Source organism: Synechococcus sp. PH41509, assembly GCF_020514285.1.
Lineage (GTDB): Bacteria > Cyanobacteriota > Cyanobacteriia > PCC-6307 > Cyanobiaceae > Parasynechococcus.
Window position 1 is genome coordinate 54,737 of sequence record NZ_VTLD01000005.1, and the last position, 115,343, is coordinate 170,079.

The window sequence follows — 115,343 nt, forward strand, 5'->3', positions numbered from 1 at the left end:
CAGCTTTTCTGGCCAACAACCTCTGGCTTCTGGTCGCCACCATCCTGGTGATCTTCATGAACGCCGGCTTCGCCATGGTTGAAGCAGGCATGTGTCGGCAAAAGAATGCCGTCAATATCCTCGCCAAGAACCTGTTCGTGTTCGCCCTCGCGGTGACCGCCTACTGGTTCGTGGGCTACTCCTTTATGTATGGCGATGCCGCCATCGACGGCTGGCTGTACTTCGCAGGATTCTTCTTCGATCCGACCGTCACCGCTGAGACCATCAGCGATGCCGGCCTGGTCCCCACCGTTGATTTCCTGTTCCAGGCAGCCTTCGCCGGAACAGCTGCAACGATCGTTTCCGGCCTTGTGGCGGAGCGCATCAAGTTTGGTGAGTTCGTGATCTTCGCGCTCGTCCTCACTGCCTTCATTTATCCGGTTGCTGGCAGCTGGGAGTGGAACGGTGGCTGGCTCAACAGCGTGGGCAATGTCGAATTCATTGACTTCGCTGGTTCTTCGATCGTGCACTCCGTTGGTGCCTGGGCAGGCCTGGTCGGCGCCCTGCTGCTTGGACCCCGCATCGGCAAATACGTCGATGGAAAGGTGCAGGCCATCCCTGGGCACAACATGTCCATCGCCACCCTCGGCGCTCTGATCCTCTGGATCGGCTGGTACGGCTTCAACCCCGGTTCCCAGCTGGCCATGGACCAGTGGGTTCCCTACGTGGCCGTCACAACCACCCTCGGCGCTGCCGGCGGTGCCATCGGTGCCACGGTGATCTCCACGATCACCTCTAAAAAGCCTGATCTCACCATGATCATCAACGGCATCTTGGCCGGCCTGGTGAGCGTGACCGCTGGTTGCGGCAACCTGACCCTGTCAGGCTCATGGTTGGCAGGTCTGGTGGGCGGCATCATCGTCGTCTTCTCCGTCGCTGCACTCGATGCCGCAGGCATTGACGATCCGGTGGGAGCCTTCTCCGTGCACGGTGTGTGCGGTGTGTGGGGCACACTCGTGATTGGCCTCTGGGGCTATGACATCCAGGGCGACGGCTCACCTCTCGGCCTGCTTGTTGGCGGTGGTGTTGAGCAGCTCGGCATCCAGGCTCTGGGTACCGCTGCATACGCCATCTGGACTGTTGTCACCTGCTACATCGCTTGGCAGATCATCGGCGCCCTCTTCGGTGGTATCCGCGTCACCGAACAGGAGGAGACCGAAGGCCTGGACATCGGCGAACACGGCATGGAGGCCTACGCCGGTTTCTCCACCATCAACAACTGATTCCTTTCAGGCACAGTTATTGATCTCAAGCCCGGCCGATCGGCCGGGCTTTTTTGCTGCCTGTATCGCAGCTTCAGGCCACATAGAGTTACCCCACACCGGCGCACCCCATGGACACCCACGCCTTCAAGCGCTCCCTCCATCATTCCGAGCGTTACAACCGGCGAGGCTTCGGGCGTGCCGAGGAAGTGGCAGAAAGCCTCGAACAGGCCTACCAGAGCGGTCTGATCGGCACGATTCGGGACAACGGCTATCGGCTTGAACACGGTCGGCTCGACGTTCGACTGGCCGAAGCATTCGGTTTCTGCTGGGGCGTCGAACGTGCCGTGGCAATGGCCTACGAGACCCGCAGACACTACCCAAGCGAGCGTCTCTGGATCACGAACGAGATCATTCACAACCCCTCTGTGAACGATCATCTGAGAGAGATGAATGTCCAATTCATTCCCGTTGAACAAGGGGTGAAGGATTTCTCCGGTGTCACCTCCGGTGATGTGGTGATCCTTCCGGCCTTTGGCGCCACCGTTCAGGAAATGCAGTTGCTGAATGAGCGGGGCTGTCACATCGTTGATACCACCTGTCCCTGGGTCTCCAAGGTGTGGAACACCGTGGAGAAACACAAAAAGCACACCTTCACCTCGATCATTCACGGCAAGGTGAAGCACGAGGAGACACTCGCCACGAGCTCATTTGCCGGTACCTATCTGGTGGTGCTGGATCTGGAAGAAGCCCAGTACGTCGCCAATTACATCCTCGGCAACGGAAACCGCGATGCCTTCATCGAACGCTTTGCCAAAGCGTGCTCCCCTGGTTTCGATCCCGACAGAGACCTCGAACGCCTGGGTGTGGCCAACCAGACCACGATGCTCAAGAGCGAAACGGAGGAAATCGGACGCCTGTTCGAGCGAACGATGTTGAGCAAATACGGCCCCACCCAGCTCAACGATCACTTCCTGGCCTTCAACACCATCTGCGACGCAACCCAGGAGCGTCAGGACGCCATGTTCTCCCTGGTGGATGAACCGTTGGACCTGATGGTGGTAATCGGTGGCTTCAACTCGTCGAACACCACCCACCTGCAGGAAATCGCCATCAGCCGCGGCATCCGCTCCTTCCACATCGACACGCCCGAGCGCATTGACGTCGGCAGCAATTCGATTGAGCACAAACCCCTTTCCGCCGAGCTCTGTCGTGAAGGCGATTTCCTTCCTGAAGGACCCGTCAAGGTGGGAATCACCTCCGGTGCCTCAACCCCAGACCGGGCTGTGGAAGAGGTGATCGAAAAACTGATGCAATTGAGCGAAAACTGAATCGCAAGGAGCTTTACATTGGTTCATCTTTAATCCGCCCATCGTCGGCAGCTCCCTATCCGTGACTGTCTTGTCGCCCACTGAAACCGACAATCAGCTTCACGGTGCCGACCCCCAGGTGCGCTGCTACAGCAGCCACTTCGAGGATTCGATGCAGATGCTGGCTCCCCAAGTAGTCGTGGCGCGCTACCTGGATGACCACCAAAGCTGGTTTGAGCGTTGCGCCAGTCCAATGCAGGTCGAGGCCATCGACCTGCAGTCCTACAGCCTGACCCTGGGGCGATTCGGAAACTTCGGCTTCGAAGTGGAGCCAACGATTGCTCTGAGACTGCTGCCGCAACAGGAAGGGATGTACCGGATCGAAACACTGCGCACGGTGCCGCAGACCCTCGCACTGCGAAATCACTATGACGTCGACTTCCGCGCTGGGATGCGACTGATCCCTGAACAAGAGCAGACCTCAGTGCAGTGGGACCTTGATCTCAAGGTCTGGATCCGGCTACCCAAAGTGATTTCGATGTTGCCGGATCAGTTGGTTCAGAGCAGCGGTGACCATCTGCTGAAACAGATCGTTCGACAGATTTCGCGTCGGCTGACATGGAAGGTCCAAGAAGATTTCCATGCCAGCCATGGTCTGAGCTGCCCACCCCGTCAACGGGCAGCCTTTTAAAGCAGCAGGGATGGGGCTTAGCTCACTGGCTCAGAGCTTCGATCCTGTGGCCAACACATCCAGGTCCATGTCCAAAGGCAACCGGCTGGAGCAGTGCTTGGTTGACATAGATCTTGGCCTGAATCACGGCATCTGCGAGTGGTAAACCAAGAACGAGCGCAGCCGTGATTGCAGCACTGAGGGTGCACCCCGTCCCGTGCGTGTGGGGAGTTGTAATTGCGGGTTGCGTTCGCCAGACGCCAGGAGCATCACCCGAACAGAAAAAATCCTGACCTGCCAACTCAGGCAAACCGCCACCTTTAATCAACACGGCCTGGGGACCACGCTCCAATAAGCACTGAGCCGCATGCTCTACATCGACCTTGCCATTGATCTCGCGGCCCGTGAGAAGAGCAGCCTCGTGCAGATTGGGCGTCAACAACGTGGCGAGCGGGAACAGAAGTTGTTGATACTTCGCGACGGCATCTCCACTCAACAGCCTTGAGCCCGCTCGAGACACCATCACCGGATCAACCACGGTGGAGCCCTCAAACAATCGCAATGCATCAGCGACAGCCTCCACGAGCTCAGGCGAATACAACATCCCCGTTTTCAAGGCAGGAATAACGAGATCCGAAAAAACAGCCTCGATCTGCTGGGCAACCGAATGACAACTGAGGGGTTCAACATGCGTGACACCAAGACTGTTTTGAGCCGTGACACACGTGATCACGGATGCACCATGAACATCGAAGTGCTGAAAGGTTTTGATGTCCGCCTGAATACCAGCACCACCAGCTGAATCGCTTCCACCAATCGTCAGCGCCGACAAGCAGCGCCCCGGGCTTTTCATCATTAATCAACCTGCGACGAATCAGACATCAGCCGATTAATATTAGGCAAAGATCAGTTTCACCCTGAGCAAAAGCCCTTGCTCGCTTGTAAAATCCACTCGCCATTTCGGCAAAAAACAAAAAATTTAGCGACTTTGAGCCCAGCATCTCCTCAATTTGATCGGCCATAGGGCAAAAACGAATACTGATCGTCGTAACAGAAACTGAGCAAGGGAATGGGGCAATTAAATCTTATAGCGTTTGCCGATTCCGAGTCTAACTACCACGTTCAGACGAGCTGGCAAACTGAACACGTTGGGAGTCGACAGCTCATGCCTTCAAAAATGCCTGACTGGAGCGATCAATTACAGGAGATCGGCTTCGAGCGAACAAAGCAAGCCGATGGCGCGGTGTGCCACTGCTACCAAGCGATGCAGCGCCGCAACTCTTTTTGGACCCTGATCACGGTGAAGCAAGTCGGCCGACCTCACCCAGACGCATGGCAGGTAACATATGCACGCTCTGAAATACAAGTTGGCCTCTGGAAAATACACCAGGCTGTAAAGAATTTAGAGGTCGTTGTTTATACAAAAAGCAGCCACATGCTTGACAAAGTTAAAACAGAAATGCAACGGCAACCAGATTTATTACGCAGAATCAGCAACTGAGAAAGCACCCGCTGAAGTCCAGGCATGCGCAAAACTTACCAAAAAGGAAAGATCACAGAAATCATGGACATCAACTTACGCCATACATGCGAAGGCATGAGACATGGCTGATACCACTTTAAATTCAAGCGAATAAGCGTTAGCTTACGATCCGCACGATTGACCTGAGCCATGACTTCAAATTAATCCATATTCAAGAAACTTTTGAACGCCAAAGGCCTTGTCAAACCATTGAAATTTCCTTCCAATTACTACACTTAGGTCAGAGCCTTTCGAGCATTATTGCCGCTTACACTTAGCACGTTAGGCCAGCCTTATTGCTGATCAACCTTGCAAACCAAGAATCCGATGCAAGAATGGACACTGGACTTCAGGGCGTGCTCTTTGGAACAGTTAAAACGCAAAAGTACGAACATGAAACATCAACACTTTATTTCGTTATTATCAGCATTATGACCTTCCTCAGCCGCAGCACTTATTGAACGTACTGCTTACTAAATGCGTCACCTCAACGACTGAAATCATAGGGAAAAACGACATGATCAAGCGGCCCCACCTGGATGTTGAAGCCTTTGAGCTTGCCCTCGAGAATGCGGGCTTGGACCCCTCTGAGCTGGAGATCATTGAGCACATTCGATACATCGGTATCTTCGATGAGCTTTCACTAAGGAAATCACTCGCACTACCTTCCAAACCACCCGCGCTTTACCGTCTCAATAAAGCCTGCGAAAAAATTGCTGTGCAACTGCCTGAACAGGCTCAGCAAATGCTGAAATGGTCTGTCAGTCAAAGCCCGGATCAAATCAGCTGGACAGGCAATCTGGTGTGCAGTATCGGCTTCAACGCAGACGGAGAACGACTCGAACCCGAATCAGGCACAGTGCTATACCACACGTTTGTTGTTCACAAAGAGCTGTTCAACGGCCTTGGTGATACCTGACCAGTTATTTGGAACGCATCACTGATGGTCCAACAACGGCCCCCGGCGACGTCTTGAGCCCAAGGGCCCAAGATTCATCGACAATGCAATCCGATTTATCACCAAAAACCACAGAGCTGAGCATTTCTATAAACAGCAAATCGGAAAAATCCACCACGAAAATCAGCACAATAGTGCAGATAAACTCCACATCTTTTAGCAGAATTACCACAGCAAGACTGATGGAATAAGTTATAACTAATAGAGGCAAAGTCGCGGAACACAATCATTTAGATGGCCAACAAAATTCAAAGAAATGGGAGCGCAAGCAAATGAATAACCTCAAACACGAACAAAAAGAGAAAAGCAAATTAGCGCTTCAAGCGTCCAGCTTGATATCAATCACACATGAATACATATTCTTGAGCCCACCAACAGAAATAGGCTTAAAAACCAGACGTATCAGTAGCTTGCATGACATCGATGCGTCAAATAAGTGCTTGATCTCATCTCAAAATTGTTCATAATCCATTCACTTGGAATTTCCTTCATGCGCTTTACTATCGTTTATGCATCAGCAACCGGCCATACAGAAGACATAGCAGAAAGGCTAAGGATATTATTGCCAGGATCAGAATTAAAAGATCTTGACAGAATAGATTTTACAAAAGAACTAGAAGAGTCTGAAGCGTTAATTTGCTGCACACCAACCTGGAACACTGGCTCTGACATTAAAAGATCAGGCACATCATGGGACGAACACATTGACAACATTCCCCATCTATCGCTAAAAGACACACCCATTGCGATAGTAGGCCTGGGAGACTCAGCTGCATTCAGCAAATATTTCTGCGATGCCATGGAAGAACTTTACAAATCATTCAAATCTGCAGGAGGCCGAATGATCGGCCATGTATCAACTGACCAATATATTTTTGATGAGTCCAAAAGTGTTATCGATGGAATGTTTTGTGGATTACCTATTGACGAAGACAATGAATCCGAAAAAACTGATGACCGCCTACAGGCCTGGTCAAGGGCAATCACTCAAGAAGTCAATATATAATAATCTGGAAAACGACATAAATGACACAATTAAACCAAAGCTAAATTAGAATTTAGCCGAAAAACTGACGATCAGTCATCACGTACTTTGCTGAAATTTACTTTCATAAAATCAACAGGCAGCCCACCACAAATAGAAACAATGACTGGAGTCATCGCCATCGCAGCGACCAACAATCCAATCGGCTGCTTGGTCGACTCACGAACAGCTTGAGCAAGAGCTCCTCCACAGATTAAAATATAAAAGATGTAGAACATGATGGCCTTCAAAGAGCTTTTCATAGATCCTTCATGATTTGGATTAAATCAATGGCAGCATTCAACATTGACACAGAGAACCTTCGAAATGATGCGAATATGCATATCCCTCAGGAGAACACAAACAATAGAACAAATAAAACATAACTTGCATCAAAAGATAATCCAGGACATTTCTTTTTAATCAAAGCGAAGTAAAATACAACAATTAATCCTTGGCTCAAGAAAATAGCGTATCAAAAATTTCTTGCACCATGCATCAAGACTATACGGCGATTGCGCTTCTTTTGTTTACTTCAGTACCACTCGCAGTCGTTGCAGCAACTGCATTTTTTTACATCAAAAGCAACGAACGAAAAACACCACTCAAGAGAGAGGATTTTTATCGTTAGTGGCCAGAATAAAGCCGAATCATCTCAACGCTATTACTGATTCAGCCCCTCGACCGACATCCACCTTCTGGAAAACAGCTTCTACAGCAGCGACCTTCGTACGAACACCTTGATGAGTGCATCAAGGGATCCAGCGACGCGGTAATGGCGACTATCCCTCTCATCATCAGCACCAGCCGGAGCTTGCCCAAGGGGTCATGGCGCTGGCCAAACTTTTTAGGCAGCACCTCTTTGCGCTGTTCTGACATCCCAGCGCAGCTTGTCTCAGCCTTAATTCAAAAATCCAGGGCCCTAGAAAAAGATGGCGTGCAACTCGCCCTCCACGTGGAGGGTTGTCCAGGCCATAGATTTAAAGGGCTGCCCACCCGGTCAGTGGGCAGCCTTCTGAAGGATCTTCAGCGGTTGGTCCAGATCTTGTTGACGATCTCCATTCCGCTAAAGGCCTGCCAGAGGAACAGCGTCAGCATGCCCATGTTCAGTCCCACATGAGCCTTGCGCGCAATCAGATTGCCCCGTTGCATGAGGGGTGAGAGCGACGCGGCAACAGCGATCATCCCTGTCATGGCCAGACCCACCAACAGATGCGGTCCAACGAACAATTTGCCGTTGTTCAGATAGGTCACAGCCATGCCACCCAGCGTGCCGAGGGTCATCACCGCTAAGAGGATGCTGCCCCAGAGGTAATGGCGCTGGGCAAACTTTTTCGGCACCAGCTCTTTGCGTTGTTCTGGCGTACCAGTGCGTGTTTTCTTGGCCTTGATCCCCAGGTAAAGGGCCCAACCACCAGTAGCGAGCAGGCCCCACTCCGCTAAAGGGTGAGCGAAATTGAGGCTGAAGGGAAGCGTGGCGAGCATCAGGGGGGAGTCTTCAGTGACGCGAGGCTAGGGGGCCGCCGCCCCCCCACCAGCATCAGTGCAGGAAATGGCGGCGGCCCGTGAGCTGCATCGCCAGACCGAGCTCATCACAAGCCTTGATCGAATCGCCATCGCGCATGCTCCCACCGGGATGGATAACGGCGGTGATGCCATGGCTGGCGGCCAGACGCACCGTGTCGTCAAAGGGGAAGAAACCATCACTGGCCAGCACCGCCCCCTGGGCCTGATCACCCGCAGCCTCCAGGGCAATCTGGGCCGATCCCACCCGATTCATCTGGCCAGCACCCACTCCGAGACTCTGGCCATCCCGAGCTACCACGATGGCGTTGGAGCGAACGTGACGCACCAAGCGCCACGCAAATTCCAAATCCAGCTTTTCTTGGGGTGTAGGTGGACGCTGGCTGGCCACGGTCCAGTCCGCCGGCGTGATCGCCTGGTCATCCAAATCCTGAACCAGGAGCCCACCAAGAATGCTTCTCACATGATCGGGACCAGCTGCGTCGATGGCCTGAGGAGACAGCTCCAAAAGCCGCAGATTCGCCTTGGCCGCAAGCACCTCCCGCGCTTCGGCCGTAAATCCTGGTGCCACCACACATTCCAGGAAAAGACTGGTGATTTCACGGGCCGCCGTGGCTTCCACAACACCATTCATGGCAATGATGCCGCCGAAAGCACTAACCCGGTCAGCATCCAGAGCCCGGGTCAATGCGGCAGGCAACGTTGACCCGATCGCCACACCACAAGGATTGGTGTGCTTGACGACGACGGCCGCCGGTTGCAAAGCCGGTGCGTCACCATCGGCCCCATAGCCAAACTCACGCACGGTGGCGAGAGCAGCCTCCAGATCCAGAAGGTTATTTGTGCTCAGCTCCTTGCCCTGCAGCTGAATCGCACCGCCCCAACCCTGCTTGGGATGACTGAACCAGCGCGCTTTTTGGTGGGGATTTTCCCCATACCGCAGGGTCTGGCGCAGAGGGGCAGCTTCCAGCCAGGGGCTGTCTTCCACTGAGCTTTGCTCGACCATCCAGCGGCTGATTGCAGTGTCGTAAGACGCGGTGTGCTGGAACGCTTCAAGGGCCAATTGGCGACGCAGATCCGAAGGCACACTCCCGCCGGACTCCGCCATGGCGGTCAACAAACGGTCGTATTGATCAGGGCTTGTGAGGACGGCCACATCGGCATGGTTCTTGGCAGCCGCCCGCACCATGGCGGGGCCACCGATGTCGATGTTCTCGATCGCCTGATCCCAGGTGACATCAGGCCGGGCGACCGTTTCTCGGAAGGGGTAAAGGTTGACCACCACCACATCGATGGGGGCGATGTTCTGGTGTTCAAGATCAGCCGTATGGGCTGCATCACCCCGCTTGGCCAATATTCCGCCGTGCACCCTTGGGTGCAGTGTTTTCACACGACCGCCAAGAATTTCTGGAGCCCCGGTGTGATCCGCCACACGCGTCACCGGAAGGCCCGCCTGCTCCAGCACCTTGGCTGTGCCTCCACTGGAGAGCAACTGATAGCCATGGGTCCGATGCAGGGCCTCCGCCAGAGGCACCAGCCCGGACTTATCGGAAACACTCAACAGAGCGACAGGAGCCATCGAATGGTCGTGACTGGGTCGTGAGCCAACCTACGCAGCAGTGATGTTGATGCCCGATGGATGGCCGGCTGGTGCTCCTACACGGCTGGGGAGCCAATGGAGATGATCTGAAACCTCTGGGCGATCGCCTGGCGCGCGAGTGTTCAACGACCCTTGATGTGGTGTGCCTGGAGGCCCCTGAACCCCATCCTGACCAACCGGGAGGGTGCCAGTGGTACGGCTTGTTCCCCGCACAGTGGGACGCCGTGCCCACGGCCGTTGACCGCCTGAAGGCTCAACTTCAGAGCCTGAGCACGTCAGGTCTTGGACTCGAACGAACGGTGCTTTTCGGCTTTTCCCAGGGGGGGGCCATGGCTCTGGACAGCGGCTGCACCCTGCCCATCGCAGGGCTGATCAGCTGCAGCGGCTATCCACACCCCAATTGGGCTCCCCCCCAGCAACATCCCCCTGTGTTGCTGATGCATGGTTCAGACGATCCCGTGGTGCCGTTCCAGGCCATGCAAGCGATCACTTCGCAGTTGCAGCCGGATCGATGTCAGACGCTTCCATTCAAAAACGGCCACACCATCCCCGACGGAATGGTGCAGCCGATCGTGTTGTTTATCGAGCGTGTTCTAAAGAACGCCTGATCAAACGAAGGCGTACTCGTACTCCTCCATTTCCTCCCAATCATCAGCGCCAAGCTCAAGGCCTTCAAAGAGCTTGTCTTCGCCAATGGAATCAACGATGGTGCGCAACGACGGGAAGAGGAAATGATTCTCTTCGGCGTATTGCGCACTAAATAAACCCTTCTCACCCCAGAAGAAGCGGTCGGTGGTGTGCTCATTCCGGCGAACGTTCAGCAGGGCTGGAGATACCAAACCCGCCTCAGCGATGTAACGACGCGCAGCAGTGACGGGCTTGTACTCACCGGTTTCAAGGTGATGGGTTGGAACATGCGCCAAGACCCGCTGACCTGCCAGACGACGACGACTGATGCGCTTGCGCTTCTTGGACATGGAAGGGCTCCGGTACGAAAGGAAGAACGGGGTGAATCGTCAGAACAGACGGAATCCGTTTCGGCGAAATGACCATCACCACGGAATCGTCAATAGCCGTCGGCGCAAAAACGCCAGACGCAAGGGACCGCGTCGAGGAAATTGCGGGCGCACCACAATTACCGGCAGAACACCAACACCCAAGCGGGAATCAGCTGAGGACACTTCAACCTCTGCTGTAGCTTTGGTCGCACAACAAATGCAACCGTTGTGAGAGATGGTGGGCGTCTGTTCACAAAGAACAGCGCCTCGGTCGATAAGAGGATCTTAAGACTTTTCCCAGATTTTTCAAGTCCCCCTCGCGCAGGCTTGCTCAAGCACGTGAATTGATCGACCGGATCTGATGCAACTCACAGATCGATTCTTCGAATTCACAGACCAACAGCTGGCTGATCTAACCGCCAAAGAAGGCATTCAGCATCTAGGGCTTTACGTCAGTGCACCACCCAATCAACAAGGCCCGCCCTTGCTGCTCATCCGGCAATGGTCCGCCAATGAACGGTCCCTCCCCGCCGCCGACGCCGACCCGTACCTGCGCTTACCGCATCAGAGTCGGCGTTGGTACCCCCTACAAGATGCCGGATTGATCCTGGGAGCACTGCGAGCCGATCTGGATCCTCAACGGAGCTGGAATCTGAGCCTGGACCAGCGAATGCGGCGCAGTGCTGCTGCCATCAGCCACGCTCTTGGACGAGACCTGGAATGCCTACAACTCCGCCAGGAACTGAGCCAACAAAGCGATCAACTGCGCACCCTCGTTCACCAATTGCGCAATCCATTGGCGGCCCTGCGCACCTACGCCCAGCTGCTCATGCGGCGCCTCGAAGCGGACAGCTCCCACCGTCCACTCGTGGAGGGCATGCTTTCGGAGCAACGGCAACTGGGCCAGTACATCGATGTTCTCGATGACCTTGGACAACAGCGCCTGCCACAGCAGGAGACCCTGGGCCCGACCCTCTTACCCCCCGGCCCCGCTGAAGGCGAGGCAACGATGCGAAGCCTGCTGATGCCTCTGCTGGAGCGAGCGGAAGCGACAGCAAGCCTGCAGGGCCGCCCCTGGGAGGGGCCGCAAGAGTGGCCCCAGTGGATTGATCAGCCGTCCCAAGACGGAACCATCGCAGAAATCGTCGCCAACCTCCTGGAAAATGCCTTCCGCTACAGCCCAGCGGGTTGCCGCGTGGGACTGTGTCTCTTGCCAGATGGGCTCTGCATCTGGGACGACGGACCGCCAATCCCCATCGCGGAGAGGGAGATGATTTTCGAGAGGGGAGCGCGGGGATCAACCGGCCAAGACCGTGCTGGCACTGGCCTTGGGCTCGCCCTCGCACGGTCCTTGGCGGAACGGCAGGGCCGCAACCTAAGCCTCTGCGTGGAGCCAACCACGATCGCTCCGGATCTGCCCGCTCAGGGCAATGCCTTCATCCTCAATTGGCCGGCAGAAGCAACGCCAGGCAGAGCAGCGTGATCATCTCGGTCAGAACGAGAACAGCTCCATAGCTGTCGCCGGTATGCCCCCCCAGGCGACGCCCGAAGCTGTGGGCAACAAGGATCGCCACCGGACCTCCCAAGAGAAGAGGGAGGGGCGCCACAAGCGCAGCCAGCAGAGCCACAGCCAGCAACGTGGGCAGTGCATCCCAGAGCGGTCTGGCGTAGGCGCGATGAAAAGCAGCAGTTCCATCGACCCGTAGGTAGTCGAACTGCACCATGGCCCAAAGCGGCGAAACCCGTGCCCAGAACGCAGCCAAACAAAGCCCCATTGGGGCCTGGGGCCCCAGTTGGATCAGCGCCGCGACTTGCACCAGCACCACCATCACGAGAGCCAGCACGCCACTAGCGCCCACCCGACTGTCCTCCATGGCCTCTAGCCGCCGTTCCACAGGCGCCCCGAGGCCATCCGCCGTGTCGATCAAGCCGTCGTGGTGCAACCCACCACTGAGTTGGATGCCGAGAGCCACCACGCATGGAGCACAGGCTGCAGGAGGCCAACCCAACCCGGAAAGACAACTCCAGAGCAACCCCTGCAGCGCCCCGATCAGCAGCCCCATCCAGGAAGCGAAGCGAGCAATGCGCTGAAACGAGGGCTGCGGCCAGGGCCATGCGGGCAGCACTGTGTAAAAGATCCAGGCTCCCGCCAGATCAGACAGCCAGGACGGAGCGCTCCGGGAAATGGCGTGAAGGGTGCAATCAGCCCTCACCGTAGGGTCATTGCAGGGGCGGATCGGCCTTGTTCGGCTTTGAGATCAACGCGCATTGCGCCAACACAGCGGCCCGGTGCGGCACGTTTACGACCCCTCATGGGCCGGTCCAGACACCACGCTTCATGCCGGTGGGCACCCTCGCGACCGTCAAAGGGATCAGCACCGAGCAACTGAGCCACACGGGTGCCCAGATGGTGCTCTCCAACACCTACCACCTGCATTTGCAGCCCGGCGAAGAGATCGTGGCGGCTGCAGGTGGCCTGCACCGGTTCATGGGCTGGGACGGGCCAATGCTCACCGACTCCGGTGGCTTTCAAGTGTTCAGCCTGGGGGACCTCAACAAAATCGATGACCGCGGCGTCGTGTTCCGGAACCCCCGCGATGGACGCACTATCGACATGACACCGGAACATGCCACCCGCATTCAGATGGCCCTCGGGGCGGATGTGGCCATGGCCTTCGACCAGTGCCCGCCCTATCCGGCGACGGAGAACGACGTCATCGATGCCTGTCGCCGCACCCATGCCTGGCTCGAGCGCTGCGTCACCGCCCACACACGCTTGGACCAGGCCTTGTTCGGCATCGTCCAGGGGGGCTGTTTCCCGCATCTCCGGCGGGAGAGTGCCCGTGCCGTCGCCTCCTTCGATCTGCCGGGAATCGCCGTCGGTGGCGTCAGCGTCGGTGAGCCCGCGGAAGAAATGCACCGAATCGTGCGGGATGTCACGCCCTTACTCCCCACGAACAAACCGCGGTACCTAATGGGCATTGGCACCCTGCGCGAGATGGCCATCGCCGTGGCCAACGGCATCGACCTTTTCGACTGTGTCTTGCCCACCCGACTGGGTCGCCATGGAACAGCACTGGTGGGCGGCGAACGCTGGAATCTGCGAAATGCCCGCTTCCGCCACGACCACACACCCCTGGATCCGAGTTGCTCCTGTGTGGCCTGTACAGGCCACACGCGGGCCTATCTGCATCATCTGATTCGCAGCGAGGAACTCCTGGGCCTCACCTTGCTGAGCATTCACAACATCACGCAGCTGGTGCGTTTCACGTCCGCGATGGCACAAGCCATTCGCGACGGCTGTTTTTCAGAGGATTTCGCTCCCTGGGAGCCGGACTCACCAGCCCATCACACGTGGTAGCGTCCAGCCCAACGCCTTTTTGATGCAAGGGATGGCCGCCTTTACCCTCGACCTGCTGGCACAGCTTCCCGAGGCCTATCAGGCCTTCTCTCCGCTGATCGACATCCTTCCGTTGATCCCGGTCTTCTTTTTGTTGCTGGCTTTTGTCTGGCAGGCCTCTGTGGGCTTCCGCTGAAGCCTTAACCCATTCGGATCACATCCAGAACGAAGGCGGGCAGCGAGAGCATGCGTCGCCAACGGCTGGGTTCTTGGATGAGGCGATACAACCACTCCAACTGCATCCGGCACATCCAGCCTGGGGCACGTTTTTTGGTGCCGGCCCAGACATCAAAACTCCCGCCAACTCCCATCCAAAGCCCAGGCTGACCGGACGCAACCCGTTCAGACCAGGTTTCCTGGCGTGGCACGCCTAGGGCCACCAGAACGAGATCCGGCTGCAAAGCCTTGAGCTGAGCCTCAATGCCAGGCCAGGTGTCCGATGATTGATAGCCATCCACAGTGAGGGCAAGGTTGAGCCCACTGATGCGCTGGGGTAAGTCCCCGCGCAGTGTCTCCATCACCTCAGGTGAAGCCCCCACCAAAGCGACCCGCCATTGATGAGCTGCGGCGTAATTCAGCAAGGTCCAGGCAAGCTCGATTCCTGCCGTTTTGACGACTCGGATCCGCTGACGCGCCAGGGCCCAAACAACTCCAGCCCCATCAGGAATCACCAAATCCGCCGTCCCGATCGCCTGACCAAGGGCAGCATCCGCCCGAGCTGACATCGTCATTTCTGCATTGAGGGTGACAATGCGTCCCCCTCCCCGGGCGTGCAGTCCTAGGGCTGCCGCACAGACGTCGCGGCAAACATCCACCGGGACGCCGAGCACCTCGCAGCGGCGACGGTCATCTGGAGTGGTGCTAACTGAATCCATGGCCGTGGGGCTGCGTTGGAGAATTTAGGGGTGGTGATGAATGAGGGCATGGTTGTGACGACGACGGGAACCCTTTCGCAGAACCTCGCCACAAGCCTTCAGCGCCTGGATCAATCGATCCAACGGGTGGTTCTCGATCGGCAGGACCCGATCAGCGGCCTGCTCCCCGCCAGCACCGCCCACACCATCCATGGCAACTACGGAGATGCCTGGGTGCGGGACTGCGTCTATTCGGTGCAGTGTGTATGGGGACTGGCCCTGGCCCACCGACGTCAACAGGGGCAAAGCAGCCGACGCTCCTGGGAACTTGAGCAGCGGGTGGTGGCCCTCATGCGCGGCCTGATGCGCTCGATGATGTGCCAGGCGGAGAAAGTCGAGCGCTTCAAGGAGAGTCTGCATCCCCTCGACGCGCTCCACGCCAAATACGACAGCTGCTCCGGCGAACCAGTGGTGGCCGATGACGCCTGGGGGCATCTTCAACTGGATGCCACCTCTCTGTTCCTGTTGCAGCTGGCGCAGCTGACCAAAGGCGGTTGCGGAGTAGTGCAGAGCCGTGACGAGGTGGATTTCATCCAAAACCTCGTGCACTACATCGCCAGGGCGTACCGCACCCCGGATTACGGGATCTGGGAGCGCGGTGACAAGGGAAATCACGGACTACCAGAGCGCAATGCGAGCTCGATCGGCATGGCCAAGGCCGCCCTGGAATCACTGGATGGGCTTGACCTCTACGGCCCGCATGGAGACGGCAGCTGCGTCCTGCTCATTCCCCAGGGGGCCATCGTGCGCCTCCGGCGCGCTTTGGAAGGGCTCTTACCGCGGGAATCCGCCAGCAAGGAGGCCGACAGTGCCTGTCTCTCCGTGATTGGTTATCCCGCCTGGGCGGTGGAAGATGCTGCCCTGGTGGAGCGCACGGGCCGTCGCATTCGACGGGAACTGGGCGGGGCTTACGGCTACAAACGCTTCCTTCGGGATGGTCACCAGACGGTGGTGGAAGACATCACCCGCCTGCACTACGAACCTGAGGAGCTCGCCGCCTTTGAAGGGATCGAGTCGGAGTGGCCGTTGTTTCTGGCCTTCGAATTGGTCACCGCATGCTGCGAAGGGCGCTCGGACGAGGCCCAGCGCTTGCACAGCAAGCTCAAGGCGTTGGCGGTCGAACAAGACGGAGAACGTCTCTACCCGGAGCTATATCAAGTCCCTGGCAGTGTGGTCGACCAGGAACGGATGAATCCAGGCAGCCAGGCCAGGGTGGCGAACACCAATCTGCCGCTGATCTGGACCCAAAGCCTCGTCTGGCTGGGGGAAATGCTGCTCGACGATCTAATCCGCCCCGAGGACATCGACCCGTGTGGGCGCAGAAATCCGAAACCACTGGGTGCTGAGGCGGTTCTTGTGGCGATGGCTCCTGAGACGGATGCCGTGCGCCTAGAGCTGCTGTCAGCAGAGGTGCCGATCGACCCAACCACGATTATTCCCGTGCTGTCGTCCGACGAGCTGAAACAACGGCTGAAAGCGGCCGGCACCAATCCGCGGCTGGAGCTCAGCGGACGCCCTGGGCACCGTGTGGAAACCGAGGACACAGCTCGCGTCTACCGCCAGGACGGCTGCATCAGCGTGTTCACCCCGTCAGTTCTGGAAGACCGCAGCAGCTATCTGGCCGATGACCCTGAGGAGATGCTGGAAAGCGTTGTCGATGAGCTGCATCTGCTGCAACGGCACTGGCGGGGTGTGGGGCTGCCGCTTCTGGTCATTCCCATTCGTGAAACAGCCCTGGATCAGCATCGTGACGTCATCCTCAAACTTGCCGATCAACTCAGCAGCGGCGTGATTGAAACCATCCCCGTCCGGTTGAGCCGCCTGAGTCAGCTGGTGGATCAGGGGCAGGAGGTCCAGCTCCCACCGCTTCAGCAGAAGCCCGTGCCGACATCCCATCAACCCCAACATGTGCTGCGCGACGCCACCGATCTACGGGACCTGACTGCTGCTGAGGAGCAGGAGCTGGATGACACCCCAATCGAACAGTTGAGCCAGCGCCTCTGGAGCAGTGGGCTGCTGCATGAACAAGCCGAAGTACTGGAATTGCTGCAACGGCGTCTCGGACCTCAAGGGATTCAACGCAGCCCCGATGGGCATCCGGTGGCCCTGAGCAACCTGCTCGAGGAGGTTTATCAACGGGGCTTGCGATGTGAAGACTGGAATGTCGTGCGGCGCTGTGCCGGCGCCATGGGCATGGTGCATCCCCAGCTGGAAGATGCCCTGACCGATCTTCTCGTCCGCCAGAAACAAGTCGTGGTGGGACGCAACTACACCGGCGACTCCAGGCTCCGTCAACCGATGGACAGCGCTGCCATCGCCGAACGGATTGAGACGACCAGCGGGATCGACGGTCGTGAACGCATGCTCGAACAGGAACTCCTGCTCGCCCTCGACAGCGTGGCGCGGCGGGAGCCAGCCCTACTCAAAGGCAGCCTCACCCTGCAGCTGGGGCAGCTGATGCTGCTGCTGACATCGGAGCTGGCCGTGGAGAAAATGCTCTCTCAGGACGAGGCCTTTGAAGCCCTCTGCAGCGAAGCACCCCACGCCATCCGCAAACGGTTGCGCGCGGTGCTCGGGGATGTGGACCATGCCAGGGCAGCCCTGCAACGTGGCGAACAGCTGCACGTGAGCGGGAGGGTGCAGTGGTCCGTTCCCGACCCATTGGAAGAAACGCCCGGAGGCGGCGACTGGCTTCAACACCGCATCCGTCTGGGCTCATTCCAGAAAGTTCCCCGCGATTTCTATGCCGGCATCTGGTCCCTGTTGCAACACTGCCGCGGCCTTGTGATCGGCGACAAGCTGGAACGGCGCAATCGACTCAACAGCCGTCTCGTCCTTGAGAAAACACCCGGCGAACGCAATTTCGCCGTCCAAGTCGACCATCTGCTTAGTCGGATCAAAGCACCGGAATACAGGCAACTCTGCAGCGAATGCCTGCTCTCGCTGATGGCCTTTGTCGAAGCCAATCCGGAGGTGCGCTTCGAGGATGACCTAGCCCTCGACGTGGTAATTGGTCATGCCGTCCGGGTGGGCTGGCAACAGAGCCATCCATCCCTCAGTCCGGAGAACTACCCGCAGCAGAAAGCCCAGGCGTGGGGGCAGTTCTATCGATCCTCGCCTGGTGACTGTCGGCGCTGGCAGGTGACGGCGTTGCGGGAGCTGGCCGAACAAGAAGGGCTGGTCTAATCCAAGTCAGGCCCGTCAGATCGGTGCAGGCAAGGGCGCCCCGGTATCCGGGTGTTCGACCGCCTGCTCGATCAGGTCCGCCAGTTTGAGTGCGCGCGACGCTTGAAGACCATCCACAGCAGGAGTTTCCCGGCCGCGCACGCACTGGAGAAAGTGCTCAAGCTCGGCGTAGAGCGGTTCAATCGACGTGGTGCTCACCTCCTCGATGAAGCCGTCATTGCGGTACAGCAACTCACCGTGATCTGCGGAATACCACTCATGGGCGCGGCGATGGATGTGCAGGGTGTGGTTGAGGAAGTCGGTTTCCACCAGGCTTGAGCGGCAGTGCGCACTAAGGCTGCGGATCTTGCGGTGGCTCATTTTGCTGGCCGTGAGGCTGGCCACAACACCATTCTCAAAACCCAGCGTGGCATTGACGTAATCAATCGGTCCCTCGGCACTGCGACCACCGGCAGCGGCAAGCCTCACCACGGGTGCCTTAGCCAGCTCGAGCACAAGGTCGATGTCATGGATCATCAGATCCAGGACCACGGAGACATCATTGGCCCGATCAGAGTGGGGGCTGTGGCGACGCCCCTCGAGGACCACGACCTCCTCGTTGGCCACCACCTTGATGAGTTCACGAAACGCGGGGTTGAACCGCTCGATGTGACCGACCTGCAGCAGACGACCCGCTGCTGTCGCAGCCTCGATAAGCGCAGTGGCCTCGTCCTGACTAGCCGCGATCGGCTTTTCGATCAAAACATGAACACCCGCGCGAAGACAGGCAAGGCCGACGGGGTGGTGCAGAAGGGTAGGAACAGCAATGCAGACCGCCTCCACCTCGGAAAGCATGGCGTGGTAGTCCGCAAACCAACGGCAGCCGAATTGCTCAGTAGCGAGGTGTCCGCGCTCAGCATCAGGATCCGCAACTCCCACCAGGTCGGCATCCCGCAGAAGGCTGAGCACCCGAGCGTGGTGCCAACCCATGTTCCCGATTCCGATCACCCCGACCTTCACTGGGACCATGGGGTCGGGAGACATCAGAACGGGCAATCGGTTGGGGGAAGACTATCGGCCTTCAGTCGGAATGATCCTCTGGACTGGGGAGAACAAGCCGGACGCGGTCAATCCGCGGCCCTGCCATGGCCGTGATTTCAAACTGCAGGCCGTTGAAATGCAGCGCTTCCCCAGCGGATGGAATGTGCTGAAGCCTCTCCAGCAGGAAACCCGCAAGGGTGTGATGGTCATCCGCCTCGGGTAGATCAAGGTCCAGCTGACGGTTCAGCTCGAAGATCTCCAGATCTCCCGCCACCAGCCAAGCACCAGGGCAGTCCTTTTCCTCGAGCAGATCTGGCTCATCGGTCTCGCCGGGATCCTCATCACCAACGATTTCGCCGGTGAGATCTGCTGCTGTCACGAGCCCCTCAGTGCCGCCGTGCTCATCCACCACCAACAGAAGCGGCTGGCCACTGCGAATCATCGGCAGCAGCTCCGCCAAGGTGCAGGTCTCCAGCACGGGCACCGCAGGCTGGAGATAGGGCTCAAGCAGCGAATCGGCCTGGAGCTCTCCCCGTGCAATCGGTTCAGCCATCTGACGGAGATCCAGCACGCCACGCACGTCGTCCAGCGACTGGCCAATCACCGGGAACCGCGCGTGACGGGTGTGATGAACGGCTTCCATCAGCTCCGCGAAACGGACCGTGGCCGGCAGCGTGACCATCCCGGAGCGAGGCACCATCACCTCCCGCACCTGGGTGTCCCGCAGGGCGAAGACTCCTTCCAGAATGTTCTTTTCATCGGGAAATAATCCCGTGACCCGCCCGGATTCCACGAGGGTTTCCAGCTCACCGGCAGAGAGTGCTGGCACCAATACATCCCACTGGGGAGCCAGGCCGAGCAGGCGCATCAGCAGGCCTGCCAGTGCCTCAAGCAGATTGAGCAGCGGAGCCAAGCAGCGCATCACCACCTCCAGCAACGGCACCAGTCGGAGCGCGGAGGATTCCGGACGGTTCAGCACCCAGGCCTTGGGCAGTAAACCGGCGACCAACGTGGCGAGCAGGACGATCGCGAGAAACAGCGCCGTATCCCGCCAGGCCACACCTAGGGAGCCATCCGACCAGAGCCGACCCCCCAAACCGCGGCCGGCCCAGCCCAAAGCCACTAGAGCGAGGGTGGAACCCAGCTGAGAAACCAACAAAGCCCGCCGCAGGCGTCGCTGCAGACGCTGAATGGAGCGGGCCCCGGTCTGCTCTTCCTCCACAAGCACTTCGACACGGCTGGGGCGAAGCCGCAACAGGGCCACCTCTGCGGCCGCGAAAAAGGCTGGCAAAACTAGCAGGACAGCCAGCAGTAAAAGCCGCATCAATTGGGGGGGATGGGGGTCGCGAGGATCGAACTCGCCTTAGGCGAATTATGAGTTCGCTGCATTCACCAGATTGCTAGACCCCCTCAAAGAGAGTGTTACCACAGGGGAGTGACGTCGGGGAAGTCATCGGGCATTGGTCGCTCCAGGTCGGATTCGTTTATGTCGGAGGCGGCCAGGCTGCCGTCGAATCCGCTCGGAATATCGAGGGTCCGCAACGGCAGCGGCGGACTCTGCTCTTCCAGCAGAGCTCCGGTCGTGTTTTGCAGGGCAGACCCGTCCCAGATCAGGGTCTGATCCGGAAAGCCCAGGCCCATCACCCGATTCCCCTCGATTCCTCCAACCGCGATACCCAGAAAATCAGTCAGTTGATGAAGGGGGTCCACACCCCTGGCCATGGGTGAGGTCCAAGTGAACAGGCGACGGTTGATCAGCTCACTGGTGGTCTCCGTGGGATGGCACACCGTCACTTCCACGGGAGCAGAACCACTGCCCGGTGGAGGGGCCTCGATGCTGGTCGTGCAGACCAGCGGGCCTGCCAGCACCGATGGGCCAGCGAGCACCAACAATCCCGAGCGAAAGAACGAGCGCAGCAGCACCGGAGGAAACAGCTCTAAGCGCAAACTAAGGACACCTGCGAAGTGCGGCCAGTCCCATGCCTGAATCGTCGAGTGTCCCGACTGAGCGGGAGCAACTGCTGAGCCGCCTGGCCACCTTGGCCTACCGGCACGGAGACTTCACCCTTGCGTCAGGCCGCAAAAGCGAGCACTACGTGAACTGCAAACCAGTAAGCCTGAGCGGCTCCGGCCTGGCCTTGATTAGTCGAGCCATGCTGACCCACGTGGAAACTGATGCCGTCGCCGTGGCCGGCCTCACCCTCGGAGCAGACCCACTGGTGAGCGGTGTCGCCATGGCCGCCGCCGATCAGGGCCGTGATCTCGATGCATTAATCGTCCGCAAGGAGGCCAAAGGCCATGGCACTGGAGCCTGGCTGGAGGGACCACTACCAGCGCCCGGGGCACTGATCACCGTGCTGGAAGACGTTGTGACCACAGGGGGGTCCTCCCTCAAAGCGGTCCGACAGCTGCGCGACGCCGGCTACTGCGTCAAGAGGGTCGTCACCATCGTCGACCGGGAAGAAGGGGGCGATGCCGCCATGGCGGCTGACGATCTCGAGCTGATCAGCCTGTACAAATTGTCTGAGATCGCCGCCGTCACCAAGGTATGAGCAGGCTGTTTTGGGACGCCACATTCCCCCGGCTGCGCCTGAGCGGCAGCGGAGCATGCCAGTTTCTTCAGGGTCAGACCAGTGCTGACCTCAACGCACTGCAACCTGGTGATCTCCTGCAGACCTGCTGGCTGACCGCAACGGGACGCTTACGGGCGCTGCTGGAAGTTCGGCTCGATACGGATGGAGCCGATGTGATCGTTCTGGCGGGAGATGCTGCTGCGGTTCACGCCGGATTCGATCAGGTGATCTTTCCAGCCGATCGTGTGCGACTCCAACCCCTGGCCCAGCGGCGCCGGCTGCAATGGCTGGAGCCTGACGCTGCAGTGATCTGGCCTGAGCCGGATGTGGCATTGCCAGAGCCATGGGTCTTAGGAAAGCCCGCCACCGCCGCGGCATTGGAGCATCGGCGGCTCCAGAGCGGCTTCCCACCAGGGCCAGGTGAACTCAATGGCGAGACCAACCCTCTGGAACTGGGACTCGTGGCTCGAATCAGCACAGAGAAGGGCTGCTACCTGGGCCAGGAGACCATGGCCAAACTCATCGGGAAAGCGGGGGTGAAACAAGAGCTGCGCTGTTGGTGGTGCAGCAGCCCGCTGTCGAGCGCCACAAAACTCACGCTGAAGGGAGAGCGGGCCGGGGTGATCACCAGTGCTCTCGAACACGACAACGCGTGGATTGGACTGGCCCTGGTGCGCCGCCAATGTCTTGCCAGTGAAACGCTGGAGGGACCCAATGGGGAACTGCTCCAGATCAGCCGACCTGATTCGTTTCAGGATCCCGACGCCTGATCCTGTTGAAGCAACCAGGCGGCAACGGCCCAGGTGGCTAGGCAGTCATCGCGGTTGTAGTCGAAGATCCAGCGCAGCCCATGCCTGTTGCCGCGTCGATCAGGGCCATCGCCCTGCCACTGCCGCCACCACAACAAGGCCCGGGCCCCGTCAGCACCGGCCTGACTCCAACGGAACCCCTGCCAACCGGCCACGGCCTTGAGGCCGTAACTGGCCAATGGCAAGCGCCAGTGACGCCGCACCCGGGCATGAACATCCACGAGACGGTGACGAAGCTTCTTCAGTTCAGCCTCATCGACACCTTGCCGCTCGGCCATGCGCCTTAAGGCCAGGCTTTCTGTTTCCCCGTAGTGAAGAATTGGCCACCCCCGGTAGTGATTCAGCAGGCGTCGCAACCGAAGCCAGCAACGGGGTTCACCGTGCTCGGCCAGGGCCAGGATCGGGTGATAGGCCACTGAAGCAAGGTCCCAGTCCCCACGTTCGGTTCTGTGTAAGACCAGAAAACCGTGGAGAAAGTCGTGACGGGCGTCGGGGTCGGATTCGATGTCGTAAAGGAGCACACCAGGGCAGTCACGAAGTTCCGGAAGTGCCGGTGCAGCGTCCAAACGTTCCACCCGACCATCGCGCTGCGCCCTGGCCTGGGCCACCAAGGCTGCAGCCACCTCACCATGCTGATCACCGAAGCGTTGAAGCTGCTCAGCGAGCTGCATCGGATCAGCAGCGGCCAGATCAGATAGGCCGCGAATCCCAAGCTCCAGCAACATCTCGCGGCGCTTGGCTCCGATGCCGCTGACCTCACTGAGGTGCCCTTGCTCCGCCGCCACGGCGTTGCAAACACCCCGCCAGCTGCAGAGTGAGCACTTGCGTCGATCGGCTGCCAGAGGAGGGGGGACCGACCGCTCAAGGTCATCACGCAGTTTGCGCAACCCTTCCGAAAGCTGTCGCCGCATGCCGTTCGACAGATGGACTCGCTCCTGTTCCAGCCGCCGGCCGCCGCCGCCGAGAACCAGCATGGATGGGACTTCGCCCTGTTGCACCTGCTCGAGCAGAAGAGCCATCAGCGCCAGGGGCAGCTGATGTTCCCGAGTGGTACGACGGCCCTGACGTGCCAGCACCGGTTGATAGGCGAAGTCGCCCCAGCGACTCTGGCCCTTGACCCGCCTGAGCAGGGGAGGATGCGCCTCCAACGGTTCCCCGGAAGGGCCCAGACCCTTCAGGCGCAGACCCACCACGGCGTCGGCACCGGCGACACAGGCGGCCAAGCCATGGCCTGGTTTGCGGGGCATCAATCCCACAAAACATCGCTGCTGGTCATCCAGCAGCAGATTGCGATGGGCGGTCCAACGTCGCTCAGCAGGATTTCCGTGGCGATCGAGCCAGGCCTTGCGACGACAACGCAGCCAACTGCGCAGCAACCGGTCGGTGAGGGCGTTGTCGGCAGGCGGGGTGTCACCCATCCGCCGACCCTACGGCTGCCAGCTGCTAGATCCACTGAAGTGCAGGCTGTGCCATGGCATCGGCTCCCCTCCCCCTAAGCCCAGCTCCAATCAAGTTCGGCACCGATGGCTGGCGCGGAATCATCGGTGTCGACATCACGGTGGAGCGCTTATTGCCCGTTGCCGCTGCCGCGGCCCAGGAGCTCGCGTATCGCGCCCCAGAAGGCCACAACAGCCGAACGGTGGTCATCGGTTATGACCGGCGCTTCCTGGCTCCCGAACTAGCGGAAGCCATCGCCGCCGCCGTGCGGGGTTGTGAACTCGAGCCCCTACTAACAGACACCGCTGTCCCCACACCGGCCTGCAGCTGGGCCGTGGTGGAGCGCAAAGCCCTTGGAGCGCTGGTCATCACCGCCAGTCACAACCCGCCGGAATGGCTGGGGCTGAAGATCAAAGGCCCCTTCGGCGGGTCAGTCGAGGGCGACTTCACCGCCGCAGTCGAACGACGACTGGCCGCCGGCGGCATCACAGCACCGATCAAAGCGGAGGTCCCCCGTTTTGATGGTCGGGGCGAGCATCTCGAAGGTCTCCGCCGCAAGCTCGACCTCACCGCACTGCTGCGGGGCCTCAAGGCCATCAACCTGAAGGTGATCGTGGATCCGATGCACGGCTCAGCCGCCGGGTGTGTGACGGAGCTGCTCGGGCCTGAGGCCCATGGGGTGGTGGAGGAAATCCGCAGCGATCGCAATCCTTTATTTGGTGGTCATCCGCCGGAACCCCTTGCGGCCTATCTCGAAGAGCTGATCACAGCGGTGAAGACCTCAACCGACGCCGGGAGCCCTGCCGTGGGATTGGTCTTCGACGGCGATGGGGACCGCATTGCCGCTGTGGATGAAACAGGTCGGTTCTGCAGCACCCAGCTGCTGATGCCCCTGCTGATCGATCACCTGGCCCGCGCCCGGCAGCTGCCAGGAGCAGTGGTCAAGACCGTGAGCGGATCTGATCTGATGCGACTGGTGGCGGAAGCGCAGGGACGCGACGTTCTCGAGCTCGCTGTGGGCTTCAAGTACATCGCCGCGGAGATGCTGACGGGGAACGTGCTGATCGGCGGCGAGGAGTCTGGTGGAGTTGGCTTCGGCATGCACCTGCCCGAGCGGGACGCGCTGTTCGCAGCAATGCTGGTGCTGGAAGCCCTTGTTGAAGGGAAGCAACCCCTGGGAGCTCGACTGGATGCTCTCCAGCAACAGCACGGAGGCAGCAGCCATTACGACCGACTCGACCTGCGGCTGGCTGACATGGAGGCACGCCGACGGCTCGAGATGCTGCTGGCCCAGAGCACACCTTCGACCATTGCAGGGGCAAAGGTGCTGGAGGTGATCACCACAGACGGGATCAAACTGAGAATGGGGCCCAGCCACTGGCTGATGCTGCGCTTCTCCGGCACCGAACCTCTCTTGCGGCTCTACTGCGAAGGGCCCGATGCCGATCGGGTGGATGCTGTGCTGGCCTGGGGCAGGCAGTTCGCGGAGGCAGCATGAAGGCACTGGTCATCGCCAGCGGCAACGCCGGAAAGATTCGTGAATTCCAGGGTCTGCTGCAGGCCCTCCCCGTCACAGTGCGGCCCCAGCCTGAGGGTTTGGAGGTGGAGGAGACAGGCAGCACGTTTGCCGCCAATGCCCGTCTCAAAGCCCAAGCGGTTGCAGCAACTACAGGGGAATGGGCGTTGGCCGACGATTCAGGCCTAAGCGTGGACGCCCTGGATGGCGCCCCGGGTGTTCACTCCGCCCGCTACGCCCCCACCGATCCGGAACGCATCGCGCGGCTGTTGAAGGCGCTGAACGGCTCAGAGCAACGCCAAGCCCATTTCTGCGCTGCGCTCTGCATTGCAGCCCCCGATGGCTCCGTTCTGCTTGAGGTGGAAGGCCGTTGCGACGGTTTGATCACGGCGTCACCTCGGGGGGAGCAAGGCTTTGGCTACGACCCAATCTTCGAAGTCGCTGGAACGGGCCGCACCTTTGCCGAGATGCTCTTGGCTGAGAAAAAACAGCATGGCCATCGCGGCAGGGCCTTCAGCCTCCTGGAACCCCAATTGCGTCATTTGCTCCAAGCAACGTGAAGCAGACGCGTCAATTTCCAGTCTATTCAGCCATGGTCTGTACGGTGAGGCCTGCCGCTGACGAGGTCCATGGCCATCGCCATGACCACGGGTTACAGCGCGCAGACCGAAGGCGCTCTTCTGTGCATTGAAGCCGCCTCGGACTGGGCCTTGACTTGTGTGAATCAACTGGCTGTCGCAGACAGCCATGTCCTGATCGATTACGGAGCTGCCGATGGCGGCACTGCAGTAGGGCTCTGGAATCAGGTGCTGGATCGCCTGCATGCCAACCAGCCGAATGCTCACCTGACGCTGATCGGTAACGACTTACCGAGCAACGACAACCTCGCTCTGGCAGAAAACCTGGCCCTGCAGATTCCCCGGGATCCGAAGCCAACAGTGCTGGTGAGTGCCCGCAGCTTCTACGAACCCTCCGTAGCCCCGGACAGCGTGAGCTTCGGCTTCTCCGCAACCGCCATGCACTGGCTGAGCGCTTCGCCCGGACCACTCGATAACCACACCCATGTGCTGGCCTCAGGTGATGCCGATGCCCTTCAGCGTTTCACCGCCCAGGCGATGAAGGACTGGAACTACATCCTCGAACTGCGCAGCCGCGAGCTGAAGGTGGGCGGGCGACTGCTGACCGTGAACCTTTCACGCGATGACGAAGGACGCTATCTCGGTCATAACGGCGGCGAAACCCGCAATGTGCACGACCAGTTGCACCAGATCTGGCGAGGCATGGCCGAGGAAGATCTGATCAGCGCAGAGCAATACAAAAAAGGCACCGTTCTGAATTTTTACAAGTCCCCCGAGGAGTTCATGGCTCCGCTGAAGGACGAGAGCAGCGCCGCTTACCGCAACGGACTCCGCCTCGTGGAAGAGCGTACGGTCTATGTGAAGTGCCCCTACAGACGCCGCTGGAACGACAACGGTGACACGACCGCTTTCGCCGCCGGCTTGATGGCGACGATCCGCAGCTGGAGTCGCCACAGCTTCGCCAGTGCTGCCGGGGACGCCGCTGCAGACACGGTCTACGAGCGACTGCAACAGCGCATCGCCGAAACCCCCAGCGAATGGAGTCTCGACTATGTCGAACACCACCAGATGATGGAGAAGGTGGCCTGATGAGCAGCAGCAAGAAAGCATCGCCGACCGTGTCGGTGCTGGCGGAACACGTCTCCGACCACCTCTCGGTGTTCGTGGTGGCGGAAGACACTGATGCCAAGCGCCCCGCAAACGGGGGCCTGCGCCTGCTGAATTACCCGAGCGATGAGGCCTGCATCGCTGACGGACAGCGGCTGGCGGGGTTGATGACCCACAAGCACGATCTCTACGGCACCGGTTTTGCTGGAGGCAAGATCGTCGCCCGGGCAGCGGAACCCGATGCGGTCAAGGATGAGCTGATCAGCGTCACCGCCGAGCTGCTGGAGTCGCTCGATGGCGCCATGATCACTGGCTGCGATCTCAACACCAGCCTGGAGGACATGGAGCGTCTGACGGCGCTCACACCGCATGTGCTGGCGGCGGTCGGCAGCCCAGTAGACGCCAGTGCCGCCACCGCCCATGGCACCCTCGGCGCCGTGGAGGCAGTGCTGGAGAAGGACCTCAAAGACGCCATTCCCGGCCGGGCCCTCGTGCACGGCTGCGGTGCCGTCGGCGGAACGGTGGCCCGTCATCTCGTCGATCACGGCTGGACGGTGTTCACCGTGGATCTGGATCGCGAGAGAGCCAGTTTTCCCGGCGCGACGCCTCTGCCGGAGAGCTGTGCCTGGTGGGAACTGGACCTCGACCTGGTGCTGCCCTGTTCCATCTCCGGGTTGATCAACGCCGAAATGGCAACGGCCTTGAATACTCCCGCCGTGGTTCCTGCAGCCAATGCCCCCTTCCAGCAACCGCAGTTAGCAGACGACCTGCGTCGCCGCGGTGTGCGGGTGCTGCCGGACCCTCTTGTGAATGCTGGGGCCGTGATCGCCGATTCGATCGAGCGGTTCTCCCCCGATGCCTGGAAGGATGCAGGCGCCACGGACGTCTATGCCTTCGTACGCGATGAGGTGCGCCGGCGGGCAAGCGACTATCTCAATCAGCGCGAACAGGGTTTGTCGGTTGGTGCCGCCCTCGAGGAAGTGGCGGCGACACCCTCCACCGATCCCATCGGCCTCAGCTTTGGAGATAGCGAATGAGCACGCCCTCCTCACTGCCCAGCCGCGCAGCGGTCGTGATCGTCGGCGGCGGCATGGCGGGCCTCAGCTGCGCTGCATCCCTTGCCCGCCGCGGCGTGCGCGATGTGGTGCTGCTGGAAGCCAAGACCCTGGCCCACGCCAAGGCCAGCAGCTACGGCGAAACCCGGATGTTCCGGGAGATGTATTCCGATCCGGTGCTCTGCCGTCTGGCCCAGGAGGCCAATCGCCTTTGGCGGGAAGAGGAAACTCACGCCGGCGAGCAGCTGAGAGAGACCCACGGCCTGCTCTTCTACGGCGAAAGCTGGGATGAGGAAACGATCGAGGGATCGATCCCCGGGGCCCGCCGGGTCATGGACGATCAGGGAATCCCCTACGAGGCCCTCAATGCCGAACAGATCGCTGCCCGTTTCCCGCTGAAGCCGAAGGCCGGTTTCACTGGCCTGTTCGAACCCACCGCCGGTGCCGTACGCAGCGACAAAGTTCTCTCCCACTGGATCAATACCGCCCGTAACGCCGGCCATCAGCTGATCGAGCACTGCCCCGTGGCCGGACTCGATCCCGATGGTGGAGGCGTCACCCTGCAGAGCGGCGAGCACATCGCCGCAAGCCAACTGGTGGTGGCCTGCGGGATCTGGAGCCAACTGTTGCTCGCCCCCCTCGGCTTGGCACCGAAACTGGAGGTGTGGCCGATGCTTTGGGCTCACTACACCGTCAACCCAGCACTCGCTGATCGCTACCCCCAGTGGTTCTGCTTCCAGCAAGAACGAGGCGACGATGGTGGCCTGTACTACGGCTTCCCCGTGTTGAGCCAAACGGCGGATGGCCGGCCCCGGATCAAGGCCGGCATCGACTGGGCCCCACGAGAACTGCGAGTCGCCGCACCCAACGCCATGGTCACCGAGCCACCAGCCCGACTGGTGGAGCTGCTCGACACCTTCCTGTTCAACGAATTGGAGGGAGTTCAGGAGCGAGTCGAGACCGTGATCAGCCCGTACTCCATGGCCAGCGATGTGAACTTCGTGCTGGATCGGCTCACCCCGAAGCTGAGTCTGTTTGCAGGGGGCTCCGGCCAGGCCTTCAAGTTCGCTCCTCTGATCGGTGATTCTCTGGCACGCCTCGCCAGTGGTGAACAACCTGCAGTGGATCTCTCCTGCTGGAGCCACCAACGCGACGCCGTCCGAGCCTGACCTTTCACCCCTCATCCGATGTCTGACAACCCCGCGAACCAGCGCTCCTGGTGGCAACAGCCCCCGCTCTGGGTCGGCGCCATCCCGCTGCTGATTTTTCTGTTGGTCTCGGCCATCGACCTGGCTCTGGCCAAGCATTTCACTGAAACCGGCAAAGCCGTGATCAGTGATGCCCTGGGGGCGGTCTGGCAATGGATGGTGGTGCTGCTGTTTCTGATCGCCCTGATCCTTGCCATCAGCCCTATTGGCAAACTCCGGCTTGGCGGAGCGGATGCCAAGCCGAGCTTCAAATTCTTCGATTGGTGTGCGGTGCTGATCTGCACCCTGCTGGCAGGAGGGGGGGTGTTCTGGTCCGCTGCCGAACCGCTGTATCACTTCCAAACACCATCACCGGTGTTTGCAGGGGTCGAAGGCAGCACAGCAGCCGCGGTGGATCCCGCCCTGGCGGTGAGTTTTCTGCACTGGGGGTTCCTGGCCTGGGCTCTTGTGGCCACCACCACCACGATCACCTTCTCGATCCTGGAACGACGCGGTGAACCCCTGCGTCCCCGCACCCTGCTGGTGAACATCGTTCCGCGCAGCTGGGTGGATGGCCCGATCGGTCACCTAGCGGACGGCTTGTCTGTGGTGGCAGCGATCGCCGGCACCGTTGGTCCCCTGGGATTCCTATCCCTGCAGCTCAGCAACGCTGCAGGGCAATTGCCCTGGCTCACCGACAGTGCAGGCTTGCAATCTCTGGTGGTGGTGCTGCTGACCGCTGTGTTCGCAACATCCACAGTCAGCGGCATTCAAAAGGGCATCAAGTGGCTGTCGGAGCTCAACGTTTGGCTCACTCTTGCCATGGCGGCAGGCCTTCTGCTCTTAGGCCCTGGCTTCTGGCTGATCCAGCACTTTTTCAGCGGCTTTTTCACTTATCTGGTCCATCTGCCGCAGATGGCTCTTGCACCCAACGCAGCGCCTACGAACTGGGTGAACGGCTGGACTGTCTTCTACTGGGGTTGGTTCCTTGGCTATGCGCCGCTAATGGGGCTCTTCACCGCCGGCGTCAGCCGCGGCCGCAGCATCCGTGAGCTGGTACTGGCCGTGGCAATCCTCTGCCCGATCGTGACCAACGTCTGGTTCACCCTGCTTGGGGGCACCGGATTACATCTCGAGTTGGCCGGGGGTGGCATCAGTGAAGCCCTGGCCCAGAACGGTGCCGCCGCAGCACTACTGACCATCCTCAGCCAGTTGCCCCTTGCCGGAGTGCTGATCCCCATCGGTCTATTGCTGGTGGTGCTGTTCATGTGCACCAGCGCCGACTCGATGAGTTACGCCGCAGCCATGGTGGTGAGCGGCCGCAATGAGCCGCCAGCTCTGCTGCGGCTGTTCTGGGCCTTGATGATTGGCAGCCTGACCTTGGTGTTGCTGCGCATCGGCACAGGCCTAGGGGACAGCACCTCCATCGATGCCTTGCAGGCCTTCATCGTGATCACCGCGGTGCCAGTCACCCCCCTGGTGCTGGCCACCCTATGGAGCGCGCCTCGGCTGGCTTGGAAAGAGGCCAAGCGCGAAGGCCTTAGCTGATCTAAGCCGCCCTCAAACAGTGGCGTCGTACAGAGAAAAGAAACGACGCCGCAAGCGCCATGGGAAACGCAGCTCCCTCAGCACGCGAACCATCAGACCTCGCATCTCCTTCCGCTCCGCCTCGGCCTCAGGCCCCGAGTAAACCTGCTGGACGGCAGACCGCACTGGAAAGAGGCTGTCCCAACTGACACCCCAGTGTTCCTGTGCAAAAGCCTCGTTAGAGCTGGCATAAAAAGACGACACCCGGTCATGAAGCGATTGATCGAAACCGTCAAACTTCTCCCGATCCCAGCCAAGTTCGATCGCGAGATCACGGATGACCTTGCCCTTCCGCTTGAGCACTTCCGGATCGAAACCCGTCTCCACCATCAAGCGGCGACAGAGGGCCGACATCCAAATACCCCGGGCGCCTGGCTGGATGTTCTGCTTCGAGGAACGGCCCGCCAACCAGCCCTGCTCACCAGATGGAGCATCCAGACCAAGAGCGTCAACCAACGCCAGAAACGGATCGGCGATCGCCACCTGCTTGGACAAAGGAAGAAACAACGTCGCAATCGAAGGGAAGCGACTCAGCACACGAAATTTGGATGGATAAGAAATATCCCACGAGTCAGAATCATGCATAATGTAATCACAATATTGCTCAAAATCAGGCGTCTCACGAAACCGTCGAACTCGATGTGCGTAGACTGAATTCAACCAAGACTGCTGATCTCTAACGAAGTAACTGACTCCTAATTTGAACCCTTGACGCTCAACCAGAACCTGCAATCTGCCCAAGGCAGTTCGACTAAGGATCCGATCATCCAAAGAGGAACTACTAAGCAAAACCCTGTGAAGTGAAGAAGGCAGGGTGGCCAGCGCTTCCTCAACAGGCGCATAGTTCTTTTGTGCGATGGCGTTGGCCAGACAATTGTCATAACCGTCCATCAACACACCTTGAGCTGCGAGATGGTCCCGGTTTTGCCGAAGTCGCTCGGTGACGTAACTACTGGCTGCCTTATGGGGACCGGCATGGATCCACAGCATCCGCTCATCACGATTGATTTGCGGACGCGTGAATTCAATCGACACCAGATTCCCAGCCTGAGAGCTCAAGGTATCAGCTGGCTATGTAAGGCAGTAGAGGAGCTCCATCCGCACTGTTGCCGTTGGTTCCGGGGCTTCACCCGGATCGAAACCAGTGCGCATGGCCTCTGAAAGCTGAACCCGCCGCGGCCCACGCATCGCATCACTGCGATTGATCCTGAGCAGTCGCGCCCGGGTCGCTCCGATCGCCGTAGCGGTGTCATCGGCCTCGGCCATGCCACGCCGCAGTGCCGCAGCAGTCAACAGTTGCTGAAGCGCTGTCTCAGCCTGTTCATTGGCAATGGACTTCATCCCCTGCATCCGCACGCCGGGCTGCCCACCCACTGCCTGAATGAGTTGGTTGTACATCTGCCGATTCACCTCACCGGAGACACCGGTGTTGGCAACAAAGGATTGTTTGGCCCCATTGCGTCCAGAACGTGGATAGGTGGACGGAGATGGAACGATCAGGCGTCCCTGAATGAACGGTTTCAGCAAGTGACGCAACCGGGCCAAGCGTTGATTCAGCTGAGTCAACGCAGCCTGCCCCGTGGATCCTTCACCGGACACAGCCAATGAGAAGCGAAAACTGGCTACCGCGGTCTTGCCCTCTTCAACAACAGACAACTGCAACAACGTCCCCGCACAGGACGGGGCATGGGCCAACACAGGCACCCGCGGAGACAGCAGAAGCAAGCCCGTGATTGCAACAGACAAGGCGCCCCAACCGACGCTCAACGTTTGACGCGGGGTCCGCACAACCGAAGCAACCGCTATGTCTCAGCCTGCCGGGGCCCAGCTGCCGTGCAAGCCATGGGGAACGGCTAAGGGCAGCTCCAGCACCGCCACTTCAGCAAGATCACTGGCGTTGAGGATGACCAGATCAGATGCAGCCCGGGCTCCGTTCCAGACCAAATCCAACACCCAGCCGTCGTCTTCGGACTCCGCACCCGGTCGGCGCACCATCAGCGGCTCACTCACGAAGCCACGGGGCGCTGCACTCCAGGTGTGGGTGGCACCGGAATCGAGATCAAGCTTCTGGATTGCCTGCAGTGGATCATTGCCCGTCTCACGCTCGGCCACCGCCATCCAGGCAAAGCGAGCGCTGAGCCCCTGACGCTCGGGATTGACCATGGCGAACTCGCAGGTTCGCTCACTGATGCGCTCAGTCTGCACAGATTCGCGGCTGAGATCGAGGCGGCAACGGTGCAAGATTCCCTCCGGCACCGTGTCGAAATCCACCTGAGCGAAGTCGTCATCGGGACCGATGGACGGGAAATCGTCGTAGACGATGCTCTCCACCACGAGATGATCACCGTCTTCAAAAGCATTCAGATGATGGAAGACGAAGCCGTCCGGGGCTTCGAGGATGCGCGGCTTCTGACCGGCAAAACGACCGGAGTCTCGCGGTATCAGCCAGAAACGCCCTTTCCCACCGGGTTGGGACGCCAGGCACTGAGCCGCACCCTTTTCGCCGATTACGAAAGGAAGGGGATTGAAGGCGATGGCGTTCTGCAGGAACACCGCCCAGTTGGGGGTGATGGCGAAATCGTGGAGGAAGGCGAAACCGGGAAAGCTGTCGGAGCGGTCATGCAGCAACGCACCGGCCTGGGGGCCATCGGTGGCGAACTCCATCAAGCGGATGGTGCTGCGAGGGCCGGTCTTCACCCCAAAAGTGACCATGCAGGGACGGCCGTTATGGCCGGGATCGAAGCGGGGGTGGGCACTGAAGGCTTCACCCTTTTTCAGCACACCATCGAGCCGCGAAAGACCGCGAGTCTCCAGGCTGCGGGGATCCAGCGCATGGGGCTCGGCAGCCTCCCATAGAGCGAGCAGCTGATCGCCGAGGCGCACCACGTTGGTGTTGGCGATGTTCTTCAGGCGCAGATCAAACGCATTGGCCAAACGACCACCGGGCTTCTGGCTACCGAAGACCCCCCGGTAAAGCACCTTGCCAGCCTTCTCCTCCGCCAGCCAGCCCTCGGTGCGCACGTAGCGGTTGCTGAGCTGGACGCTGCCGTTCTCAAACCGCATCGCCGCAATCATGCCGTCGCCATCGAAGGGGTGATGGACGCGGTGTCCATCGCGCTCCAGACGCCCGGGGCCATTGCGGTAGAAGGTGCCCTGAAGCTCCGCCGGAACCCTTCCACGCACCGGCGTTAAGGCCACATCGGTGAGCTCCTCCTCCACATTGACGAAGGCGCTGGACCAGTCGCTGCGGTCGTAGCTGCGGGCGGGGGCGACGGTCACGGGCGAACGATCAACGTCCTCCCATCCTCTCGTAACGGACTGTGAAGCGCGGCGCCGCTATCAGTTGGCGCCGGCCTGCTCCAGAACCCCTTTGCTGCTGGGGATGGCTCCGGCCCGGCGTGGATCCACCTCGGTGGCCATGCGCAGTGCCCGGGCAAAGGCCTTGAAACAGGCTTCCACGATGTGGTGTGAATTGACGCCATCCAGCTGACGGATGTGCAGGGTGAGGCCACTGTTGTTGACCACCGCCACGAAGAACTCCTTGACCAGCTCGGTGTCGTAGCTGCCGATCTTCTGGCTGGGAATCATCAGGCTGTAGCTGAGATGCGGGCGACCGGAACAATCCAGTGCCACCTGCACCAGGGCCTCATCCAGCGGTGCCACGAAGTGCCCAAAGCGATGGATACCACGGCGGTCTCCCAAGGCCTGAGCCAAAGCTTGCCCCACGGCAATCCCCACGTCCTCATTGGTGTGGTGATCGTCGATATGGGTGTCTCCCACCGCATTGATCTCCAGGTCGATCAGTCCGTGGCTGCTGATCTGGTGAAGCATGTGATCGAGGAATGCCACTCCGGTATTGGCCTGGCACTGGCCGGAGCCATCCAGATCCAGACGAACCTTCACGTCGGTTTCACCGGTGACCCGATGAATGTCTCCCTGGCGTGCCATCACTCCACCTCCTCTGTTCACATCGTGCCTTACATCCCCGTGACGCAGTAGCCCGCATCCACATAAATGGTCTGACCGGAAATGCCGCTGGCCAGATCGCTGAGCAGGAAGGCTGCGGTGCCGCCCACTTCCATCTGGGTGACCGTGCGACGCAAGGGAGCCTTCTCCTCCACGTTATGGATCATCTCGAGGATGCCGCCAATGGCGGAGCTGGCCAGGGTGCGGATCGGGCCAGCACTAATGGCATTCACGCGCACCTGCTTCTCGGGACCCAGCTCAGCGGCGAGGTAGCGAACAGACGCTTCCAGCGCGGCCTTCGCCACACCCATGACGTTGTAGTTCGGGATGGCCCGCTCAGCGCCGAGATACGACAGGGTGATTACGCCGGCCTTCTCGCTGAACAGCGGCTTGGCATGAGCACAGAGAGGAGCCAGGGAATAGGCGCTGATATCGAGGGAACGAGCAAAGCCTTCAGCGGTGGTGGCGCTGTAGTCGCCGATCAGCTCTTCCTTGCCTGCAAAAGCCAGGCAGTGCACCAGGCCGTCGAGAACCCCCCACTTTTCCTTGATCTCCCCGAAGACCTCGGCCATCTGTTCGGCGTCCTGCACGTTCAGTGGCAAAAACAGGCTGGGCTCCAGGGGTGCGGTGAGTTCGCGCACCTTGGACTCAAAGCGGCCCTTTTCATCCGGCAGATAAGTGATGCCCAGCTCAGCGCCCGCCGCCTTCAACTGCTGAGCAATGCCCCAGGCGATCGAACGGTTGTTGGCGATGCCGGTAACGAGAATCTTCTTGCCGGTGAGATCAAGCAGCATCAGGACAGACCGGAACGGGTTGAATTCGCGCGATTCTCCCCCATCCCCCGCCAAGATCACCGCTCCTTTGCTGACGAAGGCCGGTGCCCAGCGCTGCGTCACCCCCGATCAACGGCGACCTGCCGCGGCAATTCGCCTCCCGCGATGCCCTCAATGACCTGTTGGCGCAAGAGTTTCCAGAGGCGGAAGGGACTCTTAGCCCGATACGCGGTGGTCGTGAGGCAGCCGATGACAAGCTGCGGCGCATTGACGCAAGGCGCTACGCCAAAAGCCGCAACCATCTCAAGGGCGCGGTCACCGGACTGTCGCCCTACATCCGCCATGGTGTTTTGGGCCTCGCGGAGGTTCGCGATTCCGTGTTTGCACGAATCCGCAACCGCGATGAGGGCGGAAAGCTGATCAACGAACTCGGTTGGCGCGACTTCTGGCAACGGATGTGGCTCGATCTAGGCGACGACATCCACAACGATCAGGAACCGTTCAAAACGGGCCATGACGCCGGTTCCTACACCCGGGAACTGCCGGCCGATGTGCGCGAAGGGACCACGGGGCTGGCCTGCATGGATCGTTTTCGCGATCAACTGGTGAGCACCGGCTGGCTGCACAACCACGCCCGCATGTGGATGGCCGCCTGGCTCGTGCACTGGCGACGGGTGCACTGGAAGGCCGGGGCCGACTGGTTCCTGGAGCACCTGCTGGATGGCGACCCAGCCAGCAACCATCTGAGCTGGCAGTGGGTGGCCAGCACCTTCAGCCATAAGCCCTACTTTTTCAATCGCGGCAACCTGGAGCGGTATAGCGACGGGCACTACTGCGACAACTGCTCCAGTGCCAACAACTGCCCGTTCGACGGCAGCTACGAGCAACTGGAGAACCAGTTGTTCTCCTCAATGCCGGCGATTCGGAACAGCGGCAACGACCGCAACCACCAACGCAACCGCCAACGCCGGAGCAGCGGAGGCACCAGTGCCGCCCTGGCCCGTCCCAAGCGATAAGCAGGAGAGTCCTCATGTCTTTTGAACGTCCGATCCTCTGGATTCACGAGGAGGCTCTCGGCGCCAGCAACCCGGCGCTGCAGGCCTGGCCCGAGGCCCCAGCGGTGTTTGTATTTGATACCCGTTGGATCCAGGAAGCACGAATCAGCCGCAAACGGATCGGCTTCCTCTACGAAAACGCTCTCGACCTGCCCCTCACTTTGCGCAAGGGGGATGTAGCCGCCGAGGTGCTGGCCTTTGCGCGCCGCCACCAGGCCGATGGAGTGATCAGCAGCACAGTGGTGGATCCTCGCCTGGAGCGTATTGGCGCTGCCATCGATGCGGAACTTCCGCTGGAGCTGATGGATCCCAAGCCCTTCGTGGAGCTGAAACGTCCACCGCGGCTGGGGCGTTTCAGCCGCTACTGGCGGGACGCCGAAGCAGTGGTTTGGGAGGGCTACTCCCCATCCTGCTGATCCTTAAGCAACTGCCGGACCCGCTTCAGTTCCTCCACAGGATTGGTCAGCAGGTCCTCTTCCTCCAGAGATGGCAGCTGAACGGGGAGCACTTGGTCTTCGCTGAGGGGCGGCTCAGTCCACTGCCAGCGCTCATCTGGTGCGCGGGCCTCGCATAGTGCCTCCAGCTCCTTCTCCAGCAAAGCCCGCACATCACGCCGGGACACCGCATCGAAAAACTCCTTGCGGGTCGCCAGACCAGAACTGAATGGGGTGGATCCGTTGCCGTTGAACAGACGGGCTGGATCTGGCAGCCATCGGGGACGACAGACCCCCGCGAAGCTGGTGTCTGTTTCCAAATAGATATGAATCCCATACCCATCCGGCTGACTCACCACGGCCACGCCGTCATGGGGCACGTACCGCTGCAAAGGGAACAAGCGCCAGCTGGGCGGTTCCTTAGGGGCACCGCAGGCCGCCAGCAGTAACGAAACTCCCCAAATCAGACGCAGGCGCGGCATCCATCACCACCGGAGGTGACCATCCTGAAGCAGATTCGCCGCATCTGCCTGCGCGTCATGGCCCTGACACCATCCACGATGCTGGCGCTGAACACGCCGCTGCCCGGTTTTGATCTGCCCCAGGTCACGGGCGGCCGGCTGAACAGCCAATCGCTGGACCATCGGCCCCTGCTGCTGATGGTGCTTTGTGCCCATTGCCCGTTTGTGAAACACGTGGAGCCAGAGCTCACCCGGCTGGAGCACGACTTCGGCGACCAGGTGCAACTGGTCGGCGTGAGCAGCAACAGCCTGATCACCCACCCCCAGGACGGGCCGGAACAACTGGCAGATCAAGCCCGGCGCCACGGCTGGAGCTTTCCATATCTGCTGGATGAGCAGCAGAACCTGGCCAAAGCGCTTCAGGCTGCATGCACTCCGGAGTTTTACCTGTTTTCACCCGATAACAAAGGCCTACAGACCCTCCGTTATCGGGGCCAGTTGGACGGCAGCCGACCCGGCAATGATCAGCCCCTCGACGGCCGAGACCTGCGGGCCGCCCTCATTTCCGTGCTGACGGGAGCACCGGTAAACCCGGAGCAAACAGCCTCAGTGGGCTGCAATGTGAAGTGGAACCCCGGACACGAACCGGAGTGGTTCGGCGGAGCCACTTAAGCTTTCCTTCATGCAGGTACCTCCCTTCAGCCTCGGCCAGCAGATCAACGATCTGGGTGTGGACCTTGAAGAGGCGGTTCTTACGGTGTTGCGCAGCGGTCAGTACATCGGCGGACCGCAGATCAAACAATTCGAGGAAGCCTTTGCCGTCAGCGTCGGCTGCGACCACGCCGTGGGCTGCAACAGCGGCACCGATGCACTGATCCTGGCCTTGCGTGCCCTCGGCATTGGTGCAGGCGATGAAGTGATCACCTGCTCGTTCAGTTTTTTCGCCACCGCTGAAGCCATCAGCGCCGTCGGCGCCACACCGGTGTTCGTGGATGTCGACCCCAGCACCTACCTGATCGATTTCGACCAAATCGAAACCGCGATCACCCCGGCCACCAAGGCCCTGATGCCGGTGCATCTGTTTGGCCGTGCGGTGGACATGAACCAGTTGATGGCGATTGCGGAGCGCCATCAACTGAAGGTGATTGAAGACTGCGCCCAGGCCACGGGAGCCCGCTGGAACGGCCAACCCGTAGGCAGCTTTGGTGATGCGGGCTGCTTCAGTTTTTTCCCCACCAAAAACCTCGGTGCGGCCGGTGACGCTGGTGCCGTCACCACCAGCGATGCCGATCTGGCCCAGGCCATGCGCGAGCTGGCCGTGCATGGCATGCCCGAGCGCTACGTGCACACGAGCCTTGGGTACAACAGCCGACTTGATGCCATTCAGGCAGCAGTGCTGAATGTGAAACTGCCGAAGCTGGAGAGCTGGATCAGCAACCGCACAGCCATTGCCTCCCGTTACCGAGATGCCCTCGGGGATCTCCAAGGACTCACCCTGCCGTCCTCCAACGAAGGCCACAGCTGGAACCAATTCGTCGTGCGCATCGGCAGCTGCCCCACCGGCCAACCGCTCTGCAACGCCAGCTGTAATCCCTCCACCACCAGTGCACGCCACGGGATCCCGGAGAGCTGCTGCCGCGACTGGCTCAAACAGACCCTTCAGGAGCGCGGTGTGAGCACGATCATCTACTACCCGATTCCGATTCACCGACAACCGGCCTACGCCCACCTCGGCTTGAAGCAGGGCTCCCTGCCGGTGACAGAACAGCTCTGCAGCCAAGTTCTCAGCCTGCCGATCTTCCCTGAGTTAAAGGAAGACCAGCAACAAACGGTGATCGACACCCTGCGACAACTGCTGGTGTCCAATGCTCCGGCCCAGTTCCGCCGCAGCGACGGGCGCGATCAGGACCGGATGGTGGCGTAAAGCGCCTTGAACTTGGCCTGCTGCCTCTTGTGATCCACCAGTGGTATGGGGTAATCCCTCCGCTCGAGGGAACCGATCTCTCCGCTGAGCAAATCCTTGGTGTTCACATGGCGCAGCTCCGGCACCCACTGGCGGATGTAATCACCGGCTGAATCGAACTTGGAGGCCTGGGTAGCGGGGTTAAAGATGCGCAGCGGCTTGGGATCCATGCCGCTGCTGGCACTCCACTGCCAACCACCGTTGTTGGCGGCTAGGTCGCCATCCACCTCCAGCTCCATAAAGGCGCGCTCGCCCCAACGCCAGTCGCAGATCAGATCTTTGACCAGATAAGAAGCCACGATCATGCGGCAGCGGTTGTGCATCCAGCCGGTCTGATTCAGCTGACGCATGGCGGCATCGATGATCGGCATGCCGGTCTGGCCCTCCTTCCAGAAGTCGAACCAGTCCTCGTTGTTCTCCCAAGGGAAACGGCGCCACTGCTCGCGGTAGGGGCCATCGGCCAGTTCGGGGAAATGGAACAGCGCCTGTTGGTAAAACTCGCGCCAGCACAACTCTTGCTCCCACACGGCGATGGCATGGAGCTGCTCCTCGGAGCGGGCCAGCGCGCGGGAGTCCTGGGCGGCACACCAAGCCTGCCGGGGGCTGAGGGTGCCCACACTGAGGGCAGCACTGAGGGTCGAGGTGCCTGCGGTACCGGGAAAATTGCGATCAGGCTCGTAGCCGAGCAGCGGTCCATCACAGAACCTCGTGAGTTGCTCTAAGGCCGCCGCCTCTCCGGGAAGGCAGGGGCAGATCTCGGTGCCCTTGAAACCATGGCTCTCCCGCAATGCCGCAAGGGAATCTCCCGCCGGCACGTGGACGGGATCCAGATCCAACAGTCCGGTGGGGGCGGCAACGGTGCTGGGCTGCTTGGCCAGCACTTGGCCGCGCCAGTTGCGCAGAAAGGGGCCGTAGACCCGGTAAGGATCACCACCACCGGTCTTAACCAGCTCGGGAGCGATCAGCAGCTGATCCCAGTCCACCACCACCTTCCGACCATCGGCCTGGAGCCGCTTCGCCACCTGGCGGTCACGCTCACGGGCGTAGGGCTCCACATCACGGTTCCACACCACGGCCTCGGCGCCGATTTGCTCTGCCAGCTGTGGCAGCACAACCGGAGGATCCCCCTCGAGAATGACCAGACGGCTACCGGCCTCCCGCCAGCGCTGCTGCAATTCCACCAGGCTCTCGATCAGAAACCACAGACGAGCCGGCGCCATCGCCGGCAGATGCTCCGGAGGATCGATGACCTGGGGGTCGAGCACATACACGCCGGTCACCGCCGGGCTGATCTCTCCAGCGACGGCCAAACCCAGATTGTCCGCCAGGCGAAGATCGCGGCGGTGCCAGAACAAAACGCGAGGGGTCGTCATCAGAGGCCGAGAAGCTGCTTGGCGCGGAACCAGGCGGTGACGCTCTTTCCATCAAGCCATTCATCACCCGAAGCAAGCGCCGTATCGAGCTGCGCTGGGCTCATCAGCACCACCTCCAGGTCTTCGTCGTCATCACCGGCAGGTGGGTTCTCCAAGGGGGTGAGCTCCCGGGCCAGAAAGCAGTGGATCACCTCATCGGAATAGCCCGGGCAGGGGAGCATCGGCCCAAGGGGATCCCAGCGTGTCGCGCTGTAGCCAGCCTCTTCACCCAGCTCCCGTCGCATCGATTCCAGGGGGTCTTCACCCTCCTCCAGGGTGCCGGCGGGGAACTCAAGCAAACGCGCCTGAACCGCGAAGCGGTATTGCCGCAGCAGCACCACCTGACCGTCATCGGTGAATGGCACCGCCAAGGAAGCACCGGGATGGCGAATCATGCCGAAGGTTGCTTGCACCCCCATCGGCAGCTTGATCCTGTTGCGCTCGAAGCGAAGCTTGCCCACATCCACCGCCTCAACGGTGTCCAGCAGCTCAAAGGGTTCTGGGGCTGGCAGCGGCGCCATGGGAGCAGGCGAGAAGGCTCACCAGCATGGCGGGTGAACGCCCTGAATCGCCTGAAGCAACGGCTCCAGCACAAAGCTGCGCAGGTGCATGCGCGGATGGGGTAACACCAAATGGGGATGCTCAAGCCTCAACTCTCCCCAAAACAACAAGTCGAGATCCAGGGTGCGGGGCCCCCACCGCTCCTCGCGCGCACGGTCGCGGCCGCAGCTCTGCTCCAAACACTGCATTTCATTCAGCAGCTCCAATGCCGCCGCCTCAGACGGCAGACGCTGCACTCGGGAGATCAGAAGAACGGCGTTGCAGTATTCGTCTTGACCTTGCGGTCCGCCAAGCGGTTGGGTCTTCAAAAACGCAGAACAGCGCACATCTTCAGCATCTGCATTGCCCCACTGCACGAGGAGGGCTGTTAAGCGCGGAACAATCCAACGCAGAGTGGATTCAGGAGACCCATGACGGCTGCTCAGGTTGGCCCCGAGCCCAATGGCAAGCGCTGATTTCAGAGGCAACGATGCCATTTCGATTGCTGTGGCCAAGCATGACTCGACCCTACAAACCGAAGCATGCAATGATTAATTCAGAGCTTTGTTCTGTGAGTCAAGAACATGTTTATCGGTCAACTCCTTGAGAGATTACGCCCCAATACCGGCATTCAGAGCCGACAAAAAGGGATTAAGAGCAAACAAGTCGCATCAGCTGACCAAGATATAACTAAACGGCCTTTATTTCAGGCCAGCAAAAACTTAAACTCCACAAAGGAACTCAACAAAGCGCTTCGAGAGATCGATAATAACATCCAGGACAAAACAGCCACCCATCAACAACTTCTACTGAAAGCTGAGATACTTCTACGAGTCGGCAAATTCCGTAAATCCAAAGAAATCTTGACACGCATAAGCAACGACAAAAAAAATCAAAGCTCGTCTTTAAATGCGAAGCACCTCCTAAAAATACTTCCGCAACTTCGAGAAGAAGCCGCAACAAATAAAACCAAAAAGCTTATTGAAGACTTACGAAAAATAGCTCAAAAATACGAAACTAAACTCCTCAGTCTGCCGTCAAATGACGATTTGCTTCCCAGGCTAGACATTACAATTTTGATTCGCAAAGAAAGTCGATTAGCACGATCTGCCGAACTCCCAGGACTTTCCCTTGAACTAATCGACCGTACGTTGCAAGACGTACAAGAATCTCTCTGGCTACGCCATGACAAAGCTTTGTCCATCAACATGATGGGACAACAGCAAACAGCATTAAAACTCCTGAGAGAACTCAAGGAAACAACTAAAAATGAAAAAATTACAAATTCAATCGACAGAAACATAGAAGACATCCAGAAGCATTCCAAGCGTTATCAATCAAAACTAAACCTTTATCTCGCAAAGCAATCAAAAATAATGATCAAAAGTAATGGCCTTGACGCAACTTTTCTACCCGAGGAAAGAACGATTAGCGAAAAATCAAGAATTAAGTTCTTGGTTTTCAGGAAAGCACGTGCCATTCTAACTGAAAATCCAAAAGCTTGTCTCTGCCTTGCTAATTCAATTCTCGATTATTTCCGAGACGATCTGGCAGCAATTTTACTAAAAGGAGAAGCCCTTGCCGCACTCAAAAAGGACGACGAAGCGGTTGATATCTGGAAAAGCTTAAGCCGCTCAAAAGACGAAAATATTGCCACAAAAGCCTCCGAACTGATTTCTCAAAGCCTTTCGAAAAAAGCTATACGAATGAGCGCCAAGGAATCACCAAAAAAAGCTCTTTCATTCTTTATCCACCAGCACCTAAAACACAGTATTACTCCAACCATAAACAAAAATATAAAAAAGATCCTACAACAACTCGAACCACACGACACCCACTTCTCAGATCCCGATCTAGAGCAACATCAGCTACAGCTCCTGTTCAACACGCAGTTGATCGAGTGCCTTGAGACACGATTTCGTGAGCAAAATCGACTTGGTTCCACCTCACCGGCTCAAAAGCCTGGCACTATCCGCAAAACTGCCCCGAAAGCGGGTTGAACGCCTCCATGGTGGCAAGCGGTGTAACGGTCAAAAACGACCAGGCGACCAGCACCTTCTCTGGGAACCATTCTTGGCCACGGCAATTTCAAACTCTCCCGCATACTCTCTTAAGTCATTCCGAGTCAGGGAGTACGGTAATCATGGGCTTAAGGAACAATGCAACTTACAGACCTGCAGATTCTCTTACACCCATCGAATAGGAGGGGAGCGAAGCAGAAATATTAAAGCTATTGGCATTTTTTGAAAAATTAAAATGCAAATTAGTAATTATTCATCCAAAGAATCACCAGTGGCAAGAAAAACTTTAGAATACCCAATCCTAGAAAAACGCAATTAAATGCAAAAATCACACGAGAAAATCTTCAAAATCAAAAACCTTTTGGCAAAAGGAGAAGGCCAACGTCATTTAAAAACACTACAAGCTTTATGCAAAGAGTGCAGAGCCAATAACGAAGAATTATCGCGCTCTGACGGAAAACTATTGCGAAATATATTAAAAATAAATTTAGATGAGGGCAAAGAAAGACTATGGCTGGCCTCACTTCAAGAGATTAAAATATCAAAAGAAGATAACAACAATAATAGATCTCAATTAGCACAAGCATTTCAATACTGGAGCCAAGGAGAACCTCCCTCAAGCGTCAAGGAGAATACTGCCGTATGGAATAAACTTCTTTCAGATCATGGATATCCTAACATCGAGACCTACAGCAAAAAAAGTGCACTAACTTTTCTGGAAGAAAATCAACCGGGACTTATTGATGCGTTCACATCCGCATATCACTACGCCAGCGAGGCCGACATATTCCGGATAGCATACGCAGCTTCTAACAATGATTGCATTTGGATTGACTCTGATCTTCCGGCTCACGTGAATTCAATGGAGGCAATTAATAAAGTCTTTACAGGGGCCCGCAAAAGTATGTTTCTGTTTAGATGGATGTCGCCAGCAATAACAAATAGCTTTTTCGCGACACAAGCAAATTCGCCATTTTTTAGCGCTATAGTAAGTAGCATGAAAGGCTATTCGTTTAGAAATAAGCCGAAAACAGGCCTTGAACTTATAAACTCTTTTGGCCCAGGAAAATTCAACAATATGCTGAATATTATATTAAATAATATTGACGCTAGAGCTGAATCTAGAGGAATGATGCTAGAGCCTATTCCCTCAATTATTGATTGCACTGAGAGAGGCAAATGGACATATTATTTTGCCTCCAACATGTCTCTTGGCAGAAAGCTAATCAAGTTCAATCACGAATACAAATCAGACAGAAGAACAGGTTGGAATGAAATGACTTTCTAATTGAGATATTTTTGAAATTTAACTGTCAATACGCGCTCAATTGATTCATTATCCACTTCTTTGGCTATTAAACACCTTCTGCACACAAAGCGGCTGCAACAAAAAGCTTTACTACTGGCCAAAACCCCAACGCAAGTAAGCACCATCAGCAAGACTGGCATTCACGAATGGGTTGAACGCCTCCATGGTGGCAAGCGGTGTGGTGATTAAAGACGACCAGGCGACTCGCGCCTTTCCTCTGGCCGCAATTACCGGCCATGGGACCCTCAAGCTCGCCCTTTTATTGGCGGCCGTCGACCCCGGATTGGGCGGTGTGGTGATCGCCGGTGGACGTGGCACCGGCAAATCAGTTTTGGCTCGGGGGTTGCACGCACTTTTGCCCCCCATCGATGTCCTGGATGCAGATGGTGGCGTAGGCCGCAACCTCGACCCACAGAACCCGGAGGAATGGAATGCGGCCACCCGGGAGCGGATCACAGGCGCAGCCCCTTCGACGGTCATCGCCGCCCCCTTCGTCCAAATCCCCCTCGGCATCACGGAAGACCGTCTGGTGGGTGCCGTGGATGTGGCCGCCTCGCTCTCCAGCGGCAGTGCCGTCTTCCAGCCAGGTCTACTGGCGGACGCCCATCGTGGCGTGCTCTACGTCGATGAACTCAACTTGCTGGACGACGGCATCGTCAACCTAATGCTGGCGGCCGTAGGCAGCGGCGAAAACCGGGTAGAGCGGGAAGGTCTCAGCCTCAGTCACCCCTGCCGCCCCCTGCTGATCGCTACCTACAACCCGGAGGAAGGCAACATCCGCGATCACCTTCTGGATCGCTTTGCCATTGTGCTTTCAGCCAACCAGCTGGTGAGCACCGAGCAGCGGGTGGAAATCACCAATGCGGTCATCAGCCATGGCCAATGCAGCCGCAGCTTTGCCGAAAAGTGGGGGGAAGAAACGGATGCCCTCGCCACCCAGCTGCTATTGGCACGCCAGTGGCTGAAGGATGTGCAGATCAGCCGGAAACAGATCGAATATCTGGTGACTGAAGCCATCCGCGGCGGCGTGGAAGGCCACCGCTCCGAGCTCTACGCGGTAAGGGTGGCCCGCGCCCATGCGGCCCTTAGCGGCCGGGATCGGGTGGAAGCCGAAGACCTCCAGGTGGCAGTCGCACTGGTGATCGCACCTCGTGCCTCCCAGATGCCACCCCCAGACCAGCAGATGGAACCACCGCCGCCGCAAGACCAGGAGCCACCGCCACCGCAGGACCAGGGGGATCAGCAACAGGAGAACCCACCACCGCCACCGGAGGGATCCAGCGAAGAGGAGAACGATCCTCCTGAGGACAACAACGAGGACGACAGCAGCGACGACGAAGAGGGTGACAGCGAGGAGGATCAGACTCCACCTGCAGTACCCGAAGAGTTCATGCTCGATCCGGAAGCGATCGAGGTCGACCCTGATCTGCTGCTGTTCAATGCCGCCAAAGCAAAAAGCGGCAACAGCGGAAGCCGTTCGGTGGTTCTCAGCGACAGCCGCGGTCGCTATGTGAAACCGATGCTGCCGCGCGGTCCGGTGCGCCGGATCGCCGTAGACGCCACCCTGCGAGCCGCCGCGCCATACCAGAAAATCAGGCGGGAACGGGAACCCGGTCGCACCGTAATTGTGGAAGAGGGCGACCTCCGGGCCAAGTTGCTGCAGCGCAAAGCCGGTGCCCTGGTGGTGTTCCTGGTCGATGCCAGCGGCTCGATGGCCTTGAACCGGATGCAGAGCGCCAAGGGTGCCGTAATCCGGCTGCTTACCGAGGCCTACGAAAACCGCGATGAAGTGGCCCTGATCCCCTTCCGTGGCGATCAAGCCGAAGTGCTACTGCCTCCCACCCGCTCAATCACGGCGGCCCGCCGCCGGCTGGAATCAATGCCCTGCGGCGGTGGTTCACCTCTGGCCCATGGCCTCACCCAGGCGGCCCGTGTCGGCGCCAATGCCCTGGCCACTGGCGATCTCGGCCAGGTGGTGGTGGTGGCGATCACCGACGGACGCGGGAACGTGCCGCTCAGCACCTCCCTGGGCCAACCCGAGCTGGAGGGAGAGGAGAAACCCGACCTCAAGCAGGAGGTTCTGGATGTAGCGGCCCGATACCGGATGCTTGGAATCAAGCTGCTCGTGATCGACACCGAGCGCAAGTTCATCGGCAGCGGCATGGGTAAAGACCTCGCCGAAGCGGCAGGCGGCAAATACGTGCAGTTACCGAAGGCCAGCGATCAGGCCATCGCCGCCGTAGCCATGGAGGCCATCACCAACATCTGAGTGGCACGATATCGCCTCTAAATCGTGAAATTATTGACACAATTCCGTGCCTACTGGGCGGTCTGAGCCGGATAGATCTCGCCAAACAATTCTCCCAGGCCAATGGTGAGATTGCGCACGCCCTTCATGAACTCAGGATCCCCTGTGAGTTGAGCCACATCGCCGCCAACAGCATCAATCTTGGCGGTGAGCTGTGCGGCATTGGTGGCCGTCTGCTTAAGCGCACTCAACGTCTGGGGATTATCGAGAGAAGACGCAATGTTGTTCGCATGTGCCGTGGCGGCCTCCAAGTTGCGAATCACGGGACCGGCTTTGGCCAGTTCAGCCTGAAGCTGCACAGTCAGCGCCTGGAATTCCTTTGTGGTGGCTTCAATCTGCTCGAGAGAAGCAGCCACATTAGGGATCACCCGTTCATCCTGAACCTGTGCCAGCAGCTCCTGCATGGTTGCGGTCACTGTGGAAAGGCTGGGGGCCTCACGTCCCACAAGCGTTCCGCCGTTGCAGAGCTGACGACTGGGCTGGCAATCGGCCGCTCGGGGCAACGGTGCGTCCTGAGGAAGCGGGGTGCCGCGACTGACGATAGAGACCTGCGCATCTCCCCCCAACAAGGAGCCGGAGGCCACCGTGGCGGTAACAGGCAGCGGCAGAATTAGATCACCTTTATCAATTTCAAGCTCAGCCACCACGGCTTCAGGTGTCACCGCAATCGAGCGGACCGAACCAACCAGAATGCCCCGATAGGTAACAGGAGAGCGCTCCGCCAGCCCAGCCGCATCGTTGAAACGGGCGGTCAGGGTCCAATAGCTGGATCCCAAACGGACCCCTCGCAGCCACAAGGCCGCGGAAGCAAAGCCGATGATGCCGCCGATCACAGTGAATCCGACGATGGCATCACGAACGCTGCGTCGCATGGTGTTCAGTGCTCCGCAGCTTGCATCGGTCCGCGCAGGCTACCCGTCCTGAACTGCACGACATAGGGGTTGTCTGTGGTGCGGAACGCATCCACTGATCCCTCCCACTGGAACTGACCGTCGTACAGCATCAGCACCCGTTCCGCAGACCGTTCGATCGTGCTGCGTACATGACTCACCACCACCGAACATCCCTGCGCCACGGTGGTGGTTTTCACAATCAAATCCTCAATCCGCGTGCAGGCCACGGGGTCAAGCCCTGCAGTGGGCTCGTCGTACAGCAAAAGGGGCATCGACTGATCACCTCGCTGGGGATCGTCAATCAGGGCACGGGCGAAGCTCACCCGCTTCTGCATGCCGCCACTCAATTCCCCGGCATAGAAGTGGGCCACGTCGTAGAGCCCAACAGCTTCAAGGCAGGCATCCACACGATCACGAATCTCCTCCCTTGACAGCTGCGCACTTTCGCGCAGCAGGAAGCCGACGTTCTCCTCAACGGTGAGCGAGGCCAACAGAGCAGGGTTCTGAAACACCAGCCGCACGTCCGGCGGATCGGTCTGGTCCAGCCGAAGGTAAATCTGTGGTTGGTCAAACAAGCGCAGCTCACCACTCGTGGGCAGCTGTAAACCGGCCAGCAGGCGGAGCACCGTTGACTTTCCGGCACCTGATGGGCCCACGATGGCCAACCGTTCACCAGGACGCAGGATCAAGTTGACCCGATCCAACACAGGCCGAGGCCCCCACTGCATGGTGAGGTCCCGCATCTCCACGACGGGTTGAGGCTGCGGCACGATCCGGGCCGAAAAACACAGACATCCTGCCGCCTTTCGACAAGCTCCGTACAGTTCGGTGAACTTACGGACCAAGCCGTTCCTTGGCGCGGAAGCACCCGAAAAGTAGACGCCAGGCCCGGATGATGCGCGATATGCGGCGTCGGGATCTAATGACCCGATCCCAACGGGCCATGCGCTGGCTGCAACCTGGCCTTGTGGTGAAGCGCTGGCTGCTCACGTCCGGGTTAGGGCTGTTGATGGCTCTCCTTGGTGCCGCCATCTGGGCCGATCTGAAACCGATTTACTGGATTTTGGAAACCCTCAGCTGGCTGCTGGGCACCCTCACCACCGTGTTACCCCGAGAGATCACCGGGCCACTGGTGGTGTTGATCGGCAGTGGGCTGCTCCTCTGGGGTCAAAGCCGCAGCTTCGGCTCGATTCAACAGGCTCTCGCCCCCGACAAAGACACCGTGCTGGTGGATGCTCTGCGGGCGAAGAGCCGCTTGAACCGGGGCCCCAACATCGTGGCCATCGGCGGCGGCACCGGCTTATCGACCTTGCTGAGTGGTTTGAAGCGCTACAGCAGTCACATCACTGCGATCGTCACCGTCGCTGATGACGGCGGCAGCAGTGGAGTGCTTCGGCGGGAATTAGGGGTGCTGCCTCCTGGAGACATCCGCAACTGTCTGGCAGCCCTCTCAACAGAAGAGCCGCTACTCACCCGCCTCTTCCAATACCGCTTCTCGGCCGGTAGCGGTCTGGAAGGTCACAGCTTCGGCAATCTTTTTCTTTCGGCCCTGTCGGCCATCACGGGCAATCTGGAAACAGCCATCACCGCATCAAGCCGAGTGCTGGCCGTGCAAGGTCAGGTGGTGCCGGCCACCAACGTGGATGTGCAGCTCTGGGCCGAACTTGAAAACGGCCAACGGATCGAAGGGGAAAGCAACATCGGGCACGCCCCCAGCCCCATTGTTCGTCTGGGCTGCAGTCCTGAACGACCGCCGGCCCTGCCCCGGGCACTCGAAGCGATCGCCAACGCCGACCTGATCGTGCTCGGGCCGGGCAGCCTCTACACGTCTTTGCTCCCAAATCTGCTGGTGCCGGAGTTAGTGAGTGCCATCAAACGCAGCCGGGCACCACGGCTTTACATCTGCAACCTGATGACACAGCCCGGCGAAACCGACGGTCTGGATGTGCGCGGTCACATCCGGGCGATCGAAGCGCAGCTGGCCAGCCTCGGCATTGAAACCAGACTCTTCAATGCCGTCCTTGCACAAGACGACCTTCCACCTTCAGACCTGGTGCGCCACTACCAAAGCCGGGGTGCGGATCCGGTGCGCTGTGATGCCGAAGGGCTTCGATCGGATGGTTATGACGTCACCCAAGCACCTCTGCAGGGAATCCGACCTACAGCGACCTTGCGTCACGATTCCCGCAGCCTGGCTCTAGCAGTCATCAGGTTTTACCGCAGCCACCGCTCCCAACACGCATCCTGAGACGCGATCAATAAGCGTCCTGCATTTCGTAGAAATCTGGCTGGACGTAGTCCTTGCGCAACGGCCAACCTTTCCAGTCTTCAGGCATCAGAAGACGCTTGGGATGGGGATGGCCCTCGAATTGGATGCCATACATGTCGAATGTTTCACGCTCCTGCCAATCAGCTCCACGAAATAGGCCGTAGATCGATGGAAGCGACGGGGTGCCCTCCCGGCTGAGGAACACTTTGATCCGCACTTCCCGCAGCTTTGCGGAGGGATCAGCCGCCATGGCTTCAACCTGTTCCGCCATCGCCAACAGGTGGTAAAAACAAACCAGCTGCTCACCAGGGCCTTCGTCATACCCGCCCTGGCACTGCAGATAGTCGAAACCGTTGCTCTTGAGCGCCGCAGCAATCATCGGGAGAACGGGACCTTCCACACCGATCTGCTCGACGCCAAGATGATCCGGCTCAAGGCTGTTGTGATCGAAGCCTTGCTTGTTCAGCCATTGGCTGACCGGACCAGGCTCGGGCGCAACGACAGCACCAGCTTCATCGGAAGCGGCAGGTTTTTTGGAGGGGGTTTCGCTCATGACTCGACGGGTTCAGCAGCAGGGGTCAGCACGGCGGCATCTGTGGCCAAGGTCTGACCGGCTGGAGCAGCAGCCAGGGCAGCTTTTTGGGATTCAGCCCGGAGGTAGGCGCCGGTCACAACAGGCTCCACACGCTTCATCTGATGGGAGACCGTCATGTAGCGATGGGTCTGCTGATGCTTGCGCCGCTCCGCCAGCGACTCATCCCCGACTTTCTTGCGCAGCTTGATGACGGCGTCAAAAATGGCTTCGGGGCGGGGCGGGCAGCCAGGTAGATAAAGATCCACCGGAATCAACTTGTCGACGCCGCGCACAGCTGTGGTGGAGTCAGCGCTGAACATGCCGCCTGTGATCGTGCATGCGCCCATAGCGATCACATACTTCGGCTCTGGCATCTGCTCATAGAGCCGTACGAGAGCCGGAGCCATCTTCATGGTGACGGTGCCGGCCACGATCAAAAGATCGGCCTGACGTGGGGAACTGCGAGGAACAAGACCAAAACGGTCAAAGTCGAAACGGGAGCCGAGCAAAGCCGCGAACTCGATAAAGCAGCAGGCCGTTCCATAAAGGAGGGGCCAGAGACTGCTCAAACGGGCCCAGTTATGCAGGTCATCCAAGCTGGTGAGGATGACGTTCTCGCTGAGGTCGTTGGTGACCGTCGGGGCACCAATCGGACCGCAGCTGGCTTCGCGCAGATCGCGAACAGCAGAAATGGAGGGGGATGTGTTTTCAGACATGACTAGCTCCACTCAAGGGCGCCTTTGCGCCAGGCGTAGGCCAAAGCCACCAGGAGAATGGCGATGAAAATCAAGGCTTCAATGAAGGCCAACAAGCCGAGACGGTTGAACGCAACAGCCCAGGGGTAAAGAAACACGGTCTCCACATCAAAGATGACGAAGACCAGCGCAAACATGTAATAGCGGATATTAAATTGAATCCAGGCGCCGCCAATGGGTTCCATGCCGGATTCGTAGGTGAGCTGGCGCTCACCGGCACGGCTTTTCGGCGCCACCAATTTGTTGGTAACCAGAGCCAACACAGGCACTGCTGCTGCAATCAGCAGAAACCCCAGGAAGGCGTCGTAGCCGGGCAGGGCGAACATGGAGGTCCCCGTAGACGAATCCAGTCTGGCATTCACTGCCAGGAGTTGTCGCCGATAGAGTCAACCCGCCAAGCAACACAGCGGTGAGCGACGAACAACAGTCCGTCCAGCCGGTCGAAGCGACCGAAGCGGTGGAGCCAGCGGTTGAAACCGCCCCGGAAAGCGATCCACGGACCCACCGTTTCGAATGTCGCAGCTGTGGCTACGTCTACGACCCTGAGGAAGGAGTCAAAAAGGTTGGTATCGAAGCCGGAACGGCGTTCGAAGATCTCGACCCGATGTCGTTTCGTTGTCCGGTCTGCAGGAGCAGGGTGGCCGCTTTCCGCGACATCGGCCCGCGAGCCAAAGCCAGCGGCTTCGACGAAAATCTGAATTTTGGCCTCGGTGTCAACCGAATGACCCCAGGACAGAAGAATGTTCTGATCTTTGGCGGCCTTGCCCTCGGCTTCGCCTTCTTCTTATCCCTTTATTCCCTGCGCTGAGGCGAACCCATGAAACGTCTGTTGAACTCTGCGACCCAGCTTTTGCTGGTTCTTGTCCTGGGGGTCAGCCTCAGCGGATGCGTCACCACTCATGTTCCGATGGCGACATCGAGTCCATGGCAAGCCTTGGACCTCGACACCCAAGCGAATCCATTGGATGTGGCCTTCACCGACAGCCGCCACGGCTTTCTGGTGGGCAGCAATCGCATGATCCGCGAAACCAACGACGGCGGAGCTCACTGGAACGAACGCAGCCTTGATCTTCCCGACGAAGAGAACTTCCGGCTGATCAGTATCGATTTCAATGATGATGAAGGCTGGATTGCTGGACAACCGGGATTGCTGATGCACAGCGAGGACGGCGGCCAGAACTGGACACGACTTTTCCTCGACACCAAATTGCCCGGTGAGCCCTACCTAATCACTGCCCTGGGCAGCCATTCGGCAGAACTTGCCACCAACGTGGGGGCGGTCTACGAAACCCACAACGATGGGTCTAGCTGGGAAGCGAAGGTGACCGATGCAGCGGGCGCCGTGCGAGATCTGCGACGCAGCAATGATGGAAGCTATGTGAGTGTGAGTGGCCTGGGCAACTTCTATGCCACTTGGGAACCGGGCGATTCTGTCTGGCAAGTCCACCAGCGCGTGAGCAGTCAGCGCCTGCAAAGCATTGGCTTTCAACCCGACGGCAATCTCTGGATGGTCGCTCGCGGCGCCCAAATACGCCTCAACGATGAGCCCGGGGATTTCGACAGCTGGAGCAAAGCCATCATTCCCATCACCAATGGCTACGGCTACATGGATCTGGCCTGGGATGACGACGGCGCCATCTGGGCCGGTGGCGGCAACGGCACGCTTCTCGTGAGCCAAGACGGGGGCGACAGCTGGGAGAACGATCCCGTTGGCGACCGTCAACCAAGCAACTTCACGCGCATGGTCTTCGACGGTGAGCACGCTTTTGTGCTCGGAGAGCGGGGCAACCTGCTCCGTTGGGTCGGCAACGCTGTGTAACTGAGGCACGCCCTCAGCCTCGGCTCACCAGACCGACCTCCTAAGATCATCGCTCTGACACGCCCAACGCCATGGCCGCCGGCTCAACAGGAGAACGACCGTTCTTCGAAATCATCACGAGCATCCGTTACTGGGTGATTCACGCCGTGACACTCCCTTCCATCTTTTTGGCAGGCTTCCTGTTCGTGTCCACCGGCCTCGCCTACGACGCTTTCGGCACACCTCGCCCCGACGCCTACTTCCAGGCATCCGAGAGCAAGGCACCCGTGGTGAGCCAGCGCTATGAGGGCAAGTCTGATCTCGACATCCGCCTGAAATAAGTCATGACACAAGCACCCCCCGTTGCCACAACGCCACGCAACTATCCGATCTTCACGGTTCGCTGGCTCGCTTTGCACACCCTCGGCATCCCGACAGTGTTCTTCCTAGGCGCCCTCGGCGCGATGCAGTTCATTCGCCGCTGATCTGACCTATGGAACGCAATCCAAATCCCAACAACCTTCCGGTTGAGCTCAACCGCACCAGTCTCTACTTGGGTCTGCTGTTTGTCTTCGTGACCGGAGTTCTCATGTCCAGCTACTTCTTCAATTGAGGTTTATTCCATGAGCGGAAAAAAATCCCAGTTTCCCGACGGTCGAATTCCCGATCGCCTACCTGACGGGCGACCGGCTGTACCTTGGAAATCACGATGGACTGAAGGCGTATTACCTCTGTGGCTTGTCGCCACTGCAGGGGGGATGGCTGTTCTGTTTGTTGTAGGATTATTTTTCTATGGTTCTTACACAGGTGTTGGATCTGCTTAAGTAGAATCGAACTTATTCAAAACAAAAAACCGGCAAATAGCCGGTTTTTTTGTATATTCTAGGATGACATTAAACAAGATAAAAAGGTAGGATTAAAATCTGAACGGATCTATTTTTTCACGGCAACAAGCAAAGCCAAACTTCTTGCTTGCAGATTCGAACTTGCCTTCAACAATTGGGATTGATCACTGGAAAGCCGGAAATAATGCTCAAGCTCTTCTTGCACTTGATGCAACTGAAGAAGATTTAACTCACACTCAGTCGTCTTCGACGAAAGCTGTACCTTTAGTTGTTTGCATAACTTAGCCATATCGCCAAGCTGCGATGTACGCTCCTTCTTCTCCATGACTTTTTCGGAATAATTCATTTTCAACTCCTGATAAACGTTGAGGAGATTTTCATACTTAGTCGCCATGTTTTCATACTTGGCTGTCATGTCGGACAACTGACGCTTTAAGGTAGTGATCTCTACATCATCCTTGGATAGGGCGGCATCAATACGACAAATACTCTCAAGAACGATGGCCTCTATACTGCCGGTCATTATAATGGACATGCAATAAGGAAATGCTAGCATAGGCGAACCAGCATCGCTAATATATTAGTTGAACGCTCGCGCATCAAATCCTTCTACTGAAAATACAATGGACAAAGACAAGACCATAAAAGAGCTTAATAAATTAAATAAAATATTATCCCAGGAATTAAAGAAAAGAAAAGCAAACGATCTTGCTATCAATATAGGGAGGAGATACGCTAAAGAGATCTATACGCTCCAAAAAACAAACAAGGAAAGCGATAACAGCTCAGAGAAGCAACAACTAGTTTTTCTAAAACTGAGCGGCAAGGAGAAAGATCTCAGCGAGAATATAGATCATGAGTTCGCAAGAAAACATACTCTAGTCCACCTTAAAAGCAACTCTATATGTACATGGATACCTAAAAATGGTTGCTCAACCTTGCGGTACTCAATAGCAGTTGCAAATGGAGCAATATCCAGTGTTGACGATATAGATTGGATCCACAAAAACAACACTAGCTTTAGTGGATCCAACAAAGAACTACTTGGAGCAGAATATGCTTTTGTGGTCTTGAGAAATCCATTCAAAAGATTGCTTTCCTTCTATTGCGATAAACTTTGCAACGTGGGGAAAAATGAATACGATACAAGTTACGAAACAGCAAAAAAAGCTTTATGTACAGATGCTACAACAACTTTTAGTGATTTTGTAGAGAACCTATGGGAAAATCCAAACCTAATGAATAAAAACAAACACATTAAACAACAATGCGACTACTTAATATACAAAAGATACAATGACTACTTGGCATTGGAAGATTTTAGCAAAACAGCTTCAATAATACACGAAAAAACAGGCTTGAAGCTTCAAGATATAAGGTCAGTAAATTCAATATATACGAGCTACAACTGCACGAGCACAGAAGAACTAGATTACAATACACCAGCAGAGATAATAGGCCAGGCAATGAATCAACAGAAGAAGCCAATGGCTGAAAAGATGTATAGTCCAGAACTTATCAAAAAAGTTGGAACTTTGTACTTAAGTGACATCATGCTCTACCAACAAACGATAACTAATGGCGGCAAAGAGATGGAATATTGGATGAATTTCATGCTTTGAATTGAAATGCCTTATGAATATCCAAATATAAATACTACAGCCTTGAAAAAGAACATAATCAGGCAAGTTAAAGCAAGAAAGAGGAATAAAGAATCAGCAAAGTTCGATTAATTGGGTAGAAATGATAGCCATTGACGATTCAAAAGACGAACATAACTACATCTAGATGGGATTTAAGCTCAAAAAACTTGTGCTAGGCAATATGGTAAAATTTAAATAAGAGGAAGTTCCTTTGATGGATAAAATCATTTGGCTAATCCCAAATATAGATGTAAGTCAAGCCAGCGTAAGGCTGAGGTGCCTTTATATAGCCAAAGAATTGGAAAATAGGTATGGACATGAATCAGTATTCTGTGAGAAAATAAAAGAGACACTGGCAATGATAGAAAAAAATTGCACTTTGGTTATTGCAAAACATTTGTCAGGGGAATTAGTATCAGTTCTAGCGAAAGCCAGGGAACTCGATTGTACAATTATTTATGATGTCACGGATAACATAACTGATGAGTCATACAAAGGCAATAACTATAGAATAAATACATATCTAATGAACATTATACTCGAGCTTTCAGATATTATACTGGTACCCACAAATAAGCTCAAAGAAACACTTGTAGACAAGCTAAAAGATACTGTAAGAGAAGTTCCCAAAAGTAGTTTGGATAAATTCAAAATACTTCCTGATATTGCAGAAAGGCAAGAAGATTTTAAGAGTTTATCTACATATTTAAAAGGACGGAAGGATCATGATTATAATCTTCCTAATTTAGAGGATAATGAATCAACACTTGGTATACAGGAAACATTAAAAGAAAGAGGTTTGCTTTGGTTTGGCAATGCTTATTCACCTACATCAAACATGGGGATAGGTAGCCTGATCCCATCATTGCCAGAGATTAAGTCATTACAGAAAGAATTTGGATTCAAACTGATTGTATGCACGTCGGCGAATGCAGATTTGAAAATACTCGATGAATATAAAATCGAGTACGAACATAAAAAATGGTCAGCATCGTCAATATTTGGATATTTCGATAAATCGTTTGCCTCCTTAATTACAACTGGAAATGATATTCGATGCACCACTAAATCTAATAATCGTGCAACGATGTCAATCGTCAATGGATGTCCTGTAATTACACAAGGAAGTGTGCCCAATATGACTGAATTAGATGATGTAATCTGTAAGAGCTTGAGAAAAGGAATTGAAAAGTACTATATGTCTAATCTATCCATCGTAAATAGAGAAGAAAACATCAAGTCTGCTCAGGAAATCGTAGAGAGATACAAACTACGGGAAGTGGTCAACATATATGAGACACTAGTCGATTCAGCAAAAACAAAGAGATACCTTTTGGTGAAAGACAAAGAAATGAGAAATAGTCATATTGAGATAGCAATAGTGAGTGACTATATGAGAATAGAGAATCTTGAGTCTACACTGAAAAAACTTAGAAAATACAATCATTTATGTAAAATCTTGGTCTGCCATGTTCATACACGGCCAGACCAAGAATTGATTAATTTGTACTCTAGACAAAATATTATACCATATTTATTTCAAGAGTTTACACTTAAAGAGTCGAGAGTTTTGATGAACTGCAAATACATAATAACTACAGATGTCTATCCAACGCAAGACAATCAATTTATAAATGGGATAAATGAGATAGAAAAAATACACCGTAAAGACGATCCTTTTATCAGAATAAACCACAAGGATTTAGATCGAATTTTACAGTCGAGGTACCTTGGGCAATCAACAATAAAGACATCCGAAGGAATAAGTACAGTACCAGAAAACATACCTGGACCGAACAAGCCAAAGTGTTTAAAAGAGAGCAAGGTGGATCTACTATTTATTACGAATATCCTCACCAAGAACTGGATACTTGATGGAATTGCCAAGGAAATTGGATCTAGAGGGCAATTAAGTTGGGGCACATATTATACGAGAAAGGGGATAATAGAAAAACAATTGGCTGACAGAATATTCTTCATGCACGTTGATATTCTGCTAAGTTATAATAGAAAAAACATGATTGACTATAAGCGAAGCAAAGTCTATTGCTGGTATACACATCCAAAGGAGGAAGACGAAAGTAAACTAGGGGAACTTCTTGGGATATTCAAAAGAATTACAAAGATATTCTTTACGTGTACCTCAAATATGAATTTATGGATATCGAGAGGTGTGGATGCTGAAAAATGTGAGTGCATCTTAGGAGGATATGAGAGACAACTATTTAAACCTCATGATAGATCATCATCAAATCTTGTAGGGATATGTTCTTCATTCTATGAAAGAAAAGATCCAATGTTGCTGACAGAAATTATTACCAATAAATCCGACAAGCAATTTTTACTGCTAGGTAAAGACTGGGAAAATTTCTCTTATTTCGATTATCTAATGTCATCTGGCAATATAAAATATAAAAGGGCTAAGTATTCTGAATACCCGTACTACTATTCTCAGATGTCTGTTTTCCTAAGCACTTCGAAACTAGAAGGTGGACCTATTCCTCTGCTTGAGGCGATGGCGAGCAATTGCATGCCCGTGACAACAGACACAGGTTTTGCACAAGATGTGATTAAACATGGTTCTAATGGCTATATATATAAATCAACAGAACAACTGTCAAGTATAATGAAATTCATTGATATTGCATATTCAGATGTAACAACAGATGTGAGTAGCACGGTGAAAAACTACTCATGGGATCAATTCTCAAAAAAGATTCATACCATCCTGAATTGACATGACTTTATCATTAGTACGTTTACTACGCCACATCCAGATTTACAAAGCCAAGTCAAAATACTTTTCGAGCTTGTCTGATTATGAGAAGGCTCTTGTAAATACTATTGGCACGGAAGCTATAGGCACAGTAGTACAATTATTTCAATTAAAGCAGGAAAAAAAGGTTAATTTATTATCATATCGTAAGGATGATCCTATACGCCTATTCTTTTTAGAATTAGCGAAAATCCATCTAGATGGCATAGAAATCAACAATATTTATTTGAAAGATTATAATGAAATGCAAGCAAAGAAAAGCAAGGGGATTACTGGAATATTGTGTTCATATTATATACCCAGTTCTACATTCTACTATGAAAGTTTAAAGCAGAAACTTGGGACAACAATACCGGGCAGTCTTCTTTTCAAAGAATATGTATATATAGATCTAGTTGGCTTGATTGCAATTCTCCGGGACTGCGAATTACCGGTCACAAGTACCACCATTGGTGTTAATAAGAATTTGTTGAGATTCAACACATCCAAGCTAGTGAGTAAAGGGGGCAACAAGATTCAAGTCTTTGCTTTAGAAAAAGGCTCAAACAGACTTTGCAAATTTACAGCGTTGAGTGAGAAGAAAAATGAGTTATTAGAGCAAATACCGCTTAATCTAGTAAGGAAGGGAACCATAAGGCTATTGATTAAAAACAATACAAACAACATGATTGCTGGGAATTATTCGACAAATCGATTGGTTGACTGCGAAATTCATCCAAGTGACTTTAATAAAAATATGATTATAGCTTATAAAAATAAAGGTGGAGGAGGAAATGAATTAATTGACTCAATAGTTGAATCTTTAAAGTGTCGGTCGGAGTTTGCTGACGAGTATAAATCCGAATCAGAGGGGGTTCGATTGGTTTGGGGTGTCCTAAGAAATTCAAAAGCAGTCATTGATGACTGTATTAAAAACGATTTGCATTTCATATATGCAGATCATGCTTATTTCAAAAGGGGGCACAAAATATCTTATCGGATATCCCCTAATAGTTTTGAATGCAATACTTATAAACTATGTGATGACAAAAGGCGAGATTTGTTTAATTGCAGACTCGAACCATGGAATCAGAAGGGAAGTAAGATAATTGTATGTCCTCCAACTGATTATTTTTGTGAAGCACATGGGACTTATGGTTGGCTTAATTCAACATTAAAACAGTTGAGAAAATATACTGATAGAAAAATAGTCATCAGAAAAAAACCAACTGAGGGGTGTGAATCAATATCATTGCGAGAACAACTGCAGAGTGCCTACGCATTAGTCACTCACTCTTCAAATGTTGCTATTGAGTCTGTTTGCTTAGGAACGCCAGTATTTGTGTCTTCGGCGAGTGCAGCAAGCTTCGTGGGCCAAACAAATTTAGCACAAATTGAGAATCCGATTTATCCGGATAGAGAAAATTGGGTCAATAACCTAAGTTACTGCCAATTTAGCTACGAAGAGATCCGCAATGGAAGCTTTTGGAATATATTCAAGCACTATCATTCACTTCCAGATATCACTTAAAAAAAGAGACAAGTAATGACAATGGCTCTCAGTAGACTTGCAAAGAAACAAGTACTACAGACAATAAATAAAATAAGCGAACACTATTTATAGCTGTGAAGCAATTCAAAGGCTCCAGTCGACTAACTGAGACAGCCCCTGCTCAAGACCAACTTGAGGCGACCATTGAAGAAGGTCGCGTGCTTTATTAATATCGGCTTCTGCAAAACGGATATCACCTTCCCTAAATTTACCAGTGATTTTATATTCAGTTGAATAACCTTTTCCCTTAGCTAATCGCAAAATCGACTCAACAACCTCTTTCATCGAAACAGAATTACCTGAGCCAATATTGATAATTTCTCGACTTGCTTTATCAACGGTAGCAACAAGCGATGATACAACATCATCAACATATATAAAGTCGCGATAAATCTCTCCATCTTCGTAGACTTCAAGTGTTTTACCAGCCTTAATTTGTGAGCAGAATATAGAAAGGACTCCGGTATATGGATTTCTTAGTGACTGGCCAGGGCCATAGACATTCTGAAACCTAAGAATTGTCCAATCAATATTTGAAGATAAGTTCTTAATAAGATGTTCTTGCATTAGTTTGGTGCTTGCATAAACAGAGTCAGGAGCAGGTTGTAGGGACTCAGGAGTAGACATTGCTGTTAATTTATTACCGGTGCGACCATACACATTAAAATCTTTGTTGTTCATTACTGCTATTTTTCTCGTACAAGCCTGTTCTTGTATGCCAGCCTCATTGACATACATCCCCTCACCATATACAGCACGAGTCCCAGCAAGAACTATTTTTTGGGGATCATAATCCGCACAACGTATTGCCTCAAATAATTTTGTAGTTCCTAAAATATTGACATCTGCATACCGAGTTGGCTCGTCATATGATTGACCAGTTCCAGTCTCAGCGGCAAGGTGAAAGATCACTGAAAATTTATAAGAAGCAATCAATTCACTCACTAATTGAAGATCACGAATATCTCCTTCAACAATTTTGAAGTGATGATTTTTTTTAACCTTATCGCCGTGAACCTGCTGAAGATAATTGTCTAATCCCACAACGTTATGGCCATCGTCAATAAGAGACATTGCAAGTCGTGAGCCAATGAAACCTGCCGCACCAGTAATTAAGATATCCATAGCCGAATTAGATTTAAAAATAATAGTAGCACATCAAGCCTTATAATTTAACAGAAAGGGATAAGCACATAGTACAAATTTTAGACGCTTATATCGGTACACATGAAAATAACTTGCATTATTAGAGTAGTATTTGAGAAAGAAACCAATAATGATGAAAAATTAAATTTAAAAATCATGGGCCAAAGTATGGTCATCATTGCAATAGATTTTAAACATAAGAAAGGTCGGATAACATGCCAAGAATTCAAACATCAAGTTAAATTATAAATACAATGCATAGCGATGAATCAGAACTGTAAATCAAGATAAAAGCATGGTCTGAATTATACTGCAGGCTTTTGGATGTACTATCACAAGTTTTTTATTAGCCCATCACATATATCCAGCACTTGATTTGATAATGCCTCATCAGAATAATGAGAGCGTATATAATCTTGAGAATTTTTAATGAGACTATTGACCAAGTTCTCAGAGTTCATTAATTGAAAAAATGCATCTTTCCATGCAACGGGTGAGTCACAAAGAATTAATGAGTCTTTGGGTGAACCGTAACAATATGGATCAAGATTAGTGGCAATTGTAGCAATATTACAGCAAGAATACTCAACCCATTTAGTGTTTGCTTTTACAGAATTAAACCTATTATTAATAAGAGGGCAAATACCAATACTCCAATTACGAGATTTAAGAAGTGAAATAAAACCGTCATAATTTCGTTCAGGCGGAATAATAGTAAGACGCTTATCAAGCGCAAGCAATTTTGCAGATGGAACAATAGTTCCAATCAACTCTAAAGACCAATCTTGATATTTATTTAATACCTCCAAAATCACGTCTTCAATTGACTCAAGATCCTGAGTATGGCCAAAACCCGTGTAGCCAATAACCTTTTTCCGATCTCTCTTGTATAAGATAGTACTAGTATCAACTGATTTGTATATTTTGCCGTGCTGAATATTAGGATGATCTATATATGAAGAAATTTCCTTACTTAAAGCTGGCGTGGAACAATAAACGAGATCAGATTGCTTGATTAAATCAATAATAATAGGGGCTCTTTTTCTGTAAGCATTATATTTTTCCTCATCCAAAACCTCGGGTGAAGGATCATAGAGGAGATCATCAATATGATATATAACTTTAATCCCATTTTTTTTGCACAAAAACGAAAGCTTGAGAGCATCTAGATCAAAGTATCTACACATTATTAAAATATCTGGTTGGAAGCTATTGATAATATTCAAACATCTTCGTGTAGTCGCATCCTTAGTTGTTTCGCCGTCAAAAATATCGTCACCAGTCGTATGAATAAGTTCATACTCGATATGCTGAGGAATTAAAGATAAGGGTTTAATAAAAGACAATGTTACAGTCGGTAGGCCCTTTGGAGCAAGAAGTAAGACGCGAATCTTCTTAAAATTGGAGAGTTGATCGAAGCCATGATCTATATGCATAGAATAGTAATTTTGTTCAATTAATCCTTCTAGAAATTGAATGTAATTATTAGATATATCGTTTTGGTCACGGAGAATCGCTTTTAGTTGTTGGTTGGTGGACGAAGAAGCTTTTATCTCCGGAGAATTCGCGAATGAAATCATATCCTCAGCACTATGAGCTACAGGTAAAAAAGCTAACTGTGTTGTATCTATGACTTTATGATGATCTTGCCAAACCATAACAGGCACATTACTATCGATCAGATCAAACAATACTGATGAGGGCGCGGAGATACCAAACTCATAAGTCCCCCAGTTCACTTTGTAAGCTGGTTGATTAACCACAACTACATTGTTAGGCAAACTTAGATTATTTTTGACTGTATACTGTCCTCCAGGATGTGGTCTAAGGGCAATATTCTTGCCTTTTGATGCAAGATAATCGGCAAGCTCAAAAAACTGTTGCATAAATAGATTTACATTTGATTTGCCTTCAAAACGCACCGAATGTAAGTTTTCACAAACAATACCCATTTGAGGGGTAATATTTGGTTCTAATCTTAATCTGAGAGTACGTTTTGTTGTTTGCTTAATCCATGCTGTTGGACCAAGATTTTGATAGCGAGTATGCTGAAGTGGTCGTAAATTTCTTTGGAGGCTACTGGGTGTCCAGCCACAAATATAATCAGCAGCAAACCCAACAGAACTACCATAACTTTTTTGATGATTCTTGTTCATCAAAAAGCCAACACATTCAAATCCATGTTGGAGAGTAATGGTAGCAATTTTGGAAGGGGCAAGTTTAAATAATTCATGGGTTTCTCTATGACCGCGTAAATTACTTTCACTAGCAGCAATAATAAATCCACCTGGCGATTGGTTGAGCAACTGCCACGTCAAATAAGGTCTTGATAAGTGAATAATGCATCCACCAGTATCTTCAAAGATTTCTTGCAGTTCCTTGATCCATATTTTATGCTTATCTCTCTTAATGAATGACTTAGTTACCAGCAATAATGGCTTGGCATTCAAATCATCAGAAACAAGATATATTAATGGCCTGAGAATATTTACATCTTGGAGGAGATTGAAAACGAATCCAGCAGTGTATTGTGATCTCATAATTTTTAGCCTACTACTTTATAAGGATGAGGGTACTTTGACAGATAGATATAGACTTGACCAAAAATAGCATCAAGAACTAGCTGGAGGGAATCGCTGATATACGAAAACAATACTCTTCTCTTGATGTTGTCTCTCGCTGGATTAGAAGCTCTACGTCTATATCGATAAGCTAAAATGTTTTTAATGTGAGGAAGAATATGTGGTTCTATATCTTCTATAATCCTTAAAGGTAATCGATAGACTTCGCATCCATCAAATATAAACTGCTCAAGATATGGGCTCCATCTTTCGAGAACAAAACGATGGCAATCATCAGTAAATTCGAGATAAATTTGGCTTTCATATTTTTCAATTCCAAAATTACAAGATTGAAGTCTTGCTAAATGATCGCCGTGAGCAGTAGGAAACTGATTTCTTGAAAAGTGAGTGTCTAAACTATCTTGTTTATCTTGAAAATCGATGACTACGATTCGAAGAAGATCAATAGGGTTAGAATTGATTAAGTTTGTGTTAATAAAGTTGATAAAGCTAGTAGCTTCGACTTTTGGGCTATATCTGGAATCACATAATTCATCAAAGTCAACAAGTGAATTTGAATTAAACTTGAATTTTTTAGATTGAAAATCTTTCACTAAATCGTCAGTAGTCTTGTAAATAAATTCAGAAAATTCACTGTATAAATCAAACCCGTTGGATAAGACTTGACAACCATAAGTTAAAGCGGTTAAACATCTATTGGTAGATTTTGCGATTGAGAATTTTTGATGACTAACGGGTAAAAATGCGATATTGGTCTCTCTCAGTAAAGCATCTTCTGTTTCTTCAGTCCAGATTTCTAAATTAACTTCAATTGGTAGGTTAGATATCGATGTCAAACTCTTTGCAGTTAATGCCCGCTCATTCGTTAAAATGGTCAAGCGAGGGTATTCAAATGAACTTCTTAATTTAAATAATGCATTAGAATACGTAGATAAATCTACAAGTCCAACATCGAAAATAGGATTGTCTCCGATCCCAAACCAAAGAATATTAATTTGGCCATTATGTTTGTATGCATCTATTTTTTCATTCAGCAAATGATTGGTTTCATCTATTAAAATATTGGGTTTGCGAGTATCACTAATTTTGTGAACAAGATCAGAACGAATAAACTGATGGGAAATCTGTTCCATCCTTGTCGTAGAGCAAATGATGAAATTAACCATTTTACTAGCTACATCTAACCAATTTTGTAAGTAAATCAAAGAGGATATATTTCTATCGCTAAAATAATCGTCAAATAAATCGAGGCCTATTTTTATTTCCTTGGACTGGCAATATGAAATCAGTTTAATAGAATTTAAACTATAATCTTTTGCAATGATAACGATGTCAGACTTTTTAATTAGCTGAGCTGTGATATGGGAGGTTGGAATTATGATTAATTGTACAGTATCTATTTCAAAGTATGGAATAAGTCTTTTATACCTAATTCTCGCGCCAGCCGAATTAGCCCATTCCAGATTTGATGTTGAAACTAATATTCTCATACCAACAGCTTTTGTATTCTAGAAAATGATCTAGAAAATTTAGTCAAATTTTGCATAATGCTATTAGTAGTATCTAAATCCAACATATGTGACATATCTAAAGTAGGAGAGCAGGCGTATTGTGCAGATACTTTTGTAGAGCACACATTTTGCTTTCCATCTATACTCGCATAGCAAGACAATTGCATCAAGAATAAAGGCAAATTGCTTGAGTATTGATGCTTTAGAGAATTAAGATTGAAAGAAGAGCTATCAAATAAACAAAGGTCATAATGATTAGAAAGGACATTGATTTCCATTGGAAATAATGATGAAGTAAGATTTCGAGCCTCAAGACTTATGCGACCGGATTGAGAGTAATTTCTGAATGAAGGATATAAGCCTACACACTGGTTATCATATAATTCTGTATTCTTGTTCGGTTTTAAATGACTGAGCATGCAACCACTTGAGAACGCATTATACCTAATAAGATTCAACGAAAGCATCGCCAAGGTAAAATTATTTTGCAGAATAATGTTCTGATTAATCACCAGTAAATTGGAATCATCGGAAATATGAGAATTGATTTGATTCAAGCTCGATATCATAATATATTTGAAATCTAATTCCCATGATTCAAATATCTCCTGTAGTCTCATGTCTAATATTGATTGATCACTGCTACTCCTCAAATAAAATATATATTGATTAATATTGACAACCTTTTGCTGTGCAATTGCAAGAATAAATTCTTCCAATAAATCTTGCGGTTGATCTATTAAGACTAAAATGTACAAATTTTTATTGGCAATACTTTGATTATCAATAAGCTTATTATAAGAATGATCGTTAATATGAGACAATAGAGGTGTTTTTGTATTGTCTGGGAAGATACATATTGATGGAACAGAAGAACCATCACTTGAATTAGATGTTGGAATATTGTCAATAAAAAATGGGCCAATGCCAATACCATCTGGTTTAGCTGCAGTTATGTCAACGGGGAAAGAGGCCGAAATCTTATACAGTGGTTCAAAGTCTGATTCGTGAACAATTAATATGCCAACAGAATGATTTGTATCACGGAACTGAGTTATATATAAACCATTAATTATCAGTGAAATTGTAGGATATGTTTTTTGCGGCAAACTCAAGACGAAGTTTGTATTACTGGAAGTGCATTGATGAAATATTTGTATGCCATGAACAACAGTAATCCATTTACGAAAATCTTCATGTGTAAATCCAATGCCAACATCATATTGATCTGACTCCATAACTATTCCTTGAAGCTTATTCTTATTTACTTCATTGATAGTTTTTAACTTGAATCTATCAATTGACTCCATTAAACTGAGTTCACCACATTCGTCGGCTAACTCAGAATAGTGATAACCACCAGGAAGAGTCGAAGGGAAAGCTATGCATTGTAAATTAATTACTGCCTTTGTATCTTTATTCATGCTGATTATAAACAAAGGCATGAACTCGTTTTCTAGTTCAATAACTTCCTTCTTTTCGCCTATTAGCTTTCTCGAATACTTTCTGCGTAGAGGAATGACTTTAAATTCAGAGGACAGCATTGCTTGCATTATGTGATACTCAGTTTCTACAACCTCCGTCGAATCTTCCAACCAGCTAATATTGAGAAATTTTTCTTTGGAGATATAGATATTGTTTAACACAGATCCTAATGGGGTGTATTTAACTTCATTAGGATTTTTAGATCTTTCTTGGCCAAAATCCATATTAGGACAACATTTTTTTAATGCCTCAAAGTCCCATGGATTTAAAGAATTGATAATATCTCCCTCTTTTATATATGCACAAAGCTGTTTCTTTAAATAATAATTTTTTCTTTCCTCAATATGGCGCAAAGTCAGAGGACTAAAAGGAGACTCTTTTTGACTTAAAATAATATCAGCAATTTTACAATATTCCTCTATGTTTCCATTCTTTTCTTCATTTTGCAATTTTTCAAGGATTTTCATGGGTGGCAATTCACAAAATCAAGAAATGAGTTATCGATCAGAGGGATAGTGAGGAGACGGCTGTCTCTTTTAGGCTTTTTATTGATCTCTAGTTTAGCTTGCGCACGGGTGCTGCCAGGAGAATGTCCGGCAAAGATTGCCTAAGCTTGCGAATACTTGCAATCATCATTGATTTGAGAAATCAACAAACCAGTCTGCAAAATTGCGAATTCCAACAACAATAGAGGTAGACGGTTTAAAACCAATCCAAGATTCAAGAGCTGATGTGTCAGCAGCAGTTGCCACCACATCACCAGGCTGCATCGGTTGAAAGTCCTTGACTGCTTCGCGACCGAGAGCTTGTTCCATCACTTCGATGAAACGCAACAGTTCAGTGGGCTGGCTGTTACCGATATTGAAAACCCGATGCGGTGCTGCTGCAGTCGCAGGATCAGGCTGAAGTGAATCAAACTCCGGATTAGGGGTGGCTGGCTTGTCGCAGCAACGCACCACCCCTTCAACAATGTCGTCGATGTAAGTGAAGTCACGCTGCATCTTGCCGTGGTTGAACACCTTGATCGGCTCACCAGCCAGGATCGCCCGAGCGAACAGCATCGGTGCCATGTCGGGGCGTCCCCAGGGTCCATACACCGTGAAAAAGCGAAGACCCGTGGCCGGCAGCCCATAAAGATGGCTGTAGGTGTGAGCCATCAATTCATTGGCCTTCTTGCTGGCGGCATACAGACTCACCGGGTGGTTTACCGGCTGACGCTCATGAAACGGCAGATTGCGGTTGCCTCCATAGACCGAACTGCTGGAGGCGTAGACAAGATTTTCCGTGCCGTAGTGTCGACACGCTTCCAGCAAATTGCCGAAACCCACCAGATTGCTCTGGATGTAAGCAGCCGGATTCTCCAAGGAATAACGAACACCAGCCTGAGCCGCCAGATTCACCACCACCTGGGGCTGTTCTTCGGCAAATAGATCCATCAACGCCTCACCATCCTCCAAAGCCAAGCGCTCAAAGCGCCAAGCTCCTGAAGGAGCCATGGCCTCGATCTGACGCAGCCTTGCCTGCTTGAGGCTGGGGTCGTAGTAGTCGTTCAGATTGTCGAGACCAACAACACGATCACCACGCTGCAGCAGTCGTATCGACAAAGCTGCTCCAATGAAGCCAGCTGCGCCCGTTACCAGGATGGTGCGTGTCACAACGCTCAGTTACCGACACGCCAGAGCGTCAGCCCAGCCGCGCGAATCTCATCCGGATTCACAACAGAGCGAGCATCAAACACCCAAGCGGGGCGCCGCATCCGCTGCGCCAGATCTCGCCAGTTCAGAGACTTGTACTGAACCCACTCCGTGAGGATCAACACCGCATCGGCACCCGTCACAGCCTGCTCAACACTCCCGGCACTCCACCAGCTGCCTTGACCACTCAAAGCCTGCGCCGTTGGCCCTGTTTCCGAATCCGGTGCGATCGGCTCCAACTTGAGATCCCGGGAGATCTGAGATGCCTCCACCTTGGGATCGTGAATGGCCAACTGAGCGCCTTCCTCAAGAAGATCCGAGGCGATCCGAATCGCAGGGGCTTCACGGGTGTCGTTGGTGTCGGCTTTAAATGCAAAGCCGAGAATCGCCAACCGCTTCCCCGTCACCGTGCCAAACAACCGCTGCACGATGAGCCTGGCAATCCGATGCTGCTGCCAAGTGTTGAGCGCAACGACGCTCTCCCAGTAATCGGCCACCTCAGGCAAACCGAAGTGACGGCAGAGGTACACCAGATTGAGGATGTCCTTCTGAAAACAGCTGCCACCGAAACCGGGACCTGACTGCAGGAATTTCGGACCGATACGGCTGTCGGTTCCAATCGCCCGGGCCACCTCCCGCACATCAGCCCCGGTGGACTCACACAGTGCGGCAACAGAATTGATTGAGCTGATCCTCTGGGCCAGGAATGCGTTCGCAGTGAGTTTGGAGAGCTCACTGCTCCAAAGATTGGTGCGGAGAATCTTTTCCTTGGCAACCCACTGCCCGTAGATGCCGGCAAGGGCATCGATCGATGCATCGTCTTCCCCACCAATCAGCACACGGTCCGGATTCTCCAGATCAGGAATCGCAGTGCCTTCAGCCAGGAATTCTGGATTGGAGAGCACCGCAAAGGTGCGGGGCTCTTCAACGTTTTCCAGGGGGTCTTGGGCCGCTTCGAGAATGGTGCGGATCGCTTCGGCCGTACGCACCGGCAACGTGCTTTTTTCCACCACGATGGTGTGGCCGTTGGAGGCCTTCGCCACCTGGCGGGCACAGGCCTCAACCCAACGCAGATCACTGGCCTGGCCGGCACCCAAGCCCTTCACCTTGGTGGGAGTGTTCACCGAGATGAACACCATGTCGGCGGTAGCGATCGCAGCATCCACGTCGGTTGAGAAGTAGAGGTTGCGGCCCCGCGCTCGGGCCACCACGGCATCCAACCCTGGCTCATAAACGGGCAAGCGACTCAGATCAGCATCGTTCCAAGCAGCGATGCGTTGTTCATTCAAATCAACAACAGTGACCTGCACGTCAGGGCAGCGATCAGCAATCACCGCCATGGTGGGCCCACCGACATAGCCGGCACCCATGCAACAGATGCGTTGAACGGTCATGCCCGGACTCCCTCTGTTTGGGTGGTCTGTTGGTCGAGGACCTTACGGAACCATTCGATCGTTGGAATCAGACCGTTTTCCAATGAAACGGTCGGGCTCCAACCCAGTTCCCGCTGCGCCAGATCAATCACGGGTTGTCGCTGCAGTGGGTCATCAGCGGGCAGAGGTTTCTCGATCAGCGGAAGGTCCGGATTGATACGAGCCCGTACAAGCTCGGCAAGCTGCCGAATTGTGAATTCACCAGGGTTGCCGATGTTCATCGGACCGGTGTGAGAGCCATTCATCAAGCGAATCATTCCCTCCACAAGATCGTCGACGAAGCAGAAGGAGCGGGTCTGCGAACCATCGCCGTACAAGGTCAGCGGCTGACCTTTGAGCGCCTGAACAATGAAGTTGCTGACGACACGCCCATCATCGGGAAGCATCCGAGGGCCATAGGTGTTGAAAATCCGCATGACACGGATTTCCACGTCGTGCATCCGTTGGTAGTCAAAACAGAGGGTTTCGGCAATCCGCTTGCCCTCGTCGTAGCAACTGCGAATTCCAATGGTGTTCACACAACCGCGGTAGCTCTCCGGTTGTGGATGCACCTCCGGATCGCCATACACCTCACTTGTGCTGGCAAGGAGGAGCCGAGCACCGACACGGCGGGCCAAACCCAGCATGTTGTAAGTGCCAAGAAAGCTGGTCTTCGCGGTTTTGATCGGATTGAACTGGTAATGAACCGGTGATGCCGGACAGGCCAAATGCCAGATGCGATCACACTCCAGCCGAATCGGATCGGTGACGTCGTGCCGGATCAGTTCAAACCGGGGATGACCGATCCACTGGGTGATGTTGCTTTTGCGTCCCGTGAAGTAGTTATCAAGGCAGATCACCTCTTGCCCGGCCTGCATCAGGCGATCAACCAGATGGGAGCCGACAAAGCCAGCCCCTCCAGTCACCAGATTGATCAACGCTCAATCCCCATGAATAAGTGAAAATTACCACGCATGTCTGGGTTCAGTTCCCTTGCAGGGACTTGAGAATTGCCACAATTGCTTCCCGGTCATCAAGCCTGACACAACCCTCCTGTCCAGACTGCTGAAGAGGCTTGAGACGGAGCTCACCACGTTCCACCTCATCATCGCCAAGCACCAAAGCCCAGCGAGCACCGCGGCGGTCCGCACGTTTGAACTGCTTCCCGAAGGCTGAACCCGAGTCATCAAGGTCCACCACCAGGCCGTTGCCCCGCAAATCGCGGGCCAGCGCCAAAGCAGCAGCCGAAGCCTGCTCACCCCGATTAACGATGAAGGCATCCGGTCCTGATCCGGCCACCAGGCTGGCCGCGATGCCTTCGGGATCAAGCTGAGCCGAAGCTTCCAGCACAAGAAGCAGGCGTTCCATGCCCAATGCCCAGCCGATGGCGGGCGTCGCTGCACCACCCAGTTGAGCGATGAGACCGTCGTAGCGACCACCGCCACAGACGGTGGCCTGGGCACCAAGCCGATCGCTGGTGATCTCAAAAGCGGTGTGGCTGTAGTAGTCCAGGCCACGCACCAGTCGGGGGTTCAACCGGAAGGGGATCCCAAGGGAGGTCAAGCCCAGCTGCACCGCTTCAAAGCGCTGACGGCTCTCAGGGCTGAGGGCATCGGCCAGGGTTGGTGCATCCTTCAGCAGAGTCTGCGTGTCCTTGTTCTTCGAATCCAGGATGCGCAGGGGATTGGTGCTGAGCCGGGCCTGGGAATCAGCATCCAGAGCGTCAGACCGCTGCCCCAGCCAATTCACCAGCGCCGTGCGGTAGGCCTGGCGATCCTCGGGAGAACCAAGACTGTTGAGTTCCAGCTCCAGGCCGCCCACCCCGAGACGGGCTAACAGATCCCAGGCAAGGGCAATCACCTCAACGTCGCTGCGTGCACTCTCCGCGCCAAGCCACTCCACCCCAATCTGGTGAAACTGACGCTGGCGACCGGCCTGGGGCCGCTCATAGCGGAACATCGGGCCTGCATACCAGAGCTTCTGCGCGCCTTGGCTCAGCAGACCGTGTTGGAGCGCCGCCCGAACCACTGATGCCGTCCCTTCCGGCCGCAACGTGCAGGAGCGATCGCCGCGATCCTGGAAGCTGTACATCTCTTTGCCTACAACATCGGTGGCCTCACCGATCCCCCGACAGAACAGATCGGTTGTTTCCAGAAGCGGCGTGCGGATCTCTCCAAAACCAGCGCAACAAAAATGCTCCCTCGCCTCGGCCTCGACAGCCTGCCAGCGCTGGAGGGCCTCCGGAAGGAGATCGACCATGCCCCTGAGACTTTGGAGCTGACTCACGTGCCGGATGCGAGAACAACGAATCAGTCTGCCCGGTGAAGTCAGCCGCTGATGCAGCCGCTGGCCACCAGATCCATCAAGGCGACCTGTCGGGTCACGCAGGCATCCAAGTCGTAAGTGGCCTCAACCGTGCGTCGCGCGGCCTGACCGAAGGCCGCTGCCCGCTCGCGATCTTGCAGCAGCTCGACGACAGCCGCAGCCAGATCAGCAGGAGAAAAGAAATCCACCAAAAGACCGTTGTGGCCATGGCGAATGGCTTCACGCACAGGAGCTGTATTGGAGCCCACCACTGCACAACCACAGGCCATGGCTTCCAAAAGGCTCCAGCTCATCACAAAGGGATAGGTGAGATAGACGTGGCAAGCGCTGAGCTGAAGAAGTGGCACGAATTGGCCATAAGGCAGCGTGCCCGTGAAGTGCACACGGCTTGGGTCGTACTGACCCTCGATCTCTGCCAGAAAACGATCCTTCCATTCACCATCGGAACACGCCGCTCCATAACTCACCCCCTTGGTCTGCCCCACGATCACCAAACAGGCGTCCGGATTGAGACGCTGCAGTTCAGGGATGGCACGAATGAAAGTGTGACAGCCCCGATAGGGCTCCAGGGACCGATTCACAAAGGTGACGATCGGTTGGCCCTTTTCCAGAACAGTGCCATCGGGGAGTTTCAGCGGAGCCGGCGCTGGATTGGGAATAGCCTTACGGGTGTCCACTCCGTCGTGAATCACGCTGATGCGACGACGCCAATGCTCCGGAAAGCTGCTGGCCTGAAAGTGCGTGGGTGAGACGTTCCAGTCCGCCTGTTCCAGGGTGAGATGGAGATAGGCATTCTTCATCGTCAGCTTGGCCTGGGCTTGCCAGTTGCGCTCGTCCTGAAACTCGGGATCGAAATTGGAATCGAAACCGTGCTCGTTGTAGAAAAATTCCTGGTAGCAAAGCAGTGGCGAGTCGGGCCAAATCGCCTTCAGGAAGAGCGGCTCGCCCCATCCGGGATGGGCACAGATCAGATCAGGAATAAACCCCTTGGCTTTGAGCTGTTCAGCTCCGCGGGCGCAACCCTCAGCTCTGATGATCTTGGTTTCCGTTTCCATCACCAGGGGATGAACCCCCTGTGTGTTGCCGCGATCCAGGCGGTAACGGAAATGGTTGAGGCCATTGGGCAAGCCACGCCCCCGATCCAAAGCATTAATACTTAGAGCCACCAATTGGTGCTGCCCCTGCTGGGCCAGGCGCTGAATGATGTGGACGTACTGCCCTGGAAAGTTCTGATGAACGAAAAGGATCCGCACTGACTCAGAGACGCTGTAGCGATTCCGCCTTGTCCTGGAATTCTCCCAGCAGCAGCTGCAGGTAGGAGACCTTGCGCAGCTTGATGTTCGCCGTCAGGCTCATGCCCACCTGCAGGGGCAAGGAGGATCCAGTCTTGAGCTTCAGCTGTTGATCATCCAGCTGAATCGTGACCGGGAAACTGAGTTCCTGACGCTGCTCCTGGGGGTCAGGCTCTAGGGCATCGGAACCGATGCGAATCACTTTGCCCTTGAGCACTCCGAAATCAGTGGAAGGGAAGGAGTCGATGCTGATATCGGCAGTCATGCAAGCGTCACGCTTTTCAGGACAACCCGGTGGCACCTGCACAAAACCGATTTTGTTGCTTGGCACCTCCACCTTCGCTTCGAGCGAACCCATCGGCACCACCTTCATGACCGTCTGGGTGGATTGGGCGGTGAAGCCACGGGAGGTGGGCTTGAGATCAAAGATCACGCCATCCACAGGCGACCTGAGCTGCTGATAACGCAGGGTGACCTTGCTCTCCACCAAGCGCCCATTGAGATCGGCGAGTTCCGACTTCAACTGGGCCGTCTGTTGATCAAGCAGAGCGATCTGACGGAGCCGTTCCGCCTTGGTCTGCATCAATTTTCCGCGGGTTTCGGCAACGACGTTCTGCTGATTGAGGTATTGCACTTCGGAAAAGGCACCAGCTGCCTCCAACTGCTCGTAGCGCTCGAGGATTTCAGCCTGCAACTGCAGATTGTTCTCCAACATCAGCACCTCTTCCTGATTGACTTGCATGGTTTTGAGCTTTTCCTGCTCTTTCAACTGCAGTTGTTCCTGCATGAGCTTGATGTTTTTTTCAAGACTCACGCGCTGTTCCTCACTGGCTTCAGTGTCCAGCTTCATCAGCACCTGACCGGCCTTCACACGATCACCTTCGGCCACGAGGATTTGATCCGCCACACCGCCCACGGGCATCTGGATGTCCTGGACTGATCCGATCGGCTCCAGCTGGCCTGGTGCCACGACGATCTCCTCCGTCCGAGCAAAGGCCAGCCAGGCCACTCCGAACAGACTGCTGCCAATCAGGGTCCAGGTGACGGTGCGCATCCAGAAGCGACCCTGCTGAAGAATCGATGCGTCGTAGGTGTTGAGATCGGTTGCATCTCCCATGTCGCCGGGGTCAAAGCGACGCAGAAAGTCCCGGGACGTGGCAACCAGATTGCTGGACCCCTGCCTGACGAGGGCCGTCAACTTTTGAGGATTCATCTTCATCAGGAGCTCTCCTGCTGGCGGTAAAGGGCGAAATAGCGACCGCGGTGCGTCATGAGGTCATCGTGCGTGCCGACTTCAACAACAGCTCCCTGGTGCAACATCACAATCACGTCGGCCTTACGGATGGTCGACAGACGGTGGGTGATGAAGAAGACGGTGCGGTCGTTGAGGTTGTCGAGAAGGTTGTCGCAGACCTTCCGTTCGGTTTCGTAGTCGAGCGCGCTTGTGGCCTCATCCATCACGAGCAGCCTGGGGTTGCTCAGCAAGGTGCGGGCGATGGCAACTCGCTGTCTCTGTCCTCCGCTGAGGGCAGCACCCCGTTCACCAACAGGCGTGCTGTAGCCACTGGGAAGATCCATGATGAAGTCATGGGCATTCGCGAGACGTGCGGCCCGCACGATCTCCTCACTGGACGCTTCAGGGTTTGTGAGCGCGATGTTGTCACTCACAGTTCCACTGAACAAGAGGGGATCCTGAGGAACGATGCCGATCTGACGACGCAGGGAATAGAGCTCGACCTTTCCGATGTCGTAGCCATCGATCAGGATCCGACCGTTCTCTGGGTCATACAGCCGGGGCAGCAGTTTCATCAGCGTGCTCTTGCCGCTTCCGCTCTGGCCCACGATGCCCACAAAGGTGCCGGCAGGAATCTCGAGATTCACGTCCTTCAGCACCTGCGGCTGCCCGGGACGGAATCGAAAGGACAAATTCTCAAACCGCACGTCTCCCTGCAGCGGCGGCAGCATCACCTTTGATTTATCGACTTCATCGGATTCCTCCGGCGTATCGATCACATCCGCAAGCCGTTCAAAGCTGACGCGCAGTTCCTGGATGTTCTGCCAGATCGTGGACAGGCGCAGCAGGGGTTGGGTGACGTAACCGGAGATGATCCGGAACGCGATGAGCTGACCCAGAGTCAGATCGCCACTCAGCACCATGGAGGCACCAATCCAGAGCACCATTAACTGAGAGATCTTCTGCAGCACCTGGCTGGTCTGATTCAGGGCCGTGCCGGTGATGGTTTTCTCAAAGGTGCGGGCGATGTATTGGGAATAGAAACCCTGCCAGCGCCAGCGGCTGACCATCTCCACGTTCTGGGCCTTCACCGTCTGGATGCCGGTGAGCACCTCCACCAGATGACTCTGGGTCTTGGCGTTTTCTTCGGCAGCCGCACGGAACTGACGGCGGAAGAGGGGCGCACCCAGGATCGTCAGTCCGATCTGAATCGGAAGAACGGAGAGGGCGATCAAAGTGAGCAGCCAGCTGTAAATCAGCATCACCGCGATGTAGATCACAGAAAAGGCGGCATCCAGGATGGTGGTGAGGGCTTGACCGGTGAGGAAATTGCGGATCTTCTCCAGTTCAGCCACCCGAGTTCCCAATTCGCCCACAGGGCGCCGATCGAAATATCCCAGGGGAAGACGCAACAGGTGGTCGATCACCTCAGCCCCAAGGCGCTGATCAATCCGGTTGGTTGTTTCCGCAAAAAGGAAGGTCTTGAGGCTGCCGAGCACGCCCTCAAGAATGGTCACCACCACGAGGGCGATTCCAAGTACTTGCAGCGTGTCAAGGCTGCGCTGGGTAATCACCTTGTCGATGATCACCTGAATGAGCAGCGGATTGGCCAGGGTGAACAGCTGCACCACAAAACTGGCGGACAGCACCTGGATCAACACGCCTCGATAGCGCTTCAGAGCAGGCCAAAACCACCCTGGGCCAAACTTCTGATCGGGCGTGGAATTGGACCGCTCCATCAGAAGCAGTTCGATCCCATCGGGGAACTGCTCCGCCAGATCATCCGGCGCCAGGGTCACCATGCCCTGCCTAGGCGAGGCCAGCTTCAGACCCCGCTCATTGCTGGCGATCACCAGAGCAAAGCCTCTCTTCCACGGCAGCATTGAGGGCACCTGGAGACGCGTTCCCGCTCCCGCCGGGACCCGTGCCGCCATTACGTGCAGACCAAGACTCGCTGCCAGCTGCCCACAGAGCTGGAGATTCGGAGTCAGGCCACGACGGAGGTTGTCCTGAAGAACCTTCTCGATCGAATCACGGCGAAACGGCAGCTTCATCAGCTGCGCCAGCATCTGGAAACAGGCCAAGGTTTCCTGAAGCGAACCATCAGCACGGATCAGCCGTAGACCGTCCACCACATTCCGCTCTGGGCTGTAGCTGCTGACGGGGGGAAGGATCTCGGCATCTTGAATGGATTCGAACGGCGTCAGGGCTTTCTCTGGATCACTCTCATCCCGGGGCTCTAAGGCGGAAGCCTCGATTGACGGCAGCGCCACCAGACGCAGAGAAAAAGGTTCGCAGGACGGCATGTCCGCAAATGATCGAACCGGTTGACCGACGCTCAGATCGCCCCACGCACTTGTGACATAAAGACGCTTCCCGGCAGCCAGGGCTGCATCCACCGCAGTGGAGTTCGGAGCACAGCGCTCGGCGGAATGCAGGGCACTTTCCAGCTTTTCAAGGGCAGAGCTCTCGGTCTCAGGGTTGTTCTGCTCAAGAGCTTCCAACAGCTTGAGCAGCTCCTGGGGCCAGAGCTGTTGATCGCACCAGTTTCGGAATGAGAGTTCGCTGGAATAGAGCTCGCGCCAGAGTTCGTCGGAGAGTGCACAGGCAATCACCTCCTCAGCTGCGATCACGTTCTCGCAAGGGGCACCGCAAAGATGACTGGCGGCCCCAATCACACTGCCGGGGCCGAACTTGCCGACCGTGGTGAGGCGGCCATTGTTACGACCAACAAGCCTCGCCTGGCCTCGGAGGATGACCAGGATCCGGGCCGGGATGTCGTTGGGATCACACAGCTGCCCGCCAAGCTCGAAACGGAGCACATTGCTGCAGCTCTCCAACCTGGAAGCCGAGACATCAGAGACACCGCGGAAGGCCGGATGCTCCAGCAACGGGAAAGACGGCGTCTGGGTCATCGGGAGATACTGAAGTCGCTGAAGTCATTTGTGGGCGCGGGCTCTGTCGTTCCAGAGGCAAGCAGGCTCAAGCTGTTGGCGGTTTCCTCTTCGATCCAGGCGTCGAACATTTCTTGGCACATCTGATCAGAAACCTCATCGGTGAACGTTGCTGGCGCATAACGCTCCAACCGAACCACCAGCCACCAATCCGAAATTCGGAAGGGTTCAAGCAGCACACCGGGCTGAGCGACCCGTAACTTCTCGACCAAGGTCGGATGCGCCTGGGTGAGGGAGACGGGGCCCACGATTCCGTTGGTGTTGCGTTCCGGTCCCTCGGCGTAGCGCTTGGCCAGATCGGCGAAATTGGATTCACCCGATTCGATCTGCAGGTACAGCTCACGCGCCAGAAAGCTGTTCTCGAGACGGAGCAAGCTGTAAACCACCTGATCCAGCTCGTTCTTGCGTTCCAGGAAGCGCGCCTCAGCCTTAGCCGCGAAACGCTCCCGAATGAAACTGCGGCGACGGATGCCGTGACGAAGACGCTCCAGAACCTCCCCCTCGCTACGCCCAAACTCACCCAGAAGCTCCGCCCACTGCTCGATGCCGTCGTAACCACGCTGCTCAAGCAAGTCGAGCCGCGCCTGCTCCAGCTGTTCATCAGAGACCACGACGTGGGCGATCGCCTCACTGGTCACCATTTGCTCTACCAAGGGCTTGAGCAGATTGAACCGGTCAAGCAAAGATTGACCTTCTGCCCCAATCGCTCGCTGCAACTTCGGAACCACCGTTCCGCTCTTCACAAGCCCAATGCAATGGGACAAAAAATAGGTTCAATCGATTAGGGCGGCAGCCATTTGCAATCAAGCTGATTCAGAATCAAGACACCAGAACGCTTGAAGTCATGGGCCGGCGCGTCCTCATCACCGGCGGCGCCGGCTTCATTGGGAGTCACACATGCCTCGTCCTAATGGAACAGGGCTATGAGCTTGTGGTGCTCGACAACTTCGAGAACAGCAGCCCTGAAGCTCTACGGCGGGTGCAAGAGCTGGCGAGTTCGACCCAGCTAAACCTTGTAGAGGGGGATGTACGCGACCCAAGTGCGTTGGATCAGGCCTTCAGCGCTGCTGGAGCCGTGGATGGGGTGATTCATTTCGCCGGACTAAAAGCCGTTGGGGAATCCGTAGCCAACCCCCTTCTTTATTGGGATGTGAATGTGAATGGCAGCCGCATTTTGGCGGCTGCCATGGACCGCCATGGGTGCCGGACTCTGGTGTTCAGCAGCACAGCCACCGCCTACGGAGAGCCTGAGACGTTCCCGTTGCAGGAAGACATGCCAACGGCGCCGGTCCACCCCTATGCCCAGACCAAAGTGGCGGTGGAACAGATGCTGGGGGCCCTGTGTCGCTCGGGCCAATGGCAAGTGGCTTGCCTGCGCTACTTCAACCCGGTTGGCGCTCATCCAAGCGGACGGATCGGTGAAGACCCGATGGGAATTCCCAATAACTTGTTCCCTTACATCACCCAGGTAGCCGCAGGCCGCCGGGATCGATTACGCATCTTCGGCCAGGACTACCCCACACCGGATGGCACCGGCATCCGGGATTACCTGCACGTGATGGATCTGGCCGAAGCCCATGGCTCGGCTCTTGATCACTTGTTCGAGCGGCAAACGTCTGATCCCTTAATTCTGAACATCGGCACCGGCCGTGGCCTCAGCGTGCTGGACGTGGTGCACGGTTTCGAACAGGCCACAGGTTTGACCATCCCCTACGAGGTTGTGGAGCGTCGACCCGGCGATGTGCCCCGCCTCGAGGCCTGCCCCCAGACCGCGCGGAGAGTTCTCGGCTGGAGTGCCCGCCGAAGCCTGGAGGAGATGTGCCGTGATGGCTGGGCCTGGCAGCAAGCCAATCCAGCGGGGTATCGGCACAACCAATGAGTGCAGCTGGTGTGCTGCTCCTGGCCGGCGGCGGCCACAGCCATGCGCTTCTGCTCAATCGCTGGGCGATGCGGCCGGAGCGACGCCCGCCGCACAGCATCACGCTGGTGAACCGCAGCAGCACAGCTCTGTATTCCGGCATGGTGCCTGGGCTGATTGCCGGTCTCTATCAGCGCGACGAGCTCGCCATCGACCTGCGCCAGCTCTGTGACAGGGCCGGGGTGGCCTTCGTGGAAGCGGAAATCACCGGATTGAACCCTCAGCAGAACTGGCTGACGCTTCGCGACCGGCCTGCACTCCACTTCGATTGGCTCAGCCTAGATGTGGGTGCCGTGAGCCGACCGAGCGCCACTGGGATTCCCATCAAGCCCTTGGAAGCCTCACTCGCCTTTCTGGAGAGCGAAGATCCATTCGACCCCAAGCCCCTGCGGGTCATCGGGGCTGGAGCTGCCGGGCTGGAAGTCGTCCTGGCGCTGCGACGTCGCTGGCCGCAACGGGCGCTGGAACTGCAACAGCGTCCTGGGCAACTGGATCGAACCCTCCAACGGGTGCTCCGACGGGCGCGTATCGACTTGATCAATGACGACAGCCACCCCTGCGGACCCAGCCTGCTGTGCACAGGAAGCCAGGGTCCCGCTTGGCTTGCGACGGCCGGTCTACCGCTGGATCCCGATGGCCGGATCCGCACGGATCGCTGCCTCAGGGTGGACGGGCATCCATCCCTGTTCGCTAGCGGAGACTGTGCCGTGATCAGTGCCGCGCCCCGCCCGGCGTCAGGGGTGTGGGCGGTACGCGCCGGACTCCCCTTGGCCAGCAATCTGGAAGCAGCCTGCCGGGGCCAACCCCTGCGCCCCTGGCAGCCGCAACGTCGGGCGCTGCAGCTGATCGGCAGCCATCAGGATGCCGCCTGGGCGCGCTGGGGCAGCTGGCGGCTGGGGCCATCGCCTCTGCTTTGGCAGCTCAAACAGCGCATCGATCGCGCCTTTATGGATGGATTTCTGCAGCCGGCGTCGATGCCCGATGCAGAGCCAATGGCCTGCCGGGGTTGCGCCGCCAAGTTGCCGGCACAACCCCTGGCCACAGCACTGGACCGGGTGGGACTGGGGGGACAGCCCGAAGACGCCGCCCGTGTCCCCGGTGATCAGGAGCTGCTGCAAAGCGTGGATGGCTTCCCAGCCCTGGTGAGTGACCCCTGGCTGAACGGCCGCCTGACGGCCCTGCATGCTTGCTCTGATCTCTGGGCCTGCGGTGCTGCTGTCTCCAGCGCCATGGTGACGATCACGCTGCCGATGGCCTCAGCCAATGAGCAGCAGGAACTGCTGGTGCAGACCATGGCCGGCATCCGCTCGGTATTGGATGAACAGGGAGCCGAGCTGATCGGTGGACACACGATGGAATCCCGCAGCGCCTCACCGGTGCCGTCAAGCCTTGGGGTGCAGGTCACCCTCACGGTGAACGGCAACAGCCCTAAATCACCCTGGCTGAAATCGGGCCTGCGGCCCGGTGATGCCCTGCTGATCAGTCGCCCTCTTGGCACCGGCGTGCTGTTTGCAGGGGCCATGACAGGCGCCACATCCGCCCTTGATCTGGATGCGGCGCTGCGGACCATGGCCTGCAGCCAACACACGCTCCTTCAGAAGCTGGCACCGGTGCGGGAGGGGATTCACGCCTGCACCGACATCACCGGTTTCGGTCTGCTCGGACATCTGGGCGAGATGCTCCAGAACCACCCAGAGCTAACAGTCCAGCTGGACGGCTCTGCGATCCCTGCCTACGCCGCATCACTGGAGCTGTTCGAACGCGGCATCTCCAGCACCCTGGCCCCTTCCAACCGGACCGGCTGGCGATGGCTGGAAGGGCCGGTTCAGCTCCAACAGCCCCCTTCAGCAGCCCTGCTGGAGCTGCTGGTGGACCCCCAGACCTGTGGCCCCCTGCTGCTGGCCTGCACAAGCACCGCAGCCGCAGAGCTCACTCAGAGCGGTCCGTGGATTCAGATCGGCAGCGCAGCAGCCGCGCATGGGTGAGGTCAGTGGCTTCTCGTTCACAGCGAAAACCCGCCCGCTCAACCCGCGATTGCAGGGGTTCGAGCTTGCGCTTCATGGCCTGTGTCGGCCCACTGCTGGCCAGCCAGAGCTGCTGGGGCGGATCCTGCCCCAGCAGCCTTTGCTTGAGATCCTCCTTCCCGCCCCACGCTGCTGAAGGCGAAGGGATCCGTCCCATCGCCGCCTCCATCCGGTCGCTGAGGTTGAACAGACGCTCGCGGGGGCTGTAGCGCTCCTCAAACCCGCTGGTGCGCTGGCTGATCAGACGGAACTGGTCCTGTTCCCGCACACCACCAACGCCGGCATCGAGCTCGCTGAATCCCTGCCCCCACCAACTGGCCAACAACAGCACCAACACAACAAGACCACAGCCGCGGCCCAAGAGATTGAGCTTCAACCCACCGATCTGCACTGCCAAAACAGACACAACAGCCGGCAGCAACACCACGAAGTAGCGGCTGAAGGCCATTGGCTTCACGAACGACACAACAACCACCCCCAGGACCATCAGCAGGGACGGGATCAGACCGCTTCGATCGAGCAGAGACGTCTCCGGCCACGGCAAACGGCGCAGCCCTCCCCAGCGCCGCAGAACCACCAGCAGCAGAAGGATCAGGGCCAATTTGGGCAACGGCCAGAGACCAAGGCCGCGGGCCAAGGTTTCCTCGAACAAGGCGTAATCCGGCACACCAATCCAACTGCCGGCCCGGGAGCTGAACAGATAGTCCGCGGCATAGGCCATCCAGGCCAAGGCCGGGAGGGCTCCGATCAGAGCGGCGGCAGCAAAGGTCCAGCGACGTCGCCAGCCATCCCAAGCCGCGGCCGCCAGCACCAGAAACAAACCATAAAAATGGGTCACTCCGGCCAATCCAGCTACAGCTGCGTAGGCAATGGGATGGGATGAACGGCGCCACCACCAGGCGAGAGACACCAATAGGACAAGCACGGCATAGCTCTTCCCCTCGATCGCAAAACGGATCGGGTAAGGACTACAAAAGGCCAAGAGCGCTGCGATCGACGCCACCCTGACCCTGGTGCCCACCTGGCCAAGGGCCATCGCCTGACGGACCATCACCAGGCCACCGGCCAGATACGCCAGCCAAGACAACAAGCGAAGGCTGACTGGGCTCTGGCCGACCAGATGCCCCCAGAACCACAGCAACGAGTAGTAAGCCGGGGGGTGGGTGTCTGCCCGCAGCATCGCCAGCAAGCTGCTGAAGCTGGGCTGAAAACTCTTGCCGACGCTGTAAAGCTCATCGCTCCAGAGCGCTGTGGCATCGATCAACAGCAAGACCCGCAGACCAAAGGCCAGGCAAAGACCCACCACCAACACAAGCCAGATGCGTTTCATCGGCTGCGGTCCTGAGCAGCACTGCGCTGCCGTCGCAACTCCTCGCCGATCGCCGGACCCGGCTGCCAGCCCGCGGCGATCAGGTCGTGCGCTGTTTGTGGCGCCTGAATCCGCCGCCATCGTCCCCACCAGCGCAGCAGCGGCTTCCATTGCTGCGGGCGGAGAGTCACCGCAAGGGCCACCGCCTCCGGTTGCCAACCCTGTTGCTCAAGGGCCCTCGACCAGACCGATGGGCTGGACTCCAAGGACGGGGTGCCATCCAACAACCAGTCGCAAAGTGCCCCGCACTGCTGCAGCCATTGCTGCTGCTTGCCTTGAATCTGCAGCCGTTGCGCAACAGCAACCGGGTCCACTGCTCCCAAAAGAAGAGCCGGCATCAAGGGAAGGCCCAAGCGTTGAGCCCAGCGCAGCCGCTGCGTGCGCCGTGGATCGTTCTGAAGCTGAGAGTCCAACAGCGGCAGTGACTGCCACTGCTCCAAAAGGTCCAGAGCCTGCGGCCAGGGTTCCCGCTCCAGCAGACGCTCCAACTCCATCCGCAGTCGTGTAGCGAGGGCCGGTGGTGCCGTCGTCGCGGCATCTCCCTGACGCCAGCTCCAAGGCCACTGCTCGACGGTGCTGCGGATCTGCGCACGGCTCTCCTGCGCGAGCTGGAACCCGAGCCGAGCGGCGTAACGGGCGGCTCGGATCACCCGGGTGGGGTCATCTTGAACGCTGCCAGCATGCAGAAACCGCAGCTGGCCTGAGGCCAGATCCTCCTGGCCATGGTGGAGATCGATCAGCTCACCGGCCACGAGATCGAGAGCCATGGCATTGATCGTGAAGTCCCGGCGTGCGAGGTCAGCCTGGAGAGTTCCCGCTCGTACCACTGGATTCTGTGCAGGAGCGGGGTAATGCTCCAGCCGCGCCGTGGCCAGATCCAGCGGAATTCCATCAAGCTGAAACGCCACCGTGCCGAAGGCCCCATGCTCCTGGACACCGCTGATGCGTTCGGATCCGAGCTGACGACCCAGTTCCGCCACAAGCGCAGCGGCATCCCCTTCCACCACCCAATCCAGATCAGGAACACCCGACCAGACGCGGCCGCCGCGCTGATGCAGCAGCTGATCACGCACGACGCCGCCAACAAGGGCCAGACGGGGGATGCTGAGTGATCGAGCAGCTCCCAGCAGCGCCTCCAGAACGGAAGACGGCACACCTGGAAGATCCATTGCGGGGCGTGCAGGAGAATGGGTTGATCATCACGGATTACATCCTTGTCCGCTCTCACCCGCTGCCTTGAGGAGGAAGCCTCAGCGATTGCCACAGCTGCCGAACGCTTGAGCAGCGATCAGGTGGAAGCCGCCCTGGCCCTCTTGGAGCACTGCGCAGATCGCAAGGCCAAGCTGGTGATCACAGGTGTAGGAAAGAGCGGCATCGTGGCCCGCAAGATCGCAGCCACCTTTTCGTCGATAGGGCTCATGGCCCTGTTCCTCAACCCCACCGACGCACTCCATGGCGATCTGGGTGTGGTGGCAGCCGAGGACGTCTGCCTGCTCCTGTCCAACAGCGGCGAGACCACGGAACTCTTGGAGGTGCTACCCCATCTCACCCGACGCGGAACCGGTCGGATCGCCATCGTCGGACGTGCTGACTCCTCCTTGGCCCGCGGCAGTGACGTGGTGCTGGAAGCGGGCGTGGACCGTGAGGTGTGCCCCCTCAATCTGGCCCCCACAGCCAGCACAGCCGTGGCCATGGCCATCGGCGATGCCTTGGCTGCGGTCTGGATGGAACGGCGCGGCATCTCACCAGCAGATTTCGCACTGAATCACCCCGCCGGATCCCTGGGCAAACAACTGACCCTCACGGCAGCCGACCTGATGGTGCCCGCCAGTCAGCTCCACCCCCTGCAGCCCCACACCCCATTACCCGAGGTAATCGGCGGTTTGACACGCGACGGCATCGGCAGTGGTTGGGTCGAAAATCCCGACAACCCGGGGGGCCTTCTTGGCATCCTTACGGATGGAGATCTCCGCCGTGCCCTGCAGGATCACGGCGCTGAAACCTGGAGCCATCTGACGGCGAAAGATCTGATGACCGCCGATCCGATCACGGTGAAAGCCGATGTTCTGGTGGTAAATGCCCTCGAGCAAATGGAGCGCAATCGACGAAAGCCCATCTCTGTACTGCCTGTGGTGAATCAAGAGCATCAACTGATGGGCCTGCTGCGCTTGCATGATCTGGTTCAGGCCGGACTCGCGTGAACGGGCTGCGCTGGTGGTGGCGGCGCGACCGCTTGAGAACAATTGAGTTGCTCGTACTCGACGTAGATGGAGTGCTCACAGATGGGGGCCTTTGGTTCGACGCAGAAGGGCATCTGAGCAAGCGCTTCGACGTACGCGATGGTCTTGGGATCCGCTTGCTACAACAGGCAGGTCTTCATGTCGCCTTTCTCAGTGGTGGCCAGGGAGGAGCGACGGAGGTGCGGGCCCGGCAGCTGGGCATCAGCCATTGCCTTGTGGGCATCAAAGACAAGCCGGCGGCTTTAACAGACCTCCAGAACCAACTAGGAGTGAATGCCGCGCAAACCGCCTTTGTAGGAGATGACCTCAACGATCTGGCCGTTCGGCCGGTGGTCGGACTGTTGTTCGCACCTGCGGACGCCTGTCGACCCGTCCGCCGCGGTGCCGATGCGGTACTTCGCCGCAGGGGCGGCCACGGGGCCGTCCGGGAGCTGGCGGAACGCATCCTTCAGGTGCGTGGTCGATGGGGACGCCTGCGCCGCGACGGCTGGAAAGATCGCAACGATTGAGGAGAGCGATCCCTCAGCGAACATCGAAGCGATCGAGGTTCATCACCTTCACCCAAGATTGAACGAAATCAGCAACAAAACGGCTGGCGCCATCGTCCTGGGCGTACACCTCCACGATGGCTCGCAGTTGACTGTTGGAGCCAAAAACCAGATCGGCTCGGCTGGCAGTCCAGCGTTCATAGCCTTGGGCATCCCGACCGATGTAATCCTCCATAGCCTCGCTCGTCGGCGACCAGCGGATCGACATGTCGAGCAGATTCACGCAGAAGTCGTTGCTCAACACGCCGACACGGTCGGTAAAAACCCCCTGGCTATTGCCGCCGCTGTTGGCTCCCAGCACCCGTAAGCCGGCTAGCAATACCGTCATCTCCGGTGCACTCAGACCAAGCTGTTGGGCACGGTCCACAAGGCACTCTTCCGCACGAAGCGGCAGACCACTCCGCTGCCAGTTGCGGAAGCCATCGGCGATCGGCTTCAGCACATTGAACGATGCGGTGTCGGTCTGATCCGCGGATGCATCCATCCGTCCGGGCAAGAACGGAACGGTCATGCTGTAACCACCGGCAGCGGCCGCTTGCTCCACAGCAGCGGATCCGGCCAGCACGATCAGATCCGCCATCGACACCCGTTGACCACCTGCAGCTTCAGCGTTGAATTGCCGCTGCAACGTCTCCAGGGCCTGCAGCACACTGCGCAGCTGCCCAGGATCATTCAACTCCCATGTGTTCTGGGGTTGCAAACGGATCCGGCCGCCATTGGCACCACCGCGTCGATCGGATCCACGGAACGTTGATGCAGAACCCCACGCGGTGGCCACCAGGGCACCGATGCTGCAGCCGCTGGCCAGAACACGCTGCTTCAGAGCCTGGATCTCGGGCTCACCGATCAGCGGATGATCCAGAGCGGGCACTGGGTCCTGCCAGATCTGCACCTCCTTGGGCACATCTGCACCGAGATAGAGAGCCCGGGGGCCCAGATCCCGATGGGTCAGCTTGAACCAGGCCCGGGCGAAGGCATCGGCGAAGGCGTCCTGATCCTGATGAAAGCGGCGCGCCACAGGCTCCATTAGCGGGTCGTGCCGCAACGACAGATCCGCCGTAGTCATGATCGGCGCGGACGATCGACCTGGAACGTGAGCATCAGGAACCATGTGTTCCGGTTTCACATCCTTAGCGACCCACTGCCAAGCCCCCGCCGGACTCTTGGTCAGTTCCCACTCATAAGTGAACATCATCTCGAAGTAGCCCTGATCCCAACGAGTGGGATTGGGTTTCCAGGCTCCTTCGATGCCGCTGGTGATGGTGTGTTCCCCTTTTCCGCTTTCAAAGCGGTTGTGCCAGCCCAAGCCTTGCTGATGCAGATCAGCCCCCTCAGGTTCCGGCCCCAGGTGTGATGCAGGAGCCGCGCCGTGGCATTTGCCGAAGGTATGGCCACCTGCAACAAGGGCAACGGTCTCCTCCACCGTCATCCCCATCCGAGCGAAGGTGTCGCGCACGTCCAGTCCGGAGGCCACGGGATCCGGATGACCATGGGGCCCTTCAGGGTCGACGTAGATCAGCCCCATAACTACTGCTGCAAGCGGCTGATCGAGCCCCCCCTCAGTGTTGTGGCGTTCATCCGCCATCCAGTCGGTTTCCTTGCCCCAGAACACATCTTCTTCGGGCTGCCAGATATCGGTGCGGCCACCGGCGAAACCGAAGGTGCGGAATCCCATCGATTCCAAGGCCACATTGCCGCTGAGGATAATTAGATCCGCCCAAGAAATGGCGTTGCCGTACTTCCGCTTCAACGGCCAAAGGAGTCGGCGAGCCTTGTCGAGATTTGTGTTGTCTGGCCAACTGTTGAGAGGAGCAAAACGCTGGTTGCCGTGACCGGCACCACCGCGTCCGTCGGCGCTGCGATAGGTACCGGCGCTATGCCATGCCATACGAATGAACAGACCGCCGTAATGTCCCCAATCCGCTGGCCACCAGTCCTGGGAGTCACTCATCAGCACCGCCAGATCGGCCTTCAACGCCTCCAGATCAAGGCCGGCGAAGGCGGCGGGGTAGTCAAAGCAATCCCCCAGGGGATTAGAGGCTGGGTGGTGCTGATGCAACAGACCGAGATCAATCTGATTTGGCCACCACTGCCGATTGCCCGTGTGGGCCGATGGGGTGACGGCACCAACATGGCCACTGAAGGGACATTTGAGCTCAGACACGACACTTCCACCCCCGCGGGAGGTGTGGTCACAAGCCTCAAGCTATTGAGGGTTGGTGATTCCGGCCGCCAGTCAAACCATCGACCGGGCCTGTTCCAACTGCTCTGCGGTGTCAACCGAAAGGGATGTGCCCTCCACCGGGAATGTGGCGATGGTGAGGCCAGCCTCGATCAACCGCAGCTGCTCGAGACGTTCCAGATCCTCTAATGGGGAGGCAGGCAACTGATCCCAGGCGGCAAGCACATCTCCTCGAAAGCCGTACATACCCACATGCCCCCAGTAGGTGGTGTGCTGATGCCAATCCGCCTCGTCCACATCACGCACATGGGGAATGGCGGACCGGGAGAAATACAGGGCGCGTCCATCATGAGCCAGCAGAGTCTTCACGACATTGGGGTTATGCACCGATTCGGGCTTCAGCCCGTAGACGGGGGTAACCACCGCGGGCACTGAATCCTGGCGCCGAAATTCCTCCACCATGGAATCGATCACGGTGGGATCGATGAAGGGTTGATCGCCCTGAACGTTGATCACGGCAGTCTCTGCTGCAACGGGATCCTCGTCCCCCCAGGCCAGGGCCATGAGGGAGTGGGCCACCGATGCGATGCGCTCACTGCCTGAGCCGCAGGACTCCGCGGTCATCAGCACAGGAAACCCCCAACCCTCGGCCCGAGACTGCAACTCAGAGCTGTCGGTGCACAGCACCACGGCTTCAACGCCGCGTGCCTGACGGCAACGTTCTAGAACCCGCTGGATCATCGGTTGGCCGCCGATGTCAGCCAGCACTTTGTTGGGCAGTCGAGAAGACTGAAGACGGGCCGGAACGGCCACCACACACTTGCGAATCGCCATCAATCCCAGAGTTTCATTGCATCGTCGCGGGCACTGAACCATTCAGCAGCCAGAGGCCCTCCCATGGTGCGCTGCTCGCGAAACCAGGGACCACCAAGGGTCCAGTGCAGCATCGGGGAGACGTCCTCGGTCACAGGTGGAGCCTGCACGTCTACCAGATGATTCCAACCACCCTGGATGGCGCCAATCTCATGGTCACCCTCTAGCCAGTGGAAGCGGTGAAGCTCCAACCCCGTTGCTGTGTTCACATAATCGGGCGTGAGCTTGGTACAACGGCTGCAGTTGAGCAGCATCAGAGAACTCCAGTTCTTCTTGGGATAGGCGCTCTGCACCTCGCCGAGAAATTTCACGGTCTCCCCAGGTACATGCTCGTGCTGCACGCACATGGCGCCATACGCGTCATCGCGCTGATCCCAGAGCGCCTTGATGTCAGCCCGGCACAGCATGTCGCAATCCATGAACAGGGCCCAGCCCTGATAGCCCATCAAATAGGGAACCAGAAAACGGGTAAAGGAAAAAGCAGTGCTTTGTTTGGGGTCCCGCTCTCGCCGGAACAACCCCTGTGCCTCCAGCTGGGGTGTCACCAGCGGTGTTATCGCCAAGGGAACACTGCTGTTCTGGTAAAGGCTGTCGATCAGAACATTGGTCGCAGCCCTCTCTCTCGGGTCGTAGCCGATGAAGATGGGAATCGGCTGGCTGGAGGTCGACACAAACCGTTGATGGCTGAGATGGAGATTAAGCGGTGGTCACGGGTTCGATCGGCGCCAGCCGCGGATCCAGGATCTTGGGGCCCATTCCGGCAAACTTGACCGCAATCGACACCTTCTCACCGCTACCGAAAGTGTGGGTGATTTCACCAACACCGAAGCTGGAGTGGATGACCTGATCGCCGACCTGCCAGCTGCGGCCAGGGGCGGGACCAGCCTGACGGCGACGCACAGCATTGGCAGGGGCAGATGACGGCTTTTCGCGGTCCACGCGGGTGAGCCGGTCGAGGCGCCGTTCACGCCGGAGGGCAGCCCCTCCTGTCTGCGGAAGGTCTCCCTGAATCAGGGCTTCTGGCAGCTCAGACAGAAAGACCGAGGGCACCGCCGCTTCGCGCATGCCTCCCCAGAGACGTCGCTCACAGGCATGGGACAGGAACAAGCGTTCCTTGGCTCGGGTGATGCCGACATAACAAAGCCGGCGCTCCTCCTCAAGCGAGGCCGGGTCATCCAGGGAGCGATAGCTGGGAAAAAGACCCTGCTCAAGACCCACCAAGCACACCACAGGGAACTCGAGCCCTTTGCTGCTGTGCAGCGTCATCAAGGTGACGCGATCGGCAGCGGTGTCCTTGTTGTCGGCATCGCTGGACAAGGCCGCCGTGGCCAGGAATCCCTCCAGGTCGCCCTCATCGTTTTCCTCCTGGTATTGCAGAGCGGCATTCACCAGTTCCTGCAAGTTGCGGCGGCGCTCATCAGCCTCATCGGTGCCATCAGCTATCAACTCGCTGACGTAGCCGCTTTTCTCCATCACCTGCTGAATCAGTTCTGACGGCGCCACATCACGGCTGCGGCCCTTCAGATCATTGACCAGTTCACAGAACTGAAGAAGGCCCTTGGACGAACGGCCGCCAAGGGAGCGCACCGCTTCGGGATCACTCACCACATCCCAGAGCGGGATACCCAGTTGATTGGCAGCATCGGTGAGGCGCTGAATCGTGGTCTTGCCGATGCCACGTTTCGGCACGTTGATCACCCGCAGCAAGCTGACGGTGTCGGCCGGATTCACCAGCAGCCGCAGATAGGCCAGTAGATCCTTGATTTCGCGCCGGTCGTAGAAGCGCAGTCCCCCCACCACGATGTAGGGGATGCCCCAACGCACCAGCGATTCCTCGATCGAACGGGACTGCGCATTAGTGCGGTAGAGCACCGCCATGTCTCCCCAACTCAGCTCTGGGTTGGCGGCTTCCATGGTGCGCAGGCGATGTACTACGGCTTCCGCCTCAGCAATCTCATCATCACAACGAGTCAGCGTGATCAGCTCACCCTCCCCACGGGTGGGACGAAGCACCTTGTCGATCCGTTCGCTGTTGTTGGCAATTAGGGCATTCGCTGCCTCGAGGATCGTGGCAGTGGAGCGATAGTTCTCCTCCAGCTTCACCATCGTTTGGGTGCTGTCATCCGGCGCCTGATCACCGAAGTCGTCCTGAAACCCCATCAGGATCGTGAAGTCAGCCGCACGGAAGCTGTAAATGCTCTGGTCGGCGTCACCGACCACGAAGACAGAACGACCGGACCAGTCCTCAACATCCTGAGGCTCCTTGCCATCGGTGACCAACAGCTTGATCAGGTCGTACTGGGTGCGGTTGGTGTCCTGGTATTCATCCACGAGTACGTGGCGAAAGCGACGATGCCAGTAACTGCGCACCTGCTCGTTCTGCTGGAGCAACTGAACTGGCAGCAACAACAGATCGTCGAAATCAAGAGCGTTGTTAGCCGCCAAGGCTTTGCGGTAACGCCGATAAACATCGGCCGTGAGCTTGCCCCGCTGGCCTTCGGCATTCGCCTCGAGCTGATCCGGCAGCCAACCCTGGTTCTTGGCATTGCTGATGGCCCAGCGGGTCTTTTTCGGCTCGAACCGCTTGGGATCCAACTGCAGTTCCTGGGTGACGATCTCCTTGACCAGGCTCTGGGCATCAGCTTCGTCGTAGATCGAAAACTGCTTAGTCCAGGTCAGTCCCTCCGCATCCTTGAACTTGTCGATGTCGTAGCGGAGCATCCGCGCAAACAGGGCATGAAAAGTGCCAATCCACAACTCCTTGGTCACCTCCCGGTAGATGCGTGAACGCAACTGGCGCTGCTCCACCGGTGGAAGGGTGCTCCAGGGCTGGCCGTACTGGCTTTGGGCCAAACGCTGCGCCAGGAGCAGCTCAAGCCGCTCCTTCATCTCGCGGGCGGCTTTGTTGGTAAAAGTCACCGCCAGGATTTGAGCCGGGTCGGCACCGTGTTCACCGATCAGGTGAGCGATCCGATGGGTGAGAGCGCGCGTTTTGCCACTGCCAGCGCCTGCCACCACCAGCAGGGGTCCCTCGTGATGGTCCACCGCCCGTCGTTGGGCGTCGTTGAGGCCGGCCAAAAAGCTCATGGGTGGAGATTAGTGGTGCTTAGATGCCACCAACGCAGCTGCGGATGACTGGCGAGTTCTCGATGCCATCCCCCAAAGGGCCACAGCGCGCGCTTCTCATTCCGGCTCCACCGAAATGTGCCAGCCAGACCCTCGCCGCCCTGCTGAGCGACCACCTTGATGCACCGGTTGTACGCCACAAAACCACCAAGGGGTTCGGACACCTGCTCTTGGATGTTCCAGAGCTTGGACGCCGCGAACGTTGGCTGCACAGGATCCGGTTCCAGCAACAGCACAAACGCCTCTTGGTTTACGGGCATTACCCGGCGTCCCACCACAACCTCAAGCAGTTGAAGCAGCGCTACAGCACAGCGGCTGTGGTGATGCCAGTGCGCCCACTAGGCGCTTTGCTGTGCTCCCTCATTCACCACACCCGCCGCAAGAACTACGGCCCCCTTGATCTTCGCTGCCCAGGACTTACAGATGGCATCCCAGACCTCCATCAGCGGTCAGAAAGCGACCTATTCCACCTCTTGGGGATCCTCTATCTCCCACAAATTCATCTGCTAATTCGCAGCTGGATCGAGGCAGCAAAGGCAAACAACCTCCCCCTATTTTTTGTTCCTTTCGAAAGCATCACAGGAGCACAAACCGAGCTCCTGGCCAAGATCAATTCACTCTTGCCCGAGGACTACCAAAACGCTGCAAGGCCCCACGCAAAAAACAACGCGGTCAAGGTCAATCTGTCAGTAACCCGCAAGATCAAAACTAGTGACATCGCATCCGACCAACGCGAATCAGTTAACGCGATAGCAACGAAGCTGCTCGGCTGCGACGACAGCCTGGGGGACCTCCTGGCATATCTGCTCTCCGACCTTCACTCATCTAACAAAAAGTGCGTCGCCCCTATGACCTGGCACTTCAACAAGCAGCAGTAAAATAACTTAGATAAACCATCACTTTTGCCTTTCTCTCGCACCCAGAAACGCATTCGCAGAGAGCTTCGAGTACAGCGCGCCCTCCTGAGCCTGGCCATCGAGCGCAAAACATTAGAGATCAGACGCGACAATCTTGATCGCGTCGTGTTTTACCCAGAACACAACATTGCTTTCAACAGAATCGCCAAAAGCGGCAACTCATCCGTCATTCTTTACCTCGATGAAGCCATAAGGGGACCAAGCAGCCATCAAGATGACTACAAGCAAGCCAAGCGAAGTGCCATGAACTCAGGTAAAAGCTTGGTTGAAATATCCAGGAACAAACAAGACCGAGCAAGCCTGAAAAAGGCTTCATTTTTTACGGTCGTTCGCAATCCCTGGACTAGGACGCTTTCGGCATTTCTCGACAAAATTGCCAACGGTCCTCAAGACAAATACGGGTTTATCCCAGGGTTTGCAGACAACAGCAAAAACGGATTCGAGGCGTTTATCACCTTCCTGGACAGCGGCGGGTTGCATGCCAACCACCACTGGAAACCACAAAACGATGCCCTGCTCCTGCCCGCATCCCAGTTCAAAAGCATTTGCAGGCTTGAACATCTCTCAGATGAGCTTCCCGATGCCCTGAAAGAGACAGGATTAACGCTGCCCAGCTCCGAGCAGCTGCAACAGCCGCACCGCATTGAGAGCAACCAGCACAGCAAACTCACTCAAGCTTCCAACAAGCTGCAGCGTTACTACAGCCCTGCAACCACCCAGGCTGTGGCCAAGCTTTATGCCACCGACTTCAAGCTTGGGAGCTACAGCCTGGACCCCCGCAGCATCGGCTTGAATCTGCTGAGCAGCTAATAGAAGGCGGGTAGGCTCGGCGATTCAGAGAACGCACAAGACCGTGGCGCAGCAGATCCAACTGGGCAAGATCACCTTCGCGAACGATCGCCCCTTTGCACTCCTTGGTGGCGTCAACGTTCTCGAGGATCTGGATTTCGCCCTCCGCTGCTCAAAGCACTACAAGGATGTCTGCGAGCGACTGAACATCCCCCTCGTCTTCAAGGCCTCCTATGACAAGGCCAATCGCTCGTCAATTCACTCCTTCCGGGGCCCCGGCCTGAAGCAGGGACTGGAGATCCTTCAAGCGGTCAAAGACACCCATGGCATCCCGGTGATCACGGATGTCCACAGCCCGGAGGAGGCGACTGCCGCCGCCAAGGTGGCCGACATCATTCAACTGCCTGCCTTCCTGGCCCGTCAGACCGATCTGGTTCAAGCCATGGCTGAAACAGGGGCTGTGATCAACATCAAGAAGCCGCAGTTCCTCAGCCCGGAACAGATGCGCAACATCGTGGACAAATTCCGCGAATGCGGAAACGAACAGCTGCTGCTTTGCGAGCGAGGAACCAACTTTGGTTACGACAACCTCGTCGTCGACATGCTTGGTTTCGGCGTGATGAAACGCACCTGCGATGACCTTCCCTTGATCTTCGATGTGACCCATGCTCTGCAGTGCAGAGACCCTGGTGGTGCTGCCTCAGGCGGCCGTCGCACGCAAGTGGTTGACCTGGCCCGCTCAGGCATGGCTGTTGGTCTGGCTGGTTTGTTCTTGGAAGCCCACCCAGACCCAGCCAAAGCACGATGCGATGGCCCCAGCGCCTTACCACTCGATCAGCTGGAGCCATTTCTGGCGCAGGTCAAAGCCATCGACGATCTGGTGAAGGGAATGCCACCTCTGCAGATCAACTGATGCATTGTTTACCGGCAGATCCCCTTGGCCTCTGACGCAACCTTTCTTCTCGGCGTTGGCGCCCAAAAAGCAGGAACCTCTTGGCTGCACGATCAACTGAACCGCCGGAAGGATGCTGATTTCGGCTTTCTGAAGGAATACCACATGTTTGATGCTCTGGAGCTGGAACACTTCTCCTCCTTCAGGCCCAAGAACCCCACACCGCTGAAGTGGCGCACCTGGCGGCGGGCACGGTTCATGGAACGACCCGAGCGCTACTTCGACTACTTCGCATCACGGCTCAAGCCATCCCATATCCGACTCACGGGAGACATCACCCCGTCCTATGCAGGGTTAAGCGCGCAAAGCTTTCAACGCATCAAGAACGCCTTCACAGAACGTGGCGTGCAAATGCGAGCAGTGTTCATCATGCGTGACCCGGTGGAACGGTTCCTGTCACAGCAACGCATGCAATTGCGTAAGCGTGGCCGGCTCAAGCCGGAGCATGAAATCGAATATCTGAGCAAGGCCAGCCTCAAGCTGCTCAAACGTGAGTCTCCCCGGAGCGATTACCCCGCGACCCTCGATGCACTCCAGAAGGGTCTTGCAGCCTCCGACGTGTTCATCAGCCTCTACGAAACCTTATTCACCGCAGCAGATCACTGTGCCTTGTGCCGGTGTCTGGGCATCCCAGAGCAGATCCCCGAACTGAGCCACCGGGTGAATGCCAGTCAGGCCACCACAGCGGTTCCAGCGGAGGTCCTGCAACGCTTGGGCCTGCACTTCTCTCCTTTGGTAACAGCGGTGCAAGAACGCTGTCCGCAGCTTCAGGTGGAGCAGCACTGGGCCACCGCGATGACCTGGAGAGACGCCTAAGGCGACCCACCACAAAGCAGCCCGTCAAAGCAAACCGTTGGAATACACCAGGCGGCGGTTCATTCGAGCCACATTGGGCAAGAGCAAGCCGAGGTCCGCAGCCGTTGGTGCCGGCGCCCCCAACCAGGCGCCGTCATAGGCAATTGTTCGACTGCGCTCCGCATCAAAACGCACCCGATTGCCCGCAAGGATGTGGCTGCTGCTGTTCTGACCAGGAGCCAGCATCGCCTCCTGAAAATCGATGGACAGCCAGGCGCACAGCAACTCCAAACTGCGCTGGGGTTGCAGCGCAAATTCCTCATACCCCAGATGAAACACCGGGTAAGGAGACTGCCAAAAAGACCGTTCGAACTTGGCATTGACACGCCACCAGCGCGCAAGCTGACGCATGGCAGGCCAGCGCAAGCCTGACTTGCGGGCGGCCCTGGCGCGGGAATGCACCCAGGAACGCACATCGCGCACAAGATGGATAATCCGGATATCAAACATCGCCTCAGACAGACGCGTCATCTCCAGATCGTCCTGGTAGGAATCCACATGCCACACGGCCCCACCGTCGTGGGGGGAACCCTTCAGCAACCGCTTCACTTTCTCCTGCATCGGCATGTGGTCATGCAGGAGAAGCCAATCAAGCTGAGGGCCCCAGATGGGACACTCCGCCGCTATCGCGCCACAGGTGCAACGTCGCTCAAACCGATGGGGACCGCGCAATTGACTGGGCCCGCGATGCTCGTCCCCCGACTTTGGCGTCTCCAAAATTCGCGCCGCTTCACCCAGGCCGATGATCTGCGGATGCGCCCCAAGGGCCAAATCCAGCATGGTTGTGCCGCTGTGGCCGAGACCACGGATGAGCAGCAACTTCAAGCGCTTGCTGGTCATCGTCTGTGGTCCACCAGATCGTTGAGGAGCATTGTGATCTGATCCACGTGGTGCGCCACGGTGAATCGTGCCTGGGCCCGACGTTGACCGGCAGCCCCCCAAGCGCCGGCAAGATCCGGACGATCGGCCAGCAAGGCCATGGCCTCCGCCATCCCCCGACGGTCGCCTTCCTCTACCAGCCTTCCGGTCTGTTGATCCACAACCACGTCAGGAATCCCGCCATGACGGGTGGCCACAACGGGCAGACCACACAGTTGCGCTTCCATCACCGAGACCGGGCATCCCTCCTCATCACCATCTTCCGCTGTACGGGAATGCTGTACAAACACCCGTGCACGCCTCATCTCCTGCACCACCGCATCGGGCGAAAGAACACCTGGGAACTGAACAAGATGCTCGAGTCCCAGCTGGCGAGCCCGTTCCTGCACGACAGAAAGGAGAGGTCCATCACCAGCCATGACCAGGCTGCAGGCATCAGCCTGATCCGTCAGGCCTCGCAAGAGAGCGAAGGCTTCCAGGGTGTCCAGCGGACCTTTTTTGGCCACAAAGCGTCCCACCGCCAGAAACCGCGGAGGCATGGAAGCGGGAGTGGCCCCCTGAAACCGCTGCTCATCGGCGCCGGATGGACTAATCACAAGCTGTGCCGGCTGGGCGCCTAGGGAGATCAATCGACTCCGCATCGTTTGGTTCTTGACGATCACAGCCGAGGTGAGCTGAAACAAACGTCGATAGCGCTGCTCGAGGCGCTTCAGGTAGCGCTCCGCTGAGGCATCGGCGCCGCGAAAGTGAACCGCCAGGGGGACTCCTGTGCGAGCCAGCTCCATCACCCGTACGGCATGAAAACCGAACTCCACCATCACCACATCCGGCCGGTGGCGTTTCACCAAAAGCATGGCCAAGATTGAAGTGGGCAGCGTGGCCAGGCGAAGCCAGCCCAAGCGGGTGCAGACCTTGCTGGTGAGCACCGCCAGGCCATAGAGCGCTTTGAGGGGTTCGCGCCAAGGCATCTCATCCCCGAAACAGGCCTCCACCGCAAATGGCAAGCGGGCCAGATTGGCGCGGACGAAGGTTTCCGTCCGCGCCCGCCGGGTCGGCGCCAACACCAGAACACGAGCGGTCATGACAGCGCCAGGATCGACCGCCAAAGCGGTTCCAACTGGGGCCAATCCAACCCAGCAATTCGTGCCTTGGCCGCTGCACCCATCCGCCGGCAACGCTCTGGATCGGAGGCCAGCGCTTGCATGGCTTCCGCCAGAGCGGCCGGATCATCACTTGGAACCACTAAACCGCTCACCCCGGGCTCAACCACCTCCAGGGGGCCAGGGGAAGCGTCCGTAACGATCACCGCCAAACCGGCAGCCATGGCCTCTAAGAGAGCATTGGGCATGCCTTCGAAACGGGAGGGCAGCACGAACACGGCAGCTTCCGCCAAGAACTGGTCCGGATTCGAGCGAAAGCCCAGGCAGCGCAGCCGACTGGAGACCCCCAGATCATCGGCCTGTTGTTGCAACGCCTCGCGCTCGGGCCCATCACCCACCAAAAAAACTTGCCATTCCGCTGCGGATCCGCTCAGCCTCGGCAGAGCAGCGATCAAGACATCCAGTCCCTTCTGGGGCACCAACCTGGCAACACTGATGAAGCCAGAGGCCCGCGATTGATCTCCACGAGCCCCAGCCTTGGGGGCACCTGGCAGCGGATTGGGCAGAAGGGCCAACCGCTCCCAGGACCCCATAGATTCCAAAGCAGAGAGAACCCCGGCTGTGTTGGCGGTCACCACATCGGCCCGGCGATAGGCAAGGGGCCGCAGGCGCTGCCACACCTCCGGCAGCAGCTGAAGCGAGGGGTCGTTGCGCTCCGACACAACGAGGTGGATCGGCAAGTCCCAAGCAGCACAACAACAGGTGATGTTGGTCCGGGTCAGCAGAGCCAGAACCCGATGGGGGCGCTGACGGCGGAACTCCCGACGCAGCTGGCGCAGACGCAAGCAAGCCGTCGCCTCGGTGCCGACACGAAACAGCTGCATGGCAAGGCCCCGAGCACCTGGATCAACACGGGCTTGAAACCAGCCGGCAAACCAGCGCAGCTGCAGCTGAAAGAACAAGCGAATCAGCTTGTCGAGCTGCGCCAAGCTGAAACGCCCTCCGCGGGCCCACCAGGAGCGATTGGTCGGGGCCCCCAGTTCAAGCAATGGGATCCCGTCGGGGAGGGTATGGGCCACGGGATGGCCTGGGATGAGCGTGACCAGCTTCACCTTCAAACCCTGAACGGCGAAATGACGGGCGGCAATCAAGGCCACTTTCTGAGCGCCCCCCGCTCCCAGATGCGGCAACACAAGCCACAGATCATCACGGCCTGAAGCCGACACCGCTTCAGTCATCACCCAACAGCTGCGACACGCCGCGCATGAAACAACGGCGCAGGCGTTCCTCGGAAAAGCGTTGCCTCACCTCCCGGGCCGCATCCCCCAAGCGCCGGCGTTGGTCTGAATCCTCCATCAGCTCCGACACCAGCTCAGCCCAGGTCTCCGGGTTGGCATCGTTCGCCAACAAACGACCATCGACGCCATCGCGGATCAACTCGGCTGGGCCCTGGGGGCAGTCGGAGGAGACGCAACAACAGCCGCTGGCCATGGCTTCGAGCAGCACGTTGGGAAAACCCTCGTAGCGAGAGGGGAGCAGGAACATGTCGGCCCGCTCGTACCAATCCTGCACATTGCCCACCCGCCCGGGAAAGTGCAAGCGATGGAATGCCTGCGGCAGCAATCGGCGCAACTGGGCCTGTTGATCCACACCGTGATAGAGCCCCTGATCGAGGCCAAGGATCACCAGATGCACGGCGGGATGCCGCTGCACCAACAGGGCAAACATGGCGACCAAGCGGTCAAAGCCCTTTTGATGGGATTTGGTTCCCACGGCCAGGAGCACCTGCTTGTCAGCTCCTACATTCCGGCGGGCCAGCCAAGCGATGGGGTCGGGGTCAGGCGCAAACCTGGGCAAAGGCCAAGCCACGGGGTTGGGCAGACAGAGTTGGGGTCGCGCCTTCAAGTGCTGGGCCAGCCAGCGACCCGTGGCTTCGGTTTGCACAAGATGCAGCTGGGCCCATGGGTAGGTGAGCCGCCGCAGCAACCGCCAGGGCCAACCAGGCCGTTTCAAGGGGGGGAAGTTCCGCTCCGAAACGATGCACGGACAGGCCATGCTCCGCACCGCCAGCAACAGCTTGATCGCCGGCAGGGTGGTCATGCCCAGGATCAGATCGGGTTGATGACGCCGCAACCATGCGCGCAACCGCAGCACGCGAAGGGGGAAACCCAGCGGCCCGAACCATCGCAGCCAGATCGGATCTCCGGGCTCGAGAGCCCGCTGAACCCCCGCCGGGACGGGATAGAAATCGCGGGACGCACCGTGGCGGGTCAGCACCGTGGCCTGCCAGCCCGCCTCGGCAAGCCAACGGGCAAGCAAAAGGGTGACGCGCTCGGCGCCACCGGTCTTGAGGGAATCGATGTAGAGCACGACCCTTCGGGTCATGGCATGCTCGACGTCGCAGCGTGATGGTCGAGAAAGCCCTCGAAGCAGGGCAAAACTCCCGGCAACCGCTTGGCCCGCCAGGCCTCGCTGACGATCTTGGCGCGGAACAGCAACAGCATCAGATCTTCGGTGGCCATGCGCCTCCCGTCCACGTCAACGAGGGCGGGATCGATCTGCGTGACACGCTCCATCACCTCTACGGCGAAGGCACGATGGTCTTCCTGCACCTCGCGATCGTCATGCTCCGGTCGATGGGCATGATCATGAACAACCTGCAAAGCCTGCCTCGCCTCCCAGTAGAGCGCGGCATCCGCTGAAGCCCAGGCCTCAATAACGTTGATTACCAGCACCCGCATCAGATTCCGCGTGAGCCGGTAGGAGGTGTCGGTTTCGATCATGGTGAGATCGAGGGATGCACAGAACTGCAGCGCACGTTGGCCAAGGCGAGCAGCCCCAGGCCGATCCGCCAGGGTGAGGTAAAGCCGCAGCGAGGTGGCATAACAAGAGATCAGAAGCTTGGCGCGGTTGAAGCGATTCCCCTGGCGACACAGGCATGTGTTGGGATCGTCTTCCAGCCCTGTTGCCACTGCATCCAGCGGTGCAAGCGAAGCACGCATCAGCTCGGGGTCGTTGGCTTCAGCAGCGCGGTAAGCACACACAACCCTGCAGTAGGCGCAATAGCTGAGGGGCAAGCGGGTGCTGGAACCCAGGATCTCAAACAAGGCGATTTGCTCCTCCAGCGCCTTGGGCCTGGCGCCACGGCGGAACAACAGATGGTGAAGATGATCGGTGCGGCCGAGCTCCAACCAGGACTGCTCCAGCAGGGCCAAGGCCTCGGCATACAGCCCTTTCTGGATGAGGCGGGGAATCTGGGCATCCAGCACCTGCGGCTCAATCGGATGATGCCCATCAATCCAGCCCAACAGCTGACGTCCGGCTTCACTGCGCCCACACCGATTGCGCAACCGCACCGAGCGAAATAGGGCCGGCATCAACAGCCGCTGCAACGGCCAGGTTCGGGCTTGGGCCCGCAGCAAAGACCGACCCCTTGAGGCCGCATCCAACAATCCTTCCCGCTGCAGGTCCGCCAGCATCTTGCGGGTGCGGCTCTCGTAGGTGTGTTCAGCAGCCAGCGCCAAACGCTGCTCTAGAGGTGGGCCATCACCCGCCAATGACGTCGCGATGGCGGCATCGAACGCCTCCGAATCCGGAGGGCAAAGCAACGCTCCGGAGGCATAGGGGCGCAACGCCGGAATTCGGGTAGCCACCACGGATCGGCCCGCCGCCAGGTATTCGAAGAATTTCATCGGGAACATGTGCTGCGTGTAGGTGTTCTCCTGCAAGGGCAGCAGAGCCACATCGGCGTGGGCGAGCCATGCCGGTAAATCGGCATAGGGCTGCAAACCCATGACATGCACATTCGGCAAGGACTGAAGGGCCGTAATGCTCGTATCCGGATCGGCCTCGCCAACAGGGCCCAGCAGAACGAATGACCACTCCGAACGTTGACGGGCCAAGGCCGTCAGCATGGGCAAATCAAGTTTGTAGGAATCGATCGCGCCGACAAACATCAGGCGAGGCTTCGAGATGTTGGCCAGAGGCTCTGGGACGGGGGGAACATCCAGAGCGGCAGCGAAATGGGCCTGATCGGCAACGTTGCCGTAGTTGTACGTGCAGGCGTTCAGTCGCATCAAGGACGCCTGAAGATCAGGAGATGTGGTGAACACCACATTCACCGTGCGGCACAGCTGGCGCTCGCTGTCAGCAATTAAGGTGGCGGGCATGCCTGGCTGGGCATGAATGCGATCAACACAGTGGTAGACGGCAGCGGAGAACATCGAGGACGCCGAGGTTGCAGCACGGCGTTTGAGGTTGAGATAACGACTGGTGAGCGGGTTGTACGTCCACAACAGTGGCGAACGAAAACGCAGACGTCGGAGAACCCAGGGCAGAGCGCCGCTGAACAGCACCCGGTTAATCCGCATCAACACCCCGCGTGTCCCACCGGGTATCACCATCGGTGACCAGATCCACAAGCCCGGCTCAACCTGGCGCGGCGGGCTGAACATCCGCCTGAGACGCTTGACGATCCTCTGCCGGTCCTGCCGATCAGCAGCACGTGGGGGACGCAACCCCAGAGACTCGATATAGAGCACACGGTGGCCAGCCCGGTGCAGGGAAAGCGCGGTGTGTTGCTTGTTCGTCCACAGGCGGTGATCCCAATCCGCCGTTGCCAAGACAACGAAATCAGCCATCTGTGATCAAGTTGATTCCAATCGATTCATCTCACGGAAACTATCTGAAATTTTGACGAGATCTTCAAAACTTCCGGAGGCTTTGATCCGACCACCACTGACTTCAAAAACCTGATCACACTTGCGAACAGTCGACAATCGATGCGCAATCACAATCGTGGTACATCGACGCCCAACGATATCTAGAGCCTGCATCACCTCATACTCGGTCTTGTTATCCAAAGCGCTCGTCGCCTCATCCAAAATCAAAACACTTGCCTTTCTGTAAAAAGCACGAGCCAAAGAAAGCCTCTGCCTCTGCCCCCCCGACAACTTCACACCATTCTCGCCAATCATCGTGTAAAGCCCATAGGGCATTTGGCTCACAACATCATCAAATTGAGCTGCTGCCAGCGCATTCCAAACCTCATCATCGTCAATGTCATCACCAGACTGACCGAAGGCGATGTTCTCGCGAACACTGGTATCCAACAAACGGATGTCTTGTGGGACCAAGGCACAATTGGCCTGCCAGGCGGGCATTTCCTCCGCAGTAAGAGGAATCCCGTCGAGGCAGAGCTCACCTGAACTTGGTGTGTAGAGGCCAAGAATGATGTGGGCCAAGGTTGTTTTGCCACTGCCCGTGCGGCCCACCAGCGCAATGCGCGAACCAACAGGAATCGAAAGATTGATCCCCTCAAGAACAGGCTGATCACGGCCGGTGTAGGTGAAACCAACGTTGTCCAGCTGAATCAGGCGACGGGGGGAAACCCCACTGGGAGAGGGAACACCTGGGCTTTGCAAGGTGAGACGTTCCGGCTTCAGCTGAAGCAGATCGAGAGCATCCTTGATTTCCGGCAAGCCACCACGCAACTTGTTCACGCTGCGGAACATGGACTGAAGCGGACCGGAAATCCGCAGCAGCGTCACAAGAATCACTGAAATCAACGGCAAACTCTCGCGAACACTCTCCATATCCCCTGCCATCAGGGAAGGACCCAAACCAATGGCGAAGAGAACGGTGACAGCAACGGGTTCGATCACATAACGCGGAACATCAGGAAGCAGCCGTGTCAGACGGTCGTACCGCTTGGCGATCACCCCATCACGGGAAAAACGAGATGTGAAATATTGATCTGCCGAATAAAGCTGGACATCCCGCATCGAGCGAAGGGATTCCATCAGAATCATGTTGATTCGCCTGGTGTAGCGAACCCGCTGCTTTGTCCCCAAACGCAAATAAGGGGTTATCAAACGTGACGACACCACATAGGCCATCAACATTAAGGCAAACATCAACAAGGCCTTCCAGCCGAGAATGATGTTTACGCCTACAAGGAGAACAACAACAGACAACAAATTGCCAGCAATAGTGATTAGAGGACTAATCACTGCCGTCGAGATGCGATTCAAAACTCGGTTAAAACTTTCCGAGAGATTTGCTGTTCGATTTTGCGTAAAAAATGCATAGCGTTGCCGCATCAAGTTGGCATACACCCTGTTAACCAAATCGTTCCAGATTTCTGCGCTGAGCATGCTCTGCATCAGCGAAACACCAAAACGAATGATGGAGGTGAACCAAAATGCTGCGATCAGCAGACCAATCAGCCAACCTGCCTGATCCAGCAACGATCCACCAAACACGCGAATCCCCGGGATCTGATCCTGCAACTTCACGCCCGCAAGCAAACCAACCATGCGAGCCATCAGGCCCACCAACAACATGTCAAGCAAGCCTTGAAGGAAGGAGGCCACAAGAACCACCCCCATCAGCCGCAGACGCCGCCGCGGCAAATGTTTCAGGAGAACCGAAAGATCACTGAGGGTTCTGCTCTGCATCAACATGTTCGATCGTGCAGAACTTTGGTCCGACTCAAGTTCTTACAACTCATGCCAAGAACCTAAGTCGTGATTATGGGAGATGGATTTATCCCTTCGGCCAGCCGGGCAACCGATTGACCACTCGCTGAAGCCGTGAGAGCAGCTGCTGCAGCTGCAACCGCCACGTGGGGGCACTACTCAGATCTGGCCCGGATGCAGCTTGCAGGGCATCCAGAAGAGTGAAGGCGTCTCGCCAGCGCTTAAGCAGCTCAGCTTCTGAACATTCCTGCAGCAAAGCCTCCAAACGGTCGACTGAAGGGCGCCAGCTCTGGGGAGCAGCAACAGCGCCCTTGATCCGCTCGAGATCGAAACTCAGACGTCCACAACCGACCTGATGCACGGTGTGACTGGGGTCGCCGTAGTCGGCCAGGGCATGATTCAGGCTGCTGAACACAACGCAGCCGCAAGCCAGCGCTTCCAGCGGCGGCAACCCGAAACCCTCGGTCACGCCGCGGCCGCGCCAGTACTCCGCTGAGTCGTAGAGGTACACCGTGGAGCGATTGAACAGTTCGACCAAGTCATCCACCCAGCCGGCCTGCACCTCCACCACAAGACCGGCCTGCCGCAACGCCGGCACCAACTGATTCAGCACATAGGGGCTGCTCTTGCGAGCTTGCACCAGCACATCGATGGTTCGACCTTGGCGTGCCGAACGGTCGCCACGGTCAAGCCAAGCCTGGCCCAGGGCATTCGGAACCAAGAACAAGGGATTGCGGGGAGCCTTGTCACCCCAATAGCCCAGGGTGTTGCGGCTGACGGCCAATACGGGAACTCCAGGCGGCAAGCCAAAGCCGTATTGGCTGCTGTGGGCGTGGTACACAACTCGACGGCCGTTCAGCCGACGGATCAAACCAGGAACGTCAAAGCCCCAGCTGACCACCCAGACAACTTGAGCATCAGGGGGCTCATTGCGAAGACAATCATCCAGGTGCGGATGATCGGGTGAACGCTCGCGATAAGTGACCAATTCGGTCGGGCACAGATTCGCCACCAGTCGGGCGGTCTGCTGTTCGACGCTGAGCCCACCACAACGAAAGCGGCGACTGGTCCCGGGGACCAGAAAACGAATCAGTTCGGTGGGCACCAGCGAACACTCAAGCGGCGGCGGCCTCGGTGCTGCCAGTCCGCTGACGCCGAGTCAGGAAACCGAACAGAACCTTGCCAATCGCGGCAACGAGATTGCCCTCAAGCTCCTTGAACATGTTCATGTTCAGGTGGAAGGCATGGTTGGCTTCCTCAACAATGCGATCAGCCGTGGCCTGATCGATCGGGAGATTATCCATGGCTGACCGGTACTGGGTCTTGAACGCCTTCTCGTCGGCAATGTCATCAAAGACATAGAAACGAAGACCATCGTCTCCATCCATATTCATCGCCTTCTGAGCGATGTTCTTGAGGATCTGACCACCGGAGAGATCACCGAGGTAACGGGTGTAGTGGTGACCCACCAAGAGCTCAGGCGACTCCTTCGCAACAGAATGAATTCGTTCGACATAAGCCACTGCCGACGGAGACGGCTGAATCTGCTCTTTCCAACCCTCACCGAAGTAGTAGGTGAGGTCCTGCTCGAGAGATTCACGACGATTGAGCTCTTTCTTGCCAATCGGTCCAACAACAGGATGATCGCCCAACTTGTCGATCTCCTCTTCCATCGCCTCATAGACAAAGTAGAGGTCTGCAACAAGCTTGCGATAGCTCGATTTGTCGACGACGCCTTTTAAGAAGCAACTCACAAAGCCGGTGTTTTCGGCCATGGTGTGAGACTTTTTCGTGCCTTCACGGATCTGGGCAGCCAGTGCAACGGACATGAATGCTTTTGATTGGACCGATAGAAGGACCCTATAAGCAGTCCACGGAAGGGTGGCCTTGAGCGTTGCGAAGGGTTACGCCGCTGTATCAGATACAGCATGTCCGTCGAACAGTTCAAACAACTGACGACAGATCTGCTGAAGCTGCTTCACCTGCTGCTGCTGGGGCAAATGGCGGCCTTCCGGCAGCCACTCACCGACCGTGGCCAGGCGCCAGCGTTCGCCGTCGTAGGTCATGCCCCGCATCAACACCCCCAGCAGACGCAGCTGTTCATCATCTCTCTCTTCGCTGATGCGCAATTGCATCAGCAAACTGCGGCATTCCAGCCGTGGACTCCAACCAGGAAAGTGGAATGAAAGATCCAACGATTCTTCCTCACTCCACTGCCGAGTCTGCGGGTCATCCCGCCAGGGGCTGAGGTTGGCCTGTGCAGCAGGAAACTGTTGACGCACCAGCGTGATCGTGGAGGCCAGTGCTCGCATCCGGGCCACGCTGTGTACAGACTCACCCGCGTTCACTGGACCCTCCAACTTCCGCACAGTGTGCAGGGAGATGCAAGAGGTCGCCGTTACGGTTGCCCGAGGTTTAAGAAACCATGACGCAACCGCTGCACATTGCCCTTCTTGGCGCGATGCCGGAGGAGATCGGCTCCGATCTCAGCCACCTCAAGGACCTGAGCTGCAGCGAACATGGAGATCTCAAAATCCATCGGGGATCCTGGGGTGACAACGTGCGCCTCAGCCTGGCCTGGAGCGGCTGGGGCAAGGTGAGCGCTGCGCGGGCCGCCACACGTCTGCTCGCCAGCGATCCCAGCATCGATCTGCTGTTGTTCACCGGTGTCGCCGGCGCTGCGGATCCAGCCCTGCGTCAATGGGATGTGGTGTTGGCCGATGCCGTGGTGCAGCACGACATGGATGCCCGACCCCTGTTCCCACGGTTCACGCTGCCAGCGCTCAATCAGGACCAGCTCCGACCTCAGCCGACCTGGTTTCACTGGGCCAAGACCGCTCTTCAGGAGGCTCACGGCGCCAGCGAACTGGACGGATTCGCACGTCCACGCAGCGGTCTGATCGCCACGGGGGATCGCTTCATCGGCGATCCCGCGGTGCTGCAAACACTTCGGGACGCCCTTCCCAATCTGCTGGCCGTTGAGATGGAAGGCGCCGCCGTCGCGCAGGTGGCCGAGCAGGAGGGCGTCCCCTGGCTTGTGCTTCGGGTGATTTCCGATGGTGCCGATGAGGCGGCAGCCCAGAGCTTTGAAGACTTCGTCAAACGCTACGAGGAGAAGGCATGGCGGCTGATTGAGGCCCTGCTGCAACGCTGCAATGACACGCCCCAACGATGCGCATGATGCCTCTGCTGAACCGCTTGCTGCGGTACGGCGTCGTGGGGGGCACGGCCGCCGCGTTTCACATTGGCGTGCTTCTGCTGCTGGGCCAGTGGATGACCCTGAGCCTGGCCAACCCCATCGCCTTCCTGGCCGCCTCAGTAGCGGGGTATCTCGGCCACGCCTTACTGACCTTCCGGGAAGAGACCGGTGGTCGCCAGTTCGCCCGTCGCTGGCTGCTGCTGCAGTACGTCGTCAACATCAGCGTCTGCGCTCTGCTGCCGCTGCTCAAGGCCCCGATCTTGGTGCTGGTGTTCACACCCACGGTGCTGAATGCACTGATCTGGAGTCGAGCGGCCCGCTTCAGTGCCAAGTCCCGCCACCAACAAAACGGCCAACCACCGCTGCTACATGCCGACGACCTCGGGTTGGCTGACGGGGTTGATGCAGCGATCATCGATCTCGCCCGAAGAGGACAGATCCAGGGAGCCAGTCTTCTGGTGAATGGTCCAAGTGCAGCTGCCGCTGTCGAAGCCTGGCGCGATCTTGCTGATCCACCACCACTCACGCTTCACCTCTGCCTGACCGAAGGGCATCGCATGCCCAACTCTCCGGATCTGCCAACCGGATTCGGCACCTTGCTGCTGGCCTCGATCCTGCCGTGGCAACGCCAACGCATTGCACCCCAGCTGCGCACGGTTCTGCTGCTACAGATCAGCCGCTACCGCCAACTCACCGGGCTGCAGCGGATCCGACTCGATGGCCACCAGCACATCCATCTCGTGCCCCTGGTGCTGGATACCGTGCTGGATCTGGCCCGTTCCGAATCGATCACCTGGGTGCGCACGACGCGGGAACCCCTGCCGGAAGGCTTGTCCCTGAAACTTTGGTGGCGCAGCCTGCAAACAGGAGGGCTGATCAAGTGGCTGGTACTGCAGCTGCTGAGCGGGCTGGCCATCCCCCGGCTACGCCGGGCCGGGATTCCAACCAACCAGCGCTTCGCCGGTGTGTTGTTCAGTGGATCGATGTTCGGCAATGCGTTGCGTCGCAGCTGGATCACGGCCCACAGCCCCAGCACGATCCCTCGCGAATCAAGGCCCGTTGTGCTCATCCACCCGGCCCGCCTCCATGCCGCATCGGGCATGGATCAGGAGACCTTTCAGCAGTCCGTGGCCTTTTTCAACTCCTCCCACCGCCAAAAAGAGTGGACTTCAGCGCAACAGCTCTGAACCCTGATGCACGGCTCTGACGAAATAGTGCGGCCGCCGTTTGACATCGATGTAGATCCGGCCGATGTATTCGCCCAGCACACCGATGCCAATCAACTGAATCCCCCCGAGGAACAGAACAGCCACGATCAGTGATGCATAGCCCGGCAGATCCACACCAAAGAGCAGGGTGCGCAGAACGATCAGTGCGGCATAGATGAAGCTCAGGAACGAAATCAGAACACCGATCACGCCCCAAACCTTCAACGGCTTCACCGTGAACGAAAAGATGCCGTCCAGGGCATAGCGCCATAGCTTGAGAGAACTCCAGGATGTGGCACCAGCGACGCGAGCCACACGGCTGTAAGCGATCTCCTCGCTGCGATAACCGGTCCAGGGCATCAACCCCTTGGAAAAACGCGTGGCCTCACGCAACTGGGTCACCGCCTCCACCACGGGTGCACTCAGCAGACGGAAATCACCCGCCCCCTCCTGAAGCTGGATCGAATCCACCAGGCGGTTGAACACCCGATAGAACCAGGATGCCGTGGCGACCTTCACCAGCCCTTCGGCATCGCGGTCATCCCGCACGGCAGTAACCACCTCGGAGCCATTGCGCCAGGCCTCCACCATCGCCGGAATCCGTTCCGGAGGGTGCTGAAGATCGGAATCGATCAAAACCGCCGCGGCACAGCGTCCGTTGGAGTAGTCCAGCCCCGCCAGCATCGCCGCCTCCTTGCCGAAGTTACGGGTGAGCTCCAGCAGCGTGACGGCCTGGTCGGCATGCCTCTGCTGCCAGGCTTGGATCACGGCCACCGTGGCATCGGACGATCCGTCGTCAATGAGCAGAAGACGGTCAACATCCGGCAAGGCCATAACCCGCTCGATGAAGGCGCTGATCACGTCGGCTTCGTTGAAGCAGGCCGCCACCACCCACACCTGCTCGCTGGCCATGAATGCGCGGTTTGCACTATCCGGAACGGTAGGGCTACCGGCTCAGTCATAGGCTCGGCCTGCTGACGCCCGACCAACCGCCATGGCCCAGTTCGAGAAGCTCACCGCCCCCAGCCAGGGCACACCGATCCGCTTCGAGAACGGTCAACCCGTGGTGGCCGACAACCCGATCATCCCCTTCATCCGGGGCGATGGCACCGGCGTTGACATCTGGCCCGCTACTCAAAAGGTTTTGGATGCGGCCGTGGCCAAGGCCTATAGCGGCAGCAAGAGCATTGAGTGGTTCAAGGTGTATGCCGGCGATGAAGCCTGCGACCTCTACGGCACCTACCAGTACCTGCCAGAGGACACCCTCGAAGCGATCCGCAGCTACGGCGTGGCCATCAAAGGCCCCCTCACCACACCAGTGGGCGGCGGCATCCGTTCGCTGAATGTGGCCCTGCGCCAGATCTTTGATCTGTATTCCTGCGTGCGTCCCTGCCGCTACTACGAAGGCACCCCAAGTCCCCACAAGCGTCCCCAGGATCTGGACGTGATTGTCTACCGGGAGAACACCGAAGACATTTATATGGGGGTGGAGTGGGAAGCCGATGACGCCGTCGGCCAAGAGCTACGCAAGCACCTCAACGAGGTGGTGATCCCCGCCAACGGCAAGCTTGGAAAGCGCCAAATCCCCGAGGGATCAGGCATCGGCATCAAGCCGGTGAGCAAAAACGGCAGCCAACGCCACATCCGCAAGGCGATTCAGCACGCCCTTCGCCTTGAGGGCAACAAGCGCCACGTGACCCTGGTGCACAAGGGCAACATCATGAAGTTCACGGAAGGGGCCTTCCGCGACTGGGGCTATGAGCTGGCTACCACCGAATTCCGCGATGTGTGCATCACCGAGCGGGAGAGCTGGATCCTCGGCAACCTCGAGAAGGACTCCAACCTGAGCGTGCAGGCCAACGCTCGGATGATCGAACCGGGCTACGACAGCCTCACACCAGAGAAGAAAGCCGACATCGATGCGGAGGTGCAGGCGGTGATCGACGCCATCGGCAGCAGCCACGGTGACGGCAAATGGAAAGAGATGGTGCTGGTGGATGACCGCATCGCCGACAGCATCTTCCAGCAGATCCAGACCCGCCCCCAGGAGTATTCGATCCTCGCCACACTCAACCTCAACGGCGACTACATCTCCGATGCCGCAGCCGCGATGGTGGGAGGCCTGGGCATGGCCCCCGGAGCCAACATCGGCGAGAACGCCGCCATCTTCGAAGCCACCCACGGCACCGCCCCAAAGCATGCCGGCCTCGATCGGATCAACCCTGGTTCTGTGATCCTCAGCGGCGTAATGATGCTGGAATTCCTCGGCTGGCAGGAGGCTGCCGATCTGGTGACCAAGGGCCTCAGTGCCGCCATCGCCGACAAGCAGGTCACCTACGACCTCGCCAGGCTGATGGAACCCCAGGTTGATCCAGTGAGCTGCAGCGGCTTCGCAGAAGCGATCATCCAGCGCTTCTGATCGCCAGAGCAGGCATTCACGCCAGACTCAGGCGATGGCCTCTCCCACCCAGCTTCCCGGTCTACCTCCTGGCGCTGCAGACCCCTGCGTGCACTGCGGCTTCTGCTTGCCCACCTGTGCCAGCTATCGCGTGCTGGCCAGTGAGATGGACTCCCCCCGCGGCCGCATCCATGCACTGCGGGCGATCGAAGCCGGTGAACTGGAAATGGATGCCACGGTGGCGAGCCATTTCGACACCTGCCTGGGCTGCTTCGCCTGCGTCTCCGCTTGCCCTTCGGGGGTGCGCTACGACCAGTTGATCGAGGCCACCCGTCCAAAACTGATCAATGCCGGGCAACGCAGCGCCTGGCAAACCAGCTTCCGCAAGCTGCTGCTGCAGGTGCTGCCCTACCCCAAGCGACTGCGGGCCCTGCTGCAACCCTTACGGGCCTATGCCGGCACACCGCTGCAAACCCTGGCCCGCCGCTCCGGGCTCACCCGTCTGTTCGGGCCGGAGATCGAGGCGATGGAGCAGCTGCTGCCGCCCCTGGTGCCGGAGAGCTTCAGCGACCGGCTGCCCCAGATCAGCCCCGCCAAAGCTGAACGCCGCGGCCGCGTGGCGCTGCTGCTGGGCTGCGTGCAGCGCTGCTTCGATCCCAGCGTGAGCACGGCAACAGTCAAGGTGCTGCAGGCCAACGGCTTCGAGGTGGTGATTCCACAGGAGCAGGGCTGCTGCGGTGCCGTGAGCCATCACCAAGGAGAGCTGGAACTCACCCGCCAACTTGCGGCCGACCTGGTGCGAAGCATGAACGCTATTGAGGGAGATCTGGATGCAGTGCTGGTGGCCGCCTCCGGCTGCGGCCACACAATGAAGGCCTACGGCGAGCTACTGAACGGCGACATCCAATTCCGTGCGCCGGTGCTGGATGTGCAGGAGTTCCTGGCTGACCGCGGCCTCCTGGAGACGTTCCGCACGCAATTGCAACCTCTTCCCGGAATCGTGGCCATGCACGACGCCTGCCACATGATTCACGGCCAGGGCATCCAGGCCCAACCTCGCCAGCTGTTGCGGGCCATCCCCGACATCCAACTCCGGGAGGCGACCGAGGCCGGGGTCTGCTGCGGCAGTGCCGGCATCTACAACCTGGTGCAGTACGAGGAAGCCGCCGAACTGGGCCGGATCAAAGCCGATGACCTCAGCGGTACCGGCGCTGCATTCGTAGCGAGCGCCAACATCGGTTGCACCCTGCAACTGCGGCGGCACCTGGGCGATCGGGCCCGGGTGCAGCACCCAATGGAACTGCTGGCCGCCTCAGCCGGCCTCCATCCGCTGCCAGGCGTCCCGCAAAGTGTCAGCACTGCCGAGATTGCCGGGAAAGGTGAGAATCGGCAGGCCACGGCAGGGCCCCGCTGACGGCCTCACCAGCGACAGCCCAGGCAGCAGCTGACCTTCCAACTGCACCGACTCAAGGGCCAGGCCTCGGGCCAACAACGTCTGGGTGGTGATGCCGCCTTTGCTGATCAGATAACCCAAATCTGGGGTGAGGGCAGCTGCCAGTCGTCCCATCAACTCCGCCAAACCGCAAGACAACTGCCGGCCCTCCCGCTCCGAGGCACAGCGCAGCTCACCGCGGCTGCTGAACAGCACCGGTGTGGCATCAGCCTCGAGCACCGCTCGCAGCTGCTTCAGCCAGACCCGCTCCAGATCCGTCAGCAGCAGATCGGGCGTCGGTCCCTCCAGCACCCGAGCGATGCGATGCACCGGCAGCTCAACCCCTTGGCACCCCGGTTCCGCCAGCAGCTTCTCCAGCTGCTGATCCGCCAAGGGCACATGGGAGCCCACCATCACAAGTCCCGGTTGGGATGTGCCGTCGTCAGCCCGTCTCCGCAGCGCCGCCAAGCCCTTGGGATCGAACGGCGGCGGGCCGGGATCCGCCAGCGCCTTGACCATGCTGGCGGAGGAGCGGAACAGAAACCGTTTCTTCCCCTGGAGGGCGCGCACCGCTGCGGCCAAAGCGTTGAGCTGCTCCTGACGCTCGGCATCCACCACCACCGATGCATTGGCCTGAAGAGAACGGAGGCGATTGATCAACAGCGGCAAGCCCGCACCACAGGAGGCATCGAGCTCCCGGCCAGACATCCGCTGCACCGAAGCCGCGGCAATGGCCCCATCGCTTTTCTCCTCCAGCCAGCAGGCCAGATCACTGCTGCTGAAACCAAACAGCCGGTCCTGGGCAAACGGCGTGGTGTGCACCGGTTCGCCGTGGAGGAGATGCACCCCATTCACGGTGGTGCGACCCCCTTCCAGAAAAGCCGGCACATGAAAAGTGGCATCAAAGGGGCCGAAGGATGCCTGCAGGGCCTCCGGTTCCACCACCCCATGGCCGCGCAGGGTGGAATCGCCACGACTGACCAACAGCACCTGGTCACGCGCCAACCCCTCCCGCTGCAACGCCTGATCCAACGCAGCGGCAATGCTGCGGTTGCGTTCGGCTGCATCCTCTGGCGTCAGCGCCCGCGTGTCCGCCAGCAGAAACAACAACGGCGACGCATGGCGCAGCCCCCGGCGCAGGGTGTCGACATCCCACCGCAACAAGAGCGGACAGCTGTGCACCGTCTGTGAGCCGGTGGGATCGTCGTCAATGACCACAACCTTCATGGCACCATCGTGCCGTGAGCCATTCCCCCTCCAACCGCAGCGATCTGATCAACCTGGTGCGCCAGTGGCATCAGAGCGCCACACCCTGGAGTCCCAGTGGCCTGGGAACTCGCCTGGACTGGGGCCCGCCGCTGCATCCCAGCCACGAGGTGCTCTCCTGTCGCCACCTCAACCGGGTGATCGACCATGCCGTGGACGATCTGACCATCACGGTGGAAGCCGGCCTGCCACTGCAAGACCTGCAGGATCTACTAGCGGAACAGGGGCAATGGCTACCGATTGACTGGCCCCGGGCCGGCGCGCCCGGAACCATTGGCGGACTGGTGGCCCGGGGGCTGGCGGGGGGACTGCGTCAACGCCATCTGGGGGTGCGCGATCAGATCATCGGGATCGGCCTGTTGCGGGCTGATGGCGTCGAAGCCCGGGCCGGTGGACGGGTGGTGAAAAACGTGGCGGGCTACGACCTGATGCGGCTGCTCTGCGGCAGCTGGGGAAGCCTGGCGCTGATCACCGAACTCACCCTGCGGCTGCAGCCGGTGCGCTCTGCCCGAAGCGGTCTGCTCGTGGATGGAGACCTCGCCGCGCAAGACGACTTCCGCAATGCAGTTCTGCGCTCCAGCCTGACCCCGGAACGCTGTGACTGGATCAACAGCGGCGATGGCTCCTGGCGGCTGCGGCTTGTGGTGAGCAGCGTGTCGGACCAGGCGGTGGAAGACCAGCTGCTGCGGCTCGAAACGTTGGCGCTGAACCAGCTGCTCAGTACAGAACGGCAGGCTTGCGCTGATCCCCTGACCACCCCCATCGATGCCAGCCCCTCGGCGCAGCTGCTGCGGCTGGTGCTACCGCCGGCCCAATTGCAGGAGCTGTTGCAGGACGAGGCCATGACGGCCCTGAAGTCGTGGTGCTGGGAGCTGGCCGCCGGAGCCGGCTGTGGTGATGGCTGGTGCGATGCAGCGACACCGGATCACCAGCTGCAAGAACTGCGCCGCAGCGTGAGTCGCCTCGGCGGCGAAATGACGCTGTTAAAACGCACCGCTGGATCGACCCTGCCGGCTTGGGTTGACCGGCCCTCCCGATCGCTGATCGAAGCGGTGAAACGCCAATTCGATCCCAAGCTGCAACTCAGCCGCGGCCGGCTCCCCGGGGTGGATCAGGAGACGCTGTAGCGACAGGCGAGGGTCTGTTGGGCACCGGGCTCCAGCACCAGTTTTCGATCACCGCTGATCAAAGCCTGGCGCGGACCCGTCCAGGGTTCCAGACAGACCATCGGGCGGGGGGGCTCGGTCCAGACGACCGTGAGATCCATCGGATCCTGGTGCTGGAGCTGCAGCTGGGCACCGTTGGTGTCATCGATCAGAGTGACAGCACCGGCTGGACGGCAGAGGAAATCCACCCCATCGGGCAACCGGGTGAGCTGATCAGCCGTGGCGGCATCCGCCATCTCCAGATGA

107 protein-coding genes and 1 tRNA gene (2 of these 108 running past the window's edge) are annotated in these 115,343 nt (G+C 57.0%); 50 read left to right on the plus strand and 58 right to left on the minus strand.

Going from position 1 to position 115,343, the window contains the following annotated elements; genetic code table 11:
* From FZZ88_RS02515 to FZZ88_RS02525, 3 genes are all read left to right on the plus strand, one after another.
* A protein-coding gene (locus tag FZZ88_RS02515; RefSeq protein WP_166015627.1) for an ammonium transporter crosses the window boundary here: on the plus strand, nucleotides 1-1,262 show its 3' portion. It extends 211 nt beyond the left edge of the window; the window shows 1,262 of its 1,473 coding nt (coding positions 212-1,473); its start codon lies off the left edge, out of view; the stop codon is at nucleotides 1,260-1,262.
* A 110-nt stretch (nucleotides 1,263-1,372) separates the two neighbouring features.
* A complete protein-coding gene (locus FZZ88_RS02520; protein WP_115024940.1) occupies nucleotides 1,373-2,572 on the plus strand; it encodes a 4-hydroxy-3-methylbut-2-enyl diphosphate reductase in 1,200 nt (399 codons plus the stop codon).
* Nucleotides 2,573-2,633: 61 nt separating this feature from the next.
* Nucleotides 2,634-3,242 (plus strand): DUF1997 domain-containing protein, encoded by a 609-nt coding sequence (locus FZZ88_RS02525; protein WP_166015628.1) that lies wholly within the window; start codon nucleotides 2,634-2,636, stop codon nucleotides 3,240-3,242.
* Nucleotides 3,243-3,264: 22 nt separating this feature from the next.
* Here the strand turns inward: FZZ88_RS02525 and thiD are convergent, their stop codons facing one another.
* Nucleotides 3,265-4,074, minus strand: coding sequence for a bifunctional hydroxymethylpyrimidine kinase/phosphomethylpyrimidine kinase (gene thiD / locus FZZ88_RS02530; protein ID WP_226423578.1), 810 nt, complete (start codon nucleotides 4,072-4,074; stop codon nucleotides 3,265-3,267).
* 28 nt (nucleotides 4,075-4,102) lie between these two features.
* The gene (locus tag FZZ88_RS02535) at nucleotides 4,103-4,243 is read right to left on the minus strand and encodes a hypothetical protein (protein WP_230332802.1); all 141 of its coding nucleotides are present in this window, start codon (nucleotides 4,241-4,243) and stop codon (nucleotides 4,103-4,105) included.
* 155 nt (nucleotides 4,244-4,398) lie between these two features.
* Here FZZ88_RS02535 and FZZ88_RS02540 point away from each other — a divergent pair, with 155 nt between their 5' ends.
* The 4 genes from FZZ88_RS02540 (at nucleotide 4,399) to fldA (ending at nucleotide 6,707) form a co-directional block, all read left to right on the plus strand.
* A complete protein-coding gene (locus tag FZZ88_RS02540; RefSeq protein WP_166015630.1) occupies nucleotides 4,399-4,722 on the plus strand; it encodes a hypothetical protein in 324 nt (107 codons plus the stop codon).
* A 317-nt stretch (nucleotides 4,723-5,039) separates the two neighbouring features.
* The gene (locus tag FZZ88_RS02545; protein WP_226426226.1) at nucleotides 5,040-5,204 is read left to right on the plus strand and encodes a hypothetical protein; all 165 of its coding nucleotides are present in this window, start codon (nucleotides 5,040-5,042) and stop codon (nucleotides 5,202-5,204) included.
* Complete coding sequence (locus FZZ88_RS02550) at nucleotides 5,201-5,662, plus strand: hypothetical protein (RefSeq protein ID WP_226423579.1); 462 nt, start codon at nucleotides 5,201-5,203, stop codon at nucleotides 5,660-5,662. Before FZZ88_RS02545 ends, FZZ88_RS02550 begins: the two co-directional genes overlap by 4 nt.
* A 475-nt stretch (nucleotides 5,663-6,137) precedes the next feature.
* Nucleotides 6,138-6,707, plus strand: coding sequence for a flavodoxin FldA (fldA, locus tag FZZ88_RS02555; protein ID WP_370519966.1), 570 nt, complete (start codon nucleotides 6,138-6,140; stop codon nucleotides 6,705-6,707).
* A 71-nt stretch (nucleotides 6,708-6,778) separates the two neighbouring features.
* On the opposite strand, the gene FZZ88_RS02560 is transcribed toward fldA, so the two are convergent.
* The 3 genes from FZZ88_RS02560 to purH form a co-directional block, all read right to left on the minus strand.
* Nucleotides 6,779-6,988 (minus strand): hypothetical protein, encoded by a 210-nt coding sequence (locus tag FZZ88_RS02560; protein ID WP_166015631.1) that lies wholly within the window; start codon nucleotides 6,986-6,988, stop codon nucleotides 6,779-6,781.
* Between the two features lie 763 nt (nucleotides 6,989-7,751).
* The gene (locus tag FZZ88_RS02565) at nucleotides 7,752-8,210 is read right to left on the minus strand and encodes a DUF4079 domain-containing protein (protein ID WP_166015632.1); all 459 of its coding nucleotides are present in this window, start codon (nucleotides 8,208-8,210) and stop codon (nucleotides 7,752-7,754) included.
* 55 nt (nucleotides 8,211-8,265) lie between these two features.
* Nucleotides 8,266-9,828, minus strand: coding sequence for a bifunctional phosphoribosylaminoimidazolecarboxamide formyltransferase/IMP cyclohydrolase (purH, locus tag FZZ88_RS02570; protein WP_166015633.1), 1,563 nt, complete (start codon nucleotides 9,826-9,828; stop codon nucleotides 8,266-8,268).
* A 56-nt stretch (nucleotides 9,829-9,884) separates the two neighbouring features.
* On the opposite strand from purH, the gene FZZ88_RS02575 reads away from it, so the two are divergent.
* On the plus strand, nucleotides 9,885-10,457 hold the full coding sequence (locus FZZ88_RS02575) for an alpha/beta hydrolase (protein WP_166015634.1): 573 nt from the start codon (nucleotides 9,885-9,887) through the stop codon (nucleotides 10,455-10,457).
* On the opposite strand, the gene FZZ88_RS02580 is transcribed toward FZZ88_RS02575, so the two are convergent.
* Entirely contained in the window at nucleotides 10,458-10,826 is a 369-nt protein-coding gene (locus FZZ88_RS02580; protein WP_115024930.1) for a DUF3155 domain-containing protein, read from the minus strand. It lies immediately after the preceding gene.
* A gap of 382 nt (nucleotides 10,827-11,208) precedes the next feature.
* Between FZZ88_RS02580 and FZZ88_RS02585 the strand changes: the two genes are divergently transcribed.
* Nucleotides 11,209-12,330, plus strand: a complete 1,122-nt coding sequence (locus FZZ88_RS02585; RefSeq protein WP_166015635.1) for a sensor histidine kinase KdpD — start codon at nucleotides 11,209-11,211, stop codon at nucleotides 12,328-12,330.
* Here the strand turns inward: FZZ88_RS02585 and cobS are convergent.
* Complete coding sequence (cobS, locus tag FZZ88_RS02590) at nucleotides 12,290-13,060, minus strand: adenosylcobinamide-GDP ribazoletransferase (RefSeq protein ID WP_166015636.1); 771 nt, start codon at nucleotides 13,058-13,060, stop codon at nucleotides 12,290-12,292. The two genes, FZZ88_RS02585 and cobS, sit on opposite strands and share 41 nt — an antisense overlap.
* 29 nt (nucleotides 13,061-13,089) lie before the next feature.
* Here cobS and tgt point away from each other — a divergent pair, with 29 nt between their 5' ends.
* Nucleotides 13,090-14,208, plus strand: a complete 1,119-nt coding sequence (tgt, locus tag FZZ88_RS02595; RefSeq protein WP_166015637.1) for a tRNA guanosine(34) transglycosylase Tgt — start codon at nucleotides 13,090-13,092, stop codon at nucleotides 14,206-14,208.
* A 31-nt stretch (nucleotides 14,209-14,239) separates the two neighbouring features.
* Nucleotides 14,240-14,383, plus strand: a complete 144-nt coding sequence (locus FZZ88_RS02600; protein ID WP_025362038.1) for a photosystem II reaction center protein K — start codon at nucleotides 14,240-14,242, stop codon at nucleotides 14,381-14,383.
* Between the two features lie 4 nt (nucleotides 14,384-14,387).
* Here the strand turns inward: FZZ88_RS02600 and FZZ88_RS02605 are convergent, their stop codons facing one another.
* Complete coding sequence (locus FZZ88_RS02605) at nucleotides 14,388-15,122, minus strand: WecB/TagA/CpsF family glycosyltransferase (protein WP_166015638.1); 735 nt, start codon at nucleotides 15,120-15,122, stop codon at nucleotides 14,388-14,390.
* A gap of 48 nt (nucleotides 15,123-15,170) precedes the next feature.
* Here FZZ88_RS02605 and FZZ88_RS02610 point away from each other — a divergent pair, with 48 nt between their 5' ends.
* A complete protein-coding gene (locus tag FZZ88_RS02610) occupies nucleotides 15,171-18,347 on the plus strand; it encodes a glycoside hydrolase family 15 protein (RefSeq protein WP_166016434.1) in 3,177 nt (1,058 codons plus the stop codon).
* 15 nt (nucleotides 18,348-18,362) lie between these two features.
* On the opposite strand, the gene FZZ88_RS02615 is transcribed toward FZZ88_RS02610, so the two are convergent.
* The 4 genes from FZZ88_RS02615 to FZZ88_RS02630 form a co-directional block, all read right to left on the minus strand.
* Complete coding sequence (locus tag FZZ88_RS02615) at nucleotides 18,363-19,370, minus strand: Gfo/Idh/MocA family protein (RefSeq protein WP_166015639.1); 1,008 nt, start codon at nucleotides 19,368-19,370, stop codon at nucleotides 18,363-18,365.
* Nucleotides 19,371-19,407: 37 nt separating this feature from the next.
* Entirely contained in the window at nucleotides 19,408-20,691 is a 1,284-nt protein-coding gene (locus FZZ88_RS02620; RefSeq protein ID WP_166015640.1) for a hemolysin family protein, read from the minus strand.
* Between the two features lie 13 nt (nucleotides 20,692-20,704).
* Nucleotides 20,705-20,777 (minus strand) — tRNA-Ile (locus FZZ88_RS02625).
* 12 nt (nucleotides 20,778-20,789) lie between these two features.
* Nucleotides 20,790-21,290, minus strand: a complete 501-nt coding sequence (locus tag FZZ88_RS02630) for a hypothetical protein (protein WP_226423580.1) — start codon at nucleotides 21,288-21,290, stop codon at nucleotides 20,790-20,792.
* 56 nt (nucleotides 21,291-21,346) lie between these two features.
* Here FZZ88_RS02630 and pyrE point away from each other — a divergent pair, with 56 nt between their 5' ends.
* Complete coding sequence (gene pyrE, locus FZZ88_RS02635; protein WP_166015642.1) at nucleotides 21,347-21,919, plus strand: orotate phosphoribosyltransferase; 573 nt, start codon at nucleotides 21,347-21,349, stop codon at nucleotides 21,917-21,919.
* A complete protein-coding gene (locus FZZ88_RS02640; protein WP_166015643.1) occupies nucleotides 21,916-22,710 on the plus strand; it encodes a folate-binding protein YgfZ in 795 nt (264 codons plus the stop codon). Before pyrE ends, FZZ88_RS02640 begins: the two co-directional genes overlap by 4 nt.
* On the opposite strand, the gene FZZ88_RS02645 is transcribed toward FZZ88_RS02640, so the two are convergent.
* A complete protein-coding gene (locus FZZ88_RS02645) occupies nucleotides 22,692-24,167 on the minus strand; it encodes a TM0106 family RecB-like putative nuclease (RefSeq protein ID WP_166015644.1) in 1,476 nt (491 codons plus the stop codon). The genes FZZ88_RS02640 and FZZ88_RS02645 overlap by 19 nt on opposite strands.
* Nucleotides 24,168-24,220: 53 nt before the next feature.
* Here FZZ88_RS02645 and FZZ88_RS02650 point away from each other — a divergent pair, with 53 nt between their 5' ends.
* The 6 genes from FZZ88_RS02650 to FZZ88_RS02675 all read left to right on the plus strand — a co-directional run bounded on the left by FZZ88_RS02650 (nucleotide 24,221) and on the right by FZZ88_RS02675 (nucleotide 31,177).
* The gene (locus FZZ88_RS02650) at nucleotides 24,221-25,684 is read left to right on the plus strand and encodes a phosphoglucomutase/phosphomannomutase family protein (protein WP_166015645.1); all 1,464 of its coding nucleotides are present in this window, start codon (nucleotides 24,221-24,223) and stop codon (nucleotides 25,682-25,684) included.
* Nucleotides 25,681-26,262 carry an RdgB/HAM1 family non-canonical purine NTP pyrophosphatase gene (gene rdgB, locus FZZ88_RS02655; protein ID WP_166015646.1) on the plus strand — a complete coding sequence of 194 codons (582 nt, stop codon included), beginning with the start codon at nucleotides 25,681-25,683 and terminating at the stop codon, nucleotides 26,260-26,262. The genes FZZ88_RS02650 and rdgB overlap by 4 nt, the downstream gene beginning before the upstream one ends.
* A gap of 69 nt (nucleotides 26,263-26,331) precedes the next feature.
* On the plus strand, nucleotides 26,332-27,369 hold the full coding sequence (locus tag FZZ88_RS02660) for a class I SAM-dependent methyltransferase (protein ID WP_166015647.1): 1,038 nt from the start codon (nucleotides 26,332-26,334) through the stop codon (nucleotides 27,367-27,369).
* Nucleotides 27,369-28,424 (plus strand): Glu/Leu/Phe/Val dehydrogenase dimerization domain-containing protein, encoded by a 1,056-nt coding sequence (locus FZZ88_RS02665; RefSeq protein ID WP_166015648.1) that lies wholly within the window; start codon nucleotides 27,369-27,371, stop codon nucleotides 28,422-28,424. Before FZZ88_RS02660 ends, FZZ88_RS02665 begins: the two co-directional genes overlap by 1 nt.
* Nucleotides 28,421-29,611, plus strand: coding sequence for an FAD-dependent oxidoreductase (locus tag FZZ88_RS02670; RefSeq protein ID WP_166015649.1), 1,191 nt, complete (start codon nucleotides 28,421-28,423; stop codon nucleotides 29,609-29,611). Before FZZ88_RS02665 ends, FZZ88_RS02670 begins: the two co-directional genes overlap by 4 nt.
* An 18-nt stretch (nucleotides 29,612-29,629) precedes the next feature.
* Nucleotides 29,630-31,177 (plus strand): BCCT family transporter, encoded by a 1,548-nt coding sequence (locus FZZ88_RS02675; protein WP_166015650.1) that lies wholly within the window; start codon nucleotides 29,630-29,632, stop codon nucleotides 31,175-31,177.
* A 12-nt stretch (nucleotides 31,178-31,189) separates the two neighbouring features.
* On the opposite strand, the gene FZZ88_RS02680 is transcribed toward FZZ88_RS02675, so the two are convergent.
* From FZZ88_RS02680 to fabI, 5 genes are read right to left on the minus strand one after another with little or no spacing between them, the layout of a single operon-like run.
* On the minus strand, nucleotides 31,190-32,275 hold the full coding sequence (locus tag FZZ88_RS02680) for a hypothetical protein (protein ID WP_230332803.1): 1,086 nt from the start codon (nucleotides 32,273-32,275) through the stop codon (nucleotides 31,190-31,192).
* A 12-nt stretch (nucleotides 32,276-32,287) separates the two neighbouring features.
* Nucleotides 32,288-32,983 carry an SIMPL domain-containing protein gene (locus tag FZZ88_RS02685; protein ID WP_226426223.1) on the minus strand — a complete coding sequence of 232 codons (696 nt, stop codon included), beginning with the start codon at nucleotides 32,981-32,983 and terminating at the stop codon, nucleotides 32,288-32,290.
* Nucleotides 32,984-33,025: 42 nt separating this feature from the next.
* Nucleotides 33,026-34,495, minus strand: coding sequence for a carotenoid oxygenase family protein (locus FZZ88_RS02690; RefSeq protein WP_166015653.1), 1,470 nt, complete (start codon nucleotides 34,493-34,495; stop codon nucleotides 33,026-33,028).
* A 60-nt stretch (nucleotides 34,496-34,555) separates the two neighbouring features.
* Entirely contained in the window at nucleotides 34,556-35,164 is a 609-nt protein-coding gene (gene hisB, locus FZZ88_RS02695) for an imidazoleglycerol-phosphate dehydratase HisB (protein WP_166015654.1), read from the minus strand.
* A 29-nt stretch (nucleotides 35,165-35,193) separates the two neighbouring features.
* The gene (gene fabI / locus FZZ88_RS02700) at nucleotides 35,194-35,976 is read right to left on the minus strand and encodes an enoyl-ACP reductase FabI (RefSeq protein ID WP_166016435.1); all 783 of its coding nucleotides are present in this window, start codon (nucleotides 35,974-35,976) and stop codon (nucleotides 35,194-35,196) included.
* Between the two features lie 83 nt (nucleotides 35,977-36,059).
* Between fabI and FZZ88_RS02705 the strand changes: the two genes are divergently transcribed.
* The gene (locus tag FZZ88_RS02705; RefSeq protein ID WP_166015655.1) at nucleotides 36,060-36,971 is read left to right on the plus strand and encodes an FAD-binding domain-containing protein; all 912 of its coding nucleotides are present in this window, start codon (nucleotides 36,060-36,062) and stop codon (nucleotides 36,969-36,971) included.
* A 14-nt stretch (nucleotides 36,972-36,985) separates the two neighbouring features.
* A complete protein-coding gene (locus FZZ88_RS02710) occupies nucleotides 36,986-37,426 on the plus strand; it encodes a deoxyribodipyrimidine photo-lyase (RefSeq protein ID WP_166015656.1) in 441 nt (146 codons plus the stop codon).
* Here the strand turns inward: FZZ88_RS02710 and FZZ88_RS02715 are convergent.
* Nucleotides 37,408-37,926, minus strand: a complete 519-nt coding sequence (locus FZZ88_RS02715; RefSeq protein ID WP_166015657.1) for a hypothetical protein — start codon at nucleotides 37,924-37,926, stop codon at nucleotides 37,408-37,410. The genes FZZ88_RS02710 and FZZ88_RS02715 overlap by 19 nt on opposite strands.
* A gap of 57 nt (nucleotides 37,927-37,983) precedes the next feature.
* Here FZZ88_RS02715 and FZZ88_RS02720 point away from each other — a divergent pair, with 57 nt between their 5' ends.
* The gene (locus tag FZZ88_RS02720) at nucleotides 37,984-38,577 is read left to right on the plus strand and encodes a thioredoxin family protein (protein ID WP_166016436.1); all 594 of its coding nucleotides are present in this window, start codon (nucleotides 37,984-37,986) and stop codon (nucleotides 38,575-38,577) included.
* Nucleotides 38,578-38,587: 10 nt separating this feature from the next.
* On the plus strand, nucleotides 38,588-39,829 hold the full coding sequence (locus FZZ88_RS02725) for a DegT/DnrJ/EryC1/StrS aminotransferase family protein (RefSeq protein WP_166015658.1): 1,242 nt from the start codon (nucleotides 38,588-38,590) through the stop codon (nucleotides 39,827-39,829).
* Here the strand turns inward: FZZ88_RS02725 and FZZ88_RS02730 are convergent.
* The 3 genes from FZZ88_RS02730 to folK are packed head-to-tail and all read right to left on the minus strand — an operon-like array spanning nucleotide 39,808 to nucleotide 42,317.
* Entirely contained in the window at nucleotides 39,808-41,241 is a 1,434-nt protein-coding gene (locus FZZ88_RS02730) for an FAD-binding domain-containing protein (RefSeq protein ID WP_166015659.1), read from the minus strand. The two genes, FZZ88_RS02725 and FZZ88_RS02730, sit on opposite strands and share 22 nt — an antisense overlap.
* A complete protein-coding gene (locus tag FZZ88_RS02735) occupies nucleotides 41,241-41,801 on the minus strand; it encodes an NUDIX hydrolase (protein WP_166015660.1) in 561 nt (186 codons plus the stop codon). Before FZZ88_RS02735 ends, FZZ88_RS02730 begins: the two co-directional genes overlap by 1 nt.
* A gap of 18 nt (nucleotides 41,802-41,819) precedes the next feature.
* Nucleotides 41,820-42,317: a 2-amino-4-hydroxy-6-hydroxymethyldihydropteridine diphosphokinase gene (gene folK, locus FZZ88_RS02740; RefSeq protein ID WP_166015661.1), complete on the minus strand. Its 498-nt coding sequence runs from the start codon at nucleotides 42,315-42,317 to the stop codon at nucleotides 41,820-41,822.
* 87 nt (nucleotides 42,318-42,404) lie between these two features.
* Here folK and FZZ88_RS02745 point away from each other — a divergent pair, with 87 nt between their 5' ends.
* From FZZ88_RS02745 to FZZ88_RS02755, 3 genes are all read left to right on the plus strand, one after another.
* A complete protein-coding gene (locus tag FZZ88_RS02745) occupies nucleotides 42,405-43,820 on the plus strand; it encodes a hypothetical protein (protein ID WP_166015662.1) in 1,416 nt (471 codons plus the stop codon).
* A 340-nt stretch (nucleotides 43,821-44,160) separates the two neighbouring features.
* Nucleotides 44,161-45,129: a hypothetical protein gene (locus tag FZZ88_RS02750; protein WP_166015663.1), complete on the plus strand. Its 969-nt coding sequence runs from the start codon at nucleotides 44,161-44,163 to the stop codon at nucleotides 45,127-45,129.
* Between the two features lie 184 nt (nucleotides 45,130-45,313).
* Complete coding sequence (locus FZZ88_RS02755; protein ID WP_166015664.1) at nucleotides 45,314-47,419, plus strand: magnesium chelatase subunit D family protein; 2,106 nt, start codon at nucleotides 45,314-45,316, stop codon at nucleotides 47,417-47,419.
* A gap of 50 nt (nucleotides 47,420-47,469) precedes the next feature.
* Here FZZ88_RS02755 and FZZ88_RS02760 read toward each other — a convergent pair whose 3' ends face one another.
* Nucleotides 47,470-48,330: an MlaD family protein gene (locus FZZ88_RS02760; protein ID WP_166015665.1), complete on the minus strand. Its 861-nt coding sequence runs from the start codon at nucleotides 48,328-48,330 to the stop codon at nucleotides 47,470-47,472.
* Nucleotides 48,331-48,335: 5 nt separating this feature from the next.
* Complete coding sequence (locus FZZ88_RS02765) at nucleotides 48,336-49,094, minus strand: ABC transporter ATP-binding protein (protein WP_206339035.1); 759 nt, start codon at nucleotides 49,092-49,094, stop codon at nucleotides 48,336-48,338.
* 149 nt (nucleotides 49,095-49,243) lie between these two features.
* Here FZZ88_RS02765 and yvcK point away from each other — a divergent pair, with 149 nt between their 5' ends.
* Nucleotides 49,244-50,599: a gluconeogenesis factor YvcK family protein gene (gene yvcK, locus FZZ88_RS02770; protein WP_166016438.1), complete on the plus strand. Its 1,356-nt coding sequence runs from the start codon at nucleotides 49,244-49,246 to the stop codon at nucleotides 50,597-50,599.
* Between the two features lie 7 nt (nucleotides 50,600-50,606).
* Here the strand turns inward: yvcK and FZZ88_RS02775 are convergent, their stop codons facing one another.
* The 3 genes from FZZ88_RS02775 to FZZ88_RS02785 are packed head-to-tail and all read right to left on the minus strand — an operon-like array spanning nucleotide 50,607 to nucleotide 52,275.
* On the minus strand, nucleotides 50,607-51,173 hold the full coding sequence (locus FZZ88_RS02775; RefSeq protein WP_166015666.1) for an NAD(P)H-quinone oxidoreductase subunit J: 567 nt from the start codon (nucleotides 51,171-51,173) through the stop codon (nucleotides 50,607-50,609).
* Nucleotides 51,170-51,910: an NADH dehydrogenase subunit K gene (locus tag FZZ88_RS02780; protein ID WP_115024896.1), complete on the minus strand. Its 741-nt coding sequence runs from the start codon at nucleotides 51,908-51,910 to the stop codon at nucleotides 51,170-51,172. Before FZZ88_RS02780 ends, FZZ88_RS02775 begins: the two co-directional genes overlap by 4 nt.
* Before the next feature lie 2 nt (nucleotides 51,911-51,912).
* Nucleotides 51,913-52,275, minus strand: a complete 363-nt coding sequence (locus tag FZZ88_RS02785) for an NAD(P)H-quinone oxidoreductase subunit 3 (RefSeq protein ID WP_011363234.1) — start codon at nucleotides 52,273-52,275, stop codon at nucleotides 51,913-51,915.
* Between the two features lie 83 nt (nucleotides 52,276-52,358).
* On the opposite strand from FZZ88_RS02785, the gene FZZ88_RS02790 reads away from it, so the two are divergent.
* The 6 genes from FZZ88_RS02790 (at nucleotide 52,359) to FZZ88_RS02815 (ending at nucleotide 54,571) form a co-directional block, all read left to right on the plus strand.
* A complete protein-coding gene (locus FZZ88_RS02790; RefSeq protein ID WP_115024895.1) occupies nucleotides 52,359-52,757 on the plus strand; it encodes a rubredoxin in 399 nt (132 codons plus the stop codon).
* 9 nt (nucleotides 52,758-52,766) lie between these two features.
* Nucleotides 52,767-53,768, plus strand: a complete 1,002-nt coding sequence (locus FZZ88_RS02795; protein ID WP_166015667.1) for a photosynthesis system II assembly factor Ycf48 — start codon at nucleotides 52,767-52,769, stop codon at nucleotides 53,766-53,768.
* Between the two features lie 71 nt (nucleotides 53,769-53,839).
* Complete coding sequence (psbE, locus tag FZZ88_RS02800) at nucleotides 53,840-54,088, plus strand: cytochrome b559 subunit alpha (protein ID WP_166015668.1); 249 nt, start codon at nucleotides 53,840-53,842, stop codon at nucleotides 54,086-54,088.
* 3 nt (nucleotides 54,089-54,091) lie between these two features.
* On the plus strand, nucleotides 54,092-54,232 hold the full coding sequence (psbF, locus tag FZZ88_RS02805) for a cytochrome b559 subunit beta (RefSeq protein WP_166015669.1): 141 nt from the start codon (nucleotides 54,092-54,094) through the stop codon (nucleotides 54,230-54,232).
* Between the two features lie 8 nt (nucleotides 54,233-54,240).
* Nucleotides 54,241-54,360: a photosystem II reaction center protein L gene (locus tag FZZ88_RS02810; RefSeq protein ID WP_006852026.1), complete on the plus strand. Its 120-nt coding sequence runs from the start codon at nucleotides 54,241-54,243 to the stop codon at nucleotides 54,358-54,360.
* Between the two features lie 10 nt (nucleotides 54,361-54,370).
* Nucleotides 54,371-54,571 (plus strand): photosystem II reaction center protein J, encoded by a 201-nt coding sequence (locus FZZ88_RS02815; RefSeq protein ID WP_166015670.1) that lies wholly within the window; start codon nucleotides 54,371-54,373, stop codon nucleotides 54,569-54,571.
* 109 nt (nucleotides 54,572-54,680) lie between these two features.
* Here FZZ88_RS02815 and FZZ88_RS02820 read toward each other — a convergent pair whose 3' ends face one another.
* Nucleotides 54,681-55,115, minus strand: coding sequence for a hypothetical protein (locus FZZ88_RS02820; protein WP_226426222.1), 435 nt, complete (start codon nucleotides 55,113-55,115; stop codon nucleotides 54,681-54,683).
* A gap of 61 nt (nucleotides 55,116-55,176) precedes the next feature.
* Between FZZ88_RS02820 and FZZ88_RS02825 the strand changes: the two genes are divergently transcribed.
* From FZZ88_RS02825 to FZZ88_RS02835, 3 genes are all read left to right on the plus strand, one after another.
* Entirely contained in the window at nucleotides 55,177-56,214 is a 1,038-nt protein-coding gene (locus FZZ88_RS02825; protein ID WP_230332804.1) for a sulfotransferase family 2 domain-containing protein, read from the plus strand.
* Nucleotides 56,215-56,449: 235 nt separating this feature from the next.
* Nucleotides 56,450-58,972: a glycosyltransferase gene (locus FZZ88_RS02830; RefSeq protein WP_166015676.1), complete on the plus strand. Its 2,523-nt coding sequence runs from the start codon at nucleotides 56,450-56,452 to the stop codon at nucleotides 58,970-58,972.
* Between the two features lies 1 nt (nucleotide 58,973).
* Entirely contained in the window at nucleotides 58,974-60,521 is a 1,548-nt protein-coding gene (locus FZZ88_RS02835; protein WP_166015678.1) for a hypothetical protein, read from the plus strand.
* Between the two features lie 105 nt (nucleotides 60,522-60,626).
* Here the strand turns inward: FZZ88_RS02835 and FZZ88_RS02840 are convergent, their stop codons facing one another.
* From FZZ88_RS02840 to FZZ88_RS02895, 12 genes are all read right to left on the minus strand, one after another.
* Entirely contained in the window at nucleotides 60,627-61,667 is a 1,041-nt protein-coding gene (locus tag FZZ88_RS02840; protein ID WP_166015680.1) for a GDP-mannose 4,6-dehydratase, read from the minus strand.
* Between the two features lie 353 nt (nucleotides 61,668-62,020).
* Nucleotides 62,021-64,138: a glycosyltransferase family 4 protein gene (locus FZZ88_RS02845; protein WP_166015682.1), complete on the minus strand. Its 2,118-nt coding sequence runs from the start codon at nucleotides 64,136-64,138 to the stop codon at nucleotides 62,021-62,023.
* 95 nt (nucleotides 64,139-64,233) lie between these two features.
* The gene (locus FZZ88_RS02850) at nucleotides 64,234-65,760 is read right to left on the minus strand and encodes a hypothetical protein (protein ID WP_166015685.1); all 1,527 of its coding nucleotides are present in this window, start codon (nucleotides 65,758-65,760) and stop codon (nucleotides 64,234-64,236) included.
* Entirely contained in the window at nucleotides 65,757-67,733 is a 1,977-nt protein-coding gene (locus tag FZZ88_RS02855) for a hypothetical protein (RefSeq protein WP_166015688.1), read from the minus strand. The genes FZZ88_RS02850 and FZZ88_RS02855 overlap by 4 nt, the downstream gene beginning before the upstream one ends.
* A 165-nt stretch (nucleotides 67,734-67,898) precedes the next feature.
* Entirely contained in the window at nucleotides 67,899-68,921 is a 1,023-nt protein-coding gene (locus tag FZZ88_RS02860) for an NAD-dependent epimerase (RefSeq protein WP_166015690.1), read from the minus strand.
* A 5-nt stretch (nucleotides 68,922-68,926) separates the two neighbouring features.
* Nucleotides 68,927-70,354 (minus strand): nucleotide sugar dehydrogenase, encoded by a 1,428-nt coding sequence (locus FZZ88_RS02865; RefSeq protein WP_166015692.1) that lies wholly within the window; start codon nucleotides 70,352-70,354, stop codon nucleotides 68,927-68,929.
* Nucleotides 70,351-71,307: a UDP-glucuronic acid decarboxylase family protein gene (locus FZZ88_RS02870; protein ID WP_370519979.1), complete on the minus strand. Its 957-nt coding sequence runs from the start codon at nucleotides 71,305-71,307 to the stop codon at nucleotides 70,351-70,353. The genes FZZ88_RS02865 and FZZ88_RS02870 overlap by 4 nt, the downstream gene beginning before the upstream one ends.
* A 49-nt stretch (nucleotides 71,308-71,356) precedes the next feature.
* Complete coding sequence (hisS, locus tag FZZ88_RS02875) at nucleotides 71,357-72,658, minus strand: histidine--tRNA ligase (RefSeq protein ID WP_166015696.1); 1,302 nt, start codon at nucleotides 72,656-72,658, stop codon at nucleotides 71,357-71,359.
* A 41-nt stretch (nucleotides 72,659-72,699) separates the two neighbouring features.
* A complete protein-coding gene (locus FZZ88_RS02880) occupies nucleotides 72,700-73,950 on the minus strand; it encodes a glycosyltransferase family 4 protein (RefSeq protein WP_166015698.1) in 1,251 nt (416 codons plus the stop codon).
* A 4-nt stretch (nucleotides 73,951-73,954) separates the two neighbouring features.
* The gene (locus FZZ88_RS02885; RefSeq protein WP_166015700.1) at nucleotides 73,955-75,208 is read right to left on the minus strand and encodes an HlyD family secretion protein; all 1,254 of its coding nucleotides are present in this window, start codon (nucleotides 75,206-75,208) and stop codon (nucleotides 73,955-73,957) included.
* A complete protein-coding gene (locus tag FZZ88_RS02890) occupies nucleotides 75,208-78,138 on the minus strand; it encodes a type I secretion system permease/ATPase (protein WP_166015702.1) in 2,931 nt (976 codons plus the stop codon). Before FZZ88_RS02890 ends, FZZ88_RS02885 begins: the two co-directional genes overlap by 1 nt.
* A complete protein-coding gene (locus tag FZZ88_RS02895) occupies nucleotides 78,135-78,818 on the minus strand; it encodes a peptidylprolyl isomerase (RefSeq protein ID WP_255606426.1) in 684 nt (227 codons plus the stop codon). Before FZZ88_RS02895 ends, FZZ88_RS02890 begins: the two co-directional genes overlap by 4 nt.
* Nucleotides 78,819-79,021: 203 nt before the next feature.
* On the opposite strand from FZZ88_RS02895, the gene galE reads away from it, so the two are divergent.
* Nucleotides 79,022-80,056, plus strand: coding sequence for a UDP-glucose 4-epimerase GalE (gene galE, locus FZZ88_RS02900; RefSeq protein ID WP_166015704.1), 1,035 nt, complete (start codon nucleotides 79,022-79,024; stop codon nucleotides 80,054-80,056).
* Entirely contained in the window at nucleotides 80,053-82,080 is a 2,028-nt protein-coding gene (selD, locus tag FZZ88_RS02905) for a selenide, water dikinase SelD (RefSeq protein ID WP_166015706.1), read from the plus strand. Before galE ends, selD begins: the two co-directional genes overlap by 4 nt.
* Here the strand turns inward: selD and FZZ88_RS02910 are convergent.
* Together FZZ88_RS02910 and FZZ88_RS02915 are read right to left on the minus strand one after the other, a co-directional pair.
* On the minus strand, nucleotides 82,025-83,449 hold the full coding sequence (locus FZZ88_RS02910) for a hypothetical protein (RefSeq protein WP_166015708.1): 1,425 nt from the start codon (nucleotides 83,447-83,449) through the stop codon (nucleotides 82,025-82,027). The two genes, selD and FZZ88_RS02910, sit on opposite strands and share 56 nt — an antisense overlap.
* Nucleotides 83,446-84,657, minus strand: a complete 1,212-nt coding sequence (locus FZZ88_RS02915; protein ID WP_166015711.1) for a CCA tRNA nucleotidyltransferase — start codon at nucleotides 84,655-84,657, stop codon at nucleotides 83,446-83,448. The genes FZZ88_RS02910 and FZZ88_RS02915 overlap by 4 nt, the downstream gene beginning before the upstream one ends.
* A gap of 45 nt (nucleotides 84,658-84,702) precedes the next feature.
* Between FZZ88_RS02915 and FZZ88_RS02920 the strand changes: the two genes are divergently transcribed.
* On the plus strand, nucleotides 84,703-85,689 hold the full coding sequence (locus FZZ88_RS02920) for an SIS domain-containing protein (RefSeq protein WP_166015713.1): 987 nt from the start codon (nucleotides 84,703-84,705) through the stop codon (nucleotides 85,687-85,689).
* Nucleotides 85,686-86,237 (plus strand): HAD family hydrolase, encoded by a 552-nt coding sequence (locus FZZ88_RS02925; RefSeq protein ID WP_166015715.1) that lies wholly within the window; start codon nucleotides 85,686-85,688, stop codon nucleotides 86,235-86,237. Before FZZ88_RS02920 ends, FZZ88_RS02925 begins: the two co-directional genes overlap by 4 nt.
* A gap of 13 nt (nucleotides 86,238-86,250) precedes the next feature.
* On the opposite strand, the gene katG is transcribed toward FZZ88_RS02925, so the two are convergent.
* The 4 genes from katG to FZZ88_RS02945 all read right to left on the minus strand — a co-directional run bounded on the left by katG (nucleotide 86,251) and on the right by FZZ88_RS02945 (nucleotide 92,418).
* Nucleotides 86,251-88,440, minus strand: a complete 2,190-nt coding sequence (katG, locus tag FZZ88_RS02930; RefSeq protein WP_166015717.1) for a catalase/peroxidase HPI — start codon at nucleotides 88,438-88,440, stop codon at nucleotides 86,251-86,253.
* A gap of 72 nt (nucleotides 88,441-88,512) precedes the next feature.
* Entirely contained in the window at nucleotides 88,513-89,292 is a 780-nt protein-coding gene (gene kdsB, locus FZZ88_RS02935; protein ID WP_166015719.1) for a 3-deoxy-manno-octulosonate cytidylyltransferase, read from the minus strand.
* Nucleotides 89,292-90,002, minus strand: a complete 711-nt coding sequence (locus FZZ88_RS02940; RefSeq protein ID WP_166015721.1) for a hypothetical protein — start codon at nucleotides 90,000-90,002, stop codon at nucleotides 89,292-89,294. Before FZZ88_RS02940 ends, kdsB begins: the two co-directional genes overlap by 1 nt.
* A 25-nt stretch (nucleotides 90,003-90,027) precedes the next feature.
* Nucleotides 90,028-92,418, minus strand: a complete 2,391-nt coding sequence (locus tag FZZ88_RS02945; RefSeq protein WP_166015723.1) for a UvrD-helicase domain-containing protein — start codon at nucleotides 92,416-92,418, stop codon at nucleotides 90,028-90,030.
* Between the two features lie 44 nt (nucleotides 92,419-92,462).
* On the opposite strand from FZZ88_RS02945, the gene FZZ88_RS02950 reads away from it, so the two are divergent.
* The 4 genes from FZZ88_RS02950 (at nucleotide 92,463) to FZZ88_RS02965 (ending at nucleotide 95,931) form a co-directional block, all read left to right on the plus strand.
* Nucleotides 92,463-93,335, plus strand: coding sequence for a hypothetical protein (locus tag FZZ88_RS02950; protein WP_230332805.1), 873 nt, complete (start codon nucleotides 92,463-92,465; stop codon nucleotides 93,333-93,335).
* Between the two features lie 144 nt (nucleotides 93,336-93,479).
* The gene (locus FZZ88_RS02955) at nucleotides 93,480-94,184 is read left to right on the plus strand and encodes a sulfotransferase family protein (protein ID WP_166015727.1); all 705 of its coding nucleotides are present in this window, start codon (nucleotides 93,480-93,482) and stop codon (nucleotides 94,182-94,184) included.
* Between the two features lie 43 nt (nucleotides 94,185-94,227).
* Nucleotides 94,228-95,076 carry a 3-deoxy-8-phosphooctulonate synthase gene (gene kdsA / locus FZZ88_RS02960; protein WP_166015729.1) on the plus strand — a complete coding sequence of 283 codons (849 nt, stop codon included), beginning with the start codon at nucleotides 94,228-94,230 and terminating at the stop codon, nucleotides 95,074-95,076.
* 24 nt (nucleotides 95,077-95,100) lie between these two features.
* A complete protein-coding gene (locus FZZ88_RS02965) occupies nucleotides 95,101-95,931 on the plus strand; it encodes a sulfotransferase family protein (RefSeq protein ID WP_166015731.1) in 831 nt (276 codons plus the stop codon).
* A 24-nt stretch (nucleotides 95,932-95,955) separates the two neighbouring features.
* Here the strand turns inward: FZZ88_RS02965 and FZZ88_RS02970 are convergent, their stop codons facing one another.
* From FZZ88_RS02970 to FZZ88_RS03010, 9 genes are all read right to left on the minus strand, one after another.
* Complete coding sequence (locus FZZ88_RS02970) at nucleotides 95,956-96,810, minus strand: sulfotransferase (RefSeq protein WP_166015733.1); 855 nt, start codon at nucleotides 96,808-96,810, stop codon at nucleotides 95,956-95,958.
* Complete coding sequence (locus tag FZZ88_RS02975; protein ID WP_166015735.1) at nucleotides 96,807-97,931, minus strand: glycosyltransferase; 1,125 nt, start codon at nucleotides 97,929-97,931, stop codon at nucleotides 96,807-96,809. Before FZZ88_RS02975 ends, FZZ88_RS02970 begins: the two co-directional genes overlap by 4 nt.
* Nucleotides 97,928-99,187: a glycosyltransferase gene (locus FZZ88_RS02980; RefSeq protein WP_166015737.1), complete on the minus strand. Its 1,260-nt coding sequence runs from the start codon at nucleotides 99,185-99,187 to the stop codon at nucleotides 97,928-97,930. The genes FZZ88_RS02975 and FZZ88_RS02980 overlap by 4 nt, the downstream gene beginning before the upstream one ends.
* Nucleotides 99,180-100,334 carry a glycosyltransferase gene (locus tag FZZ88_RS02985; protein WP_166015739.1) on the minus strand — a complete coding sequence of 385 codons (1,155 nt, stop codon included), beginning with the start codon at nucleotides 100,332-100,334 and terminating at the stop codon, nucleotides 99,180-99,182. Before FZZ88_RS02985 ends, FZZ88_RS02980 begins: the two co-directional genes overlap by 8 nt.
* Nucleotides 100,331-102,589, minus strand: coding sequence for a glycosyltransferase (locus FZZ88_RS02990; protein WP_166015741.1), 2,259 nt, complete (start codon nucleotides 102,587-102,589; stop codon nucleotides 100,331-100,333). Before FZZ88_RS02990 ends, FZZ88_RS02985 begins: the two co-directional genes overlap by 4 nt.
* Before the next feature lie 6 nt (nucleotides 102,590-102,595).
* Nucleotides 102,596-104,413 carry an ABC transporter ATP-binding protein gene (locus tag FZZ88_RS02995; RefSeq protein ID WP_166015743.1) on the minus strand — a complete coding sequence of 606 codons (1,818 nt, stop codon included), beginning with the start codon at nucleotides 104,411-104,413 and terminating at the stop codon, nucleotides 102,596-102,598.
* Nucleotides 104,414-104,495: 82 nt separating this feature from the next.
* Entirely contained in the window at nucleotides 104,496-105,533 is a 1,038-nt protein-coding gene (locus tag FZZ88_RS03000; protein WP_166015745.1) for a glycosyltransferase, read from the minus strand.
* 10 nt (nucleotides 105,534-105,543) lie between these two features.
* Nucleotides 105,544-106,257 (minus strand): heme oxygenase (biliverdin-producing), encoded by a 714-nt coding sequence (locus FZZ88_RS03005; protein ID WP_166015747.1) that lies wholly within the window; start codon nucleotides 106,255-106,257, stop codon nucleotides 105,544-105,546.
* A 75-nt stretch (nucleotides 106,258-106,332) separates the two neighbouring features.
* The gene (locus tag FZZ88_RS03010) at nucleotides 106,333-106,740 is read right to left on the minus strand and encodes a hypothetical protein (RefSeq protein ID WP_115094481.1); all 408 of its coding nucleotides are present in this window, start codon (nucleotides 106,738-106,740) and stop codon (nucleotides 106,333-106,335) included.
* Nucleotides 106,741-106,853: 113 nt separating this feature from the next.
* Between FZZ88_RS03010 and FZZ88_RS03015 the strand changes: the two genes are divergently transcribed.
* Both FZZ88_RS03015 and FZZ88_RS03020 read left to right on the plus strand, forming a co-directional pair.
* Nucleotides 106,854-107,609, plus strand: coding sequence for a 5'-methylthioadenosine/adenosylhomocysteine nucleosidase (locus tag FZZ88_RS03015; RefSeq protein ID WP_166015749.1), 756 nt, complete (start codon nucleotides 106,854-106,856; stop codon nucleotides 107,607-107,609).
* Nucleotides 107,600-108,814 (plus strand): ChbG/HpnK family deacetylase, encoded by a 1,215-nt coding sequence (locus FZZ88_RS03020; RefSeq protein ID WP_166015751.1) that lies wholly within the window; start codon nucleotides 107,600-107,602, stop codon nucleotides 108,812-108,814. The genes FZZ88_RS03015 and FZZ88_RS03020 overlap by 10 nt, the downstream gene beginning before the upstream one ends.
* Here the strand turns inward: FZZ88_RS03020 and FZZ88_RS03025 are convergent.
* Complete coding sequence (locus tag FZZ88_RS03025; protein ID WP_166015752.1) at nucleotides 108,797-109,747, minus strand: glycosyltransferase family 2 protein; 951 nt, start codon at nucleotides 109,745-109,747, stop codon at nucleotides 108,797-108,799. The genes FZZ88_RS03020 and FZZ88_RS03025 overlap by 18 nt on opposite strands.
* A gap of 82 nt (nucleotides 109,748-109,829) precedes the next feature.
* Here FZZ88_RS03025 and FZZ88_RS03030 point away from each other — a divergent pair, with 82 nt between their 5' ends.
* Both FZZ88_RS03030 and FZZ88_RS03035 read left to right on the plus strand, forming a co-directional pair.
* Nucleotides 109,830-111,254, plus strand: coding sequence for an NADP-dependent isocitrate dehydrogenase (locus FZZ88_RS03030; protein ID WP_166015753.1), 1,425 nt, complete (start codon nucleotides 109,830-109,832; stop codon nucleotides 111,252-111,254).
* 34 nt (nucleotides 111,255-111,288) lie between these two features.
* Nucleotides 111,289-112,647, plus strand: coding sequence for a (Fe-S)-binding protein (locus FZZ88_RS03035; RefSeq protein ID WP_166015754.1), 1,359 nt, complete (start codon nucleotides 111,289-111,291; stop codon nucleotides 112,645-112,647).
* On the opposite strand, the gene FZZ88_RS03040 is transcribed toward FZZ88_RS03035, so the two are convergent.
* Nucleotides 112,546-113,892: a four-carbon acid sugar kinase family protein gene (locus FZZ88_RS03040; RefSeq protein WP_166015755.1), complete on the minus strand. Its 1,347-nt coding sequence runs from the start codon at nucleotides 113,890-113,892 to the stop codon at nucleotides 112,546-112,548. The genes FZZ88_RS03035 and FZZ88_RS03040 overlap by 102 nt on opposite strands.
* Nucleotides 113,893-113,906: 14 nt before the next feature.
* Between FZZ88_RS03040 and FZZ88_RS03045 the strand changes: the two genes are divergently transcribed.
* Nucleotides 113,907-115,058, plus strand: a complete 1,152-nt coding sequence (locus tag FZZ88_RS03045) for an FAD-binding oxidoreductase (RefSeq protein ID WP_166015756.1) — start codon at nucleotides 113,907-113,909, stop codon at nucleotides 115,056-115,058.
* Here the strand turns inward: FZZ88_RS03045 and FZZ88_RS03050 are convergent.
* Nucleotides 115,043-115,343: the final stretch of a galactose mutarotase gene (locus FZZ88_RS03050; protein ID WP_206339013.1), read on the minus strand. The gene runs 554 nt beyond the window's last position; the window shows 301 of its 855 coding nt (coding positions 555-855); its start codon lies beyond the right edge, outside the window; the stop codon is at nucleotides 115,043-115,045. The two genes, FZZ88_RS03045 and FZZ88_RS03050, sit on opposite strands and share 16 nt — an antisense overlap.

Bases quoted from the DNA above. Each gene is read 5' to 3' on its own strand.
- FZZ88_RS02520 (WP_115024940.1), top strand. From the start codon at position 1,373: ATGGACACCCACGCCTTCAAGCGCTCCCTCCATCATTCCGAGCGTTAC.
- thiD (WP_226423578.1), bottom strand. From the start codon at position 4,074: ATGAAAAGCCCGGGGCGCTGCTTGTCGGCGCTGACGATTGGTGGAAGC.
- FZZ88_RS02535 (WP_230332802.1), bottom strand. From the start codon at position 4,243: ATGGCCGATCAAATTGAGGAGATGCTGGGCTCAAAGTCGCTAAATTTT.
- FZZ88_RS02540 (WP_166015630.1), top strand. From the start codon at position 4,399: ATGCCTGACTGGAGCGATCAATTACAGGAGATCGGCTTCGAGCGAACA.
- FZZ88_RS02560 (WP_166015631.1), bottom strand. From the start codon at position 6,988: ATGAAAAGCTCTTTGAAGGCCATCATGTTCTACATCTTTTATATTTTA.
- FZZ88_RS02565 (WP_166015632.1), bottom strand. From the start codon at position 8,210: ATGCTCGCCACGCTTCCCTTCAGCCTCAATTTCGCTCACCCTTTAGCG.
- purH (WP_166015633.1), bottom strand. From the start codon at position 9,828: ATGGCTCCTGTCGCTCTGTTGAGTGTTTCCGATAAGTCCGGGCTGGTG.
- FZZ88_RS02575 (WP_166015634.1), top strand. From the start codon at position 9,885: ATGGATGGCCGGCTGGTGCTCCTACACGGCTGGGGAGCCAATGGAGAT.
- FZZ88_RS02580 (WP_115024930.1), bottom strand. From the start codon at position 10,826: ATGTCCAAGAAGCGCAAGCGCATCAGTCGTCGTCGTCTGGCAGGTCAG.
- FZZ88_RS02585 (WP_166015635.1), top strand. From the start codon at position 11,209: ATGCAACTCACAGATCGATTCTTCGAATTCACAGACCAACAGCTGGCT.
- FZZ88_RS02600 (WP_025362038.1), top strand. From the start codon at position 14,240: ATGGCCGCCTTTACCCTCGACCTGCTGGCACAGCTTCCCGAGGCCTAT.
- FZZ88_RS02605 (WP_166015638.1), bottom strand. From the start codon at position 15,122: ATGGATTCAGTTAGCACCACTCCAGATGACCGTCGCCGCTGCGAGGTG.
- FZZ88_RS02610 (WP_166016434.1), top strand. From the start codon at position 15,171: ATGGTTGTGACGACGACGGGAACCCTTTCGCAGAACCTCGCCACAAGC.
- FZZ88_RS02615 (WP_166015639.1), bottom strand. From the start codon at position 19,370: ATGTCTCCCGACCCCATGGTCCCAGTGAAGGTCGGGGTGATCGGAATC.
- FZZ88_RS02620 (WP_166015640.1), bottom strand. From the start codon at position 20,691: ATGCGGCTTTTACTGCTGGCTGTCCTGCTAGTTTTGCCAGCCTTTTTC.
- pyrE (WP_166015642.1), top strand. From the start codon at position 21,347: ATGCCTGAATCGTCGAGTGTCCCGACTGAGCGGGAGCAACTGCTGAGC.
- FZZ88_RS02640 (WP_166015643.1), top strand. From the start codon at position 21,916: ATGAGCAGGCTGTTTTGGGACGCCACATTCCCCCGGCTGCGCCTGAGC.
- FZZ88_RS02645 (WP_166015644.1), bottom strand. From the start codon at position 24,167: ATGGGTGACACCCCGCCTGCCGACAACGCCCTCACCGACCGGTTGCTG.
- FZZ88_RS02650 (WP_166015645.1), top strand. From the start codon at position 24,221: ATGGCATCGGCTCCCCTCCCCCTAAGCCCAGCTCCAATCAAGTTCGGC.
- rdgB (WP_166015646.1), top strand. From the start codon at position 25,681: ATGAAGGCACTGGTCATCGCCAGCGGCAACGCCGGAAAGATTCGTGAA.
- FZZ88_RS02660 (WP_166015647.1), top strand. From the start codon at position 26,332: ATGGCCATCGCCATGACCACGGGTTACAGCGCGCAGACCGAAGGCGCT.
- FZZ88_RS02665 (WP_166015648.1), top strand. From the start codon at position 27,369: ATGAGCAGCAGCAAGAAAGCATCGCCGACCGTGTCGGTGCTGGCGGAA.
- FZZ88_RS02670 (WP_166015649.1), top strand. From the start codon at position 28,421: ATGAGCACGCCCTCCTCACTGCCCAGCCGCGCAGCGGTCGTGATCGTC.
- FZZ88_RS02675 (WP_166015650.1), top strand. From the start codon at position 29,630: ATGTCTGACAACCCCGCGAACCAGCGCTCCTGGTGGCAACAGCCCCCG.
- hisB (WP_166015654.1), bottom strand. From the start codon at position 35,164: ATGGCACGCCAGGGAGACATTCATCGGGTCACCGGTGAAACCGACGTG.
- fabI (WP_166016435.1), bottom strand. From the start codon at position 35,976: ATGCTGCTTGATCTCACCGGCAAGAAGATTCTCGTTACCGGCATCGCC.
- FZZ88_RS02710 (WP_166015656.1), top strand. From the start codon at position 36,986: ATGTCTTTTGAACGTCCGATCCTCTGGATTCACGAGGAGGCTCTCGGC.
- FZZ88_RS02715 (WP_166015657.1), bottom strand. From the start codon at position 37,926: ATGCCGCGCCTGCGTCTGATTTGGGGAGTTTCGTTACTGCTGGCGGCC.
- FZZ88_RS02720 (WP_166016436.1), top strand. From the start codon at position 37,984: ATGGCCCTGACACCATCCACGATGCTGGCGCTGAACACGCCGCTGCCC.
- FZZ88_RS02725 (WP_166015658.1), top strand. From the start codon at position 38,588: ATGCAGGTACCTCCCTTCAGCCTCGGCCAGCAGATCAACGATCTGGGT.
- FZZ88_RS02730 (WP_166015659.1), bottom strand. From the start codon at position 41,241: ATGACGACCCCTCGCGTTTTGTTCTGGCACCGCCGCGATCTTCGCCTG.
- FZZ88_RS02735 (WP_166015660.1), bottom strand. From the start codon at position 41,801: ATGGCGCCGCTGCCAGCCCCAGAACCCTTTGAGCTGCTGGACACCGTT.
- folK (WP_166015661.1), bottom strand. From the start codon at position 42,317: ATGGCATCGTTGCCTCTGAAATCAGCGCTTGCCATTGGGCTCGGGGCC.
- FZZ88_RS02745 (WP_166015662.1), top strand. From the start codon at position 42,405: ATGTTTATCGGTCAACTCCTTGAGAGATTACGCCCCAATACCGGCATT.
- FZZ88_RS02750 (WP_166015663.1), top strand. From the start codon at position 44,161: ATGCAAAAATCACACGAGAAAATCTTCAAAATCAAAAACCTTTTGGCA.
- FZZ88_RS02755 (WP_166015664.1), top strand. From the start codon at position 45,314: ATGGTGGCAAGCGGTGTGGTGATTAAAGACGACCAGGCGACTCGCGCC.
- FZZ88_RS02760 (WP_166015665.1), bottom strand. From the start codon at position 48,330: ATGCGACGCAGCGTTCGTGATGCCATCGTCGGATTCACTGTGATCGGC.
- FZZ88_RS02765 (WP_206339035.1), bottom strand. From the start codon at position 49,094: ATGCGGGACCTCACCATGCAGTGGGGGCCTCGGCCTGTGTTGGATCGG.
- yvcK (WP_166016438.1), top strand. From the start codon at position 49,244: ATGATGCGCGATATGCGGCGTCGGGATCTAATGACCCGATCCCAACGG.
- FZZ88_RS02775 (WP_166015666.1), bottom strand. From the start codon at position 51,173: ATGAGCGAAACCCCCTCCAAAAAACCTGCCGCTTCCGATGAAGCTGGT.
- FZZ88_RS02780 (WP_115024896.1), bottom strand. From the start codon at position 51,910: ATGTCTGAAAACACATCCCCCTCCATTTCTGCTGTTCGCGATCTGCGC.
- FZZ88_RS02785 (WP_011363234.1), bottom strand. From the start codon at position 52,275: ATGTTCGCCCTGCCCGGCTACGACGCCTTCCTGGGGTTTCTGCTGATT.
- FZZ88_RS02795 (WP_166015667.1), top strand. From the start codon at position 52,767: ATGAAACGTCTGTTGAACTCTGCGACCCAGCTTTTGCTGGTTCTTGTC.
- psbE (WP_166015668.1), top strand. From the start codon at position 53,840: ATGGCCGCCGGCTCAACAGGAGAACGACCGTTCTTCGAAATCATCACG.
- psbF (WP_166015669.1), top strand. From the start codon at position 54,092: ATGACACAAGCACCCCCCGTTGCCACAACGCCACGCAACTATCCGATC.
- FZZ88_RS02810 (WP_006852026.1), top strand. From the start codon at position 54,241: ATGGAACGCAATCCAAATCCCAACAACCTTCCGGTTGAGCTCAACCGC.
- FZZ88_RS02815 (WP_166015670.1), top strand. From the start codon at position 54,371: ATGAGCGGAAAAAAATCCCAGTTTCCCGACGGTCGAATTCCCGATCGC.
- FZZ88_RS02820 (WP_226426222.1), bottom strand. From the start codon at position 55,115: ATGACCGGCAGTATAGAGGCCATCGTTCTTGAGAGTATTTGTCGTATT.
- FZZ88_RS02830 (WP_166015676.1), top strand. From the start codon at position 56,450: ATGGATAAAATCATTTGGCTAATCCCAAATATAGATGTAAGTCAAGCC.
- FZZ88_RS02835 (WP_166015678.1), top strand. From the start codon at position 58,974: ATGACTTTATCATTAGTACGTTTACTACGCCACATCCAGATTTACAAA.
- FZZ88_RS02840 (WP_166015680.1), bottom strand. From the start codon at position 61,667: ATGGATATCTTAATTACTGGTGCGGCAGGTTTCATTGGCTCACGACTT.
- FZZ88_RS02850 (WP_166015685.1), bottom strand. From the start codon at position 65,760: ATGAGAATATTAGTTTCAACATCAAATCTGGAATGGGCTAATTCGGCT.
- FZZ88_RS02855 (WP_166015688.1), bottom strand. From the start codon at position 67,733: ATGAAAATCCTTGAAAAATTGCAAAATGAAGAAAAGAATGGAAACATA.
- FZZ88_RS02865 (WP_166015692.1), bottom strand. From the start codon at position 70,354: ATGACCGTTCAACGCATCTGTTGCATGGGTGCCGGCTATGTCGGTGGG.
- FZZ88_RS02885 (WP_166015700.1), bottom strand. From the start codon at position 75,208: ATGAAGATGAATCCTCAAAAGTTGACGGCCCTCGTCAGGCAGGGGTCC.
- FZZ88_RS02890 (WP_166015702.1), bottom strand. From the start codon at position 78,138: ATGACCCAGACGCCGTCTTTCCCGTTGCTGGAGCATCCGGCCTTCCGC.
- FZZ88_RS02895 (WP_255606426.1), bottom strand. From the start codon at position 78,818: ATGGTGACCAGTGAGGCGATCGCCCACGTCGTGGTCTCTGATGAACAG.
- galE (WP_166015704.1), top strand. From the start codon at position 79,022: ATGGGCCGGCGCGTCCTCATCACCGGCGGCGCCGGCTTCATTGGGAGT.
- selD (WP_166015706.1), top strand. From the start codon at position 80,053: ATGAGTGCAGCTGGTGTGCTGCTCCTGGCCGGCGGCGGCCACAGCCAT.
- FZZ88_RS02910 (WP_166015708.1), bottom strand. From the start codon at position 83,449: ATGAAACGCATCTGGCTTGTGTTGGTGGTGGGTCTTTGCCTGGCCTTT.
- FZZ88_RS02915 (WP_166015711.1), bottom strand. From the start codon at position 84,657: ATGGATCTTCCAGGTGTGCCGTCTTCCGTTCTGGAGGCGCTGCTGGGA.
- kdsB (WP_166015719.1), bottom strand. From the start codon at position 89,292: ATGGCGATTCGCAAGTGTGTGGTGGCCGTTCCGGCCCGTCTTCAGTCT.
- FZZ88_RS02945 (WP_166015723.1), bottom strand. From the start codon at position 92,418: ATGAGCTTTTTGGCCGGCCTCAACGACGCCCAACGACGGGCGGTGGAC.
- FZZ88_RS02950 (WP_230332805.1), top strand. From the start codon at position 92,463: ATGACTGGCGAGTTCTCGATGCCATCCCCCAAAGGGCCACAGCGCGCG.
- FZZ88_RS02970 (WP_166015733.1), bottom strand. From the start codon at position 96,810: ATGACCAGCAAGCGCTTGAAGTTGCTGCTCATCCGTGGTCTCGGCCAC.
- FZZ88_RS02975 (WP_166015735.1), bottom strand. From the start codon at position 97,931: ATGACCGCTCGTGTTCTGGTGTTGGCGCCGACCCGGCGGGCGCGGACG.
- FZZ88_RS02980 (WP_166015737.1), bottom strand. From the start codon at position 99,187: ATGACTGAAGCGGTGTCGGCTTCAGGCCGTGATGATCTGTGGCTTGTG.
- FZZ88_RS02985 (WP_166015739.1), bottom strand. From the start codon at position 100,334: ATGACCCGAAGGGTCGTGCTCTACATCGATTCCCTCAAGACCGGTGGC.
- FZZ88_RS02990 (WP_166015741.1), bottom strand. From the start codon at position 102,589: ATGGCTGATTTCGTTGTCTTGGCAACGGCGGATTGGGATCACCGCCTG.
- FZZ88_RS02995 (WP_166015743.1), bottom strand. From the start codon at position 104,413: ATGTTGATGCAGAGCAGAACCCTCAGTGATCTTTCGGTTCTCCTGAAA.
- FZZ88_RS03005 (WP_166015747.1), bottom strand. From the start codon at position 106,257: ATGTCCGTTGCACTGGCTGCCCAGATCCGTGAAGGCACGAAAAAGTCT.
- FZZ88_RS03010 (WP_115094481.1), bottom strand. From the start codon at position 106,740: ATGCGAGCACTGGCCTCCACGATCACGCTGGTGCGTCAACAGTTTCCT.
- FZZ88_RS03015 (WP_166015749.1), top strand. From the start codon at position 106,854: ATGACGCAACCGCTGCACATTGCCCTTCTTGGCGCGATGCCGGAGGAG.
- FZZ88_RS03020 (WP_166015751.1), top strand. From the start codon at position 107,600: ATGCGCATGATGCCTCTGCTGAACCGCTTGCTGCGGTACGGCGTCGTG.
- FZZ88_RS03025 (WP_166015752.1), bottom strand. From the start codon at position 109,747: ATGGCCAGCGAGCAGGTGTGGGTGGTGGCGGCCTGCTTCAACGAAGCC.
- FZZ88_RS03030 (WP_166015753.1), top strand. From the start codon at position 109,830: ATGGCCCAGTTCGAGAAGCTCACCGCCCCCAGCCAGGGCACACCGATC.
- FZZ88_RS03035 (WP_166015754.1), top strand. From the start codon at position 111,289: ATGGCCTCTCCCACCCAGCTTCCCGGTCTACCTCCTGGCGCTGCAGAC.
- FZZ88_RS03040 (WP_166015755.1), bottom strand. From the start codon at position 113,892: ATGAAGGTTGTGGTCATTGACGACGATCCCACCGGCTCACAGACGGTG.